At 52.5% G+C, this 112,945-nt stretch carries 111 protein-coding genes, 2 tRNA genes and 3 pseudogenes (1 of these 116 running past the window's edge); 63 read left to right on the top strand and 53 right to left on the bottom strand.

Annotated features, from left to right (window positions below; translation table 11 throughout):
- Positions 1-184: the end of a YcdU family protein gene (locus M8Q36_RS21440; RefSeq protein ID WP_249882301.1), read on the top strand. Its footprint begins 818 nt before the window's first position; only the last 184 of its 1,002 coding nucleotides appear in the window; its start codon lies beyond the left edge, outside the window; the stop codon is at positions 182-184.
- 64 nt (positions 185-248) lie between these two features.
- On the opposite strand, the gene M8Q36_RS21435 is transcribed toward M8Q36_RS21440, so the two are convergent.
- Entirely contained in the window at positions 249-842 is a 594-nt protein-coding gene (locus tag M8Q36_RS21435; protein WP_249882300.1) for a helix-turn-helix transcriptional regulator, read from the bottom strand.
- Positions 843-1,232: 390 nt separating this feature from the next.
- On the opposite strand from M8Q36_RS21435, the gene M8Q36_RS21430 reads away from it, so the two are divergent.
- Both M8Q36_RS21430 and M8Q36_RS21425 read left to right on the top strand, forming a co-directional pair.
- Entirely contained in the window at positions 1,233-2,615 is a 1,383-nt protein-coding gene (locus M8Q36_RS21430) for a diguanylate cyclase (protein ID WP_249882299.1), read from the top strand.
- A gap of 251 nt (positions 2,616-2,866) precedes the next feature.
- Positions 2,867-3,601: a YnfC family lipoprotein gene (locus tag M8Q36_RS21425; protein WP_249882298.1), complete on the top strand. Its 735-nt coding sequence runs from the start codon at positions 2,867-2,869 to the stop codon at positions 3,599-3,601.
- Between the two features lie 36 nt (positions 3,602-3,637).
- Here the strand turns inward: M8Q36_RS21425 and M8Q36_RS21420 are convergent.
- A pseudogene (locus M8Q36_RS21420) lies at positions 3,638-3,787 on the bottom strand (SDR family oxidoreductase); the annotation flags it as partial.
- 158 nt (positions 3,788-3,945) lie between these two features.
- Between M8Q36_RS21420 and M8Q36_RS21415 the strand changes: the two are divergent.
- Positions 3,946-4,176 (top strand): annotated as a pseudogene (locus M8Q36_RS21415) (winged helix-turn-helix transcriptional regulator); the annotation flags it as partial.
- 4 nt (positions 4,177-4,180) lie between these two features.
- Here M8Q36_RS21415 and M8Q36_RS21410 read toward each other — a convergent pair.
- Positions 4,181-4,963 carry an SDR family NAD(P)-dependent oxidoreductase gene (locus tag M8Q36_RS21410; RefSeq protein WP_249882297.1) on the bottom strand — a complete coding sequence of 261 codons (783 nt, stop codon included), beginning with the start codon at positions 4,961-4,963 and terminating at the stop codon, positions 4,181-4,183.
- 132 nt (positions 4,964-5,095) lie between these two features.
- Positions 5,096-5,542, bottom strand: a complete 447-nt coding sequence (locus M8Q36_RS21405) for a winged helix-turn-helix transcriptional regulator (protein WP_249882296.1) — start codon at positions 5,540-5,542, stop codon at positions 5,096-5,098.
- A 152-nt stretch (positions 5,543-5,694) separates the two neighbouring features.
- Between M8Q36_RS21405 and agp the strand changes: the two genes are divergently transcribed.
- A complete protein-coding gene (gene agp, locus M8Q36_RS21400; protein ID WP_249882295.1) occupies positions 5,695-6,933 on the top strand; it encodes a bifunctional glucose-1-phosphatase/inositol phosphatase in 1,239 nt (412 codons plus the stop codon).
- Between the two features lie 42 nt (positions 6,934-6,975).
- On the opposite strand, the gene M8Q36_RS21395 is transcribed toward agp, so the two are convergent.
- Entirely contained in the window at positions 6,976-7,203 is a 228-nt protein-coding gene (locus M8Q36_RS21395) for a YccJ family protein (RefSeq protein WP_017456265.1), read from the bottom strand.
- Between the two features lie 20 nt (positions 7,204-7,223).
- The gene (gene wrbA / locus M8Q36_RS21390; RefSeq protein WP_249882294.1) at positions 7,224-7,820 is read right to left on the bottom strand and encodes an NAD(P)H:quinone oxidoreductase; all 597 of its coding nucleotides are present in this window, start codon (positions 7,818-7,820) and stop codon (positions 7,224-7,226) included.
- A gap of 393 nt (positions 7,821-8,213) precedes the next feature.
- On the opposite strand from wrbA, the gene M8Q36_RS21385 reads away from it, so the two are divergent.
- The 3 genes from M8Q36_RS21385 (at position 8,214) to rutR (ending at position 10,117) form a co-directional block, all read left to right on the top strand.
- The gene (locus M8Q36_RS21385) at positions 8,214-8,390 is read left to right on the top strand and encodes a con-10 family general stress protein (RefSeq protein WP_020457308.1); all 177 of its coding nucleotides are present in this window, start codon (positions 8,214-8,216) and stop codon (positions 8,388-8,390) included.
- 132 nt (positions 8,391-8,522) lie between these two features.
- A complete protein-coding gene (locus M8Q36_RS21380) occupies positions 8,523-9,455 on the top strand; it encodes a DMT family transporter (RefSeq protein WP_249882293.1) in 933 nt (310 codons plus the stop codon).
- A 23-nt stretch (positions 9,456-9,478) separates the two neighbouring features.
- Complete coding sequence (gene rutR, locus M8Q36_RS21375) at positions 9,479-10,117, top strand: HTH-type transcriptional regulator RutR (protein ID WP_025263664.1); 639 nt, start codon at positions 9,479-9,481, stop codon at positions 10,115-10,117.
- On the opposite strand, the gene M8Q36_RS21370 is transcribed toward rutR, so the two are convergent.
- Positions 10,114-10,509 (bottom strand): lysozyme inhibitor LprI family protein, encoded by a 396-nt coding sequence (locus M8Q36_RS21370; RefSeq protein WP_045506835.1) that lies wholly within the window; start codon positions 10,507-10,509, stop codon positions 10,114-10,116. The two genes, rutR and M8Q36_RS21370, sit on opposite strands and share 4 nt — an antisense overlap.
- A gap of 63 nt (positions 10,510-10,572) precedes the next feature.
- Positions 10,573-11,124 carry a nucleotidyltransferase family protein gene (locus tag M8Q36_RS21365; RefSeq protein WP_249882292.1) on the bottom strand — a complete coding sequence of 184 codons (552 nt, stop codon included), beginning with the start codon at positions 11,122-11,124 and terminating at the stop codon, positions 10,573-10,575.
- Between the two features lie 422 nt (positions 11,125-11,546).
- On the opposite strand from M8Q36_RS21365, the gene M8Q36_RS21360 reads away from it, so the two are divergent.
- The 6 genes from M8Q36_RS21360 (at position 11,547) to M8Q36_RS21335 (ending at position 18,327) form a co-directional block, all read left to right on the top strand.
- Complete coding sequence (locus M8Q36_RS21360; RefSeq protein WP_017456273.1) at positions 11,547-12,530, top strand: autoinducer 2 ABC transporter substrate-binding protein; 984 nt, start codon at positions 11,547-11,549, stop codon at positions 12,528-12,530.
- A gap of 107 nt (positions 12,531-12,637) precedes the next feature.
- Entirely contained in the window at positions 12,638-14,137 is a 1,500-nt protein-coding gene (locus M8Q36_RS21355) for a sugar ABC transporter ATP-binding protein (protein WP_249882291.1), read from the top strand.
- Positions 14,130-15,119, top strand: a complete 990-nt coding sequence (locus M8Q36_RS21350; RefSeq protein ID WP_249882290.1) for an ABC transporter permease — start codon at positions 14,130-14,132, stop codon at positions 15,117-15,119. The genes M8Q36_RS21355 and M8Q36_RS21350 overlap by 8 nt, the downstream gene beginning before the upstream one ends.
- Before the next feature lies 1 nt (position 15,120).
- Positions 15,121-16,074: an ABC transporter permease gene (locus M8Q36_RS21345; RefSeq protein WP_249882289.1), complete on the top strand. Its 954-nt coding sequence runs from the start codon at positions 15,121-15,123 to the stop codon at positions 16,072-16,074.
- A gap of 16 nt (positions 16,075-16,090) precedes the next feature.
- A complete protein-coding gene (locus M8Q36_RS21340; protein ID WP_017456277.1) occupies positions 16,091-17,728 on the top strand; it encodes an FGGY-family carbohydrate kinase in 1,638 nt (545 codons plus the stop codon).
- Positions 17,725-18,327, top strand: a complete 603-nt coding sequence (locus M8Q36_RS21335) for a KpsF/GutQ family sugar-phosphate isomerase (RefSeq protein WP_249882288.1) — start codon at positions 17,725-17,727, stop codon at positions 18,325-18,327. Before M8Q36_RS21340 ends, M8Q36_RS21335 begins: the two co-directional genes overlap by 4 nt.
- Positions 18,328-18,407: 80 nt before the next feature.
- Here the strand turns inward: M8Q36_RS21335 and M8Q36_RS21330 are convergent, their stop codons facing one another.
- From M8Q36_RS21330 to putA, 3 genes are all read right to left on the bottom strand, one after another.
- Positions 18,408-18,809 carry a putative T6SS immunity periplasmic lipoprotein gene (locus tag M8Q36_RS21330; protein ID WP_249882287.1) on the bottom strand — a complete coding sequence of 134 codons (402 nt, stop codon included), beginning with the start codon at positions 18,807-18,809 and terminating at the stop codon, positions 18,408-18,410.
- Positions 18,800-19,180, bottom strand: a complete 381-nt coding sequence (locus tag M8Q36_RS21325) for a hypothetical protein (RefSeq protein ID WP_249882286.1) — start codon at positions 19,178-19,180, stop codon at positions 18,800-18,802. Before M8Q36_RS21325 ends, M8Q36_RS21330 begins: the two co-directional genes overlap by 10 nt.
- A gap of 331 nt (positions 19,181-19,511) precedes the next feature.
- On the bottom strand, positions 19,512-23,468 hold the full coding sequence (gene putA / locus M8Q36_RS21320; RefSeq protein WP_249882285.1) for a trifunctional transcriptional regulator/proline dehydrogenase/L-glutamate gamma-semialdehyde dehydrogenase: 3,957 nt from the start codon (positions 23,466-23,468) through the stop codon (positions 19,512-19,514).
- Positions 23,469-23,886: 418 nt separating this feature from the next.
- Between putA and putP the strand changes: the two genes are divergently transcribed.
- Both putP and M8Q36_RS21310 read left to right on the top strand, forming a co-directional pair.
- Positions 23,887-25,395, top strand: a complete 1,509-nt coding sequence (gene putP / locus M8Q36_RS21315; RefSeq protein WP_249882284.1) for a sodium/proline symporter PutP — start codon at positions 23,887-23,889, stop codon at positions 25,393-25,395.
- A gap of 99 nt (positions 25,396-25,494) precedes the next feature.
- Positions 25,495-25,926 carry a DUF3574 domain-containing protein gene (locus tag M8Q36_RS21310; protein WP_249882283.1) on the top strand — a complete coding sequence of 144 codons (432 nt, stop codon included), beginning with the start codon at positions 25,495-25,497 and terminating at the stop codon, positions 25,924-25,926.
- A gap of 35 nt (positions 25,927-25,961) precedes the next feature.
- Here the strand turns inward: M8Q36_RS21310 and M8Q36_RS21305 are convergent, their stop codons facing one another.
- Positions 25,962-27,146 (bottom strand): NupC/NupG family nucleoside CNT transporter, encoded by a 1,185-nt coding sequence (locus M8Q36_RS21305; protein ID WP_249882282.1) that lies wholly within the window; start codon positions 27,144-27,146, stop codon positions 25,962-25,964.
- Between the two features lie 281 nt (positions 27,147-27,427).
- On the opposite strand from M8Q36_RS21305, the gene efeU reads away from it, so the two are divergent.
- From efeU to M8Q36_RS21270, 7 genes are all read left to right on the top strand, one after another.
- Positions 27,428-28,261, top strand: coding sequence for an iron uptake transporter permease EfeU (gene efeU / locus M8Q36_RS21300; protein ID WP_020457322.1), 834 nt, complete (start codon positions 27,428-27,430; stop codon positions 28,259-28,261).
- 39 nt (positions 28,262-28,300) lie between these two features.
- The gene (efeO, locus tag M8Q36_RS21295; protein WP_065368823.1) at positions 28,301-29,428 is read left to right on the top strand and encodes an iron uptake system protein EfeO; all 1,128 of its coding nucleotides are present in this window, start codon (positions 28,301-28,303) and stop codon (positions 29,426-29,428) included.
- Positions 29,429-29,432: 4 nt separating this feature from the next.
- Positions 29,433-30,716 carry an iron uptake transporter deferrochelatase/peroxidase subunit gene (gene efeB / locus M8Q36_RS21290; RefSeq protein ID WP_249882281.1) on the top strand — a complete coding sequence of 428 codons (1,284 nt, stop codon included), beginning with the start codon at positions 29,433-29,435 and terminating at the stop codon, positions 30,714-30,716.
- A gap of 538 nt (positions 30,717-31,254) precedes the next feature.
- A complete protein-coding gene (phoH, locus tag M8Q36_RS21285) occupies positions 31,255-32,043 on the top strand; it encodes a phosphate starvation-inducible protein PhoH (protein ID WP_017456289.1) in 789 nt (262 codons plus the stop codon).
- A 902-nt stretch (positions 32,044-32,945) separates the two neighbouring features.
- Complete coding sequence (locus M8Q36_RS21280) at positions 32,946-33,509, top strand: chorismate mutase (RefSeq protein WP_249882280.1); 564 nt, start codon at positions 32,946-32,948, stop codon at positions 33,507-33,509.
- 276 nt (positions 33,510-33,785) lie between these two features.
- Positions 33,786-34,193: a hypothetical protein gene (locus M8Q36_RS21275; protein WP_249882279.1), complete on the top strand. Its 408-nt coding sequence runs from the start codon at positions 33,786-33,788 to the stop codon at positions 34,191-34,193.
- A 253-nt stretch (positions 34,194-34,446) separates the two neighbouring features.
- Entirely contained in the window at positions 34,447-35,772 is a 1,326-nt protein-coding gene (locus M8Q36_RS21270; RefSeq protein ID WP_249882278.1) for a glycoside hydrolase family 28 protein, read from the top strand.
- Positions 35,773-36,139: 367 nt separating this feature from the next.
- Here M8Q36_RS21270 and M8Q36_RS21265 read toward each other — a convergent pair whose 3' ends face one another.
- Entirely contained in the window at positions 36,140-36,502 is a 363-nt protein-coding gene (locus tag M8Q36_RS21265) for a helix-turn-helix domain-containing protein (protein WP_045507249.1), read from the bottom strand.
- 334 nt (positions 36,503-36,836) lie between these two features.
- Between M8Q36_RS21265 and oqxA the strand changes: the two genes are divergently transcribed.
- Positions 36,837-38,012 (top strand): multidrug efflux RND transporter periplasmic adaptor subunit OqxA, encoded by a 1,176-nt coding sequence (gene oqxA, locus M8Q36_RS21260; RefSeq protein ID WP_020457331.1) that lies wholly within the window; start codon positions 36,837-36,839, stop codon positions 38,010-38,012.
- 23 nt (positions 38,013-38,035) lie between these two features.
- Positions 38,036-41,188: a multidrug efflux RND transporter permease subunit OqxB gene (gene oqxB, locus M8Q36_RS21255; protein ID WP_249882277.1), complete on the top strand. Its 3,153-nt coding sequence runs from the start codon at positions 38,036-38,038 to the stop codon at positions 41,186-41,188.
- Between the two features lie 65 nt (positions 41,189-41,253).
- Here the strand turns inward: oqxB and oqxR are convergent, their stop codons facing one another.
- Together oqxR and M8Q36_RS21245 are read right to left on the bottom strand one after the other, a co-directional pair.
- Positions 41,254-41,733: an efflux pump transcriptional repressor OqxR gene (gene oqxR / locus M8Q36_RS21250; RefSeq protein WP_020457333.1), complete on the bottom strand. Its 480-nt coding sequence runs from the start codon at positions 41,731-41,733 to the stop codon at positions 41,254-41,256.
- A 694-nt stretch (positions 41,734-42,427) separates the two neighbouring features.
- The gene (locus tag M8Q36_RS21245) at positions 42,428-43,150 is read right to left on the bottom strand and encodes an SDR family oxidoreductase (protein WP_249882276.1); all 723 of its coding nucleotides are present in this window, start codon (positions 43,148-43,150) and stop codon (positions 42,428-42,430) included.
- 98 nt (positions 43,151-43,248) lie between these two features.
- Between M8Q36_RS21245 and M8Q36_RS21240 the strand changes: the two genes are divergently transcribed.
- Complete coding sequence (locus M8Q36_RS21240; RefSeq protein ID WP_249882275.1) at positions 43,249-44,148, top strand: LysR family transcriptional regulator; 900 nt, start codon at positions 43,249-43,251, stop codon at positions 44,146-44,148.
- A gap of 311 nt (positions 44,149-44,459) precedes the next feature.
- Here the strand turns inward: M8Q36_RS21240 and M8Q36_RS21235 are convergent.
- The 7 genes from M8Q36_RS21235 to M8Q36_RS21200 form a co-directional block, all read right to left on the bottom strand.
- Positions 44,460-44,547 (bottom strand) — tRNA-Ser (locus M8Q36_RS21235).
- 273 nt (positions 44,548-44,820) lie between these two features.
- Complete coding sequence (locus M8Q36_RS21230; RefSeq protein WP_249882274.1) at positions 44,821-45,594, bottom strand: BPL-N domain-containing protein; 774 nt, start codon at positions 45,592-45,594, stop codon at positions 44,821-44,823.
- Between the two features lie 470 nt (positions 45,595-46,064).
- On the bottom strand, positions 46,065-46,598 hold the full coding sequence (locus tag M8Q36_RS21220; RefSeq protein ID WP_249882273.1) for a glyoxalase superfamily protein: 534 nt from the start codon (positions 46,596-46,598) through the stop codon (positions 46,065-46,067).
- Between the two features lie 547 nt (positions 46,599-47,145).
- Positions 47,146-47,709, bottom strand: coding sequence for a GNAT family N-acetyltransferase (locus tag M8Q36_RS21215; protein WP_249882272.1), 564 nt, complete (start codon positions 47,707-47,709; stop codon positions 47,146-47,148).
- A 33-nt stretch (positions 47,710-47,742) separates the two neighbouring features.
- A complete protein-coding gene (locus tag M8Q36_RS21210) occupies positions 47,743-48,126 on the bottom strand; it encodes a Rid family hydrolase (RefSeq protein ID WP_065368812.1) in 384 nt (127 codons plus the stop codon).
- A 117-nt stretch (positions 48,127-48,243) separates the two neighbouring features.
- Positions 48,244-48,675, bottom strand: coding sequence for an SRPBCC family protein (locus tag M8Q36_RS21205; RefSeq protein ID WP_249882271.1), 432 nt, complete (start codon positions 48,673-48,675; stop codon positions 48,244-48,246).
- Between the two features lie 406 nt (positions 48,676-49,081).
- The gene (locus M8Q36_RS21200) at positions 49,082-49,582 is read right to left on the bottom strand and encodes a DUF6622 family protein (RefSeq protein WP_249882270.1); all 501 of its coding nucleotides are present in this window, start codon (positions 49,580-49,582) and stop codon (positions 49,082-49,084) included.
- Positions 49,583-50,038: 456 nt separating this feature from the next.
- Between M8Q36_RS21200 and M8Q36_RS21195 the strand changes: the two are divergent.
- Positions 50,039-50,521: pseudogene (locus tag M8Q36_RS21195) on the top strand (LysR substrate-binding domain-containing protein); the annotation flags it as partial.
- 50 nt (positions 50,522-50,571) lie between these two features.
- On the opposite strand, the gene M8Q36_RS21190 reads toward M8Q36_RS21195, so the two are convergent.
- Positions 50,572-51,303, bottom strand: coding sequence for an SDR family NAD(P)-dependent oxidoreductase (locus M8Q36_RS21190; RefSeq protein ID WP_249882269.1), 732 nt, complete (start codon positions 51,301-51,303; stop codon positions 50,572-50,574).
- 101 nt (positions 51,304-51,404) lie between these two features.
- Here M8Q36_RS21190 and M8Q36_RS21185 point away from each other — a divergent pair, with 101 nt between their 5' ends.
- Positions 51,405-51,806 carry a winged helix-turn-helix transcriptional regulator gene (locus M8Q36_RS21185; protein ID WP_097407850.1) on the top strand — a complete coding sequence of 134 codons (402 nt, stop codon included), beginning with the start codon at positions 51,405-51,407 and terminating at the stop codon, positions 51,804-51,806.
- A 103-nt stretch (positions 51,807-51,909) separates the two neighbouring features.
- Here the strand turns inward: M8Q36_RS21185 and M8Q36_RS21180 are convergent, their stop codons facing one another.
- Positions 51,910-52,623, bottom strand: a complete 714-nt coding sequence (locus M8Q36_RS21180) for an SDR family oxidoreductase (RefSeq protein ID WP_249882268.1) — start codon at positions 52,621-52,623, stop codon at positions 51,910-51,912.
- 13 nt (positions 52,624-52,636) lie between these two features.
- Positions 52,637-53,383, bottom strand: a complete 747-nt coding sequence (locus M8Q36_RS21175) for an SDR family NAD(P)-dependent oxidoreductase (protein ID WP_249882267.1) — start codon at positions 53,381-53,383, stop codon at positions 52,637-52,639.
- A 354-nt stretch (positions 53,384-53,737) separates the two neighbouring features.
- On the opposite strand from M8Q36_RS21175, the gene M8Q36_RS21170 reads away from it, so the two are divergent.
- The gene (locus M8Q36_RS21170) at positions 53,738-54,631 is read left to right on the top strand and encodes an AraC family transcriptional regulator (RefSeq protein WP_283946115.1); all 894 of its coding nucleotides are present in this window, start codon (positions 53,738-53,740) and stop codon (positions 54,629-54,631) included.
- A gap of 108 nt (positions 54,632-54,739) precedes the next feature.
- On the opposite strand, the gene M8Q36_RS21165 is transcribed toward M8Q36_RS21170, so the two are convergent.
- The 6 genes from M8Q36_RS21165 to M8Q36_RS21140 form a co-directional block, all read right to left on the bottom strand.
- Positions 54,740-56,011: an alanine racemase gene (locus M8Q36_RS21165; protein WP_349654611.1), complete on the bottom strand. Its 1,272-nt coding sequence runs from the start codon at positions 56,009-56,011 to the stop codon at positions 54,740-54,742.
- Between the two features lie 11 nt (positions 56,012-56,022).
- On the bottom strand, positions 56,023-56,760 hold the full coding sequence (locus M8Q36_RS21160) for an amino acid ABC transporter ATP-binding protein (RefSeq protein WP_020457349.1): 738 nt from the start codon (positions 56,758-56,760) through the stop codon (positions 56,023-56,025).
- On the bottom strand, positions 56,757-57,401 hold the full coding sequence (locus M8Q36_RS21155) for an amino acid ABC transporter permease (protein WP_249882264.1): 645 nt from the start codon (positions 57,399-57,401) through the stop codon (positions 56,757-56,759). The genes M8Q36_RS21160 and M8Q36_RS21155 overlap by 4 nt, the downstream gene beginning before the upstream one ends.
- Positions 57,398-58,135 carry an amino acid ABC transporter permease gene (locus M8Q36_RS21150; RefSeq protein WP_249882263.1) on the bottom strand — a complete coding sequence of 246 codons (738 nt, stop codon included), beginning with the start codon at positions 58,133-58,135 and terminating at the stop codon, positions 57,398-57,400. Before M8Q36_RS21150 ends, M8Q36_RS21155 begins: the two co-directional genes overlap by 4 nt.
- Before the next feature lie 53 nt (positions 58,136-58,188).
- The gene (locus M8Q36_RS21145) at positions 58,189-59,028 is read right to left on the bottom strand and encodes an ABC transporter substrate-binding protein (protein WP_249882262.1); all 840 of its coding nucleotides are present in this window, start codon (positions 59,026-59,028) and stop codon (positions 58,189-58,191) included.
- 200 nt (positions 59,029-59,228) lie between these two features.
- Positions 59,229-59,621 carry a RidA family protein gene (locus tag M8Q36_RS21140; protein ID WP_249882261.1) on the bottom strand — a complete coding sequence of 131 codons (393 nt, stop codon included), beginning with the start codon at positions 59,619-59,621 and terminating at the stop codon, positions 59,229-59,231.
- A 403-nt stretch (positions 59,622-60,024) separates the two neighbouring features.
- On the opposite strand from M8Q36_RS21140, the gene M8Q36_RS21135 reads away from it, so the two are divergent.
- The 3 genes from M8Q36_RS21135 to mmuM all read left to right on the top strand — a co-directional run bounded on the left by M8Q36_RS21135 (position 60,025) and on the right by mmuM (position 63,459).
- Positions 60,025-60,777: an IclR family transcriptional regulator gene (locus M8Q36_RS21135; protein ID WP_249882260.1), complete on the top strand. Its 753-nt coding sequence runs from the start codon at positions 60,025-60,027 to the stop codon at positions 60,775-60,777.
- Between the two features lie 362 nt (positions 60,778-61,139).
- On the top strand, positions 61,140-62,540 hold the full coding sequence (gene mmuP / locus M8Q36_RS21130) for an S-methylmethionine permease (RefSeq protein ID WP_249882259.1): 1,401 nt from the start codon (positions 61,140-61,142) through the stop codon (positions 62,538-62,540).
- Positions 62,527-63,459, top strand: coding sequence for a homocysteine S-methyltransferase (gene mmuM / locus M8Q36_RS21125; RefSeq protein ID WP_249882258.1), 933 nt, complete (start codon positions 62,527-62,529; stop codon positions 63,457-63,459). The genes mmuP and mmuM overlap by 14 nt, the downstream gene beginning before the upstream one ends.
- A 242-nt stretch (positions 63,460-63,701) precedes the next feature.
- Here mmuM and M8Q36_RS21120 read toward each other — a convergent pair whose 3' ends face one another.
- Entirely contained in the window at positions 63,702-64,607 is a 906-nt protein-coding gene (locus M8Q36_RS21120) for an NADP-dependent oxidoreductase (protein WP_249882257.1), read from the bottom strand.
- Positions 64,608-65,211: 604 nt separating this feature from the next.
- On the opposite strand from M8Q36_RS21120, the gene M8Q36_RS21115 reads away from it, so the two are divergent.
- Positions 65,212-65,745 carry a dihydrofolate reductase family protein gene (locus M8Q36_RS21115; protein WP_249882256.1) on the top strand — a complete coding sequence of 178 codons (534 nt, stop codon included), beginning with the start codon at positions 65,212-65,214 and terminating at the stop codon, positions 65,743-65,745.
- A gap of 113 nt (positions 65,746-65,858) precedes the next feature.
- Here M8Q36_RS21115 and M8Q36_RS21110 read toward each other — a convergent pair whose 3' ends face one another.
- Both M8Q36_RS21110 and M8Q36_RS21105 read right to left on the bottom strand, forming a co-directional pair.
- Positions 65,859-66,263: a GNAT family N-acetyltransferase gene (locus M8Q36_RS21110; RefSeq protein WP_249882255.1), complete on the bottom strand. Its 405-nt coding sequence runs from the start codon at positions 66,261-66,263 to the stop codon at positions 65,859-65,861.
- A gap of 229 nt (positions 66,264-66,492) precedes the next feature.
- Positions 66,493-67,368, bottom strand: a complete 876-nt coding sequence (locus M8Q36_RS21105) for a LysR family transcriptional regulator (RefSeq protein WP_249882254.1) — start codon at positions 67,366-67,368, stop codon at positions 66,493-66,495.
- 109 nt (positions 67,369-67,477) lie between these two features.
- Here M8Q36_RS21105 and M8Q36_RS21100 point away from each other — a divergent pair, with 109 nt between their 5' ends.
- On the top strand, positions 67,478-68,344 hold the full coding sequence (locus M8Q36_RS21100; RefSeq protein ID WP_249882253.1) for an SDR family oxidoreductase: 867 nt from the start codon (positions 67,478-67,480) through the stop codon (positions 68,342-68,344).
- A 28-nt stretch (positions 68,345-68,372) separates the two neighbouring features.
- On the opposite strand, the gene M8Q36_RS21095 is transcribed toward M8Q36_RS21100, so the two are convergent.
- On the bottom strand, positions 68,373-69,317 hold the full coding sequence (locus tag M8Q36_RS21095) for an AraC family transcriptional regulator (RefSeq protein WP_249882252.1): 945 nt from the start codon (positions 69,315-69,317) through the stop codon (positions 68,373-68,375).
- A gap of 94 nt (positions 69,318-69,411) precedes the next feature.
- On the opposite strand from M8Q36_RS21095, the gene M8Q36_RS21090 reads away from it, so the two are divergent.
- Positions 69,412-70,182 (top strand): SDR family oxidoreductase, encoded by a 771-nt coding sequence (locus M8Q36_RS21090; protein ID WP_249882251.1) that lies wholly within the window; start codon positions 69,412-69,414, stop codon positions 70,180-70,182.
- Positions 70,183-70,443: 261 nt separating this feature from the next.
- Here the strand turns inward: M8Q36_RS21090 and M8Q36_RS21085 are convergent, their stop codons facing one another.
- Both M8Q36_RS21085 and M8Q36_RS21080 read right to left on the bottom strand, forming a co-directional pair.
- The gene (locus M8Q36_RS21085; protein WP_249882250.1) at positions 70,444-71,901 is read right to left on the bottom strand and encodes an MFS transporter; all 1,458 of its coding nucleotides are present in this window, start codon (positions 71,899-71,901) and stop codon (positions 70,444-70,446) included.
- Positions 71,902-72,034: 133 nt separating this feature from the next.
- Entirely contained in the window at positions 72,035-72,781 is a 747-nt protein-coding gene (locus M8Q36_RS21080) for a glucose 1-dehydrogenase (protein WP_249882249.1), read from the bottom strand.
- Positions 72,782-72,910: 129 nt separating this feature from the next.
- Between M8Q36_RS21080 and M8Q36_RS21075 the strand changes: the two genes are divergently transcribed.
- Positions 72,911-73,780, top strand: coding sequence for a LysR family transcriptional regulator (locus M8Q36_RS21075; RefSeq protein WP_249882248.1), 870 nt, complete (start codon positions 72,911-72,913; stop codon positions 73,778-73,780).
- Positions 73,781-73,954: 174 nt separating this feature from the next.
- On the opposite strand, the gene M8Q36_RS21070 is transcribed toward M8Q36_RS21075, so the two are convergent.
- Positions 73,955-74,791 (bottom strand): MipA/OmpV family protein, encoded by an 837-nt coding sequence (locus tag M8Q36_RS21070; protein ID WP_249882247.1) that lies wholly within the window; start codon positions 74,789-74,791, stop codon positions 73,955-73,957.
- A gap of 206 nt (positions 74,792-74,997) precedes the next feature.
- Between M8Q36_RS21070 and M8Q36_RS21065 the strand changes: the two genes are divergently transcribed.
- The 4 genes from M8Q36_RS21065 (at position 74,998) to M8Q36_RS21050 (ending at position 78,463) form a co-directional block, all read left to right on the top strand.
- On the top strand, positions 74,998-75,675 hold the full coding sequence (locus M8Q36_RS21065) for a response regulator (protein ID WP_065368789.1): 678 nt from the start codon (positions 74,998-75,000) through the stop codon (positions 75,673-75,675).
- Positions 75,675-77,063, top strand: a complete 1,389-nt coding sequence (locus tag M8Q36_RS21060; protein ID WP_249882246.1) for a sensor histidine kinase — start codon at positions 75,675-75,677, stop codon at positions 77,061-77,063. Before M8Q36_RS21065 ends, M8Q36_RS21060 begins: the two co-directional genes overlap by 1 nt.
- 45 nt (positions 77,064-77,108) lie before the next feature.
- Complete coding sequence (locus M8Q36_RS21055) at positions 77,109-77,546, top strand: hypothetical protein (protein ID WP_283945980.1); 438 nt, start codon at positions 77,109-77,111, stop codon at positions 77,544-77,546.
- A gap of 263 nt (positions 77,547-77,809) precedes the next feature.
- A complete protein-coding gene (locus M8Q36_RS21050) occupies positions 77,810-78,463 on the top strand; it encodes a LysE family translocator (RefSeq protein ID WP_249882244.1) in 654 nt (217 codons plus the stop codon).
- A 164-nt stretch (positions 78,464-78,627) separates the two neighbouring features.
- Here the strand turns inward: M8Q36_RS21050 and M8Q36_RS21045 are convergent, their stop codons facing one another.
- Positions 78,628-79,131 (bottom strand): DUF1003 domain-containing protein, encoded by a 504-nt coding sequence (locus tag M8Q36_RS21045; protein WP_249882827.1) that lies wholly within the window; start codon positions 79,129-79,131, stop codon positions 78,628-78,630.
- Between the two features lie 437 nt (positions 79,132-79,568).
- Here M8Q36_RS21045 and M8Q36_RS21040 point away from each other — a divergent pair, with 437 nt between their 5' ends.
- The 3 genes from M8Q36_RS21040 to M8Q36_RS21030 all read left to right on the top strand — a co-directional run bounded on the left by M8Q36_RS21040 (position 79,569) and on the right by M8Q36_RS21030 (position 81,988).
- Positions 79,569-80,009, top strand: a complete 441-nt coding sequence (locus tag M8Q36_RS21040) for a GNAT family N-acetyltransferase (protein ID WP_249882243.1) — start codon at positions 79,569-79,571, stop codon at positions 80,007-80,009.
- A 227-nt stretch (positions 80,010-80,236) separates the two neighbouring features.
- Positions 80,237-80,980 (top strand): SDR family oxidoreductase, encoded by a 744-nt coding sequence (locus M8Q36_RS21035; RefSeq protein ID WP_502825497.1) that lies wholly within the window; start codon positions 80,237-80,239, stop codon positions 80,978-80,980.
- A 150-nt stretch (positions 80,981-81,130) separates the two neighbouring features.
- Positions 81,131-81,988 carry a TraB/GumN family protein gene (locus tag M8Q36_RS21030; RefSeq protein WP_249882241.1) on the top strand — a complete coding sequence of 286 codons (858 nt, stop codon included), beginning with the start codon at positions 81,131-81,133 and terminating at the stop codon, positions 81,986-81,988.
- Positions 81,989-82,032: 44 nt separating this feature from the next.
- Here M8Q36_RS21030 and M8Q36_RS21025 read toward each other — a convergent pair whose 3' ends face one another.
- Positions 82,033-82,482, bottom strand: coding sequence for a carboxymuconolactone decarboxylase family protein (locus M8Q36_RS21025; RefSeq protein ID WP_160270775.1), 450 nt, complete (start codon positions 82,480-82,482; stop codon positions 82,033-82,035).
- Positions 82,483-82,927: 445 nt separating this feature from the next.
- Here M8Q36_RS21025 and M8Q36_RS21020 point away from each other — a divergent pair, with 445 nt between their 5' ends.
- The gene (locus M8Q36_RS21020) at positions 82,928-83,497 is read left to right on the top strand and encodes a TetR/AcrR family transcriptional regulator (RefSeq protein WP_020457379.1); all 570 of its coding nucleotides are present in this window, start codon (positions 82,928-82,930) and stop codon (positions 83,495-83,497) included.
- A gap of 59 nt (positions 83,498-83,556) precedes the next feature.
- Positions 83,557-84,033 carry a nuclear transport factor 2 family protein gene (locus M8Q36_RS21015; protein WP_249882240.1) on the top strand — a complete coding sequence of 159 codons (477 nt, stop codon included), beginning with the start codon at positions 83,557-83,559 and terminating at the stop codon, positions 84,031-84,033.
- Positions 84,034-84,143: 110 nt separating this feature from the next.
- Here the strand turns inward: M8Q36_RS21015 and M8Q36_RS21010 are convergent, their stop codons facing one another.
- Positions 84,144-84,869: a type 1 glutamine amidotransferase gene (locus tag M8Q36_RS21010; RefSeq protein WP_249882239.1), complete on the bottom strand. Its 726-nt coding sequence runs from the start codon at positions 84,867-84,869 to the stop codon at positions 84,144-84,146.
- Between the two features lie 116 nt (positions 84,870-84,985).
- Between M8Q36_RS21010 and M8Q36_RS21005 the strand changes: the two genes are divergently transcribed.
- Positions 84,986-85,753 (top strand): AraC family transcriptional regulator, encoded by a 768-nt coding sequence (locus M8Q36_RS21005; protein ID WP_249882238.1) that lies wholly within the window; start codon positions 84,986-84,988, stop codon positions 85,751-85,753.
- A 49-nt stretch (positions 85,754-85,802) separates the two neighbouring features.
- On the opposite strand, the gene M8Q36_RS21000 is transcribed toward M8Q36_RS21005, so the two are convergent.
- On the bottom strand, positions 85,803-86,708 hold the full coding sequence (locus M8Q36_RS21000; protein ID WP_249882237.1) for a LysR family transcriptional regulator: 906 nt from the start codon (positions 86,706-86,708) through the stop codon (positions 85,803-85,805).
- A 203-nt stretch (positions 86,709-86,911) separates the two neighbouring features.
- On the opposite strand from M8Q36_RS21000, the gene M8Q36_RS20995 reads away from it, so the two are divergent.
- Positions 86,912-87,205 carry a DUF1330 domain-containing protein gene (locus tag M8Q36_RS20995; RefSeq protein ID WP_020457383.1) on the top strand — a complete coding sequence of 98 codons (294 nt, stop codon included), beginning with the start codon at positions 86,912-86,914 and terminating at the stop codon, positions 87,203-87,205.
- Between the two features lie 363 nt (positions 87,206-87,568).
- On the opposite strand, the gene M8Q36_RS20990 is transcribed toward M8Q36_RS20995, so the two are convergent.
- Entirely contained in the window at positions 87,569-88,375 is an 807-nt protein-coding gene (locus tag M8Q36_RS20990; RefSeq protein ID WP_249882236.1) for an SDR family NAD(P)-dependent oxidoreductase, read from the bottom strand.
- Positions 88,376-88,548: 173 nt separating this feature from the next.
- Between M8Q36_RS20990 and M8Q36_RS20985 the strand changes: the two genes are divergently transcribed.
- The gene (locus M8Q36_RS20985; protein ID WP_249882235.1) at positions 88,549-89,736 is read left to right on the top strand and encodes an MFS transporter; all 1,188 of its coding nucleotides are present in this window, start codon (positions 88,549-88,551) and stop codon (positions 89,734-89,736) included.
- Here the strand turns inward: M8Q36_RS20985 and M8Q36_RS20980 are convergent.
- Positions 89,713-92,460: an ATP-binding protein gene (locus tag M8Q36_RS20980; RefSeq protein ID WP_249882234.1), complete on the bottom strand. Its 2,748-nt coding sequence runs from the start codon at positions 92,458-92,460 to the stop codon at positions 89,713-89,715. The two genes, M8Q36_RS20985 and M8Q36_RS20980, sit on opposite strands and share 24 nt — an antisense overlap.
- Positions 92,461-92,846: 386 nt before the next feature.
- Here M8Q36_RS20980 and M8Q36_RS20975 point away from each other — a divergent pair, with 386 nt between their 5' ends.
- The 3 genes from M8Q36_RS20975 to M8Q36_RS20965 all read left to right on the top strand — a co-directional run bounded on the left by M8Q36_RS20975 (position 92,847) and on the right by M8Q36_RS20965 (position 96,914).
- Complete coding sequence (locus M8Q36_RS20975; RefSeq protein WP_249882233.1) at positions 92,847-93,821, top strand: hypothetical protein; 975 nt, start codon at positions 92,847-92,849, stop codon at positions 93,819-93,821.
- Positions 93,822-94,377: 556 nt separating this feature from the next.
- Positions 94,378-96,276, top strand: a complete 1,899-nt coding sequence (locus M8Q36_RS20970; protein ID WP_249882232.1) for a methyl-accepting chemotaxis protein — start codon at positions 94,378-94,380, stop codon at positions 96,274-96,276.
- Between the two features lie 353 nt (positions 96,277-96,629).
- Entirely contained in the window at positions 96,630-96,914 is a 285-nt protein-coding gene (locus M8Q36_RS20965; RefSeq protein ID WP_249882231.1) for a hypothetical protein, read from the top strand.
- A 212-nt stretch (positions 96,915-97,126) separates the two neighbouring features.
- On the opposite strand, the gene M8Q36_RS20960 is transcribed toward M8Q36_RS20965, so the two are convergent.
- On the bottom strand, positions 97,127-98,110 hold the full coding sequence (locus M8Q36_RS20960; RefSeq protein WP_249882230.1) for an NAD-dependent epimerase/dehydratase family protein: 984 nt from the start codon (positions 98,108-98,110) through the stop codon (positions 97,127-97,129).
- A 93-nt stretch (positions 98,111-98,203) separates the two neighbouring features.
- Here M8Q36_RS20960 and M8Q36_RS20955 point away from each other — a divergent pair, with 93 nt between their 5' ends.
- Positions 98,204-99,112 carry a LysR family transcriptional regulator gene (locus M8Q36_RS20955; RefSeq protein ID WP_249882229.1) on the top strand — a complete coding sequence of 303 codons (909 nt, stop codon included), beginning with the start codon at positions 98,204-98,206 and terminating at the stop codon, positions 99,110-99,112.
- A gap of 342 nt (positions 99,113-99,454) precedes the next feature.
- On the opposite strand, the gene M8Q36_RS20950 is transcribed toward M8Q36_RS20955, so the two are convergent.
- The gene (locus tag M8Q36_RS20950; RefSeq protein WP_249882228.1) at positions 99,455-99,784 is read right to left on the bottom strand and encodes an NIPSNAP family protein; all 330 of its coding nucleotides are present in this window, start codon (positions 99,782-99,784) and stop codon (positions 99,455-99,457) included.
- A gap of 154 nt (positions 99,785-99,938) precedes the next feature.
- On the bottom strand, positions 99,939-100,841 hold the full coding sequence (locus tag M8Q36_RS20945; protein ID WP_249882227.1) for a LysR family transcriptional regulator: 903 nt from the start codon (positions 100,839-100,841) through the stop codon (positions 99,939-99,941).
- A gap of 91 nt (positions 100,842-100,932) precedes the next feature.
- Between M8Q36_RS20945 and M8Q36_RS20940 the strand changes: the two genes are divergently transcribed.
- Positions 100,933-101,949 (top strand): NADP-dependent oxidoreductase, encoded by a 1,017-nt coding sequence (locus tag M8Q36_RS20940; protein ID WP_249882226.1) that lies wholly within the window; start codon positions 100,933-100,935, stop codon positions 101,947-101,949.
- A 58-nt stretch (positions 101,950-102,007) separates the two neighbouring features.
- Complete coding sequence (locus M8Q36_RS20935; RefSeq protein WP_249882225.1) at positions 102,008-102,313, top strand: putative quinol monooxygenase; 306 nt, start codon at positions 102,008-102,010, stop codon at positions 102,311-102,313.
- 567 nt (positions 102,314-102,880) lie between these two features.
- On the opposite strand, the gene M8Q36_RS20930 is transcribed toward M8Q36_RS20935, so the two are convergent.
- Positions 102,881-102,968: transfer RNA gene (locus M8Q36_RS20930), tRNA-Ser, on the bottom strand.
- A gap of 263 nt (positions 102,969-103,231) precedes the next feature.
- On the opposite strand from M8Q36_RS20930, the gene ghrA reads away from it, so the two are divergent.
- The 4 genes from ghrA to M8Q36_RS20910 all read left to right on the top strand — a co-directional run bounded on the left by ghrA (position 103,232) and on the right by M8Q36_RS20910 (position 106,152).
- A complete protein-coding gene (ghrA, locus tag M8Q36_RS20925) occupies positions 103,232-104,170 on the top strand; it encodes a glyoxylate/hydroxypyruvate reductase GhrA (protein ID WP_249882224.1) in 939 nt (312 codons plus the stop codon).
- 85 nt (positions 104,171-104,255) lie between these two features.
- Complete coding sequence (locus tag M8Q36_RS20920) at positions 104,256-104,993, top strand: phosphatase (protein WP_249882223.1); 738 nt, start codon at positions 104,256-104,258, stop codon at positions 104,991-104,993.
- A 19-nt stretch (positions 104,994-105,012) separates the two neighbouring features.
- On the top strand, positions 105,013-105,567 hold the full coding sequence (locus M8Q36_RS20915; RefSeq protein WP_249882222.1) for a TorD/DmsD family molecular chaperone: 555 nt from the start codon (positions 105,013-105,015) through the stop codon (positions 105,565-105,567).
- A 102-nt stretch (positions 105,568-105,669) separates the two neighbouring features.
- Positions 105,670-106,152, top strand: a complete 483-nt coding sequence (locus M8Q36_RS20910; protein ID WP_249882221.1) for a DUF1097 domain-containing protein — start codon at positions 105,670-105,672, stop codon at positions 106,150-106,152.
- 22 nt (positions 106,153-106,174) lie between these two features.
- Here the strand turns inward: M8Q36_RS20910 and csgG are convergent, their stop codons facing one another.
- The 4 genes from csgG to csgD are packed head-to-tail and all read right to left on the bottom strand — an operon-like array spanning position 106,175 to position 108,518.
- On the bottom strand, positions 106,175-107,008 hold the full coding sequence (csgG, locus tag M8Q36_RS20905; protein WP_249882220.1) for a curli production assembly/transport protein CsgG: 834 nt from the start codon (positions 107,006-107,008) through the stop codon (positions 106,175-106,177).
- A 25-nt stretch (positions 107,009-107,033) separates the two neighbouring features.
- Positions 107,034-107,447 (bottom strand): curli production assembly/transport protein CsgF, encoded by a 414-nt coding sequence (gene csgF / locus M8Q36_RS20900; protein WP_020457403.1) that lies wholly within the window; start codon positions 107,445-107,447, stop codon positions 107,034-107,036.
- A 26-nt stretch (positions 107,448-107,473) separates the two neighbouring features.
- Positions 107,474-107,863: a curli production assembly/transport protein CsgE gene (csgE, locus tag M8Q36_RS20895; RefSeq protein WP_249882219.1), complete on the bottom strand. Its 390-nt coding sequence runs from the start codon at positions 107,861-107,863 to the stop codon at positions 107,474-107,476.
- Between the two features lie 4 nt (positions 107,864-107,867).
- Positions 107,868-108,518: a biofilm master transcriptional regulator CsgD gene (gene csgD, locus M8Q36_RS20890; protein ID WP_020457405.1), complete on the bottom strand. Its 651-nt coding sequence runs from the start codon at positions 108,516-108,518 to the stop codon at positions 107,868-107,870.
- Positions 108,519-109,109: 591 nt separating this feature from the next.
- Here csgD and csgB point away from each other — a divergent pair.
- The 5 genes from csgB (at position 109,110) to ymdB (ending at position 111,490) form a co-directional block, all read left to right on the top strand.
- A complete protein-coding gene (gene csgB / locus M8Q36_RS20885; protein WP_249882826.1) occupies positions 109,110-109,565 on the top strand; it encodes a curli minor subunit CsgB in 456 nt (151 codons plus the stop codon).
- Positions 109,566-109,605: 40 nt separating this feature from the next.
- A complete protein-coding gene (gene csgA / locus M8Q36_RS20880) occupies positions 109,606-110,055 on the top strand; it encodes a curli major subunit CsgA (RefSeq protein ID WP_017456373.1) in 450 nt (149 codons plus the stop codon).
- A 52-nt stretch (positions 110,056-110,107) separates the two neighbouring features.
- Positions 110,108-110,428: a curli assembly chaperone CsgC gene (gene csgC / locus M8Q36_RS20875; protein WP_249882218.1), complete on the top strand. Its 321-nt coding sequence runs from the start codon at positions 110,108-110,110 to the stop codon at positions 110,426-110,428.
- A 190-nt stretch (positions 110,429-110,618) separates the two neighbouring features.
- Positions 110,619-110,879, top strand: coding sequence for a YmdA family protein (locus M8Q36_RS20870; protein ID WP_249882217.1), 261 nt, complete (start codon positions 110,619-110,621; stop codon positions 110,877-110,879).
- 80 nt (positions 110,880-110,959) lie between these two features.
- On the top strand, positions 110,960-111,490 hold the full coding sequence (gene ymdB, locus M8Q36_RS20865) for an O-acetyl-ADP-ribose deacetylase (protein WP_249882216.1): 531 nt from the start codon (positions 110,960-110,962) through the stop codon (positions 111,488-111,490).
- Between the two features lie 36 nt (positions 111,491-111,526).
- On the opposite strand, the gene mdoC is transcribed toward ymdB, so the two are convergent.
- Positions 111,527-112,675, bottom strand: a complete 1,149-nt coding sequence (mdoC, locus tag M8Q36_RS20860; RefSeq protein ID WP_249882215.1) for a glucans biosynthesis protein MdoC — start codon at positions 112,673-112,675, stop codon at positions 111,527-111,529.
- Between the last annotated feature and the right edge of the window lie 270 nt (positions 112,676-112,945).

Genomic DNA, 112,945 nt, shown 5'->3' with positions numbered 1-112,945 from the left:
TAGCATGATGCTGGCATGGTCCGGATGGCAACTCTGGTTTGAGATCTATTTCCTGGTCTGCTTTTTACCCTGCATCGGCTTTAACTATTTGCATATTTACGCGCTTTGGCATCGGGATTTTCTGATGGCTTGTGACATGTACTTCCGGTGGGGGACGATCGAAAAACAGACACATCTTTGGTGATAGAAGTAAACCGCCTGTAGCATTTGTATTTCTACAGGCGGTGACGATCTTATGTGTGCATGTTTTAAAAGCTGTAGTCCAGTTCTCTTATACTGGCAGAAGAGGTGAAAAACGTTGATGATTCTTCAAGCAGTTTATCTTTTATTAAAAGCAGGTCACTTATTTTTTTTCCCCCTAATTTTTTGCACGCCTTGTTACGATAAGCGTAAACTCTTTTGGGCGGTATATTAAGTGTTTTAGCTATAAGATGAATGTTTTTGCCTTTTAGTGATTCTTTGAGAATAGTATTCTCGATATCGCTGAGTTCACTATCTCTGATCGAAACCTCTTTTTTCTTTTTTACCACAACTCTAATCGCGCGGCTTATGTCGAGAAGCGAGCCTCTGGATTTGATAACCAGGTCAGCATCATTAATCACGATATCTCTCGCGGCACCTAGAATAACCAGTAATTTACAGACTTTATTAAGTGGTGAGATCGCCTTGGCATAGGAGTTGTTTTTTGCATCCAGATGAAGGATTACGACGTCATCTGGTGTAAGTTGGTTAGTAAGTGAAGAATCTAATTCATGTGCAACTATGTCCCATCCCTTCGATTTGGCTAATGAAATAATTCCATTTTGGAAATAAACATCGTCACTGATTGTATAAATATTCATGTGTTTGCTCGATATCATGTTGAATAATTCGAAAGATAATTCCTGGATTATAAGTAGGCAGGAGTGGAACCTGTAATTAAATAATCTTAAATAAGACCTTGTAATTAGATAAGGCCATGACGGAATAGATTGTAATTGCGCATTTGCAGTCTATACTTCTCAAATGTGCTGCTTAATATTGTTCTTTTAATGTAGGGTGAAATTAACTCTTTAATTTTATGTAAAAAATATTTTTTTATTTTGTGTGTTGTTTTTTATTTGGCATATAATTTTGTTTCTTTAAAAAGACTGGAGAACATTCAACATTTGTTGTGAGTTTCCGGCTTGCGATATTCAGCATAGTGATGAGGGCAAGCAGAGAGCGCGTTAACTATCGTAAGGGTTTAAGTAATGGAAAATTATCTTAAATTGATTAAAAGTGAGTGGACTCATCTCATTGATAAAACAGATGATCGTATTCGCTTTTTAGCTGCAGAAGTTGGCAAAACTCATGCACATATCCTGAGTCAGGAGTTCTACCGCATTGTGCTTACGGATCCTCATGCTGAGGAGTTCCTTTCCAATGAACAGGTTGAAAGACATCTTAAAAGTGCTTTGGAAACGTGGATTGTCGATGTATTGACTTGCCATGTCGCTGATATAGATAAAGTTATTGCAACTCAGCAACACGTTGCTTCGATCCATGCACGCATTGGAATTTCGGTTGAAATCGTTGAAATGGGCTTTCGGGTTCTTAAGAAAATACTCTTTCCTGTTATCAATTCCTCAGCTCAGGACGCAGCAGACAAGCTTGAAGTTTACCATTACGCCATCAACAGTATTGATCTGGCCATGGAGGTGATGTCGCGAGCTTTTACGTTTACGGAGCACAACTCAGCGAAGGAAGATGAAAACTACCGCATTTTCTCCCTGCTGGAGAATGCGGAGGAAGAAAAAGAGCGACAGAGTGCTGCGTTGTTAAGCTGGGAAATTGATCTTATCTACAAAATCATTATGGACGCCGATCTCGGTAACAGTCTGTCCCTCAGCCAGTCTGACTTTGGTCTGTGGTTCAACCATAAAGGCCGTCATTACTTTAGTGGTATCGCCGAAGTTGGGCATATCTCTCGCCTCATCCAGGATCTCGATGAAGTTTTTCGTAATACGCGCAATACGCCAAGAGCCTTAAGTAACAGAACGCTTCGTGTTAAATTTCTTATTCAGATCAGAAACACTGTTTCGCAGATTATTACGATGTTGCGTGAGCTTTTCGAGGAGGTTTCCCGCCATGAAGTGGGAATGGATGTGCTGACAAAACTTCTTAATCGACGCTTTATGCCCACTATATTTAAACGCGAAATTGCCCATGCCAAGAGAATGAACACACCTTTGTCGGTATTAATTATTGATGTTGATAAATTTAAACAAATTAACGATACATGGGGACACCATACTGGCGATGAGATTTTACGTAAGGTCTCCAGCGCTTTTTATGACAATGTTCGCAGCAGTGATTATGTTTTCCGTTACGGTGGTGATGAGTTTGTCATTATTTTAACCGAGGCAACGGAGTTTGATACTTTGCGTATTGCTGAGCGCATCCGCGGGCGTGTTGAGAAAACCAATGTTATTTCCCCGACAGGTGAAAATATTGCCTTGTCCCTTTCTATCGGCGCGGCAATGTTTAGTGGCCACCCTGATTACGAACGTTTAATACAGGCTGCTGATGAGGCTCTCTATATTGCAAAAAACAAGGGGCGCAATCGCGTTGAATTATGGAAGGCAACAAATTGAATTAGTTGGATAAAATTAGCGCTATATTAGCTTGAACGGTATACATCTTCTTTTCGTAGTTTTTGAAAGGTAGGGGGCATAATTTACCGGAATTAGTGAGACTGAAGCCGCTTTGTTTTTGGCGATCATCATTAGGCATGGCCGAATTAACCGCTTTTTAGCCAAACTGACTTTGTTCGTCCTCAGATTTTTCTCTCTCTGGTCTTGCTGAATTATCCGCATTTGTTACTCTTTTCACTTTATGTCAATGGATGGCAGAAGTGAAAATTTGCTCTTATTTGCTGGCGCTCACACTCGGGTTCACCACCACGACTGCCTGCGCGCAGCAAACCTATATTCCGGTGCTGTTAAATCTTTCGACACTGCTCGATTTCAACCCGGTCAAAGGCCCTGTCAAAACTATCGATTCCGTGGGTACCGATGATAAAGGTAACGAGGTTTATACGCTCCACATGGTGTTATCCGCAGAGGGCTGCGTACAGACGTTACGTCGCGATGATAAGTCCAATATCAGCCATATGAATTTGGCGAAAGAAGAAAAGTCTTTAAAAGGGACATTTAATGGCCAGCCTGTTGCTTATGGACTGGATGACAGATGCAATTTAACGAGCCGCGATGACAGTGACGGGCATCTCGATTACAAAACCAATGCGCAAGGCTTGCTGGGCGAGACGATGCTACGGACACTAAAAATTACCGATCATTTCTACGACACCGATGGCAATATCAAAAAGGTGCAATATTACTCAGGCGATCTCGTCGCCTCTTCAACCAGCATTCGCTACCCTGATAGCGTCAATAAACCGCTCGATTATACGATGGTCAATGAATCTGCTCTTGATGCCCGTTTTAATTTCACGGCGGTGAGTGAATGCCAGTACGACGAAAGGCAAGTTCCTGTCCTTTGCCACGTAAAAGTCACCCCGGCAAACTCCGGGAATGCATTGACGCATATGACAGTCGCCACCCGCGCGAGTTTTTACTGAGTAATAAAATGAAGCCGCAGGTTGGCTCTGCTTTACTTACAAACTGCCGGTGCCGCCGTCGACCAGTAATTCCGTGCCAACCTCATAAGCGAACCCATCCGATGCAAGAAACAGCGCGGCCTTTGCCAGTGCCGTCGGTGTTCCCATTCTTACTGACGGCGACAGGCCTTTGATTTTACTTTGCAGAGCCGCTCAAATCCTTTTTTGTCCCGGTTGAATGTGTTGAATGTGTTGAATGTGTTGAATGTGTTGAATGTGTTGAATGTGTTGAATGTGTTGAATGTGTTGAATGTGTTGAATGTGTTGAATGTGTTGAATGTGTTGAATGTGTTGAATGTGTTTATGTGTTAAATACGGCGGTGCGATTTAGTGAGTTGCAGCGCGCTGTTTCACCCATGACGCAAAAAGAGCTGACCTGCGAGTCGCTGTTGTTTGAGCAACGCGGGCGGGTCTCCCGGCAAGGTTATCCGGAAGTCCTGCCGCGCGTCGAATATTGCATTACGGCGTTGGGGTTAACCTTACGAAGCGCGTTAGAGCCGGTGGCTGAAGGGATGCGTACCCGCGCGATAAGTTAAAACGTTAAGCGCGTGAGTAGCGTGAGGCCGGTTTGCCATTGCGCGAAGCGCTAAACAGCGCCAGCCGTGCCGCTTCCCAGTTATCCCACAGCTGTAAATCTTCGACTGGCGGAACCGTGACCAGCTCACCCTGGTCGAGCCCTGCCAGCGCCGTATCGACCAAATCTTCGCTGGTCATTACCGAGCCTTCCGGTAGCGCATCAAGTGTAATCCCGGAATGCCCCCAAATTTCAGTCGCGGTAGCGGCTGGCAGCACGGCCTGAATGCGAACATTACTTCCGGCAAACTCCTCCTGCAAACCACGGGTGAAATTAAGCACCCAGGCTTTCGTCGCGCTGTAGACCGCGCTGCCTGCACGAGCATGGAAAGCAACGACTGACGCAATATTAATAATGGTTCCCTGATTGTTTTCCACAAAACGCGGCAATACTGCCAGCGTCAGACGCATCAGCGCCGTCGTATTCAGCGTATTGATGGCTTCATGTTGATCGGCACTGCTGCTGAGGATAGGGGCAAGATTTGCTGCTCCGGCATTATTCACCAGTAGGCTTATTGTCGTATCGTCACGTAAAACCGCTTCAACCTGCTGGATGCCCTCAGCCGTGCTGAGATCGGCAACCAGAGTGCTGATTTTTACGCCATGGCGATGCTGCAAATCATCGGCAAGTGTGTTTAAACGATCGCCGCGACGCGCAACCAGCAGCAAGTCGTAACCGCGGGCAGCAAGACGGTCGGCATAGATGGCGCCAATCCCTGAAGAGGCGCCGGTAATCAGTGCAGTTGTCATTTTTTCTTACCTCGATATCAAATGGTTTTATCATAAAACTAAATCTAGCATCTGATATTTGGTTTTATAATGCAACCAAGTGGGCGGCAAAAAGTGCGGTTTTATAATCGTTAGAGATAACAGGCTGAATTGTCAGATTTTGGCAGTACGCAGCTGCACGTCCTCTGGCTGCAACTCACGGCCATCCTCGGCGCGCAAAGCCAGTTTTTGTAATGGGCGATGTGTATGACTATCAACCAGCACGCTGGCGGGTTCACCCTGGTCAAACAACCATTCTTGCCCCCATTGCGAGAGCGCGACCAGCACCGTTTGCAGAGAGCGGCCTTTTTCTGTCAACACATATTCCTGCCAGGCGCTGCCATCAAAGGCGGGTTGCGTACGCAAAATACCTTCATCCACCAGTAGCTTAAGACGTGCCGTCAGCATGTTTTTGGCAATACCCAGGTTTTTCTGAAATTCACCAAACCGCGTAACGCCTGCTAATGCATCACGCACAATCAGCAAGGACCACCAGTCACCAATAATATTTAGTGAACGAGCAACAGGGCAGAAAGTCTCTTCAAAGCGGGTACGTTTCATTACGATTCTCCGGTTAATAGTTTAATTATAAAACCACGCCGCGCGGCTTCACACTGCTTTTTGCGCCAGTGCACACTCCGGGGATCTTGTGCGAGTGAGTTGTCATGAATGTGTCACAATCTAATTTCGGGTAGAAAAATAAGGAAGGCACAATGAAAACGGTTTTTTGGCTTAGCGCGATTGCCGCAACCATGGCACTCCCCGCCGCGATGGCGCAAACGGCACCACAGGGTTATCAGTTACAGCAAGTGTTGATTATGAGCCGTCATAACTTACGCGCACCGCTGGCGAATAATGGCAGCGTGCTGGAACAATCCACGCCCAACAAATGGCCGCAGTGGGATGTACCCGGCGGAGAGCTGACCACCAAAGGGGGCGTGCTGGAAGTGTATATGGGGCACTATATGCGCGAATGGCTTGCGGAGCAGAAACTCATTGCGACGGATGAGTGCCCGGCGCCAGAAAGTGTTTATGCCTGGGCTAACAGTTTGCAACGCACTGTCGCGACGGCGCAGTTCTTTATCAATGGCGCGTTTCCTGGTTGTGATGTCCCGGTACATCATCAGGAAAAGATGGGCACAATGGATCCGACCTTTAATCCGGTGATCACGGATGACTCTGCCGCGTTCGGGCAGCAGGCGGTGAAAGCCATGGAAACCCAACGTCAGCACTATGCGCTGGCAGAGAGCTATAAACTGCTGGAAAAAATCACCCGCTATCAGCAGTCACCGGCCTGTAAAGAGAAACAGCAATGTTCGCTGGCAGATAGCACTGATACCTTCAGCGCGAAATATCAGCAGGAGCCGGGTGTCTCCGGGCCGCTGAAAGTGGGGAACTCGCTGGTGGATGCGTTCACCTTGCAGTACTACGAAGGGTTCCCGATGGATCAGGTTGCGTGGGGCGAAATCAAAACTGATCAGCAATGGAACATTTTGTCGAAGCTGAAAAATAGCTACCAGGATACGTTGTTCACCTCGCCGGAAGTCGCGCGTAACGTGGCCAAACCACTGGTGCAATACATCGACAAAACGCTGGTGGAAGAGGCTGGTCGCTCGCCGAAACTCACCCTGCTGGTGGGACATGACTCCAATATCGCTTCATTGCTCACGGCGCTCGATTTCAAACCTTATCAGTTGCATGACCAGAACGAGCGCACGCCGATCGGCGGAAAGATCGTTTTCCAGCGCTGGCATGACACGGCGGGTAATCGCGATCTGATGAAGATTGAATATGTTTATCAGAGCCGCGATCAGTTACGTAAAGCCGAAGCATTAACCCTGAAATCCCCGGCACAGCGTGTCACGCTGGCCTTAAACGGCTGCCCGGTAGATAAAGAAGGGTTCTGTCCGATTGATAAGTTCAACGCGGTGATGCGCGACGCGGCGAAATAAGCGAAACGAAAAGCTCCCCCGCGACAGCGAGGGAGCAGGATGCTACACGTTCTGCCGCTCTATGGTTTGTTCGCCCCAGAAAAGCGAATCTTTATCGGTTTTTTCAAAGGCGCGTAGCAGCACCTCATCGCTGCCTTCCTCCCAGATTTTTTCTGCCAGCTTTTCGTCATAATCGGCGAGTTCAAAGATTGCCTCGGCAATTTCCGGCGATGTATTACGTAAACTGGCCCATTCACCCACGCGATGGGCTTTTGCTTCTTGAGTTGGCATCTGTCTCCTCCTGTAGAAGGTTAACCGTTGAGTTTTACTGCCAGGCCCGCAACGTATTCGCCCTGATAACGGGCAATTGCCAGCTCTTCATTACTGGGCTGTCGGGAACCGTCAGCACCGGCAATGGTCGTTGCGCCATAAGGAGTGCCTCCGCGAACCTGCGAAATATCGAACAACTCTTGCGCAGCGTAACCAATAGGCACAATCACCATTCCATGATGTGCAAGCGTAGTCCAGGTTGACGAGATTGTATGTTCCTGGCCACCGCCAGTGCCGGTAGAGCTGAAAACGCTCGCCAGCTTGCCGTACAACGCGCCCGAGGCCCACAACCCACCGGTCTGATCAAGGAACGTTCGCATCTGTCCGGACATATTGCCGAAGCGCGTTGGTGTACCAAAAATGATGGCGTCGTACTCAGCCAACTCTTGCGGTGTGGCGACCGGCGCGTTTTGCGTCTTACCACCTGATTTCAAAAATAATTCTGCCGGCATGGTTTCCGGTACGCGCTTGATGACAACATCCGCGCCATTCACTTTTTGCGCGCCTTCGGCAACGGCATGCGCCATCGTTTCAATATGTCCATACATTGAATAATAAAGCACCAATACTTTGGCCATTTGCATCACTCCTGATTTGATGATTTCCGGCAGCAGATCGCTGCGTTCTTTTTAAGCGTATGACGTGATGGTCAGAGTGCAAATTTGAGTGCCATTTATTTGATAAATAACAATTTAAAAAGCAAAATCCTGGTGCTTACAATTTGTCACAGATAAACGCAGCAGATTTTTTGCGAGTTAAGAGGAAGTTATCGGTTTCGCTTAGGGAAGGAGGGCCGTTGTCAGCGCAAGCTGTTGCAGAATATTACCATTCACTGGTTGAATGCTTTCCTTCCACTAAGCTTAGTTCCACACGGCGCAGATAAAGGCCCTGCCTTTGCACCGTGCGGTGAAAGAGTCCTCTTTTACTGAACGCAGTATGATGTCTGATATTTCACTCATCTGGAGGTAAGCATGGCAAACCATCGTGGTGGATCAGGTAACTTTGCTGAAGACCGTGAAAGAGCATCAGCAGCAGGCCGTAAAGGTGGCCAGCAGAGCGGGGGGAATTTCAAAAACGATCCCCAGCGTGCCTCAGAAGCTGGTAAAAAAGGGGGCAAAAATAGCCATGGTAGCCGCAACAGCAGCTAACAATGGCGGCTGACAGCTCTGACCGGTTGTCAACCACGCCCGCCGCCGGGGAGACCCGGCGGTTTTTTTTATTCTTGCACCGTCTGCGAAGCCAACGCACACTAGCGTTTTTCCCCTGTTGCCGGTTGTGATATGTCTCTCTCCCGTTACGCCTTCTCCGTAAAGCCTCAGGAAGCGCTGCTGATCCTTATCACCATGTTCTGGGGTGGTACGTTTCTCGCCGTGCAATACGCCGTAACGATGAGCGGGCCGTTTTTCTTCGTTGGCCTGCGCTTTGCCACTGCCGCGCTGGCGGTGGGTATGCTCTCTGTCAATATTCTGCGTGGTTTAACCTGGCTTGAAGTGAAGGCGGGAGTCGTCATCGGCGTTGCCATCGCGCTGGGTTACAGTTTGCAAACCTGGGGGCTTCAGTCTATTTCCAGTAGCAAATCCGCCTTTATTACCGCCATGTATGTGCCTCTGGTGCCGCTATTACAGTGGCTGTGCCTGGGACGATTGCCGGGGTTAATGTCCTGTGTCGGCATTGCGCTGGCGTTTACCGGTTTGTTGTTTCTCGCCGGGCCGGAGGGGAACCTGCTGGCGCTGGGGGAGGGGGAAATCATCACGCTTGCCAGCGCGCTGGCGATTGCCGCCGAAATTATTCTGATCAGTGCCTGGGCCGGAAAAGTCGATGTTCGCCGGGTGACGGTGGTGCAGTTGCTCACCGCATCGCTGGTGTCTTTTGCCGCCATGGTGCCCGCCGGAGAAGCCATACCACCACTGACAACAGGTTTGTTACTGGTCGCGCTGGGATTGGGTATTTTTAGCGCCATTATCCAGGTGGTAATGAACTGGGCGCAGCGCAGCGTGTCGCCAACCCGCGCCACGGTTATTTATACTGGTGAGCCAGTATGGGCCGGGATTTTTGGTCGCATTGCTGGCGAGCGCTTACCGCTGTTAGCACTTTTGGGCGGCGCGTTGATTGTGCTTGGTGTGCTGGTGAGTGAACTGAAGCTGAAAAAGAGCAAAACATCTTCTGCCGCTGCCGCTGCCGCTGCCGCAACTGAGGCTGAGCAGGAGTCGTGATGGTGAAGGATAAGGAGCGGGTGATGGCACAGGATGCAGCGAGCGGCGCCGGCAAACGCAAGCGCGCGGTGAGCGAGAAACGGCAGGCGATTTTAACGGCAGCACTGGATCTCTTTTCCCGGCTTGGTTTTCATGGCGCGCGCCTCGAACAGGTAGCGGAGCTGGCGGGTGTCTCGAAGACCAATTTGCTCTATTACTACCCGTCGAAAGAGGCGCTTTATATCGCCGTGTTGCGCCAGATCCTTGATATCTGGTTAGCGCCGCTGAAAGCGTTTCGCGAGGATTTCGCACCGCTGGCGGCCATTCGCGAGTACATCCGTTTAAAGATGGAAGTTTCGCGCGATCATCCTCAGGCATCAAAACTGTTTTGCCAGGAGATGCTCCAGGGCGCGCCGTTGCTGAAAGCCGAACTGACCGGCAGTTTGAAAACCTTAATTGACGATAAATCGGCAATTATTGCGGGCTGGGTAGCCAGCGGCAAACTCGCCGCTGTCGACCCGCATCATCTTATCTTTATGATTTGGGCCTCAACGCAGCATTACGCCGATTTCGCCACCCAGGTGGAAGCGGTCACCGGCTCGACCCTGCAGGATGAGGCTTTCTTTCAGCGCGCGGTGGAAAACGTTCAGCACATGATCATCGAAGGCATCCGCGTGCGTTAATGACCCGGCGGCAATGGGCAGCTCAGATCACCTTCGCCACATTGCAACAGCGATGCCAGCCAGGCTTCACGCTCATTGGTTTTATCTGTCAGGCACTGGTTTTGCACCATCGGCTGGGCGCTGCCGCCCTCCACGCCAGAACTGACAAACGCGCAGTCGCTGTCGCGCAGGGTTATCCAGCTCTGCTGCGCTTTTTTCAGCATCGCCGCTTGCGGCGGCGTCGCGCGTTTAAGCGCGGCCTGGAAGGTTTGATTAAGTTTCTTATCTGCGGCCTGATATTGACCGGCAGTGCAGCTGTTAAGCTGAGATTGTGTGGAGGCGTTATCGCACTCATCGGCCAGAACCGGGCTGCTGAGTAACAGCGCCGCCAGCGCCAGCATACGCGTTTTCATCACTTCCCCTTATTTCGCAAGGCGTTGAACCAGCGCTTTTATTAACATAGCCCTTCGCGAAAGTCACCCGCACAGCTGGAGTTTTGGATAGCGTGTCAGCCAGCGTTTTTCATCAACACGCTGGTCGAAAAGGTGCCGCTTCTCGTGCTGGAAACGGGGTGTTGGTTGCAGACGCAAACAGAATAAATCCGCCAGCCCAAAAGGGGCGATAATCGTGAGGCGATCCTCTTTGTCTAAACGTACCGCGACGGCTGTCGCCGTTTCCGGCCAGTGCCAGAGGGCTTCGTCAAGCGAGGCGTACGGCGCATCGCCATTACGCGTGTGCATACGCGCCTGATTTTTGACCGACCAGGCAACATCACCCGAGCGCAGACGCAACTGCACTTCCAGCGCTGCATCGCGTTCAGCGCGCGTGTCCGCAGGCTCATGCCAGATAACATCCACATCTGCGGTATGCGGTCGCGGCGTAAAACCGTGCAATTGATCCCAAACCGCATCGCGTATAAATCCGGCACCAGTCCAGCACCCTTCGTGCGTTGCCTGCACCATTGCCAGGACCGCCATTCGCTGTGAATCGGCGCGAAGCAGTGCTTCCAGTTCAGCCGCATAGCGCATCGTGACACTCCGTTATTCATTAAGCCGCAGGGAATACAAGGTTATCGCCACTGCTGGCGGGTGAGTATCGTTTTACGCTGAAAATGTTGCTATTGGCGTTGTTGCCTTGCTCGTTTCAGTTCTCAATTTTAAAAATTTCTGGCGGCTGAGATGTGGTTTTGCCATGTAAAAACATTTGCCACAAAGCCGAAAATGAAAATGAATTGTTAATTAAATGTTTATTTCTAGGTTAAATTTAACACTATTTGCGCTGTTATTGGAGAGTCATTGTGTATATTTAACTTAAAATTAACAATAATATATCGTCAACTTAACTTATTTGGGCTTGTATCACATTTTTAAGATTAGCATTGTTTTGCCTCTTCCCTTCGTTGCTAACCTCCATTCCGCGACTTTCCTCTGTCCTCAAGAAAGGTACAACTATGAAATTCAAACTCGCATTACTCAGCGCAGCCCTCATTTCTGCCAGCATGGTTTCCGGCCAGGCGTTTGCGGCACAAAAATATGAGATCGCGGTGGTTGCCAAGGTTACCGGTATTCCATGGTTTAACCGCATGGAAACCGGGGTCAACGAAGCGGCGAAAAAACTGGACGTCAATGCGTACCAGACCGGGCCATCAACGCCGGATCCGGCGCAGCAAGTGAAAGTGATTGAAGATCTGATCGCCAAAAACGTCAACGCCATCATCGTGGTGCCGAACGATGCGAAAGTGCTGGAGCCGGTGCTGAAAAAGGCCCGTGACAAAGGCATTGTGGTACTGACGCATGAATCGCCGGACCAGCAAATTGGTCAGTGGGATATCGAAACCATCGACAGCGAAAAATATGCGCAGGCCAACGTCGATGAACTGGCAAAAGATATGGGCGGTAAAGGCGGTTACGCCATTTATGTCGGCTCGCTGACGGTGCCGCTGCACAACGCCTGGGCTGACTACGCCATCAAATATCAAAAAGAGAAATACCCGGATATGTTCGAAGTGACCTCGCGTTTGCCGGTTGCCGAGAGCATCGACAAATCCTATGCCACCACCCTCGATTTAATGAAAACCTACCCGCAAATGAAAGGGGTGATTGGCTTTGGTTCGCTGGGGCCGATTGGCGCCGGGCAAGCCGTGCAGAAGAAACGTGCAAAAGACAAACTGGCAGTAGTGGGCATCGCGATGCCGGGCCAGGCCGCGCCGTATCTGATGCGTGGCGACATCAAAAAAGCGCTGCTGTGGGATCCGCGTGACGCCGGTTTCGCGCTGGTGACCGTCGCCGATCAGTTGCTGCAAGGAAAAGAAGTGACGCCCGATCTGACTATCGATGGGTTGGGCAAAGCCGATGTTGATATGAATAAGAAAGTGATCCGTTTTAATAAGATCCTCGAAGTGACCAAAGATAACGCACAATCACTCGGTTTCTGAGCCTTTCAGGCCACACCAGGGAACCGGAATGCCGGCCGTCAGGCCGGCCTCTTCCGCCGCAGATTTTAACCTCGCGCCCATCCCGGGCGCTGGCAGAGGTATTGTCGATGACCGACACCACCGCATTTATCACTCTTGAGAATATCAGCAAGCGATTCCCGGGCGTGCTGGCGCTGGATAATGTGAATTTAACGCTGGAGAAAGGCGAAGTTCACTGTCTGGCGGGGCAAAACGGCTGCGGAAAGAGCACCATCATCAAAGTCATCTCCGGTGTTTATCACCCGGAAAAGGGTGCTAACATCGCGCTCGACGGCAAGCTTTTTCACCAGCTCACGCCGCAACTTTCAGCGCACTACGGGATTCAGGTTATCTATCAGGATCTGTCGCTGTTTCCTAATTTTAGCGTGGCGGAAAATATCGCCATTCACCGCTACCTTCCCGGTGGCGATATCTGGGTGCGTCGTCGCGCGATGCGAACACAAGCGCTGGCGGCGATGACGCGCATTGGTGTGCGCCTCGATCCGGATAAAAAAGTAGAAAAACTCTCTATTGCCGACCGCCAGTTGGTGGCGATTTGCCGCGCGATTGCCGCCGATGCCCGGCTGGTAATTATGGATGAACCCACCGCGTCGCTCACCCGCCAGGAAGTGAATGGCTTGCTGCGCGTGGTCAATGAACTGAAAGCCGCCGGTATTTGCGTGGTGTTTGTCAGCCACCGTCTGGATGAAGTGATGGAAGTGGCCGATCGTATCAGCGTGATGCGCGACGGGAAATTGATTGGTACCTGGCCGGCAAGCGAACTGGATAGCCACGAGCTGGCGTATCTGATGACCGGCCAGCGTTTTCACTACAGCCCGCTGCCGGAAAAACCACCGGTGGATCAATTGCCCATGCTGGAACTGCGCCACCTTAGCCGCAAAGGCAAATATCGCGATATCAATCTGGCGCTGCGCAGCGGCGAAATCGTCTCGATTGTCGGGCTTTTAGGCGCCGGGCGTACCGAACTCTGTATGAGCTTGTTTGGTATGACCAAACCGGAAGATGGCGAGATCCGTATTAATGGCACGCCGGTGAAACTGCGTAACAACCATGACGCGATTCGTCACGGCATTGGTTATGTGTCAGAAGACCGGCTGACGCAGGGGCTGATCATGGAACAGTCGATTTATGACAACACCATCGTCACGGTGTTCGACAAGCTGCACACGCGCAGCGGGTTGCTTGATCACGCGAAAGCCGGGCAACTGGTGGCCGATTTGATTCGCGAGCTGAATATCAAAGTCTCCGATGCACAGTTGCCGGTGAAAACGCTCTCCGGCGGCAACGCGCAGCGTATCGCCATCGCTAAATGGGTGGCCACGCAGCCGCGCATTCTGATCCTGGATTCGCCCACAGTTGGCGTGGACATCGCCAACAAAGAGGGCATTTACCAGATTGCCCGCCAGCTGGCGGAGCAGGGGATGGCGGTGCTGATGATTTGTGACGAAATCCCGGAGGCTTACTACAACAGCCATCGCGTGCTGGTGATGCGTCAGGGAGAACTGGTGGCCGAATTTAATCCGCACCATTGCACAGAGCAGGAAATTGCCGGGGTGGTCAATGCGTAACACATCCTTTTCCCGCCTTGTCGGGCAACATGAATTCTGGCTGGGGCTGTTGGTGATCGCGCTGGCGATATTTCTCAGCGTACGTACCGATGAGTTTCTCTCCCTCGGCAACCTGACAGATGTCGCCACCAGCTACGCCATCCTCGGGATTCTGGCCTGCGGACTGTTTGTGGTGCTGATTTCCGGCGGCATCGACATTTCGTTTCCGGCGATGACCGCCATTGCCCAATATGCGATGGCCAGTTGGGTTATTGCCCACGGTGGCAATTTCGCGCTGGCGTTGGGGCTTTCGATGGTGGTCGGCCTGCTGCTCGGGTTAGTCAACGGCTTCCTGGTCTACTGGCTGCGCGTGCCTGCCATCATCATTACCATCGCCACGCTGAATGTTTACTACGGCCTGCTGGTGTATGCCACCAAAGGGACGTGGCTGTACGGTTTCCCGGACTGGTTTATGAACGGCATCAACTGGTTCTCGTTCACCGCCGCCGATGGATATGACTATGGACTGACGCTGCCGCTGCTGTGTCTGGGCGCGACCATCATTCTGACTGCCGTGTTAATGAACTACACCCGGCTGGGCCGCCAGATTTATGCCATGGGCGGCAACCGTGATGCCGCGTCACGCCTTGGGTTGAATCTGCTGAAGCTGCACTTCTACGTCTACGGATTTATGGGCATTCTCGCAGGCGTCGCGGCTGTAGTGCAGGCGCAAATTACCCAGTCTGTCGCGCCTAACTCGCTGCTGGGGTTTGAGCTGACGGTACTGGCGGCGGTGGTGCTTGGCGGTACCAGCATGTCCGGTGGGCGCGGTACGCTGACCGGTACGCTACTGGGCGTTGTGCTGCTGGCCTTCTTGCAAAACGGCTTAACGCTGCTGGGCGTCTCTTCTTACTGGCACACGGTGTTTAGCGGCGCGATTATTCTGGTGAGTATTAGCGCCACCGCGTGGAACGAAAAACGCAAACTTGCGAGGGAGTTATAAGATGAAATCCATCGTCCGAATTCTGCCCGGTGATGCCATCATTCGCTTGCAATGCGTGATTATCATCGTCGTGGCGCTGGTTTTCTCTGCGCTGCTCGGTAGCCGTTTTTTCAGCGTCGCTAACTTCCAGTCGATTGGTTCGCAGTTGCCGATTCTGGGCATGCTGGCGCTGGGCATGGGCATCACCATGCTGACTGGCGGCATTAACCTGTCGATCATTGCCGGTGCGAACGCCTGTTCGCTGGTGATGGCGGCGGTGATTGTCAGCCACCCAGATAACCCGCTGTTCCTGGCGCTGGCGTTGCTCGCCGGTCTGCTGGTGGCGGTGGCAATCGGGGCGCTGAACGGTGCGCTGGTGGCGTGGATTGGCGTTTCGCCAATTCTGGCAACACTCGGCACTATGACGCTGATCTCCGGGCTGAATATTCTGTTCTCAAATGGCACGGTCATTTCCGGTTTTCCGCCGGCTATACAGTTCCTTGGCAACGCCACACTGCTTGGCATCCCGGTCGCGCTGTTGCTGTTTATTCTCGTTGCGCTGCTGCTGTGGGTGTTACTCGAACACACGACGCTTGGGCGCAGTCTCTATCTGGTTGGCTCAAACGAGCAGGCCACGCGCTACAGCGGTGTGAATACCGTTCGCGTACAGATTTCGGTCTACATCATCTCCGCACTATTGGGCTGGGCGTCCGCTATTTTGATGATGGCGAAGTTCAATTCGGCGAAAGCGGGCTACGGTGAGTCTTATCTTCTGGTGACCATTCTGGCGTCGGTGCTGGGCGGCATTAACCCGGACGGCGGTTTTGGCCGCGTACTGGGGCTGGTGCTGGCGCTGGTAGTGCTGCAGATGCTGGAGAGTGGCTTTAATTTGTTGGGTATCAGCAGTTATCTGACGATGGCGCTCTGGGGCGCGGTGCTGATCCTCTTTATCGCATTACAAAATCGAAAAGCCTGAGAGCGGGAGAAAAAGAATGGCGAGCTACTTTATTGGTGTGGATGTTGGCACCGGCAGCGCACGTGCAGGCGTCTTTGATTTGACCGGCAGAATGGTCAGCCAGGCGAGCAGGGCGATTGAAATTTACCGCCCGCAGGCCGACTTTGTGGAGCAATCTTCCGACAATATCTGGCAGGCGGTATGCAACGCGGTACGCGATGCGGTCAATCAGGCGGACATTAACCCGATTCAGGTTAAAGGCCTTGGTTTTGACGCGACCTGTTCGCTGGTGGTGCTCGACAAAGAGGGCAACCCGCTGACCATCAGCCCTTCCGGGCGCAGTGAGCAGAACATTATTGTGTGGATGGATCACCGTGCCATCTCGCAGGCGAACCGTATCAACGCCACGCACCACCGGGTGCTGGATTACGTGGGCGGGATCATCTCGCCGGAGATGCAAACGCCGAAACTGCTGTGGCTAAAACAGCACATGCCGAACACCTGGGCCAATGCCGGGTATTACTTTGACCTGCCGGATTTTCTCACCTGGCGGGCGACAGGCGATGACACCCGTTCACTTTGCTCCACGGTGTGCAAGTGGACATATATGGGTCATGAGGATAAGTGGGACACCAGTTATTTCCGCCAGATTGGTCTTGAGGATTTGCTGGAGCATGACGCGGAGAAAATTGGCCGCTACGTGAAAACCATGGGTGAGCCGCTGGGGCGCGGACTGACGCAGCGTGCGGCAACCGAAATGGGGTTGATGCCCGGCACGGCGGTTAGTGTGTCGATTATCGATGCCCACGCAGGCACGCTGGGAACGCTCGGCGCCAGTGGGCCTTCGGGGGAAATGGCGGATTTCGATCGGCGTATCGCGCTGATTGGCGGCACTTCTACCGGCCATATGGCGATTTCACCGCAGGCGCGCTTTATCGGCGGCGTGTGGGGGCCTTACTTCTCGGCGGTGCTGCCGGGCTACTGGCTGAACGAGGGCGGGCAGTCGGCGACCGGGGCGCTCATCGACCATATGATTCAGTCGCATCCGTGCTACGAAACGCTGCTCGCTCAGGCGAAAGCGCAGGGGCAAACCATCTATGAAGTGCTGAATGCGCTGCTGCGCAAGATGGCGGGCGAGCCGGAAAATATCGCGTTTTTAACGCGTGATATTCACATTCTGCCGTACTTCCACGGTAACCGCTCGCCGCGTGCGAACCCGACATTAACCGGGGTGATCAGCGGGTTGAAACTGTCGCGTACACCAGAGGATATGGCGTTGCATTATCTGGCGACCATTCAGGCGATTGCCCTCGGTACGCGGCATATTATTGAAACCATGAATCAGAGCGGTTACAGCATCGACACGGTAATGGCGAGCGGCGGTGGCACCAAGAACCCGATCTTTGTTCAGGAGCATGCAAATGCCACCGGTTGCGCGATGTTGCTGCCGGAAGAGAGCGAAGCGATGCTGCTCGGCGGGGCAATGATGGGCACCGTGGCGGCGGGCGTGTTTGACACTTTCCCCGAAGCGATGTCGGCGATGAGCCGCATTGGCAAGACGGTGACGCCGCAGACTAACCGCATCAAGCAGTATTACGATCGCAAATATACCGTCTTCCATGAGATGTACCAGGATCACATGAAATACCGCCAACTGATGCAGGAGGAGGCATGAGCGACAGCTGGCGCCAGGCCTGCGGCGCCTGGCAAATCTATAGCGAAGAGATGGCGGCGTTAAGCCACCATCTTAACGATGCGTTGTGGAATGCGTTAATGGCGGAACTGCGCGGCTGTCGTGGCAAAATCGCGGTCACCGGTGTTGGAACATCCGGCATTGCGGCACGCAAGATTGCCCATATGCTGGCGTGCGTCGAACGCCCGGCTATCTATCTGAATGCCACGGATGCCGCGCACGGTGATTTGGGGTTTCTCGACACCAATGATCTGGTGATTATGCTGTCGCGTGGCGGGAATTCCGATGAGTTAACGCGACTGTTGCCAGGGCTTGCGCAAAAGGGCGTGCCGCTGATTAGCGTGACGGAAAACCCGGATTCCGCTATCGCCCAGGCCGCGCGGCTGGTGATTTCCACCGGCGTGCAGCGCGAAATTGATCCGCTTAATATGCTGGCGACCACTTCCATCGTGCTGACGCTGGCGATTTTCGATGCCGCCTGCGCCTGCCTGATGAGCGAAAGCGGTTATTCCAGGGAGACGTTACTGTCGGTACATCCCGGCGGGGATGTTGGATTGACGCTCAGAAAAAAAGCGCCGTAAGGCGCTTTTTTGTTACATGCTCAGTAAAATAAAGAACGCGGACCTTATATTATTTATGTTGATTTAGTCACATAAATAAATTACTTCGCTGTCAGATTATTCAGTGTGAAATTCTTTAGCCAGATGCGTTTTGAATCCACATTCTTGGCGGAGTATGCCGTTATGATCGTGATGTTATATTCTTTGTCTTGCTCAAAATGGTAATTGACTGGAAGACATTGGCCGGGGTTAACGATATAGGTCGGATTATCAAAATGATCCGCTTGCCAAATTTCCTGCATTTGCCTGTTAGTATCGCGTGTCGAAAGCGTCAGTCGAAGCAATTTTGCCTGACCCTGCTCAATAGTAGGGTCGCCTTTTACTGAGACACAAATTTTATTATCTTTTTTCGTGACATCAGCAATGCGAAATGGCGTGTTTTCACCCACGCAGCCGGTAAAAAGTGGTGTTAAGATAATCGGTATATACCATTTCATTTCCATAAACTTCTTTTATCCGTAGGCGAAGCCAGAAAATACTGTAGCGTATCTTGGTACTTCGCGAGCAAGTCCGGTCCATGAATCCCTTGAAAATCAGTAACGCCTTTCCAGACATTATAACCCGCGGTAATCAGGGGAAAGTAATCAGCAATAATGTTAGCTTGTTGCTCCATGGGATAGTCAGCCAGTGTTTTTTCTTTAGGCAGGGAGTATGTATACCTTACGTACTTACTAATCAGCCCTCTAATTCTGACACTCATTCCCATCTGATGTTGCCATGTGGGCAAATTCATGTATGAACCAGTTTTTATCTGACGAGCTTTCCGCTGAAAAATCTTCTTTAAAAATGGGCTCTGGCCAGTACATGTTTCCATTCGGCGTGACCGCAGTATCCTGGTCTTGAAGATTAAAAGGGAAATAGCTGCCCTTATAAATTCTTACTGATCCATAATTGATCGTATCTTTGAAAAGAATACGGGCCATTCTGATTTCGCCAGCTGTGAGTGGCCTGAATGTGTCTTTCCCGGTTACCACCTTGATCTCCTTTTTATCTATAAATTTGGCTTCAGATTTTTCTACTCCCGGTTAAATGAACTGTCAATGAACGCGTTCTGATTGTGCTGACTCATATCAGTCGTTCTATTTCCTCGCTTATAAAAATAAAGCCCCGCAATGCGAGGCTTTGGATTATCCAGTTACTCTGCTTCAGCCAATCGTCATCAGGCTGGCGTTGCCACCGGCAGCGGCGGTGTTGACGCTCAACGAACGTTCCACCCACAGGCGTTCAAGCAGGATGTTGGTTTCACCGCGTGCAAAGCCCTGAACCGACACAATCGCGCCATGGCGTGCGGCGACGTTTTCGCACAGCGCCACCAGTTGGTCGGAATCACCATGGAAAATCACCGCATCAAACGTCTGCGCCATTAACGCATCGGCTTTGGCAAACTGGATACGTTTGCTGACGCTTTCCGGCAACTGTTTCGCCATATCGCGGTGCAGCGTATCGTCCGGCCACAGCAGTTGACTGCCGCAGGCGATGACCGCCGCCAGTTGCACCAGCGCGTCCTGCTCGTTATCCGCCACGCAGAGCACCCGCTCGCGCGGTACCAGCGTCCAGCTGTTGCGTTCACCCGTCGGGCCTTGCAGCAGGCGTTGTGTTCCGGTTTGCGCCAGCTCGCCATAATGCGCGCAGAGCTGTTGCAGCGCCGGACGATCTTTTGCCCATGCGCGTAATGCTTCCAGCGGCTGCAAGAGCGATGCTTTCAGCTGCGCATCCAGCGGATGCTGCGCGTCGTGACGGGCCAGTGTTTTCTGCACCGCGTTTTCCGGTCGGCTGCCTAACAGGCGGTAAAGATAGAGCGGCCCGCCAGCTTTCGGCCCGGTGCCGGACAATCCTTCACCGCCAAATGGCTGCACACCTACCACGGCGCCCACCATATTGCGGTTTACATACAGGTTACCGACATGGGCATTGCCGGTGACCTGGGCGATGGTTTCATCGATACGGGTATGAACGCCGAGCGTCAGGCCATAGCCGGAGGCGTTAATCTGCGCGATTAACTGTTCCAACTGGTTACGGTGATAACGGACAACGTGCAGCACCGGACCGAAGACCTCTTTTTTCAGCTCGTCAAAGCTCTCCAGTTCAATCAGCGTTGGCGCGACAAAGGTGCCGGTGCGCCATTCGCGCGCATCTTCGCTGTTTTCACGCACCGCCTGGTACACCTTGCGCCCTTTGGCCTGCATGGCCTGAATATGTTTCTCGATATTCGCTTTCGCTTCGGCGTCGATCACCGGGCCGATATCGGTGGTCAGTCGGCCTGGGTTACCCATGCGACACTCCGCCATCGCGCCGCGCAGCATGGTCAGCGTGTGATCGGCAATATCATCCTGTAAGCAGAGCACGCGGAGGGCTGAACAGCGCTGGCCTGCGCTATCGAACGCGGAGGCCAGTACATCGATAACCACCTGTTCGGTAAGCGCGGAGGAGTCGACAATCATCGCGTTCATCCCGCCGGTTTCAGCGATAAGCGGTGTCGGGCGACCCTGGGCATCAAGACGCGTGGCGATACTGCGTTGCAGCAGCGTCGCCACGTCGGTGGAGCCGGTAAACATCACGCCACGCACGCGCGGATCGGCGGTCAGCTGCGCGCCGACGGTTTCGCCACGCCCTGGCAGTAACTGTAAAACACCCGCCGGGACACCGGCTTCCAGCAGAATGGCCACGCCCTGAGCGGCAATCAGCGGAGTCTGCTCGGCAGGTTTTGCCAGCACGCTGTTGCCTGCCGCTAACGCTGCGGCAATCTGGCCGGTGAAAATCGCCAGCGGGAAGTTCCACGGGCTGATACACACTACCGGCCCCAGTGGACGGTGCGTTTCATTATCGAAATCCGCACTCACCTGGCCTGCGTAGTAGCGCAGGAAATCGACCGCTTCGCGCACTTCGGCAATGGCGTTGCTGAAGGTTTTACCCGCTTCACGCACCAGAATGCCAATCAGCGACTGCATTTGGTCTTCCATCAGCACCGCGGCGCGCTGAAGAATGGCGGCGCGCTCCTGCGGCGGTGTGGCAAACCAGATTGGTGCGTGATTAACGGCGTTTTCCAGCGCCTGATTAACCTGCGCTTCGCTGGCTTCCACCACATAACCAACGGTGTCTTTCGGTTCGGCAGGGTTAATGACCGCGACGGGTTCGCCGTCCATGACCACCTGTTCCAGCGTCGGGCGGGCGTACCATTTCTGCGCCGCGCTGGCGAGCAGCGAGGAGGAGAGCGAGGCCAGACGGTGTTCGTTCGCCAGATCCAGGCCCGCGGCGTTGATTCGTCCTTCGCCATACAGTGCGCGGGGCAGGGCGATTTTCGGGTGCGGTAAACCGACCTGGCCTTCCTGGGCGGCGATCTTTTCCACTTCGCTTACCGGATCGGCAACCAGCGCGTCCAGCGGCAGCGTGTTGTCGGCAATGCGGTTGACGAACGAGGTATTCGCGCCATTTTCCAGCAGGCGGCGTACCAGATACGCCAGCAGTGTTTCGTGGGTGCCCACCGGCGCATAAATGCGGCAAGGGCGGTTCAGTTTGCCATCGGCCACTTTCCCTACGACTTGCTCATACAACGGTTCGCCCATGCCGTGCAGGCACTGGAATTCGTACTGGCCCGGATAGTAGTTTTGCCCGGCAAGCTGGTAAATAGCGGCCAGCGTGTGGGCGTTGTGGGTGGCGAACTGCGGATAAATAAGGTTCGGCACCGCGAGTAATTTTTTCGCGCAGGCGAGGTATGAAACGTCGGTGTATACCTTGCGGGTATAAACCGGGTAGCCTTCCAGCCCTTCCATTTGCGCGCGCTTGATTTCGCTGTCCCAGTAAGCGCCTTTTACCAGGCGGATCATCAGACGACGACGGCTACGTGTCGCCAGATCCACAAGATAATCAATCACAAACGGGCAGCGCTTCTGGTAGGCCTGAATAACAAAACCGATACCGTTCCAGCCTGCCAGTTCCGGCTCGAAACAGAGTTTTTCCAGCAGATCGAGGGAGATTTCCAGACGATCGGCCTCTTCGGCGTCAATATTAATGCCGATGTCATACTGGCGCGCCAGCAAGGTGAGGGATTTCAGGCGCGGATAGAGTTCATCCATCACGCGGTCGTATTGCGCACGGCTGTAGCGCGGGTGCAGGGCGGATAACTTAATGGAAATCCCTGGCCCTTCATAAATGCCGCGCCCGTTGGAGGCTTTGCCAATGGCGTGGATCGCCTGCTGGTACGACACCATATACGCCTGCGCATCGGCTGCGGTAAGCGCCGCTTCGCCGAGCATGTCGTAGGAGTAACGAAAACCTTTCTCTTCCAGTTTGCGCGCGTTAGCCAGCGCTTCGGCGATCGTTTCGCCGGTAACGAACTGTTCGCCCATCAGGCGCATCGCCATATCCACGCCTTTACGGATCAGCGGCTCACCGCTTTTACCAATAATACGATTCAACGAATGCGAGAGATTGGCTTCGTTATGCGTGGAGACCAGGCGGCCAGTGAACAGCAGCCCCCAGGTGGCGGCATTGACGAACAGCGACGGGCTGCGCCCAATGTGTGACTGCCAGTTACCGTTGCTGATTTTGTCGCGGATCAGCGCATCGCGGGTGGCTTTGTCGGGAATACGCAGTAACGCTTCGGCCAGACACATCAGCGCCACGCCTTCCTGCGAAGAGAGGGAAAACTCCTGTAACAGGCTTTGCACCATGCCAGCGCGGCCGGAGGCGGTTTTCTGGTTACGCAGTTTTTCCGCTAACTGATAAGCCAGCTTATGGGCATTTTCCGCCACCGGTTGCGGCAGGCGGGCTTGTTCCAGCAACATCGGCACTGCATCGGTTTCCGCCCAGCGCCATGCGCCGGTGATCGCGGCGCGAGAAACTGACTGTGGCAGGATCTGCTCGGCAAAATCGAGAAACGGCTGGTGGCTGTCATCAACCACAACGGCACTTTCGTCTTCCTGCGCGGTGGCGGATGCGGTCACCAGTTCCGGCAGGCCTTCGTTGTTTTCCAGTTTTTCCAGAAAATTGAAGATGGCTTGTTTAATCAGCCAGTGCGGTGTGCGGTCGATGGTCGCCGCGGCGGCTTTGATCCTTTCGCGTGTTGCGTCATCAAGCTTGACCCCCATGGTGGTGGTGCCCATGCTTTGCTCCTGTTTTTTACGTTGTTTTGCGGTTCAGGCTGAAATATCCATCATGTTGCAACTTTGTGCAACCTTGTTAAATGTGACCTGGCTGGCAAGGTAAGAAATGAATGAAATGTTAACGGTTGGTAATTGCTAAAGGCGCTGAATAATTCGCTGGCAAAGTAGGTTTTATGCGGCAGATAACACTTTTTAAAGGTGCAACCTTTGAAAGTGTGACAGAGTGCAACCTATAGGAAATTGTTATCAGAGCCGGGATGAATTTGATGTAAATGCTGTGTTAAATCAATTGTGAATAAGTGAGGCATCCGGCAGGATACGGGCGCTTCAAATAATCTAAACGCCCCAGCGCCTCGTTCCGGTGCTGGAAAAAAGCGGCAAGCAGTATTTGCCGACGAAGAATCCTGGAGACTTTTTAATGGCAATAAGCACACCGATGCTGGTGACTTTTCTCGTTTATATCTTTGGCATGATACTTATCGGTTTCGTCGCCTGGCGTTCGACGAAAAACTTTGATGACTATATTCTGGGCGGTCGCAGCCTTGGGCCGCTGGTCACTGCGCTGTCGGCGGGGGCATCGGATATGAGCGGCTGGCTGCTGATGGGGTTGCCGGGCGCGATTTTTATCTCAGGGATCTCTGAAAGCTGGATCGCCATTGGCCTGACGCTGGGTGCCTGGATTAACTGGAAACTGGTAGCCGGGCGTTTGCGTGTCCACACCGAAGTGAACAATAACGCGCTGACCTTGCCGGACTATTTCACCGGTCGTTTTGAAGATAACAGCCGCCTGCTGCGGATTATCTCGGCGGTGGTGATTCTGCTGTTTTTCACCATTTATTGTGCTTCCGGTATTGTTGCCGGCGCGCGTCTGTTTGAAAGCACCTTCGGTATGAGTTACGAAACCGCTCTGTGGGCTGGTGCCGCAGCGACGATCATTTACACCTTTATTGGCGGCTTCCTGGCGATCAGCTGGACCGATACGGTGCAGGCCAGCCTGATGATTTTCGCGCTGATCCTGACGCCGGTGATTGTCATTATTTCCGTCGGCGGTTTTGGTGATTCGCTGGAAGTGATCAAGCAAAAAAGCATTGAAAACGTCGATATGCTGAAAGGCCTGAATTTTGTCGCCATCGTCTCTCTGATGGGCTGGGGGCTGGGTTATTTCGGCCAGCCGCATATTCTGGCGCGTTTTATGGCGGCGGATTCCCATCACACCATTGTTCATGCGCGTCGCATCAGTATGACGTGGATGATTCTCTGTCTGGCGGGCGCGGTGGCGGTGGGCTTTTTCGGCATCGCTTATTTCAATAACAACCCGTCGGTAGCCGGGGCTGTTGATCAAAACGCCGAGCGCGTGTTTATCGAACTGGCGCAAATTCTGTTCAACCCGTGGATTGCAGGGGTGTTGTTGTCGGCGATCCTCGCCGCGGTGATGTCGACGCTGAGCTGCCAGTTGCTGGTGTGCTCCAGCGCGATCACCGAAGATTTCTACAAAGCGTTTTTGCGTAAAGGCGCGAGCCAGCGCGAGCTGGTATGGGTAGGGCGCGCGATGGTATTGCTGGTGGCGCTGGTGGCGATTGCGCTGGCGGCGAACCCGGAAAACCGCGTGCTTGGTCTGGTGAGCTATGCCTGGGCGGGCTTTGGGGCGGCGTTTGGTCCGGTGGTGCTGTTCTCGGTCATGTGGTCACGCATGACGCGTAACGGTGCGCTGGCCGGGATGATCATCGGTGCGGTGACGGTGATTGTCTGGAAACACTACGCCTGGCTGGATCTGTATGAAATCATTCCGGGCTTCGTTTTCGGCAGTATCGGCATTGTAGTGTTTAGCCTGCTGGGCAAAGCGCCGTCCGCGCAGATGCAGCAGCGCTTTGCCGAGGCAGATGCGCACTACCGCTCTGCGCCGCCATCGCGTTTACAGGCTGAATAAATTATCCCTTATGAAAAACCCGCTGCGGCGGGTTTTTTTATTGATAAATAATTGTAATTACGCTGTTATCTCACAACAAATAACAATGAGGATAGCGATATGAAGGTAACGACAGGGTTCACTGCACTGGTGATGGCAGGTTTACTGGCGGGTTGCGTTTCGCCGGCGGCAAAACAACCGGGGGCGGCCGCGCAAACCTGCAAAGCTGAAAATCAGATGCAGCAAACCACGCTCTATTACGGCTTAACCCGCCAGGGCGGCAAAGCGATTACCGCGCAGGAGTGGCAGCAGTATGTGGATAACGATGTCACGCCGCGTTTTCGCGATGGCTTGACCACATTTGATGCGCAGGGACAGTGGCTGGGTAGCAACGGGAAGGTGTCGAAGGAGCCAAGCAAGGCGCTGATGCTGATCCACAGCGTGGATGCGCAAAGTGATACGAAAATTGATGCGCTGCGTGATATCTACAAATCGCGCTTTGCCCAGGAATCGGTGATGCGTGTCGATCAGCCGGTCTGTGTGCAATTCTGATGTTATGGCCCACTTGCGCGAAGTGGGCCAGTAAATTACAACACCACGCCTGCGAAAGCCGCCGAAAGCAAACTCACCAGCGTTGCGCCGTACACTAAGCGCAGACCAAAGCGGGAAACTGCATTCCCCTGTTGCTCGTTTAACCCTTTAATTGCCCCCGCCACAATGCCGATCGAGGCAAAGTTGGCGAACGATACCAGGAACACGGAAAGAATACCCAGCCCGCGCGGCGTCATCTGCGCGGCGATTTTTTGCAGCTCAATCATCGCCACAAATTCGTTCGCCACCAGCTTGGTCGCCATAATGCTGCCCGCGTGCAGCGCATCGCTCAGCGGGATGCCAATCAGCCATGCCAGCGGGTAAAACACATAGCCGAGGATTTGCTGGAAGCTGATACCGAACAAGGCGGAGAAGAGGGCATTAATGGCACTAATCAGCGCAATAAAGCCAATCAGCATCGCCAGAATAATCATCGCTACTTTGAAACCCGCGAGGATGTACTCACCGAGCATCTCAAAGAAGCTTTGCGATTCGTGGAGCTTTTCCAGCTTGACCTCGGCTTCCGCTTCCGGGCGCGTCGGGTTAATCACCGACAGCACAATAAAGGTGCTGAACATATTGAGGATCAGCGCGGCAACCACGTATTTTGCATCCAGCATGGTCATATACGCGCCGACAATCGACAGCGACACCGTCGACATCGCCGTTGCTGCCATGGTGAACATGCGGCGCGAGGAGAGATCGGCGAGGATGCCTTTATAAGCGATGAAGTTTTCCGACTGGCCGAGGATCAGCGAGCTGACGGCGTTAAACGACTCCAGTTTGCCCATGCCGTTCAGTTTTGACAGTAACGTGCCTATCAAACGAATAAAGATGGGCAGAATGCGCCAGTGCTGCAAAATGCCGATCAGCGCGGAAATAAAGACGATAGGGCACAGCACGCCGAGGAAGATAAAGGCCAGCCCTTTTTCGCTCATCCCGCCGAAGACAAAGCTGGTGCCTTCGCCCGCGAATTTCAGCAGCGCTTCAAAGAAGCCGGAAACGTATTTAATCAGCGTTAACCCGCTTTGCGCGTGCAGGAAAAACCACGCCAGCGCCAGTTCGATGACAATTAATTGTACGATGAAGCGAAAACGAATGTGCCGGCGGTCAAAACTCACCAGCCAGGCCAGCGCGAGGATCACCACCAGCGCCAGCAAAAAATGGAAAAAGTTAGTCATGTCTTTAATTTTGCAGGTAAACGAAACGGGGCATTTATTTAGCCACAGCGCTGAAGTGGGGTAAATATAAAGTTAAAGATTTGTAAGCTATGTTTTTGCTTTATTTCAACTGCTTCCGCATAACGCATAAACCGCCTGGTTAGCCTGCTACGCGGTTACATCCAGTTATCATTCTCAACATTTTTCGCTTGAGTTTCCTTGCGGCGTAATGATAATCACTATCAATGCAATTTACTTTTCTTTGCAACCATTGACCGCGCATGACATTAGGGGTTTCCTCCATGTTTGTTCCATTTTTGATTATGTTACGTGAAGGCCTCGAAGCGGCGCTGATCGTCAGCCTGATTGCCAGTTACCTGAAACGTACCCAGCGTGGGCGCTGGATAAGCGTGATGTGGATTGGTGTTTTTCTTGCCGCCGCGCTCTGTCTTGGACTCGGTATTGCGATCAATGAAACCACCGGCGAGTTCCCGCAAAAAGAGCAGGAATTGTTTGAAGGCATTGTCGCGGCGATAGCCGTAGTGATCCTCACCTGGATGGTGTTCTGGATGCGCAAAGTGTCGCGCAACGTCAAAGTGCAACTGGAGCAGGCGGTCGACAGCGCGCTGGCGCGCAGTCATAACCACGGTTGGGCGCTGATCCTGATGGTCTTTTTCGCCGTGGCGCGCGAAGGACTGGAATCGGTGTTCTTTCTGCTGGCGGCATTCCAGCAGGATGTCGGCGTCTGGCCGCCGCTGGGCGCAGTGCTGGGTCTGGCCACGGCGGTAGTGCTCGGTTTCTTGCTTTACTGGGGCGGCGTGCGTCTGAACCTTGGCGCGTTTTTCAAATGGACCAGCCTGTTTATTCTCTTTGTCGCGGCCGGGCTTGCCGCCGGGGCGATCCGCGCGTTTCACGAGGCGGGATTATGGAACCACTTCCAGGACGTGGCTTTCGATTTCAGTAACGTACTCACCACGCATTCCCTCACCGGTACGCTGCTGGAAGGGATTTTTGGTTATCAGGAAACGCCAAGCGTCAGCGAAGTGGTGGTCTACTTTATCTATCTGATCCCGGCGCTGGTGATGTTTGTTTTACCGCCTCGCGCGGGGACGCAGCCTTCACGGGCGGCACCGTAATCGCTTTATAGTTACAACATACTAATTAAGGGAAAGGGCATGGCAATTCATTTTCGTCGTAGTGCATTACAGGCCGGGATGGCGGCATTAATCTCCAGTGCTTTCGCGGTGCAGGCTGCGGATATCCCGCAGGTGAAAGTCACGGTTACGGACAAGCAGTGTGAGCCGATGAACCTGACGGTGAACGCGGGTAAAACGCAGTTTATTATTCTCAACCACAGCCAGAAAGCGCTCGAGTGGGAGATCCTCAAAGGCGTGATGGTGGTTGAAGAGCGTGAAAATATCGCGCCAGGTTTTAGCCAGAAGCTGACGGCCAACCTGCAGCCGGGCGAGTATGAGATGACTTGCGGTTTGTTAACCAACCCGAAAGGTAAGCTGGTGGTGAAAGGCGCGGCAACAGCCGATGCGGCAAAAGGTGACGCGCTGCTGAGCCTGAGCGGAGCCATTACCGCGTATAAAGCGTATGTGGTTGCCGAAACGGCGCAGTTGGTTTCCGGCACTAAAGCGTTCACGGATGCGGTAAAAGCGGGCGATATCGAAAAAGCGAAAGCGCTGTACGCGCCGACGCGCCAGCACTATGAGCGTATTGAACCGATTGCTGAGCTTTTCTCCGATCTCGATGGCAGCATTGATGCCCGTGAAGATGATTACGAGCATAAAGCCGCCGATCCGAAATTCACCGGTTTCCACCGTCTGGAAAAAGCCCTGTTTGGTGACAACAGCACGAAGGACATGGGCAAATACGCTGATCAGCTCAACTCAGATGTGGTTGATTTGCAAACGCGCATTAATGAGCTGGCGTTCCCGCCATCCAAAGTGGTCGGTGGTGCAGCCGGTCTGATCGAAGAAGTGGCTGCGAGCAAAATCAGCGGTGAAGAAGATCGCTACAGCCACACCGATCTGTGGGACTTCCAGGCCAACGTCGATGGCGCACAGAAAATTGTTGATTTGCTGCGTCCGCAATTGCAGAAAGATAACGCTGAACTGCTGGCGAAAGTCGATGCCAACTTCAAGAAAGTGGATACCATCCTTGCGAAATACCGCACTAAAGAGGGGTATGAAACCTACGATAAGTTGACCGACGCCGACCGCAATGCGCTGAAAGGGCCGATCACCACACTGGCGGAAGATCTGGCGCAGCTGCGCGGCGTGCTGGGGTTGGATTAATACCATGAAGCAAGATGATAACAACGACGTCAGCGAACCTTCCCGGCGCCGTTTATTAAAAAGTATGGGCGCGCTGGGAGGCGCGCTTGCGCTGGCTGGCGGATGCCCGGTAGCGCATGCGGTAACACCGAAGAGCGCACCTGGGACACTTTCGCCTGATGCGCGGATGGAGACGCAGCCTTTCCTGGGCGCGCATCAGGCCGGTATTTTGACGCCACAGCAGGCGTCAATGATGCTGGTGGCATTTGACGTGCTGGCTGCTGACAAAGCTGACCTCGAACGATTGTTCCGCTTACTGACACAGCGCATAACGTTTTTGACCTCCGGCGGTCCGGCTCCGGAGACAACGAACCCGCGCTTACCGCCAATGGATTCCGGTATTCTCGGTGCGTATATCGCGCCGGATAACCTGACGATGACGGTTTCCGTGGGCGAATCGCTGTTCGATAACCGTTTTGGTTTGCGCGCGCAGATGCCGAAAAAGCTGCAAAAGATGACGCGTTTCCCTAACGATTCGCTTGATGCGGCGTTGTGTCACGGCGACTTGCTGATCCAGATTTGCGCCAACACACAGGACACAGTGATTCATGCATTGCGTGACATCATCAAGCACACGCCGGATTTACTCAGCGTGCGCTGGAAGCGGGAAGGGTTTATCTCCGACCATGCGGCGCGCAGCAAAGGCAAAGAGACGCCGGTTAACCTGCTGGGCTTTAAAGATGGCACCGCCAACCCGGACAGCAGCAATAATACGCTGATGAACGAGGTGGTGTGGGTGACGAAAGAGCAGGGCGAACCGGCGTGGGCGGTGGGCGGCAGTTACCAGGCGGTGCGCATTATCCAGTTCCACGTGGAGTTCTGGGATCGCACGCCGCTGAAAGAGCAGCAGACCATTTTCGGGCGTGATAAGCATTCCGGCGCGCCGCTGGGCATGAAAAATGAGCATGACGTCCCGGATTACGCCAGCGATCCAGACGGTGATGTCATTGCTCTCGACAGCCATATTCGCCTGGCGAACCCGCGGACGAAAGAGACGCAATCCAGCCTGATGATGCGGCGTGGTTACAGTTACTCGCTCGGCGTGACCAACTCCGGCCAGCTGGATATGGGGCTGTTGTTCGTCTGTTATCAGCACGATCTGGAAAAAGGCTTTCTGACGGTGCAGAAACGTCTGAACGGCGAGGCGCTGGAAGAGTACATTCGTCCGATTGGCGGCGGTTACTTCTTTGCGTTGCCCGGCGTACAAGCGGCAAACCGCTATCTGGCGCAATCTTTGCTCGAAGCGTGAAGATCCTATCCTGCCCGCTACCGGGCAGGATATTCTGTCATCTGTTGCATCCTGACATACTTTTTCTGCCATCCAGATATCATTTTTTCGTATGAGAAAGTATCTGTTATCTTTCTGTAATATTCATAACCGAGACTCTGTTCAACGACGCAGAGGTCATGCACGTTATGGTTTGGTAAAAATAATGTTGCAATGATGCTAAGCTTTGATGTAATTAGTGAGAGCGTTATCCCCTGCGGTGATGAAGTTTTTCTGGAGATCGCGGATGGTAAAGTCCAGTAGCGGACAGACAAAAAGACCACGCAAAACCCGGCACGGCGGTGCGACCTCCGGCAGCGACTTCTTCACCCCTGAATTTTCCTCCTTCTTTTTCATTCCTGATGTTGACGATGTGACAGGCGATGCTGTTCGTCGCGTTGGCACGTCATTTTCAAAGGCAAGTCATGGCTTACAAGGAAGCCAACCCTCAGACGTTTGTGCGCATAATCGCGTCGATAGCGACGTGTGTGATGTAAACCAACAACTCAAGGTGCTATCCATGGGAAGACAAAAAGCAGTGATCAAAGCTCGTCGTGAAGCGAAACGCGTGCTGAGACGTGATTCACGCAGCCATAAACAACGTGAAGAAGAGTCGGTCACCTCGCTTGTGCAGATGAGTGGCGTAGAAGCAATTGGCATGGCGCGGGACAGCCGTGATACTTCTCCAATTGCAGCGCGTAATGAAGCTCAGGCGCACTACCTGAATGCTATCGAGAGTAAACAACTGATCTTTGCAACCGGCGAAGCCGGCTGCGGGAAAACGTGGATCAGCGCGGCGAAAGCGGCGGAAGCCCTGATCCATAAGGATGTGGACAGGATTATTGTAACCCGACCGGTTCTGCAGGCCGACGAAGATCTCGGCTTCTTACCCGGTGATATTTCGGAGAAGTTCGCTCCCTATTTCCGGCCCGTCTACGACGTGCTGTTGAAACGCCTGGGGGCGTCCTTTATGCAATACTGCCTGCGACCAGAGATCGGTAAGGTGGAAATCGCGCCGTTCGCCTATATGCGCGGACGTACCTTTGAAAATGCGGTGGTCATTCTCGACGAGGCTCAGAATGTCACGGCTGCGCAAATGAAAATGTTTTTAACGCGCCTCGGGGAGAACGTGACCGTTATTGTCAACGGTGATATTACCCAGTGTGACCTGCCATCCGGTGTGAAATCGGGTTTGAGTGACGCGCTGGCACGTTTTGAGGAAGACGAGATGATTGGCGTTGTACGCTTTAATAAAGACGACTGCGTACGCTCCGCGCTCTGCCAGCGCACGCTGAAAGCGTACGACTGACGGCGTTGATAGTTAGCGTTAAAACCCGGGAAACCGGGTTTTATTTTTTGCGGGGTGCAAACAGGCCGTTCCCTGTCCCCGACTGTGGATCGTCATTCCCGGGCGACATACGAAAGAAGCCCGCTTTTTCAGGCTGGTTCTTCTTTGAAAGGCGAGGGTCGATAACGGAACAAGACCATGGCTTGTAAATAATAACGTGTAAATAACCGGACCTGTGTCGCGCCTGCTGACTGCGTAAGCTTGTTTTTCCAGCGAATGATTAAGCATTTGAAATGTGCAATATGTCATTCAAAAGAACCTGACCGCTGCTTTTACCTACGGTAATTATCTGTTTCAGCGCTTTTCTCGCCGCCAGGAGGTTCTGGCCAGTTAAGACCCGCTTCGCTTGCCGCAACACGCATGTCTTCTTTGAGGATTGATGACTGATGTTTTCTGGGGGGCGTTCTTTATAAAATAGATATCCCCGTTGCCGGAGCCCCGAAGAGAGGGGATATCTGGCACGTCATCACTCTTATCCCTGTGTTCACCCTGCCGGGTCTGTAGTGCTTTTTCCCCCTTACAAAAATCGCAGATCCGTCCAGGATTTGCTGTCTGTCGATGAATCCATATTGATATCAGCGCGTTACATTTCCTTACGCAAAGCCGCTTTGATGAAATAATAACGCAATTGAATTAATGAAAAGTGAACGATGCATGTTACCGCTTTGTCGTGGTACTGGCTTGCCGGTGATCCCGGAGGCACTTTTCAACCACGGTGGGTCACGCAATTGGGTATCTGAAGAGCGCGTGCGCGCTGGAACGTCATGCGCTGCTTATAACAAAGTTCTTACATCCAGAAACGAAATAGTAACTACTGGTTATATTTGCACAGGTAAATTAGGCTTGGCACCATTTTTAGAGGGATGATGATGAAAATTTTCGTATCGACACTCTGTATGTCCGGTAGCTTTTTTGCAGGAGCATCTGCGCCCATTTGTCTCAGTGCCCTTTCATCACTCTTAACCGAACGTATGGCGTTAATGAGAGAAGTTGCAGCCTACAAGGTGAAGTACCATTTGCCGGTGGAGGATGTCGCCCGGGAACAAAAAGTGCTGTCGCAGGCGCGCAGCACCGCGCGCGAGGCTGGTCTGGAGCCGCAGTCCGTGGAGCCGTTCATCAGTGCGCTGATGAATGCGGGAAAAGCGATACAGTATCGCTATCTGGCAGACTGGTTACCTCGACCAGAATCATTCGTCACCCTTCTGGATCTTGATGGGATCAGACGGCGTATTAATGAACTGGACAAGCATCTGCTACTGACCATAAGTCAGCGGCTTCGGGCAGGAACGCTCTCTTATACTGACCGGGCTGTGCTGGCGGAGAAAACAGTGTCCCCAAATCTTACTGACGCTGAGAAGGATAATTTGCTGGATTCCATGCGCTTTATTCAGCGTGCTCAGCAGGCACCCGATAAAGGGATAGTCTGACAGGCAACGTAACAGTCTTTGAAATAGGCACCGAACCCGCAGCTCTGTGCCGGTAAAAAACAATATCAACGATACTCACATTATTAATGAGGTTATGCTGCGAGCATTGATTAAATAATGTTATTGTATTCAGGTTTAATTTTATAAAGATAAACTCTGCTAATGAAAATTAGCGCGTCACCGTTTGTGTTCCCGACTGTGATTTTTAGTTTATGGCAATGCCGTTTACTTTTTCATGTCTCTGGATAACAACATTAATTATATCAAGTGACACTAATGGCATTAATGGCTTTTTACGGAGTGAACATGGCATATGACGGGTGTGATTTTATTAACTCAATCGTTAAAAATTTTAAAGAATCCATTGGGCTGATTAATGTGTTGTTACTGGAACCTGATGAACCCAACGCGTTGCGCTTATTGTACTTAAAACTGGATGGTATCAGAGCCGGTATTGAACAGGATGTCCGCATGTTATCCAAAGCCCGTCTTGACAGCAACGCCACGCTTTGCCTTTACCATGCACACCATGCGCTAAACGCCCTGAATTATTGCATTGAGATTGCGAGAAATACGCCGTTAAGCCAACAGTTTTATTCCGATTTCGAAGCACTGAAGCGTGTGGTGAACATCCTTGAGGCAACATCCGGGCGTATTTTTACAAAGCTGGATGGTAATGAGTAAGCATAAAGCGATATCTGTTTTCCATGAAATTAAAAGGAAAGCAATATGAAAAGCCAATGCGGTTTGCAAAATACCTCACGCTTTGAGGACTATGAATTAATGCTGGCTGGTAATCGCAAAAATAAAAAGGAGAAACATCCTAACACTTTTTGGCTGCCGAACTTAAACGTCACTTCAACTAAAAACGAATTCGCCCGGTGTTTTCATCACAGCACTTCTACAATACTTCAACAATTCTAATGTCGGGATAATTATGTTTTTTCTACGCCGTAATGTGAAAGGAATAATTGCCAGCCTGATTTTTTTCCCGGTATCCGGCTTCAGCGCGGCGCTATCGGCCCTGGAGAGTGCTGATGTGCCAGAACCTGTGCTGTCCGCGCCTGTCTGCGCAAAGCTGACGTCTTCATTGGCAGACGATACCCGACGACTTCAGTCGGCGATTGATAACTGCCCCCGGGGTGAGGTTTTACAGCTTCAGTCGGGGCGTTTTTCCAGCGGACCGCTGAGCATGAAATCTGGCGTCACACTCTGGATCTCGCAAGGGGCAATGCTGGTTGCGAATAGTGACCCACGTGTTTACGACAAAAATGGTCATTGTGGAACTGTAAATCATCAAGGGAATGGCTGCCGGCCCTTTATTCTTTTTAGCCACACTGACGGTGGAGGCATTGTCGGCGAGGGCATTATTGATGGGCAGGGCGGTAAGCCGATACAAGGACAGAAAGAATCATGGTGGAAACTGGCTCGCCGCGCGCAGACGGAAGGCGGGGCGCAGAATGTTCCTCGCCTGATTGAAGCAGATGATGCCTCTCACCTTATTTTTCACGGCATCACATTGCGAAATTCGCCGGGATTCCATGTCACCCTGAAAAACGTCCGCGATGCGACGTTCTGGGGCGTGCGTATTGATACCCCGGCGAATGCCCGTAATACAGACGGCATTGATCCCATTTCGTCGCAGAATATCCTCATCGCCCACAGCTTCATCAGAACCGGTGACGATAATGTGGCGATTAAAGCGGGCGCGGGTGGCGTCACGCGCCATGTGATTTTGGTGGATAACCATTTTTACTGGGGACACGGGATGTCGATTGGTAGCGAGACGCTTGGCGGTGTCAGTGACATTCGGGTGCGTGATTTGACGCTTGATGGCACAACTTCCGGGCTTCGTATCAAAAGTGATATCAGCCGGGGCGGCGTTGTCAGCGATGTGCGCTATGAAAATGTGTGTATGCGCGGGAATCGCCGGCCGCTCGACTTTGATACCCGATATGATGCCCACGCGATCGGTAACAGCATTCCTGTCTATCGTAATATCACCCTGAGCCATATTTCCGGCGAAAGCGGCCAGTTGGTATTACGCGGTTATGACGCGGCTCATCCTTTGCAATTTGCCCTGAATGGCGTCTCTTTCAGCAATACTGCCCGCTGGCTAACCGAATCGGCGCAGATCCGCATTGGCCCCGATGGCGTCTCACCGGTGCCGCCGGGAAAAGCATCGTTACCACGTTCGGCTGTCCCGGCGGATTGTACAAAAAACTGGATCTCCTTCCCGGTGACGGATGCGCCAGAAGACTAAAAAGGTATGCGATGGAATTCTGCCGGTGCTGATGACGCTGATTGTTTATTACGCAACATCGTTTGACGCAGTCAGCGATGGCGGGGACAGCCCTCCTGCAGGAGAAGAGAGCAGGGGATACATTTTTACGGAAAAAATAAGGATTTCAGCTTCGGTATGAGAGAGAAGGAGGATAATGCGTTTGTAAATAACTCACGTCACGCTTCTTATGCCAGAGAGATAATAATTATGCCGTGTCGGGTATTTTCACTACGGCTATTTTACTGCAACGTCAAACCGCATGTGCCTGGCTGCCTGTAATATCGCTGGCCTGCTGTTATCAGGCCGACGATTTCATCCTGAACGCCTTTGCGACAACCACAACGCGCTATGTGGATTGCTGGCGTGATTGCTGTGCCTGCGGGCAGCCGACACTGCGACGCCAGGCACCGGGTGCCTGCCCATACTGACGCTTGAAGCTGCGGTTAAAGGATTGCTGGGAGTCAAAGCCTAGCGCGATCGCCACGTTCACAATCGGCTCGTCGCTGTGGGTTAAGCGCTCGATCGATTTTTGCAGTTTTTGCGCGCGGATATACTCGGCGAGACGGTAACCCGTATGCTCTTTGAAGAGGCGCTGGAGGTGCCATTTCGAATAGCCGGCTCGCCTGGAGACAGTTTCAATATCCAGACGGCTTTCCAGGTTGTTGTCGATCCAGTCGAGTAAATCGTGAATAAATGCGCCAGTGTTCATCTTGTTGCCCTCACGCTGCTTATTAAAAAGCATCTTTGTCTGTTGCATTTAAAGGTGGCCCGTTTTTAGATTAATTGCAAGTTTTATTGTTGCATTTAAATCCTTGCCGGAAACGCGACTTTTACCCCTGTTTCAAACAGCACATAAAGTGTATCAATTATTCTTGCACTAAATTTAGCGCCTCCCTACAATCCCCGCGATAGTGTATTGGCAACTGTTACAGTTTTGTGGCGATGAACGGCACAAATGGCCTGAAGCCAGCCCGGACAAAGGAAGTGGCGTAGCGTCTCCCGCTGCGTCTTGCCCGGCGGCTACAATTAGCGGAATAAAAATAATGAGCCTGCAGAAACCTTGGGTTAAGTATCATCTGAATGCACTGGGAGCGATGTTTCTCTCCGTACTGCTCGTCGGATGTGATAACGGTGTCGCGCAAAATGCCGTGCCACAAGCTCCCGCCGTCAGCGCCGCTGACGTGGTAGTGAAATCTATTAGCCAGTGGGATAGTTTCAACGGTCGGATTGAAGCGGTGGAGAGTGTTCAGCTCCGCCCCCGCGTCTCCGGCTACATTGATAAAGTGAATTACACCGACGGCCAGGAAGTGAAAAAGGGTCAGGTGCTGTTCACCATTGATGACAGAACCTATCGCGCCGCGCTGGAACAGGCGCAGGCGACGCTGGCGAGAGCCAAAACGCAGGCCAGCCTGGCGCAAAGTGAGGCGAACCGTACCGATAAATTAATCAACACCCATCTGGTTTCCCGTGAGGAGTGGGAGCAGCGCCGTTCGGCCGCCATTCAGGCGCAGGCCGACATTCGCGCCGCGCAGGCGGCAGTGGATGCCGCGCAACTGAACCTGGATTTCACCAAAGTGACCGCGCCTATCGATGGTCGCGCCAGCCGGGCATTGATCACCAGCGGAAATCTGGTCACGGCGGGTGACAGCGCCAGCGTCCTCACCACGCTGGTCTCACAGAAGAGCGTTTACGTCTACTTTGACGTGGATGAGTCGACGTACCTCCACTATCAAAACCTCGCCCGCAGCGGGCAGGGGGCGTCCAGTAATCACCTGGCGCTACCGGTGGAAATTGGCCTTGTCGGTGAGGATGGCTACCCGCATCAGGGCAAAGTGGATTTTCTGGATAATCAGTTAACGCCGAGTACCGGCACGATCCGTATGCGCGCGCTGTTGGATAACGCGCAGCGTCAGTTCACACCGGGGCTTTTTGCCCGCGTACGTCTGCCGGGCAGCGCTGAATTCAAAGCCACGCTTATCGACGACAAAGCGGTGCTGACCGATCAGGATCGCAAATATGTTTATATCGTTGATAAAGACGGGAAAGCGCAGCGTCGCGATATCACGCCGGGGCGTCTGGCCGCCGGTTTACGCATCGTGCAGAAGGGGCTGAACCCTGGCGATAAAGTCATCGTCGATGGTTTACAAAAAGTGTTTATGCCGGGGATGCCGGTTAACGCGAAAACCGTTGCCATGAACGCCAGCGCCGCCCTCAACTGATCCCTTACCTGAGAATCCGACACATGGACTTTTCCCGCTTTTTTATCGACAGGCCGATTTTCGCCGCGGTGCTGTCGATCCTGATTTTTGTCACAGGATTGATCGCCATCCCGCTGTTGCCGGTGAGCGAATACCCTGACGTTGTTCCGCCAAGCGTGCAGGTGCGCGCGGAGTATCCGGGGGCCAACCCGAAAGTGATTGCCGAGACGGTGGCGACGCCGCTGGAAGAAGCAATCAACGGCGTTGAAAACATGATGTACATGAAATCTGTCGCAGGCTCCGACGGCGTACTGGTGACCACCGTCACTTTCCGTCCGGGTACGGATCCCGATCAGGCGCAGGTTCAGGTGCAAAACCGCGTATCACAGGCGGAGGCGCGTCTGCCGGAAGATGTGCGGCGTTTGGGCATCACCACCCAGAAACAATCGCCGACGCTGACACTGGTGGTGCATCTGTTTTCGCCCAACGGTAAATACGATTCACTGTATATGCGTAACTACGCCACGCTAAAAGTGAAGGATGAACTGGCGCGTCTGCCCGGCGTCGGCCAGATTCAGATTTTCGGCTCGGGCGAATACGCGATGCGCATCTGGCTGGATCCCAATAAAGTGGCGGCTCGCGGGTTAACTGCCTCTGACGTGGTGACGGCGATGCAGGAGCAAAACGTCCAGGTTTCCGCCGGGCAACTTGGCGCGGAGCCGCTGCCGAAAGAGAGCGATTTCCTGATCTCCATTAACGCCCAGGGGCGTCTGCACACGGAAGACGAGTTTGGCAATATTGTTCTGAAAACGGCGCAAGACGGTTCGGTCGTACGCCTGCGCGACGTGGCGCGTATTGAAATGGGTTCCGGCAGCTATGCGCTGCGTTCCCAGCTTAATAATAAAGACGCGGTCGGGATTGGTATCTTCCAGTCTCCGGGAGCGAATGCCATCGATTTGTCTAACGCGGTACGCGCCAAAATGAACGAACTGGCCACGCGTTTCCCGGAAGATATGAAATGGGCGGCGCCTTACGATCCGACAGTTTTTGTTCGCGATTCCATTCGCGCGGTCGTGCAAACGTTGCTGGAAGCGGTGGTGCTGGTTGTGCTGGTGGTGATCCTGTTCCTGCAAACCTGGCGCGCGTCGATTATTCCGCTGATCGCGGTGCCGGTCTCGGTCGTGGGCACGTTCAGCATTCTCTACCTGCTCGGCTTTTCGCTTAACGCCCTGAGCTTGTTCGGGCTGGTACTGGCTATCGGTATCGTGGTGGATGACGCCATCGTGGTGGTGGAAAACGTCGAGCGAAATATCGAAGAGGGGCTTGCGCCCCTGCAGGCGGCGCATCAGGCGATGCGAGAAGTGTCCGGGCCGATTATCGCGATTGCGCTGGTACTGTGCGCGGTGTTCGTGCCGATGGCGTTTCTCTCCGGCGTAACCGGTCAGTTCTATAAACAGTTTGCGGTGACGATCGCGATTTCGACGGTGATCTCCGCCATCAACTCGCTGACACTCTCTCCGGCTCTGGCTGCCTTGCTGTTGAAGCCGCATGGCGCACCGAAAGACTTCCCGACGAGGCTCATTGACCGTCTGTTCGGTTGGCTTTTCCGTCCGTTTAACCGCTTTTTCCATCGTAGCTCGAACGGTTATCAGGGGCTGGTGGGTAAAACGCTTGGTCGACGTGGCGCGGTGTTTGTCGTTTATGTGCTGCTGCTCTGTGCTGCTGGCGTCATGTTTAAAGCCGTACCCGGCGGATTTATTCCGACGCAGGATAAGCTCTATTTGATTGGCGGCGTGAAGATGCCGGAAGGCTCTTCGCTGGCTCGTACCGATGCGGTGATCCGCAAAATGAGCGAAATCGGTATGAATACCGAAGGCGTGGATTATGCGGTCGCTTTTCCGGGGCTAAACGCGTTGCAGTTCACCAATACGCCGAATACCGGGACGGTCTTTTTTGGCCTGAAACCGTTCGATCAGCGTAAACATACTGCGGCGGAAATTAACGCTGAGATCAACGCAAAAATCGCGCAGATCCAGCAGGGCTTTGGTTTCTCCATTTTGCCGCCGCCGATTTTAGGGCTGGGTCAGGGCTCTGGCTATTCGCTCTACATCCAGGATCGCGCCGGTCTTGGCTATGGCGCGCTGCAAAGTGCGGTGAACACCATGTCTGGTGCGATTATGCAGACGCCGGGGATGCATTTCCCGATCTCAACCTACCAGGCTAACGTTCCGCAGCTGGATGTGCAGGTTGATCGTGATAAAGCGAAAGCGCAGGGCGTGTCGTTAACCGATCTGTTCGGTACGCTGCAAACCTATCTGGGCTCGTCCTATGTTAACGATTTCAACCAGTTTGGCCGTACCTGGCGCGTGATGGCGCAGGCCGACGGGCCGTTCCGCGACAGCGTGGAAAATATTGCGAATTTGCGCACCCGTAATAATCAGGGCGAAATGGTGCCGATCGGCAGTATGGTGAATATCAGTACCACCTACGGGCCGGATCCGGTGATTCGCTACAATGGTTATCCGGCGGCGGATCTCATTGGTGATGCCGATCCTCGCGTTCTCTCTTCCTCGCAGGCGATGACGCAACTGGACGGGATGTCTAAGCAGATCCTGCCGAACGGGATGAATATTGAATGGACGGATCTGAGCTACCAGCAGGCCACTCAGGGCAATACGGCGCTGATCGTCTTCCCGGTCGCGGTTCTGCTGGCTTTCCTTGTGCTGGCCGCACTGTATGAAAGCTGGACGCTGCCGCTGGCGGTGATCCTAATCGTCCCGATGACCATGCTATCCGCGCTGTTTGGCGTCTGGCTGACCGGTGGCGATAACAACGTCTTCGTGCAGGTTGGTCTGGTGGTACTGATGGGGCTGGCGTGTAAAAACGCGATTCTTATCGTGGAGTTTGCCCGCGAGCTGGAAATTCAGGGGAAAGGGATCATGGAAGCGGCGCTGGAGGCTTGCCGCCTGCGTTTACGCCCGATTGTTATGACCTCCATCGCCTTTATTGCCGGCACGATCCCGCTGATCCTCGGTCACGGCGCGGGTGCAGAAGTGCGCGGCGTCACCGGGATCACGGTGTTCTCCGGTATGCTGGGCGTGACGCTGTTTGGTCTGTTCTTAACACCGGTATTTTACGTTACGCTGCGTAAATTTGTGACGCGCGGCAAACCGGTAAATGACGTTTTGCCTGCGTAAAGAGTTGCAGATACAAAAAAACCGCCTTCATTGTGAAGGCGGTTTTTTTCGCAATAAGTAAATGATTAAGAGGTTTTTTTATACTGGGCAATAAGTTCCGGCACGGGATCCCAGCCGCTGGTATCGGCTTTTTTCACCTCTTCCAGCGCGCTTGCCACGGTATGGCGCGCTAATACCTGTAACGACGCCTGCTCCGCCTCTTCGGCGATAGACTTGAAGTACCAGCAGGCGTTAGCACTGACCACGCAACGTGCCGGTACGTCAGGACGCGACGCCCACAGTTTTTTATCTTCGATGACGGAAAGGTAGATATCGCGCAGGGTGATCTCTTCCGCCGGGCGGCCAAGGTGAATAGACCCGTTGCGGCCAAGCGTTGAGACGATAATGCCGTCACGCGTGAGCGGCACCATTAATTTGCGGATAAAGCTCGGATTCGCTTCCAGGCCGTAGGCCAGAATCGCACTCGTCGAACGTTCACCCACTTGCTCCGCCATCGCTACGCTGAGAACCATCTGCAAAGCTGTCGGGAAGCGGTAATCTAACATTTTATAATCCTGGGTTGCGGTGAATCTTGTTCTTTTTGGCACCGCAGAGGTGAATAAGCAATGAGCAACAATATAACAAATGCGGTAATTTTTTTGAAGCAATCAACGCGTAACGAGCCCTGTAAAAAAGAGTTTCCGGCACGCCGGATGGATGCAACGTATGTATCCGCGCACGGATTATTGAACTCAGATTCACCGTTCAAATCCGTGGCGCACTGGCGGCTATTTAATTATGGTCTGGCTCATCATGGCGCCTCACAACCATACGACGGATCAATGCTGACCCATTATCCAGACACTTAACAGGCGTTACTGTGCTCATCCTCCCGGTAGACGATTATACCTTAATGTTTAAAATGTTTTTTCTGCCACAAAGGGGGCCGTTCTGGGGGAAGCGATGTTCAGTTATGTGCGGGAAGTGGGCAGTCTGATCGTCAAAAGAAAGCCATTGCGATACCAGTAGCCAGGTGGGTAGGGGATTGCCAGTACAGGTATTCAGGTCACCTGTAGAGCATATTTTCCAGAAGATGTTGCGGGATGTTCTGCTGACTCCGGGCAATAAACCGGCTTTATTATCAGGGTCAGCCACCCAGTAGGGGAGATAAGCGATTCCCCTACCTTCACGGCATGACCCTGACCCCGACTCTGCGCAGAAATGAGAACGGACATTAACACCCGTCATAAGACAGGAATATCAATTGGCTGATGCGGTTGGTCTGATGGTTATTTCTGTTGTATCCACGCTCTCAGGGGCTTCAATGACCTGCCGCACGGCACGGGCTATATCCGCTGGTTTAAGTGCCACAGAACGGTACACATCCATCGCCGCCCGGGTTTCCGGATGCGTAATGGTTGAGGCAAGTTCACTTTCCACCACGCCGGGATTGACACAGGTCACGCGAATATTTGGGCTTTCCTGGCGTAAACCATCCGAAATCGCGCGTACTGCGAATTTTGAGGCGCAATAGACGGCTGCGGTTGGCACGACGGAAAGGGCACCAATAGAGCCAATATTGATTATCTGACCGGAGCCCTGCGCTTGCATCACGGGAAGCACAGCGCCAATGCCCCAGAGCACGCCTTTGATATTCACGTCGATAATTTGCTCCCATTCATCCTGTTTGCCGGCGGCAAGCGGAGAGAGCGGCATGATGCCCGCATTGTTGATCAGAACATCGACGCGGCCCCATTTATCCAGCGCCGCCTGCACGAAGCTGGCCATCGACTGGCGGCGGGTGACATCAAGCTCACGCGCTTCGGCAATACCGCCCGCGCTGCGTATTTCTGCGGCAATGGCTTCGATACGCTCCAGTCTGCGAGCCCCTAATAACACCTTCGCGCCTGCGTTGCCCAGCTCTCTGGCCATACCTTCGCCAATCCCGCTGGATGCGCCGGTAATTAATATCACTTTTTCCATAGCATGCTCCTTCAGTTGAGTTCGAAACGATCATAGAACGTAACGATTGGTTCCAGTATCCTGCTTTTACTGGACTCACTGGTTAGCAGCGTTAAACAATGAAAATTGATCTCAACCTTGTACCGGTTTTTATCGCGGTGGCAGAAGAGCGTAATTTCAGCGCGGCGGCTGCTCGCCTGGGCGTCACCCGATCGGCGATCAGCCAGGGAATAAGGCGGCTTGAAGATGCGTTCGGCACAATGCTGGTCATGCGTACGACGCGCTCAGTAACGCTGACGGAGGCGGGAGAACGGCTGCGTCAGTCCCTGTCATTGCCGTTATCCAGTATTGAAACGGCGTTCGAAGAGGTCGCGTCGGAGAATATGCCGCGCGGATGCCTTCGCATTGCCGTGACCTCGATAGCCGAAGCGTTTCTTTCCGGTCCGCTGATCGCCTCGTTTGCGGCGGCCAACCCTGCCGTGACGGTTGATATTGTCGTGACGGATGAAGAGTTTGATATCGTGGCTGCGGGTTATGATGCGGGCGTAAGGCTTGGAGAGGTGATTGAAAAGGATATGATCGCCGTCCCGCTTACCGAAAAGCAACGTGAAATGGCGGTTGCCTCGCCCGCGTATCTCGCGACGAACAACGCACCGACACATCCGCGTGAATTGATCCATCACCGGTGTATCGGCTGGCGTCCTGCCAAAGATGTCGCCCCTTACCGCTGGGCATTTGAGGAGGCGGGAGAACCTTTCAGCCTGGCGATTGAACCGCAGATCACCACTAATGATCTGCGCCTGATGCTGCGGCTGGCGCTTGCCGGTGGCGGCATTACGTTCGCCACGGAGGATACGTTCAGACCGTTTGTTGAAAGCGGGCAGCTTGTCTCATTGCTGGATGATTATCTGCCTTATTTTCCTGGCTTCTATCTCTACTTTCCGCAACGCCGCAATATGGCACCTAAACTACGCGCCCTGGTAGACCATGTCAGGCAATGGCGACAGCACGAGATTTAACGCCGATATTTGTTTCGCTCTGTGCGCTGATATTGACCTTTTGTCATGAGCGATGTCTGTTTATGACACTCAGAATGTGGCGAGGGGAGATTGATTTGCGCTCATTATTACTCGGCCCTTCGGGGCCAACGCAAGCGTGGTACAAAAACGCTGCCGGCGTTTTTGTACGGGCAGCCCACTCACTGCGTTCCTGGTCTGTCCAACTGGCTGCGCCAGTTGTCGAACCCCGGTCGGGGCTTCTCATCCCCTCTGCGGGAGTGCGATATGCGAAAAAAAAGCCCGCATTTGCATGCGAGCTCTTCTTTGAATGATGGCGGTGAGGGGGGGATTCGAACCCCCGATACGTTGCCGTATACACACTTTCCAGGCGTGCTCCTTCAGCCACTCGGACACCTCACCACATTGTATCGCTGCCAGCCAGTACTGGGGGCAACGGGGCGCTACTATAGGGAGTTGTACTGAAACGGTCAAGCAAGATTTTAAGCTTTCATGACTGTTCGCTTAAGGTGTGAGCAATGCGAAGATTTGCTGCGAAATCCGCATGCTTACCGGTCAATAAAGCAAAGCGAACAGGTACTGCGGTTGTCTTGCATTACGCGTGAGTAAGCTTTGTGAATTCGCACCCAATTCTCAAAATTGTAAGACGCAATTTCCCGGCGCTGGCGTTTAGTCTTACATCGGGTCCAGATATTTCAGCAAGCGTGTCATTTTGCTTGCTGCAGGGATATACCCGGGTTTGCTTGCATCAATCCAGCTTTCGTCAGCTTCTGGATGAGGCCCGGTAAGCACAACCTTACCTTTCCCATAGGTGTAGGCCGCCATTGCAACGTCACCATTCAGGTAATAAGCGATGGGGGTATAGCCGGGGCTTTTAGTACTGTTACTCAGATAGGGGCCATCCTGATAGTAAAACGATTCCTCTTTGCCTCCCCATTTAACGGAAAGCGTGTAATCGCCTTCGTCATTAGCCTCTGCACCCGGCCGGCCAGCTTCTGAATCAAGGGGAGCATTAATAAGCCCTATCCAGTCTTTGTCCGCAAGATAAGCGCCCATACATAACCCAAGATAACCCTTACCAGAACGCACAAATTCCCGGATAGCGTCAGCGCCTTCATTACCTATCGCATTGTAAGCCGCAGGAATATCCTGTCCGCCTCCGGGCTGAATATACAAATCAAACTTCTTCAGGTTCTGGCGGTTTAATTTGAGCTTTTCGTTCTCGCCGATGTAGCTGATGGCGAGTTTCAGGCCGATATTAACGAGCGATTTTACAACCATTTCTGAGCAGCCCTCGCAACCCGCTTCCCCCCGATAAACTGCGATATTCACAGGTTTGTTGCCTGCAGAGTGAGCCAGAGGTGTATATCCTGTCGTAAAGAGAACCAGCGCAACGGTAAGCATAAAAATGTTCAGGTAGCGTCTGTAGGGGCGAACTTCAGATTTCATTAAATATTCCTGAATTTTTAGATGACAATGGGGAAGGGCAAAACGGCAAATGAGCGCGTGCTCTCTGATTGACATGCAACCTGGCGTTAAGAGCACGTTGCTATGTCTGAAACATTCTTCATCCTGTCGTGTCATTTTCACCACTACCCAGACGTCAGCCTTTCGCTCACCGCTTTCCTGCGTCAGGGCTGGAGTAAAAACGGACACCGTTTAGCTACCATGAGATACATCCACTTTATCCGTTAAATTCTCAACGTTTCTATAACCGCGCGCAGAACGGGCGGCACATAGCGGTGCGGATAAGAGAGAAATGAATCTTCCAGACGCGGGTATTTGTCCGAAACCCGGTGTTCGCGTATTGCACATGGCGAAAAAGGTTGTGCTGTCGACGGGCAGGCTTGTGCCACCCACAAATGGCGTAATAAGGGGGAAAGCGCTGGTGGCGATCTCCCCTATTTAAGAAGGGTAAACTAGCTTTGTTGACAGAAGCGCAGCCGGTTGCCAAACGGGTCGTGGACTTCCATGACGTCTCCCCAGCCTTGCTTCACGATTTCCGGGCGACCGTAGCCATATTGTTTGCCGTGGAGTTCATCTCTGAGCAACGCAATATTACTCAAAGGGATAAATATCGTTGCGCCCGGGCTGGCGTCACCGTGATGTTCAGAAAGATGTAACTGCAACCCTTCTCTGGCAATGCCCATATACAGCGGTAAGCCAGGCTCGAACCGGTGTTCAAACTCAACGCTGAATGACAGAAATTCTAGATAGAACTCCTGAGCTTTGCGGACATCAAAAATTCGCAGGATGGGGATGGGTTTACTGAATTGGATTTGAGACTTTGGGATCTGCGGGGGCAACGTTGCTGCCGCTGTGTTCCAGTCTCTGAAGCCTAACTGGTGTGCAACCGTTTCGAGCGCGGTGGAATAAGACATTGTATGTTCACGCAACTCAAGAGAGGCTTTTAATTTTGCCGCCATTTGTTTGGCTTGCTCGATAGAAAACATATTTCCTCCTGCTGTCAGGAAATGGTGGTGCTCGCATTACCACGTCCCGACCATCAAGAGTTTTAAAATTAATGAGGTTGAGAACAAACATGCTTTCACCTTTTCCTTTCAGGAAGCGAGCGGCGGGCAGCACGAGCCCTGAATGAGAATACCCAGGCTCGCGAGACGCCACAAGTTTTCAGGTTCGAAAGAGGAGAGTGGCTACCAATTCAGGTAGTCACGATTAAGGGATGCGTGATGCAACAGGCACAGCGTCTGCTTTTTGCGCTGAGCAGGTATGCCTGCCCAGGGCCGACGCGTTCGTGCGAAAAGCGTATGGACCTTGCAAGTATATTGATAGTTTGATTAGCCGGAGGAAGCTCAAAATAAACATGCTTCTTATTTGAACGGGGTTTACAGGCAACTATGTGATGGGGGGAATGGTATTGCGAATAGCGATATTTCAATAGTTAAATGGGTGACAATTTCAATAATTATTAGATGAGCGTCTTTTATTTTTCTGTCGGTTAATCATTTTTCATAGTTCCTGTTATTTATCGTTATAAATTCACGCTTTCGTCGCCCATTCATTATCAAAAACTCTATAATGAAACTCATTGCTTGTTGATCCTTTGAAGAAATCCGCATCTTTCAACTCATTGATTTTCTTTAGTTTCAAACATTCCACTAAACCAATTGAGGCCAGGTTACGGGAATCAATCAATGCGTCGACATGAGATAACTTATAATTATTAAATAAAAAATCTATTACTATGCGCACACACTGTTTCGCCACTCCTCTTTTTTGATACCTGCCAAACACATGATAAGCAATATATGCCCAGTTTTTTTCAACCATAATGGTCGACTGGACATATCCAAGATATGCACCAGACTGCCGATGTATAATCACCCAGTTTAGCCAAATTTGACTCTTATCTGGCGAGTAACGCTGAGATATTCTCTCATAATGCGCTGTCAACTCATCCAGGTTTGCCGGTGGGTTGGTCGGTATAAACTTATAATCGTCAATAGAACATAATTCTGCATACATTTCATTAGCATGAGATTTTTCTAAGGGCTCCAGGATATATAAATCCGACATCAAAGGCTCAATTAATTTAGCACTCACAGTGAAGCCCTCATAAAATATGACATGCAGAAATTACCTTTTAGCCACAATTCGCATTTCCACAAGTGCGTTTTCTGGAATGAATTCTGCTACACCAATGGCGGACCATGCCGGGTATGGGGCCTTTATATACTCATCTTTTACGTTAGAAAAAACGTCTATATGTTTTTTAAGATCAATATGGAAAGTGGTCATCTCAAGTATATGTTCATAGCCCAAACCGGCGGCGTTTAAATAAACACCCAGCTTATAAAACGCATCGTGGAATTGTTCTTCAGGATGCTTACTTATCGGTTTGTCCTTGCGTGCCGCGGTAACGCCTGAGAGATACACTGTGCCATCAGCTTCGATGACCGGGGAGAAGTGCCAGTCGTCGAAATAATGCTGAAATTCTTCAGGAACTATCGATTTTTTCATAATTTTTCTCAAATTGATGACTTAATAAATGCCAGCATGTACCAAACCGTTATGCTCTGTGGCAATTCCGTCAGGATTATCAACCACCCGCCGACGAAACAGGAATTCAGATATCATTTACATTGAATCTGTTTCGGCCAGGTATCTAGCCAACCCCGCCATGACTTCCGGGAAGTCCGAGCTGATCCCCTCGCCAAAAGCCTTAGCCTGGGGGCCATGGGTGCTGATCGCATAAATCACGATACTTTCATCGGATCCGGATGCCTCAATACGATGTTCAACGTTGACCCGTGTTTCATCCACCCTGGTCTCGTCAATAAAATATTTTTCTTCAGAAACATCAGTAAGCTGACTGCGGACAACTTCTCCTTCAGGTAACGTCATCGTGAACCATGTTCCCGTATGAAATGGCCCCTCGATAGTGATTGACTTTACGCCTGGGTTCCATCGCTTCCAGTTATCGGTATCGACAAAGGCCTGCCATATTGCTTTTGGCGTGCTTCCCACAGTGAGCGTATAGCGCTTGCTCCAGGCGTTGTCTTCATTCATAAAATTGCTCATCAGATAGAGTAAGTGGACATCGTGAATGTGTACTTATAATGGCGTAACGGCAAAAATGCCAAACCTCATTTTTCGTTCAGGAGAGTCAATCTCGTTCAGGCAGGCATCTCAACACCTAATTATTCGCCAACAGACCAGTGAAAGGGCTTTGAGATTTGATGCCAGTGGCGCTTTAAACGCTAATTTGAATGGTTAAAAAATGTCCGCCTCACGCGCAAAGCCGCCTGTCAGATAGCTTGTATTATCGGTTTTGACGCTCACTGAGAAAAAAGCAGACTGTCCCGTTACCGGGATGCTGGCCGGGACCAGCCTGGCCAGTACATCAGCAGGGCAAGGCACAGCATCGTTGATTCTGCGAGTCGGGTGGATTTCAATAACGAGTGGCGTGCATAAATCATCTTTTACTGTACCAGGGGAGGTAAAGCCTCAGGGTTCCCCCCCAGAATATTCCGTCAATAAGCCCCGTCAGCCCGCCAAACAACATGCAAAAGCTGGTGGTTGACCTTAATCCAGGCTGCAGATAAAGGGCCGATGTCAGGGCAAACTTCATACTAAAAGCAATCACAATCAATCCCAGAGTCAGCGGTGTCCCGGCTCTGATAATCATGCCTGGATTATCTGTCTTTCTCAGCGGTGGCTGTGAGCGCCATAATCGGTATCCGAGTGCGGTGCCTGCAAACAGCCCGGCGGTCATCATTGTAAGGCTTACTCCAACCCGCTCCGTCTCGGTGATAATGCCATACGCTCCCCAGGCAAGAAAAAGTATCGGGAGTAAAAACAATCGTCCGATTGCCATCTTCCGGTCATAAAGCGCAGCAAAACCGCGACGTAGTAAAAAGGCCAGCAATATCCATACCCATACGGGTGTTTCTCTTAAAAAATGTGCCATATCCATAATTTGTCCCGGTTACGAAAGTGGATCTTTTTTTTCAGCACCGGTGAACCGTCACACCCTAATTTTTCAACGACACTCATCGCTGTTAACGTCCACTGCAATGCCGGTGATGAGACTGACATATCAGGCTGGCACTGCACACGACATCGCCATGACGGCAAGGTGACACATTAGTGACACAGGCCGGACTCGCGACATGACAAGCCTGGTCAGCGGTATTAAAGACCAGCCGGTTCAGTTCTGCCAGCATGCGGTAAGCAGGGTCGTTACGTTGTGTACGCAGTGAACCGGCTTTCTGGTAAACCGGCAAATTCCGCTTATTTCACTTTAAAAAAGCGCCGTCATGCTTTGACGGCGCAGGTGATCCCGAGACCTGCAGCAAAGGCGATTGCGTAATAAATCATGCTCATGCGTTTCATACCTGCCAGCGCGACTGCGCCAGCGGCAGGAAGGTTTCTGCAAAAAGGAGGCGGCTGTTTGTTTAGAACGGGGGAGCTGAATAACTCCACGCTGGTAGCTCGTCCGCTTAGCCGGTTTCGCTGGGTAACCTGTGCCTCTCCGGCGTATCTCAGGGAATACGGGATTCCGCAGTCGCCCGACGAATTGTTGCAGCATCGTGCGATCCATTACTTTTCCGGCTCAGCCAGGCGTACGGGTGAATTGCGTTTTGCGCGTGGCACTGAGACGCTGTCCGTTCCTGTTAATGGCGATGCGGCTGTTAACGAAACAGGGCTCTATATAAAAATGTGTCTTGACGGTTTCGGACTGGCGCAGCTTGCCGGGCGCATTGTCTCAGAGCATCTGCAGGAAGGACGGTTAATTGAGGTACTTGCAGACTGGCAACCGCCACCAGTACCGGTCACTTTACTGTATCCGCATCAACGCTTTCTTTCTCCCGCCGTGCGCGCATTTGCCGACTGGATAGCCGACATTATCTGATCTTGCCGCTACTCTGAGCGGCCATCCCCGGATGGCCGTCGTATGAATACTTAAACCTGCGTCATGCCGCCATCAACGCAAATCTCAGCACCTGCTATATAGCAACTCTCGTCACTGGCGAGGAAAAATGCAGCGTTGGCTACCTCTTCAGGCTGGCCCATTCTGCCAAGTGGTATTGCGCTGGTTAAGCCTTTACGCACCTCATCAGAGGTTGCGGCCATCATGTCAGTGTCTATCGGTCCGGGTGCAACAACGTTAACGCGGATACCGCGCGCGGCAAGTTCGCGTGTCCAGGTGCGGGCAAAAGAGCGCAGCGCGGCTTTACTGGCCGAGTAGACGCCATAGCCATGTGTGCCGAGAACATCAGCAATAGAACCAATGAGAACGACACTGCTGCCGGGTTTCAACAAAGGCAATGCTGCCTGCAGGGCAAAAACGGGGGAGCGAACATTCAGGCCAAATGTCTGGTCAAAATGCTCTTCACTTACCTCTTCAAGCGGGGCGTATTCCGACATTCCGGCATTGATGATCAGGATATCTATCTGACCTGATTTTTCAGCAATGGTCTGCATGATACGGCTCAGTTCGTTCTTATGACTGACATCGGCCTGCAGCGGCATCGCGATTCCTGATATTTTGCTTTTGGCTGTCGCAAGCTCTTCTGCCCGGCGTGAAGTGAACCAGGTAACAGCCCCCTCGGTGGCTAAACGCTGGCTGATCGCCAGCCCAATCCCTTTTGCACCACCAAGTACCACAGCGACTTTTTTCTCTATCTTGCCCATCTGATTTCTCCGGTTGAGGTCTCGAAAACAGATGATATAAATTCTATACTTAATATCAATTACGCACTTTCGCTATACCAACTATAAGTGACTATACCGCTATGCCAGAAAACCACGATAATTGCCTGATAGAACAACGAAATACCCGCCTGGTGTTAGAACATATCACCAATAAATGGTCGATATTAATTCTGACGGTGCTGTGTACGGAACCTTGCCGGTTCAATGAACTTCGCCGACGGCTGGACGGAATTACCCACAAGGCGCTGGCCGATGCGCTGAAACGTCTGGAGCGCAACGGTTTAATCGATCGTCACGTTCTCTCCACGCATCCGGTGAGTGTGGAATACACCATTACGCCGCTGGCGCAGTCACTGCAGCAGCCTTTTGTTGCGCTGGCGAACTGGGCGCAGGAGTTTGGTCCGGCCATTGCACTGGCGCAGGCTGAATACGATCGAACGCATGCGGAGGAAAATAAATACGACAGGCGGGTTGAGGCCTGAGCAATCCCTCCGGCTCTCTGAATAACGCCAACAGGCTAACCCCGGATGTGTATTCCCGGGGCCGGGGTAAACCTGGAAAAGATACAGGCTGCTTTGTCGGTTATTACCAGGGCCAGCGGTTGTTCTCGTAATCGAGGAATAAGTGGTTTCTGGCGTTGCGGTGTTGCTCAATCACACTGATCATGCCATTGACGCTGGTTTTTACATCGATCTCCGCGTCCACCGTACCATCCAGCGTGCCCATCGCCGTCGCCACCCAGCCAGGATGAATGGAGAGCACCGTCTGTGCTCCCTGGCTGATATCCCTATAAATACAACGCGCCAGCATATTCAGTGCCGCTTTACTGGCCCGGTAAAGCTCAAGACCGATCCCCGGTTCGGTATTGCTGGCGATACTGCCACGGTGCGACGACATGAAAACCAGACTTCCCGCAGGCTTAAGTACCGGCAGGAGGTGCCGGGCCAGGCGGGCAGGGCCAAACGCATTGGTCAGCATAATTTGCTGGAATTCCGCGTCAGATGCCTGCAACACGGACTGATGCAAGGGACCGTAAATACCGGCCACCATAAAAATAACGTCAAACTGCCGTTCGCGAAGCCTGTCGAGAAGTGGCCCGATATGGGCGCTGTTGGTGACATCCACCTCGCCGGTCATCAGATTGCCAGGGTAGCTCTCTGCCAGCGCGCGCAGGGCGGAGATGTCCGCATCCGGTAAATGGGTGGCGAAAACGTCCCAGCCCCGCTCCAGATAGGCTGCTGTCAGCCCGTGACCCAGCCCTTTCTCGGCTCCGACAACTAAAATGCTCTGCTTTTTCATCACTGGCTCCTTGTTACTGTGCCGTATAACCGCCGTCTGCCATTAATACCGTTCCCGTCACGAAACTCGCTTTCGGTGAGGCAAGCCAGATAATGGCTTGCGCAATTTCTTCCGGCTGAGCCACTCGTCCAAGGGGATGCGCGTGACCGTAGCTGGCAAGCGTCGCCCGACTGTCTTCCACTATGCCGGACAGAATATTTGTTTCGACGACGCCGGGGGCGACGGCATTAACCCGGATGTCATACTCAGCGGCTTCCAGCGCCAGCACTTTCGTCAGTTGCGCGATGGCGCCTTTAGAGGCCGAATAAGCGGACGTGGCTTTCATGCCCACCATGCTCACGACAGACGCCACATTGACAATCGCTCCCTGCCTGCGGGGCTGCATTACCTTCAGGCTTTCCCGGCTCAGGAGAAAATACCCTCTGGCATTAATGGCCATAATGCTGTCCCACTCTTCAACGGATGTTTCGGTAGCGAGCTTATTCAGGGTCTTGCCCGCATTGTTGATGAGAATGTCCACGCTGCCGAATGCCGCCTGCGCGAGAGTGAGAGCGCTGATCACTTCCTGTTCCTGGCTGACATCGCATATCTGCGTCACCACCTGATTGCGCTGTGCCAGTGCATGAACCGCCGGGTCGATATCCAGCGCCAGCACCTTCGCGTCATGGCTGACGAGACGTTTTACGGTGGACCTGCCAATATCCCCTGCGGCGCCCGTGACGATTGCCACTTTGTTCGTTAATCCCAAAAAATCTGCCATTTTTCTTCCTCAAATTTTGCATTGCGTCGCCTGAATGGCATCGTCTTCATCAGCTGATATGAGTGTTGAGAGGGAAAAGCGGTGCGACAGATGGTCGCGAGATGCCTCGAAACGACATTTCCGGTCAGTTCCTGCCAGGCGCTTGATTCAGAATGAACTTGCATCACTTCTCCTCTATGTTTTGCTGCAAAAAGAGTATGAGAAGCAGAGCGATGCAACAATGAAGGTTCCTGTACAAAGATTATCTTTTTCTGTCAGAATTGGGTTCGATAATCTTATGCAAACGCAAAAAATTATCTTTTTGTATATTCAGGGGGCGCAGTGTCCGGTCTTACCTCAAGCCTTACGCGAAAAATGATCCCTGCTTTGCTGGCGCTTGCGCCTGATGAGGGCTACTCGCGCACCCGGATGGCGGCGATAAAACTGTTGCGGGTCAATGCGTCGATGCCCCACACGCCCGTCCTTTATGAACCCTGCATTGTTATTGTGCTGCAGGGAAAGAAAACCGGTCTGATGGGCGGGCGGGAATTTACCTACGATCCCGGGCATTATCTGGTGGTCTCAGCACCGCTTCCTTTCAACAGCCAGACGACTGCCAGCCAGCAAGAACCGCTGCTGGCTATGTCCGTATCGCTTGATGTCGCCACGATTGCCGAATTACTGATTGAAATGGGCGAAAGCGAGGTAAGCGAAAATGAGCAGGCGGGAATCATGTTTTCCAGCCCGCTGGGAGAAGAACTGGCCGATACGGTATATCGCCTTCTGCGGGCGCTTTCTGATGAAGAGCAGGCCAGAATTCTGGGGCCGGGTATTCTGAAAGAACTTTATTATCGCGTCCTGATTGATACGCAGGGAGCCTCCATCAGAGCGGCACTTTCCGGAAAAGGGCATTTCAGGCAAATTGCCAGCGCTATTCGCACGATGCATACCCGGTTTATGGAGCCTGTTGACGTGGAGATGCTGGCGAAAGAAGCGGGCATGAGTTCTCCCTCTTTTCATCGCCATTTCAGGGCATTCACTGGCACAACACCAAAACAGTATCTGATTTCCATCAGGCTGCACCAGGCGCGCTTTTTAATGGTGAAGCGCAATGTCACGGCCAGCGAAGCCTCTTTCAGGGTTGGCTACCTCAGTCCGACACAATTTAGCAGAGAATTCAGCCGGTTCTTTGGGTGCCCACCGCAAAAGGAAGCGCAGCGTTTACGCCATTTATTAAAAGTGAAAGCCGAATCGTACTGGCCGGAATAAGCGCTTCCCGGCCTGCATGTCGTGCCAGTTAAAGAACGGATAAGCGCGGTGCAGTCGCACAGGTAAAAACAGTGCGACATATCGCGCCGTTACCGCCCGATGTTTGGCTCAGAATGCGGTTTCCAGTGAATCCGTGACGCAGTAATCATCATCTACCAGCGGCAAATACCGCCATTTATCGAAGGCGGTACAGGGATGCGAAATGCCACAGCCCACCCAGTCGCCGGGCTTTAACGCATCCTCTTGCGGCAGCAACAAATAGGCATGTTGATCGTTCACCTCGCTAATTCGCATGCCAGACGCTGCACGCGGGGCGCTGCCATCGACGTTGCGCACCCACAGCGGATTGGGCAGATCCTGATCGAACGGCACATCGCGGCGTCCGAAATCAACAAACGCGAGGCCTGGCTCGGGGCGCGACAACACCCGTCCCCAGATCTCCAGCGCGGCGGTGAAATGATGCGTAGCCCCGGGCTGCGCAAAAGGCGCAATGCGCGCGTACAGTCCGCTGTCGTGCGCCATGTAAGCACCGGATCGAATCAGCGGCGTCATGGGCAGTGGCAGATTCGCAGCCGTAAAACACGCCGACACCACGTCGAACCATGCGCCGCCACCGGCACTGAGGATAATCTGCTCGCTGGCAAACAACTTTTTTTCAGCCAGCAGCGCCGCCGTGGCGATCAGCATCTGGCAGTAATCTTTGACGCGCTGCACGCCTGCGGCATCACGTCCGGCACCGAGCGCGCCTTCATACCCCGCAACACCCACCAGTTGCAGGGCAGGGCTGGTAGCGATCGCAGCGGCAATCTCCAGTGCTTCAGCGGATGAACGGCAGCCGGTGCGCCCGCCGCTGACCGACATTTCCAGCAGTACCGCAATGCGGCTGTCGCCGAGATGCTGCTCCAGCAGACGAACACCCTGTAGCGAATCGACGTAGCACAGGAAATTATGGTCGGGATGCTGATTTTGCCATTCGCCTATCCAGCGAATGCCGGCAGGGTCGACCAGTTCATTGGCGAGGAAGATGTTACGAATGCCGAACTGGCGCAAGGCGCGAACCTGCGCAGGGGTGGCGGCGCTCAATCCCCAGGCACCGCCTTCAGTGACGGCGCGGCGCAGGATCGCCGCAGACATTGAGGTCTTGCCGTGTGCCGCCAGCATTACGCCTTGCTCACGACAAAACGCAGCCAGTTGACGCAGGTTATTCTCCAGTGCGGATTGCTTCATCACCATCAGTGGGGAAAACACATCCGGGCTGTTAAAGACCTGGACACCGTTAGCCAGCGGCTGATTACCGGATCCGGCGACCGATTTAAAACGCGGCGCAGGTTGCAGCGCATCCAGCGCGCCGTCCGCCTGCAGGGGAAAGTGAATCGACATCATGCCTCCTGTTAGTGCTCAAGCACACGCGATAAGAACTGCTGGGTGCGCGGATTCTGCGGATTGACGAAGATCTGCTCCGGCGAACCCTGCTCAGCGATCACGCCCTGATCCATAAACACCACACGGTCAGCGGTTTTACGCGCAAAACCCATTTCGTGGGTGACCACCACCATGGTCATACCTTCACGCGCCAGGCTGCGCATCACCTCCATCACTTCGCCAACCAGTTCGGGATCGAGCGCGGACGTCGCTTCATCGAAAAACATAATTTTCGGCTCCACCGCCAGCGCGCGGGCAATCGCCACGCGCTGCTGCTGACCGCCGGAGAGCTGGGCCGGATAATGGTGCGCGCGCTCGGCCAGCCCGACACGGCTCAGGGCCGCCATACCGCGTTTATTGGCTTCGGCCTCGGACAGTTTCTGCGCTTTAATCAACGCCAGCGTCACGTTACCGAGCGCGGTTTTATGGGGGAACAGATTGAACTGCTGAAACACCATGCCGACGTGGCCACAGATTTCGCTGCTGCGTTTGCGGTCATGCAGCGGTACTTCATTTACCCAGATTTCCCCGCCATCGGCGGTTTCCAGCCCACTCATGATGCGTAATACAGTGCTTTTACCGGAACCGGATGCGCCAATCAGCACCAGCACTTCGCCGGGTGACACATCAAGGCTTATCTCTTTCAGTACCTGGGTTGAGCCAAAGGATTTGGTGATCCGGCTCAGCGTAATGGCGGATTTGCTCATGATAACTGGCTCCTGGTTTGATGATGTTGAACCCAACGGGAAAGCGGAAAGCAGACAACGAAGTAGAGCAGAGCCACCAGGCCGTAAATCACCACCGGCTGACCGATGCGATCGACAATGGCCTGGCCCTGGTGCATCAATTCCGACATGCCGATCATGCTGACAATCGAGGTATCTTTAATCAGCGAAAGATACTGACCCACCAGCGGCGGCAGCACGATGCCGCGCGTCTGCGGCAGGATCACGCTTAGAAACGTCTGGCGTTTTGACAGACCAAGGATCCACGACACCTCCCACTGGCCTTTGGGAACAGCCTCAATTCCGGCGCGGAATACTTCGGCAATGTAAGCGCCCTGATAAATGCTTAGTCCGAGGATCCCGGCAGCGAACAGATTGATTTCATAGCCGAAGTACGCCACGCCGAAATAGATAAACATCAGCGTGATCAGTACCGGCGTGCCGCGAAACAGTTCGGTATAGAGCACGGCGATCTGTCTGGCGACCGGCAAACGGCTGGTGCGTAACACAGCCGCCAGTAACCCGAGCAGCGTGCTGCCAACGATAGCGGCGACAGAGAGCAGTAACGTGATGAGCAGGCCTTTCAGCAGGATTGGCAGCGAGTTGATGATAAGTTCGCTCATAGGGCATTCTCCCGTTTCGCAGGGTTAATCAGCCATTTTTTTGCCCACTGCCAGCCGGGCTTTTTTACCGGCGTCACCAGCGGCGGATGGAACATCCGGCGTCCTGCCATGTTGCCAAGCCATGAGAACAGGTTGCTCAGCACCAGATAGACCAGCGCGACAATACTGAAGGTCTGGATGTAGAGCAGGGTGCGCGCATTGATCACCGTTGCGGTGCCGGTCAGTTCAGGCAGCGCGATGGCGGAGAGCAGCGACGTGCCGAGCAGTAACTGAATCAGGTTATTGATAATGGCAGGCCACACCGCGCGCGCCGCCTGCGGCAGCACCACGCTGAGGAAGATCTGTCGGCGCGGGATCCCGAGGATATACGCCGCTTCAAGCTGCCCCTTCGCGACCGACTGAATGCCGGCGCGGAAGGTTTCCGACAGATAAGCGCCCACGTTAATCCCCAGCGCCAGCACGCCTGCGGTAAAGGCGCTCATGGTGATACCCAACGACGGCAGACCAAAAAAGATAATGAAAATTTGCAACAGCACCGGGGTATTGCGGATGAACTCGACGTAACAGTGGCTGAGCCAGCGTACCGGCGCCAGCGGCGAGGATTTTGCCAGCGCAGCCAGCAGCCCGAGTGCCACCGCCAGGATAAACGCCAGCAGCGTGACCTGTAGCGTTAGCCAGGCAGCGTCCAGAAAGGTGTCGGCGTAGCGCCACAGGGTTAGCCATTGATAACTCATGGTGTGACTCCTTCAGGCGGTGCAGCAGCGGCTGCTGCACCGCGGGCGAACAATCAGTATTGCGGATTCAGCGGGTAGCGCGGTTTACTGCCAAACCATTTCTCATACAGCTGTGCGTTTTCGCCGGATGCGTTGATTTCAAAAAGGAATTCGTTCAGATAGTTGGTCCATACCTGATCACCCTGTTTCACGCCGAAGGCGTTGTACTCCAGCGGCACCAGCGCTTCGTTGGTCACGGTCAGCGACGGATCGAGCTTCGCCTGATAGGCGAGGAAGTTGTTATCTTCGATCATCGCATCAGCCTGTCCCTGTTTCACCGCCAGAATCGCCGCCTGGGATGAGTCGTACTCCTGAATTTTCACGTCGATGCCGAGATTGCGCACTTCGTCGCCGTTGGTGGAACCTTTCACCGTGGCGATGGTTTTTCCGGCCATGTCATGCGCGGACTGAATGCCGCTGTTTTTACGCACCAGCATGGCTTCGCTCGCCACGACGTATGGGTTGGTGAAACCGATCTCTTTGGCGCGCTCCAGATTGCGGGTGAAGTTACAGAACACCACGTCGACTTTATTGGTTTGCAGGTTAGGAATGCGGTTGGCGCTGGTGGTGTTGACCATCTCCAGTTTGACGCCCATCTCTTTCGCCAGCGCTTTGGCCAGATCGACGTCATAACCATCCGGGTTGCCGTCTTTATCGTAAAAACCAAACGGGGCAAAGCTCAGGCAGTCGCCCACGCGCAGTGTGCCGCGCTGCAGGACGGTTTGCAGTGCAGACTGCGGCGCCGCACCGGCTTCTTTTTTCTCTTCGGTCGGCGTACAGCCTGCGGCAGCCAGCAAAACCAGCGCGCCGGCCAGTGCTGCGGCACTTAATTTCAGCGATGTTGTTGCATTCATTTTTTATGCTCTCTTTTAATGTTTGACGAGACGGCGTAATACCGTGTCACCCGTAATAAGTCAGGCGATCGCCCGCGCAGCGGCAGCGCTGATTATTTCGGGATATTCTGGTGAAAAAGCAAAAGCATCAATTAATAACAGGCGGTCCTGGTGTTGGCGAAGAAAAAATAAAAACGCGCAGCCTGTTTTAACGGTTTTAATTATTTGCGGTCAGCGCGGAAACATTTCATATCCACTTCCACTTTGCAGTCGACCACTAAATCCTGCACGCTACAAATACGTGCTGGCGGATTATCATTAAATATCTCTCTGAATACTTTATTAAATGAACTGAAATAGCGCGCGTCGGTTAATACCGCCGTGACGTGCACCACATCTTCTATGCGATAGCCTGCTTCCCGCATGATGGTGAGACAGTTATCAAACGCCAGTTGCGTCTGTTCGATGATACCGCCTTCCACCACTTCGCCCTCGCGCATCGGTGTCTGGCCTGAGATATACAGCCAGCCATCGGCCTCAACTGCCCGTGCGAACGGCAGTTTCTGCCCACCCGTACCGGTGCCGCCTTCAATGCCATAACGCTTAATCGTCATGCAACGCTGCTCCTTTTGGTTCTGAGAATACCCGTTAGTAGCGGATGATTATTGTCTGGTATATCAGACTGATATCTGCAATATCGGATAGAGCAAGATTTGCACAGGTTTTTTGCTTTTGCAATATATCGCGAGGAATTTAATTTCTCGTGATGTCGTCGCGATCGCAAAATAAAAAAGTAATTAAGGTAATTCCTGGCTGGAAATGTTACCGCTGTCGTTATTTAAAAAATAACCTGCAGGTCATGCGCTAAAATGAGGCCCCAAAATAGAACAAAGAAATATAAACGCTGGCGACGAAATTTTAATTAACGGGGATGGGTTAACGGTAACGCTGGGTGTATGATGCTTTTCTTTTTTACTGTCTGGCGCGACCGCCCGACTGCATCAGGAGAATTTGCTTATGCCGGACGAGAAGCCATCGCGGGCGCGCGGTGTTGACCGGGTTATCGACATTTTTCGCCAGTTGCATATCGCTCGTCAGCCCATGGCGATGCGCGATTTGATCGACGCCACCGGCGCGCCGCGTTCCAGCGTATATGAACTTGTTAACTTGCTGAGTGAGGCCGGGTTGCTTGAACTGGATGCCGACGGTGCGGTGTTCTTCGGCCGTGAAATGCACTATTACGGTGCGGACTACATGGCCCATAACGATCTGATCCGCCGCTCACATCAGTTAATGGTTGAGATCGTTGCCCGTCATGGCGAGACGGTGCAACTCTGTATGCTGGAAGGGAATAAGTACACCGTCGTGCTGTCGGAAAGTAATGCCCATCCGTTCAAAATCACCTCAGATGTCGGGGTGCGGGTACCGATTCCGTGGACTGCCACCGGTCGCCTGCTGCTCAGTAACTGGTCGGATAGTGCCATTCTCGATCTCATTCCCGAAGAGGACTACCGTCTGGCGAGCGGGCAAGTCCTCGACAAACAGGCCTTCCTCGAAGATATCCATCGTGCCGGGCAACTGGGATATTGCCTGACCGAAGGCTTATCAGAGAGTTTTACCTGCTGTATGGCCGCACCGATTCGTTCCCGAAGCGGGCAGGCGGTCGCTGCAATCTGCTTTATGGTGAGTCGCGATACGCCGGAGGAGCGCCGTCAGATGTTGCTCAACGAGCTGATCGTTTCCGGGCAAAAATTATCGGATTTCACCTGAGTCCATAATCCATGTAATTGAAAATAATGGATTTGCGTCTCGTCGGGTTACACCAGAGGGCGCAGGGTTGTATCGCTTGCGTCGTTGCGCTGCGAAAGCCCGCTGGTATAACCCCTTCAAAAGGACTCATTCCCACAGCCACAGATATTTTCACTCCTGCGGCGGGGCATCCGGATACCCGACATTCTTATCCTGTTTCCTCCCGGTCGTGTGCTGAAAAAACCGCTTTCCCGATCTTTGTACGCCCCTTGCTTCTGCGTGTCTCAACCCGGATGTCAGCCTGGTGCTGGCCTTTTGTTGATAATGACGATATAAAGTACCCCGGAACGGACATTTAGACATCTATACGTTTAGAAGGTGGTATGCAAACACAACAAGAAAATGGCGAGCTTAAGCGCACCATGAAAACCCGCCATTTGATTATGCTGTCATTGGGCGGCGTCATTGGCACAGGATTATTTTTTAATACCGGATACATTATCTCTACCGCCGGTGCGGCAGGGACTCTGCTGGCGTATTTGATTGGGGCGCTGGTCGTCTGGCTGGTGATGCAGTGCCTTGGCGAGCTTTCCGTGGCGATGCCGGTAACCGGCGCTTTTCATGTCTATGCGGCGCGCTATATCGGTCCGGCGACAGGGTATACCGTGGCATGGCTCTACTGGCTTACCTGGACAGTTGCACTGGGCTCAAGTTTTACCGCCGCCGGGTTTTGTATGCAGTACTGGTTCCCGCACGTTCCAGTCTGGATATGGAGCGCCCTGTTTTGTGCGGTAATTTTTTGTCTTAACGCGATTTCAACGCGTTTCTTTGCCGAAGGGGAGTTCTGGTTTTCGCTGGTTAAAGTCGCGACCATTCTCGTCTTCATCATCCTGGGCTGCGGGGTGATTTTCGGGTTTATCTCTCTGAAGGATGGTTCACCGTCGCCGGGGCTTTCTAACCTCACCCGCGAAGGCTGGTTCCCGCACGGCGGTTTGCCCATTCTGATGACCATGGTGGCGGTCAATTTTGCTTTTTCCGGTACGGAGCTTATCGGTATCGCGGCGGGTGAAACAGAAAATCCGCACCAGGCTATCCCGGTCGCGATCCGCGCGACGATTGCCCGCTTGATCCTGTTTTTTATCGGCACCGTTTTTGTCCTTGCCGCGCTGGTTCCGGCAAATGTGGCCGGGGTTGAGAAGAGCCCGTTTGTGCTGGTCTTTGAAAAAATCGGCATTCCGTATGCGGCCGATATTTTTAACTTCGTCATCCTGACCGCTATCCTTTCCGCGGCGAATTCCGGGCTCTATGCGTCGGGTCGTATGCTATGGTCGCTGGCAAACGAAAAAACGTTGCCGGGCTGTTTTGCCCGCGTCAACAAAAATGGCGTGCCGTTGATAGCGCTTTCTGTCTCTATGCTTGGCGGTCTGCTGGCGCTGTTATCCAGCGTGATTGCCCCTGATACTGTCTTCGTTGCGCTCAGTGCCATTTCTGGCTTTGCCGTTGTCGCTGTCTGGCTCAGCATCTGCGCGGCCCACTTTGTCTTTCGTCGCCGCCACTTACAGTCGGGCAAGCCATCTGCGGCATTGAAATACCGGGCACCCTGGTATCCGCTGGTGCCGGTACTTGGATTCGTGCTGTGTCTGCTGGCCTGCATCGGGCTGGCGTTCGATGCGGATCAACGCATTGCGCTCTATTGTGGTTTGCCGTTTGTCGCCTTTTGCTACGGTGCCTATTTTCTCACCCGGAAAACAACCTTGAAGGAGGCTGACTATGCCGCAGAGTAACTCCCTGACCACGCTACTTGAACATCATCCCTTTGCTGTGCTGGATGGTGCCCTGGCCACTGAGCTTGAAGCGCGCGGATGCAGCCTTGTCGATAATCTCTGGTCGGCCAAAGTGTTAATGGAAAATCCGCAGCGTATTCGGGACGTGCATCTGGATTACTTTCGGGCGGGCGCACAGATAGCCATTACCGCCAGTTACCAGGCCACACCCGCTGGTTTTGCGGCTCGCGGGCTGACTGAGGCGCAGTCGAAAGCGTTGATTGCACAGAGTGTGAAACTGGCAAAAGAGGCGAGTGACATTTATCGCTCAGAAAACCCCAATGCCGGTCCGCTGCTGGTGGCGGGCTCTGTTGGGCCATACGGTGCTTATCTGGCAGATGGCTCGGAGTATCGCGGCGACTACGCGTGCAGCCACGAGGCGTTTCAGGCATTTCATCGCCCGCGCATTGATGCATTGCTCAATGCCGGTGCCGATCTGCTGGCCTGTGAAACGTTACCTTCTTTTGCCGAAATCACAGCGCTGGCAGACCTGTTATCTGAATATCCGCAAGCGCAGGCGTGGTTCTCTTTTACCTTACGTGACGACAAGCATTTGAGCGATGGCACACCGCTGGTCCAGGTGGTAAATGCGCTGTCTGGTTGTCCCCAAATCGTTGCGCTGGGGATTAACTGTATTGCGCTGAGTAAAACCACCGCCGCCCTCAAACATCTGCAAAGCCTCAGTCCGCTGCCTCTGGTTGTCTATCCGAACTCTGGTGAAACCTATGACGCCGTTACTAAGGCGTGGCATACACACGGCGGGAGCTGCGGATCCTTAGCGGTATATTTGCCCCAGTGGTTAGCGGCGGGAGCGAGAATTATTGGCGGATGCTGCCGTACAACCCCGCAGGATATTGCCGCGCTGAGCGAACACCGTTAACGGCGAAGAAACTTGCAGGGCTCATGGGCCTAAACTTATGGCCCACGGTGCCTTGCATCCGGCTGGCATGAAGATGAATCGCTCTCTGCGTTATCGATGGCCGGCGAAAAATTTGTCTATGTCTGACAACCGATAACCTCAACCTGATGACTGTGCATTGCATGGCGGAAGGCACCGAGGCTGCGCCCGAATTGAAGAGCGAGACGTGACGGGTAACCCGATTGCTTCCGGCAAGCTGCACTTCAGCAAACCTTGATGACGAGTTTGCCGGTTACGTGGCCTTCTGCACTTACCCGATGTGCATCGGCAGTCTGTTGCAGTGGGTATACGCCGTCAATATGAAGTTTAAACAGGCCATCGGCACAGAGACGGGCAATATTTGCGAGGATCAGCTCCGGGTGTACAGGCGGGCCGTGGGAAAATTTCGCGCCATACTGCTCTGCAGATAAATCCGCGACGGAAAGCACGCAAGCGGGATGTCCCACGATTGAAATTAATTCAGGTATGACCCCGGAACCCGCAACGTCAATGGCCGCATCAACACCTCCCGGCGCTAAGTGAGTTATTCGTTCCTGTAAACCGGGACCGTACGTGGTCGGAATGGCACCTAATGAGGCGAGATAGCCATGCTTGGGGGAACTTGCTGAACCAATAACGGTTATGCCGCGCAGGCAGGCAAGCTGGACGATAGCCGTTCCTACACCGCCTGCCGCCCCGCTAACCAGCAGCGTCTGCCCCGTTTTTATATTCACTTCATCGAGTGCCCGGCTGGCCGTATCAGTCATTACGGGCAAGCCTGCTGCCACCGCAAAAGATACTGCAGCGGGTTTGACCGCCCAGTGCGAGAGGATGGCTTTCTCCGCGACGGTGCCATCACCAAAACCGAATACCGCATCGCCGATGGCAACGCCGGAAACGCCATCGCCAATCTCATCAACAACGCCGCTGGCCTCCACGCCCACCGTGAGTGGCAACACCCCATCTTCGAATGCCTGATACTGGCCCTCTCTGCGTTTCCAGTCCGATGGATTCACCCCGGCACAATGCACAGCAATACGAATCTCGCCAGGCCCGGCGTGAGGAACAGGAATTTCATCAATGCGTAATTCATCAGGCCCACCGAAAGCGTGATAACGGATTGCCTTCATCGTGTTATTACCGTCTACACACACAGGAGCAGAAAAAGCAGGAAGAGAATGGACAGATAACTGCGGGTCAGAATTTGAGTTTGACATAGGTACGCTCCGTTTATCGTGCCGCTACCGACGGGTAGCGATAAGCGCTTTCGCCATGTCATGGCAACAACGCGGTTGATTTCGAAGACGCTGGTCAAACTGTAAGGAAACAGAATCGACGTGTACGCGATCAATTCAGCAGCAGAAAGGATCGTTTTTCGCGACGTGCCGGTGAGCCTACTCAGGCGTAAACAGGCTGTCAATAGCCCCCAGACTATTGCTTTTTTATGTCGTCAATCAGGGCATCATTGATAAATACTGACTGCCGACATGCCTGCCCCTTGACCAGTTGCTGAGTGCCAGGAGCGGGCGTTGTTAACATGGCGATAGGTTGCTTTATGGGGAGCAGATCACGGCTTTTTGCTCCAACCTGGACTCAACACCACACGATTTTTTGCCTTAATCCATAATGGGAACGTTGCTGCTCTCATGTTACGTTTTTCCACAGGGAGCAGGCCAATATCGCAAACATCACTAAACTCAACGGGATATATGCAACCTGAATACGGAGCATCTGATGGTCACCACACATGTTTTTATCGCGGTCAGTCTTGATGGTTATATCGCCCGACAGGATGGCGACATCGACTGGTTGTTGCAGCGCGATGACCCGACAGAAGATCATGGCTATGCAGCATTTATTGCGGACAAAGATTGGATCGTTATGGGGCGGGGCAGCTATGAGAAGGTGCTGACCTTCGACGAATGGCCTTATGACCGACCCGTGTTGGTGCTCTCCCGACAGCTAACCGATACTCCCGTGCCCGAGAAGCTGAAGGGTAAAGTGCAGTTCTCATGCCGCACGCCTGGGGAGGTGCTTACTGACCTGGCGGCGCAGAACGCGCATCGCGTCTATATCGATGGCGGGCAGGTAATACAGTCGTTCCTGCGCGAAGGTCTGATCGCCGATATCGTTATCACTACCGTTCCTGTCCTGCTCGGTTCGGGAAAACCGTTGTTCGGAGCCCTGAATGGGGATATAGATTTGACGCTGTTATCAAGCCGCAGCTTCCCTTCGGGTCTGGTGCAGTCGCACTATCGGCTGACGTGATAAACCGCCTGTAAACTTGGCGGCAACCTCCGCTAAAGCTATCGTACCGCTCTGCTGCCAGCGGTACTGTTTTACTTCAACGACCTTGCCTCAGCTCACTGAAAAGGCGTGCATCATTCAGCGTCAACGCATGGCCATATATAGTGATTATCAACGCCTTCAGCGCGCTCAAACATGAACCCTAAAGCGCGGTAGAAATCATTTGCCGGGCTCGCTTTCAACGCGATGAGTCGGATAGATTTCCCCAGGTTTCTGGCTTTTTGCTGTATGCGTTTTACAACCCCTTTTCCTACGCCTTTCCCCTGAAATTTATTGTTGATATAGAAGTGATCCAGATAGAGGTACGTCGGGAAATCCCGCAGCACGTAAAACCCCACGATCTCATGCTGGTAGCAAAGGATGAACGTCTCTTTATCCGTAAATGTTGAAAGGAAGCGTTCGCGTGCTCTGATGGGATCGAATCTGTTGATCGCCTCAAGACTCGGGCGCATAGCCTCAACGCGGAGTTCAGCCAGCATTGGCGCCTCATCAGCACGAGCAGGGCGGATATGAAGATTTAAGGGCAAAGGAACCTCGCATAGCGTTGGTGGTTTTCTACGCAGAATAACACTCCCTTCCAGACCCCCGTGCAGTACAGCGCGAGAATTCGCTCGTGGTTGGGCAATCAAGAATAATGTCATTACAGCGCTGTGCTAACTCTTTTACTTAACAGACATTTATCTCCGGTTAATACCCGAATCGGCCGGTTCAGACAGCGAACCAGCCGGTGGGATAGTGCTCGCAGATAAACGCCACGAAAGCCTTAACTTTGGGGCTCTGAAGGCGACGGGAGGTGTGCAGCACCCAGAGCTCAGTCAATGTATCGGCTTCTCCCCAGCACACCAGCTCACCTTTTTCCAGCTGTTGGCTGACAATGGATTGCGGAAGCATTGCCGCGCCGGCACCCGCCAGCACGGCATCCCGCACTGTCAGCAGGGAAGAGAGGCGCATCACCGGTTGCGGCGCGAAACGACGCTCTCCGCCCTGAACAGTCCAAAGCTCGCCGTCCGAATAAGTTGACATCACAATTGCCGGGATCGCAGGCGCGCTTTGCGCATCGCTAAGCGGCATCTCAAGCGCGGGAACCGCCACCAGCGCCAATTTGTCTCTGGCAAACTGCCTGCCAACCAGCGTGCTGTTTTTGTGCGGATTAATACGTATCGCGACATCAAAATGCTCATCCACCAGGTCACTCATCCGATTTTCAGCAATCACTTCCACATAAATGCGCGGATAGCGACGGCGAAATTCAGCCAAAAGCTGCCCAAGAGCCAGTTGCGAAAAGAGCAGCGGGGCCGCAATACGCAGCCATCCGGAGGGATTTGCCGACGCTTCCCGCGCGGATTCGACCGCTTCATCAATGTCACGGATTGCGCCAACGGTGCGTGACAAAAGGCGTTCACCCGCCTCAGTGATGTGCAGCCTCTGCCCGCCGCGTTCAATAAGACGCACACCGAGCGCCTCTTCAAGATCCGTCAGCCTGCGTGACAGGGTTGCTTTGGGTTTTCCGCTGGCGCGACTGGCCGCGCCGATCCCGCCCGAGGCTGCGATGAGGTGGAAATCTTTAAGGGCATTAATATCCATGGGGGTGTCTCATTTATGGAACGAACCATCTAAAAAATAGCATCTTCAACGCGAAAATGGATCGCGATAGTGTTTGTTCACACCAACCAAACACCACGGAGTAAATACCATGACCATCCTGATCACCGGAGCCACTGGCCGCGTCGGCCGCCATGTTGTTAACCAGCTTCTTCGCCGCGGCTCTGATTTCCGCGTGCTAACCCGTGACCCCGCAAAGGCCGGCTTTGCCGCAAATGTAGATGTTGTGAAAGGCGATTTGCTGGATATCGACGCCTTACGCGCCGCCTTTCGCGGTATCAAGACGCTGTTTTTACTGAATGCGGTCACCAGCGACGAATATACCCAGACGATGATTACCCTCAACATTGCCCGCGAGTGCGGCGTTGAACGTGTGGTTTATCTCTCCGTCTTTGGCGCCGATGTTGCCGTCAATGTGCCGCACTTCGCCGTGAAATATGGCGCCGAGCGCATGCTTAAAGCGATGGACTTTAGCGCCACGATCCTGCGGCCAACCTACTTTATCGACAATGAGGCCATGATTAAGGATGTGGTCATGAATCACGGTGTTTATCCGATGCCGATCGGCGGGATTGGCCTGGCGATGGTGGACACCCGCGATATCGCCGAGGTGGCAGCCATTGAACTGATACGACGCGATCGGGCGAGCGGAAAACTGCCTGTCGAGACGATTAATCTCGTTGGTCCCGATACGCTGACGGGGGAGGGTGCCGCCGCCGTATGGAGCGAGGTGCTGGGCCGCGAGATTATCTACGGCGGAGATAACCCGGGTGCATTTGAAGCAAGCATGGCGGAATTTATGCCGAAATGGATGGCCTACGAAATGCGCCTGATGGCTGAGCGCTACGTCAGCCACGGCATGCTCCCGCAGGATGGCGACAGAGAGCGTCTGGTCACGCTTCTTGGCCGCCAGTTGCATACTTACCGCGACGTCGTGACGGCACTTGCCGCGCAATAAAATGCCCTTCTGGCAAGCGGGTGCGGGCTTAAGGAAAAGCCTGCTCCTTGCTTAATGCCGGGGAACGCGTTTGCGGGCTCTCATTCTGGCGTCTGAAAACGCCAGGGGGAACGCCCACATAGTGCGTGAATGCCACGTTAAAGGCGCTCGCTGACTGATAGCCGACGTGAAAGGCAATTTGTTCGATTTTCTCTTTGCTGCTGATCAGCGCTTTTTTCGCTAACGACATGCGCCAGAAGAGAAGATATTGCCCCGGCGGCATCCCGACTGTCTCACTGAAAGCGGCAAAAAAAGCCGAGCGGGACATGGCGGCGTGGCGGGCGAGCTGGGCGATTTGCCACTCAACGCCCGGTTTTTCATGGATCAGATGCAGCGCGACGGCGATCTTTTCATGTTGCAGCCCTTTCAGGATGCCAGCTGTTTTCGGCAGATCATCATTACTGCGTAACGACTCGACCAGCAGCAGCTGTAAAAGCCGCATTAATACCTCGTCGCGCCCTGGTCGCCTGGCCCGGCTTTCATCCAGCAGAAGTTCAAGCAAGGTGGCGAAACGCCGTTGCCCTTTAATCAGGATCTCATTTGGCAGCAAAGAGACGATGAGTTGCTTATCCGGCGTATCAAATTCACAGTGGCCGACAGACATGATCAGATCGGCGGGCCCGCTGGTTGCGCCAATCCGCACATGCCCTTCGCTGATAATCGTAGGCGTTGTGATGTCAGTTGAGCCAGCTCCGCCCGCGTTGGTGTTCTCGAAAACGTACGCGGCGGGTATCAGAATAAAATCACCGGCAACCAGTAATGTTGGACCTTTGCCGTTAACAGTGATCAGGCATTCGCCTTCCAGTACGGCGCAGTAAAAGGCCTCTCCGCCAGATTCCCGAACAATACGCCACTGCCCGCGTCCTTCAACGAGTTTTGAATGCGATGGCCTGGGGTTGAGCAGGGCAACAATATCGGTTAGCGGATCTGACATTGGACTATCTCTAAAGTTTGCGGGACTTTTGATTATATATTGTCCGGCTGGTGGCCGCTATGATCGTTGCTCTTGCCACCAAAGAGGATCACATATGTCAACTGTACTGATTACCGGTTGCTCTTCAGGTTTTGGTCTTGCCGCAGCAAAACTTTTTTTACAGCAGGGCTGGGAAGTGATTGCCACCATGAGAACACCTGACCCGACCTGTTTGCCCGCCAGCGACAAACTGACGATCCTGCCGCTCGATATTACTTCCGCGCAGAGCATTAACCATGTCGTGAAAGCGGCGGGCGCGATTGATGTTCTGGTGAACAATGCGGGTTTTGGCGCACCTGTACCGGTCGAACTTACGCCGCTTGCCACCGCGCAGCAGTTAATGAACACCAATGTGCTGGGGACGCTGTCATTAACCCAGGCGTTTCTGCCGCTGATGAGAGAGAAAAAATCAGGGGTGATCATTAACGTCTCTTCATCCGTGACCACCCGGGCGATGCCGCTGATTGGCCTTTATCGCGCCAGTAAAGCGGCGCTGAATGCATGGAGCGAGTCGCTCGCCATTGAAGCCAGGCCTTTTGGTATTCGTGTTCATGTGGTGTTACCGGGCCGCTCCCCGGAAACGAAGTTTGGCGAGAATGCGCGCGAGTATTTTGCAGGCATCGATGATCCCGCCTATGGGCAAATGGTGCAGGAGTTTATCCAGCGTGTGGGCGATAGCAACTCGCCCGTGACGCATGCGGATGATGTCGCGAATGCCATTCTTGCGGTTGCGCGGGATGCCAGTGCGCCGCTCTATACTGCGGCGGGTGAAGATGCCCAAATGATGCTGAAAGAGGCGCAGCGTCGTTCCCCCTTCTCTTACTAATTGCGCCGAACGAGAACTGCAAAAAAGTCATAGAGGGGATATTCCCCTCTGAGCTGTTGCAAAGTGCAATGGCTGCCGTTCCCCATCTCTTCGCCGCGTATCAGGCTGGCGAGGATGTTTTGCAAGGCCGCGACAATTGGCTTTTTGATCCCGGAAAAGAGGCCGCGCGGCGTGTACCAGGTGTGGATGTGAAAAAAACGGACGCCCAATTGACTGGGCGAATTCGCTGGTTATTCGCTCAGCCGATTGACGCTGGTTGCGTTACTTAAGGGAAAGGCTGGCCGGTGCTGAAGACAGACCGCTGGAGCGCCGGATAAGCCGGATACTTAATCCAGCGCCTGTGGCGAGGCATACCGCCATCGCCAGCAGCGCGACGATAAAGGCATGCGTGATATTCGCACCGCTTTTACCGTTACCCAACATACTGTAAAAAAGGCCGCCGATAACGGCGACGCTCAGCGCCGTGCTGATTTGTAATGCCGAACTGGTGACGCCGGCAATCATGCCTGAAAATTCTGGCGCAACGCGGCCGGTTACCATCCGCACCAGCGTTGGCATTGCCAGCCCCTGGCCAAGACCGGTGACAAAAAGCAGGACGGCGAGCGGCGCTATGGCAGGCGCGCTGCCGGTCAGCGTACTGGCAATCAACCATGCCATACCGGCTAACCCTGCGGTCTCGCATCCCATCCCGATTGCGCTCAGGTAATTACCGACAAAACGCCGCAAGTAAGGCGTCAGCAACGGCCCAATCAGAAAGCCAACGCCAAAGGGCAGAAAAAGCAGGCCTGCGCTCAGGGCGTTCAGATGCAACGCGCCCTGGAGATAGACAGAAAACAAAAGAAAGAAAGCCGCGATGGAATAAAACAGCAACACGATCGCCAGCCCCTGGCCCAGTCCCGGCGCGCGTAATACGGACGGGTCAAGTAACGGCGAACCGCCATTCCAGCTAAGGCGACGTTCATAACGCCATAACAACGCGCTCAGCAGCGGGAAAGCAAGCAATAACAGCCACGTCCACCACGGCCATCCCGCCTCATGGCCTTCAATCAACGGCACAATCAGCGTACTGAGTGTGACGGTTGCCAGCAGCATGCCAATGGGGTCCAGCCGCTGCGCAGATTGTGCCCGCGTTTCTTTCAGCAACGGCAGGCCAAAGAGAATGACCAGTAGCGCCACCGGCAGGTTAACGAGAAAAATAGCCCGCCACCCCAGCCCAAACAGATCCGCTGAAATCAGGATACCGCCCAATACCTGGCCGATAACCGAGGCCAGGCCAAACACGGCGCCATAGATGCTCAGCGCTAACGGTTTCTCCGCTTCCGGAAAAATAGCCTGTACGGAAGCCAGCGCCTGGGGCGCCATAATAGCGGCTGTGGCACCTTGTAACATGCGTCCGGTAATCAGTACCCATGGCGACCAGGCTACGCCGCACAACAGCGATGCAGCGGCAAACCCGAGAAGCCCAAGAAAAAACATCTTCCCGCGGCCATAAATATCACCCAGTCGACCGCCGGTAATGAGCGTTACCGCATACACGCCCGCGTAGGATGAAATAACCAACTGCTCAGCGGAGAAAGAGGCGCCCAGCTCGCTCTGGATCGCAGGCAGCGCCACATTGACGATAAAAAAATCGAGCGGCGGCAAGAATGCGCCGACCAGTAAAATAACAAACATCGCCCAGCGACGCGGCTCGGCTTGCGTGAGGCTATGTGCCGACATAGAACACTCCATCGGTAGCGGTTCCGTCCCCGGTAAGAGACGTTTTGTTATGGCAAAAATTGTGTGGTTAATCTGTTTAGGCATGCTGGTTCGGGGCGTTTCGCCCCGATGCGAGCACTGCGAGTGGGGAAAATCAGCGCATGCCGCCAGAGGCCAGAATCACCTCACCGCTTATCCATCCCGCGTCGTCTGAGGCGAGAAATGAGACGATCGGGGCAACATCCTGCACCTGACCGATGCGACCGAGTGGCGTTTGCTGTTCATTCCATCTCTGGAAGTCCGAGTTCATCGCGCCCGCACTGTGGCTGCCTTGCGTTTCGATAAGGCCAGGATTGACCGCGTTGACGCGAATCCCCCGCGGGCCGAGTTCGCGTGAGAGTACGCCGGTGATGGCGTCAATCGCGCCTTTGGTGCCGCTGTAGATGGCGCTTTCGGCAATAAAAACGTGGGTGACGAACGAACTGATGTTGATGATGCTGCTGCCTTTAGCGAGGTGTGGCACGGCTGCGCCAGTCAGTAACAGCGGTCCCAGAACATTGATGTCGAACTGTCTGCGATAGAGGGTTTCAGTGCTCTCTTCGATGCTGGCGAACTGATAAATCCCGGCGTTATTCACCACAATGTCCAGACGCCCGAACGTGTCAATGGCCGCGTTGACCAGCGCCTCGACTTCTGCATGTTTGGTGACATTTGCCGCAACCGCCACGGCCTGCCCACCGGCGGCGTCAATATCGGCAACCACCTTATCGGCACCGCTTCTGTCTGAGGCATAATTAACGATGACTTTCGCGCCATCAGCCGCCAGTTGGCGGGCAATGCCAGCGCCGATACCGCTGGAGCCACCGGTCACGATGGCAACTTTGTCTTTTAATTTGTGCATATTTTTAGCCTCCTGATATCCCCGCCCGGGGCGGTTTGGTTGAGGAGGCTATGGTGATATCTACATAATTGTTTTGGAACTGACACTTTTGTATATTCGATGTTCATTTTTGAACGGAGAGACAATGGCATGGAGTGGGGCGACGTCCGGATATTTCTTGCAGTCATGCGTAAGGGCTCTTTTGGCGAAGCGGCCCGAAGTCTGGGCGTGAGCCATCCGACGGTTGGGCGCAGAATAAAGGCGCTTGAGGATGAGGCGCAGCAGGCGCTATTTCGCCGGACAAGGGATGGTCTGGTGCTGACGGATGCCGGCGACAGGGTTATGACGCTGGCAGAAGCGATGGAAAACTCCGCGCTGGCGATGGAACGGCGCCTGGCAGGAAACCATGAGCGTCTTGAAGGGATATTGCGGATATCGTCAGCCGAGTGGTTTGCTAATTATGTTCTGGCCCCTGTGCTGGTTGAACTGACACGCCGCCATCCAGCGATTGTGCCGGAAATTATCGCCAGCTACCGCTTACTTAATCTGTCGCGCCGTGATGCCGACATCGCATTTCGCATCGTTCCCTTTACCGAACCGGATATTGTTCAGCGCCGGTTGATGAGTATGCCCTACGCGCTGTATGGCACGCCGGAAATCGCGCATCTCGCGGAGCACGACCCGGCCGCAGTGGGGCTTATTCTTATGAATACGGCACAATCCCACTTTTCTGACGTTGCCTGGCTGCTTGACAGATTTCCGCAGTCGCGGCGTGTGTTCACCAGCACCAGCCGGGCCGTTCAGGCGCAGATGTGCCAGCGGGGAATGGGGATTGCTGTTTTGCCGCGGCCTCTTGGCGATGCCATCCCCGGCTTGCAGAGCATTCGCATGCCGGAGCCGCCACCGTCCAAAGATATCTGGGTGGGATATCACTATGATCTGCGGCATATGGATCGCCTGCGGGTCATGCTGGATATTGTCGATGCCTTGCTGGCGGATCCCGCCCCGTCCGCAACGTGAGCCTGCTCTTCTGCTGATGCGCCAGCTAACAGGTTTTATCCGGGGCTGGGGCAGATGCTTTTGGATCTTCACTGTATTGAGTTCCGCCCCGTTCGCTGAACCGGGGCGGAACGAATGCCTGTTTATTGACCGTGCGCAGCCATAAGCGGGCGGGAAGCGCACGTTGAACAACGATCAGAAACGATATGTCACCAGCAGGCTTCCTGTGGGCGATGTGTTTCGTTGCACAATCGGGCTATTGCGCGCATCACCCGTCAACTGCGTTACGCCTGCTGCGGCAACCACGCTCCAGTCCTGATTGAATTTGTGGGTCCAGGTAAGATTCGTTGACCAGGCATAAATTCCCGCGCCGGCGTCATATCGAGTAAAGCCCGATGCGGCTGACTGGGAGGCACTGACCCCGTAGTAAGTCAGCATGTACTTTTCCGTTCCCCAAATGCCGGTCAGCGCCAGCGTCACGGAGTTGCTCGATGAGGTGTAGAGCGGACTATTAATGCCGAAATGCAGAGCCGCGCCATTGCTTCGCTGCGAAACCGGCACCTCGGCCTGCAATTGCACATTAAGCCAGTTGGTCACCCCGTACCCCACACCAAGCACACCAAGAGCCGAGCCTTTGACGTCGCCCATACCGCGCAGGTAGTCGCTGCCGTCGCTTAGCGAGTCGCTATCTGCATCGTGATCCTTGCGGCCTGCGCGATAGCTCAGTGCCGCGTTGTAATCGAATTTGCCGATGTTATTGCCGTAACCGATGCCCCGTGTGGTGCTAACGAAGAAACCATTTGCCATTGTGTAATCAAGCACCAGAGCCGTTGTGACACGGCTTTTATCCGCACCAGAGTAGCGTGGCGTAACATTCGCGCCGCCTCCCAGGGTCAACGCATTGCCCGGATCCTGTTCTGCCGCCAGTATCGGGGTGGTCAGTAACGCCAGGACTGCGCCCGGCAACATTTTTTTCAGGCTGCGCCCCGAAAGTGGAAGGGGGAACTTATGACGCAGTTTGATGTTTCTCATTAAAGAAGTCCTTGTGGATTCAAATGATTACGATACAAGCAGGTGTTAAACGCCAGAACGCTCATTTTGTATGCGCACCCTAAAGTTCTCATGAGCCAAAAATGAAGAAAGGATGAAGCAAGTACAGGCGCTGCAAAGCTGATAGATTTCCTGCTACCGTTTTTTTCTTCAGACGTTCTTCATTCACTGTTGATACCGTAACCATTGTGAAAATTCTCCTAATCGAAGACGACCTGGATCTCGGCAATGGCGTGCGTATTGCCCTTGCAGATCAAGGATTTGATGTCATATGGGTTCGCCGCAAAGAGGATGCGCTGCATCAGCTTGATGCCTGCGTGCCTGAACTTGTGTTGCTCGACCTCGGCTTACCCGACGGCGATGGCATGAGTCTGATGGCGCGCTTGCGTCAGCAGCTCAAGGGCATCCCCATCATCATCCTGACGGCGCGCGGCACACTGCACGATCGCCTCTCCGGGCTGGACGCCGGTGCCGACGACTATCTTGTCAAACCGTTTGTTCTCGCCGAGTTGTTGGCCAGAGTGAGAGCGCTTGCGCGCCGCAGTTACGGTTTTGAGAACGAGGCGATAGAGATTCGCGGCTTATCGCTTCATGTGCCGACGCGACGCGTGACCGTGAATGCACGGCATGTTGAGTTGACGGCAAGTGAATACGCGCTGCTTGAAACGTTGATGTTGCGCACCGATCGCGTGCTGACCCGCAGTTTTCTGGAGGAGAGGATCTTTGGCGCAAAAGAAAATATGAGTAATGCGCTCGATGTGCATATGGGGAATTTGCGTCGCAAAATCGGCGACGGCTATGTGCGAACGGTGAGAGGCGTTGGGTATGTCATTGATACCGTACCGATCGAGAAGGGGGCAGGTTGATGCGAAATTTTTGGCGCCATCTGAGAACCCCAACGTTCGTACGGCGCATTATGGTAGCTCAAATGCTACTGCTCACCCTGCTGTGGTGTCTTTTTCTGACTTACGTTTTGTGGGAGGACTTGCGTAGCCCGCCGATATTAACGGGCAGCAAGACGTACGAAACCATTTTTACTGTCGTTGAGAGTATGGAGGATCGCCCGCAGGAGCGAACGCATGTGCTGGCTGCGCTCAGTAAAGCGGTGCGGGAAGATTACGGTGGTGGTGAAGATCCAGAACTCTCCATCAGCCTTATCGTGCGCAAGAACAAAGCGATAATTTATGCCTCTGATGGTGCGCCAGTCGGGGTGACAAACACCCGCTATGGAAAAATTGAGCGAATTCAGAATGAAGGTCGCGCCTGGACCAGCCGTACCTTAAAATCCGCGCACTCCGACACGGAGGTCACCCTTATCACCCCTGCCGGAGGCTGGAACTTCTTTATCTACCTGAACTCGCGTGGCTATTACGTCATGCCGCTGCTGGTATGCATTCCTTTTCTTTTGTTTCCCGCGTGGCTGTCCATCCGCATTGCGATGCGCCCGTGGAATCGGGTGGTCAGTGAAATTTCCCTACGCACGCCGGACGATCTCTCGCCCTTAAAAGCCGTGCCAAAGCACAGGGAGCTTCGCCAGATGGTCGACGCTGTAAATGGGTTTCTTGCCAGGGTGCGGGAAAGCACGGAACGGGAACGCGTTTTCATTGCCGATGCCGCTCACGAGCTGCGTACCCCGCTGGCTGCAATGCGAATCAATGTTGAGGCTTTGCAGTCCTATGCCAGCAGTGACAGTCAAAAAGAGTTACTGGCAGGGATTATTCGCAGCAATAGCCGTGCGGCCCGGCTCGTCAATCAGTTGCTGCTGATGATGCACAGCGAAGCGCGCATTGACACGGTTATGGAGCCTGTGCCGCTGACGACGCTTATACAAGAGCGAATGGCCGGGCTGGCGCCGCTCGCGGCTGAGCGCAGGATTGAGCTTGAATTCTACGCTGAAGATGAAATCTGGATAACAGGTGTCCGCGAACGGTTAATGTCGCTTATCGATAACCTTATTGAAAATGCCGTGAAGTACAGCCCTGAGGGCGGACGGGTCGAGGTGGAGTTACGATCCTTAGAAAAATCCACGCAGTTACGTGTTTCAGATGCCGGGCCAGGCATTCCCGTTGAATTGCGCGAGCGGGTGTTCGACCGTTTTTTTCGCGATCCTAATCAGATGCAAAGCGGGAGTGGGCTGGGGCTTGCCATCGTCAAAGCGGTTGCGCAGCAACACAACAGCAGCGTAAGCCTCAATACGTCTGCAGAAGGTGGGCTGATGGTTACGGTTGATTTCCCACACCACAAGTCCGCCTGAACGAAAGCGCAACGCTGATCCCGGCAGAGGACATCTACCTGAACAATGGAGTTAAAAGTGAAATACATTGCTCTGGCAAGCCTGTTATTTTCGCTATCGCTCAGCGGGTGCGCCATAACCGTCAGCGAACTTAAAAGCAGCCAGTCCTCTTTTGACGGCAGTTTCATGAGCAAGGCAGGGGCTTCTGATGCCTATCGAACCATCAGGCACATGGCAAGGCAGTGCCTCGAATATGAGGCATATTCAGGAAATCCGGTCATCGTATTAAGCGAATTTGACAGTGAGCGCAAAAAAGGGGAGATCAATCAAAAGCTTCTTTCACAGGGGTTATTGATTAACAACACGCTAATTGAGATAGAAAGCCGCGATGGCGACAACGCGCAGGTAAGCCTCTACACCACCAAGAACCTCCTGAGCACGGGCATCCGCTCGCCAAAGATAGGTGATATTAAGCGCTGGGCTGGCGGCGATAAAACGTGCTAGCACGACACTCGCGTATCACTCAGCATTACCGCGAAATACCCGGGTTATGTGGCTTGCGATACGTTGATTAACACACTGTGATTTGCGTAATACCTTCATCAGGAAGGGAACCGCTGCGAATTTCTGCTTCCCGCGCTGAGCGGACCTGCAGAACGATGGGAGGGTCCGCTCTGTGCCAAAAGCAGACGTTGCGGTGAGTACAGCTTTAAGCTCTAACCAGAGTGAGGTAACGTAGCAGGAATATTTTTCCGGACATTACAATCATGCCTTCCATCGAAACTTTTATTACTTTCCTTGTCGCTTTGACGCTTCTGGAGATTTCCCCGGGCCCCGACATGATGCTGACCATCGCCAGGGGAGTAGGTCAGGGAAAACGTGTTGCTTTGCTAACCGTACTGGGTAATGTTTTCGTCGCAGGATTTATACAGGTATCTTTTCTGGTTCTGGGTCTTGTAACCGTGGTTCACGCGTGGCCGTTTGCGCTTGATCTACTGAGGTGGGTAGGTGCCGCTTATCTCATTTGGTTGGGCATAAAGATGATTGCGACGTCAGGCACAGATACCCGGCTGAGAAAAACAGCCAGAATTTCTGACTGGAATGCCGTTAAGGAAGGCGCCCTGAACAGCCTGACTAACCCAAAATCCCTGCTGTTCATGTTTGCTTTTCTTCCCCAGTTTGTCGATACCACCGCGGGTCCTGTCTGGCTGCAATTGCTTGTTCTTGGCAGTATCCAAAAACTGGCAGGAATTGTTTCCCTGGGTTCAGTCGCGATGGCATCAGGGACATTTGGAAACTGGCTAGGTAAACGCCCGGCCTTTATCAAATGGCAGGAACGATTTACAGGTGTTGTCATGATAGGACTCGGCATCCGCATGCTTTTTAGCGGGTCTGGAATAGTATCGAAACCTGCCAGGTAAGTTATCCAGAAACGGTACGCTCAATGCCCGCTTCACGCCCTGAGATATTCGACAAGCTTCAGTGAGGGGCATTTTCGATATATCCAGGAGGTGAGCGGATCGCTGCCATAACGCCCCGACATCTACCCGCAGATCTCACGGTGGTGCCAGTCACCACGAGATATTTACTGCTGCTGTTTGTGAAGCTCACGCTGCGCAAGTTGTAAGGTGAGTCCTTCGATACGCTCGGCCATTTCCCGGGTCATTTCGGTCAACTGAGTATTTTGTTTAAGCAATTCCAGCAGTTGTGCCGATTGCTCCTCGGCGAGTATCTGGCGTTTCGTCATTGCGTCGTCCAGATCTTCGCGGTGTTGTGCATCCGCCAGCGCATGGGCCTGATCTCGCTCCGCCTGCCGGGTTTGCGCCAGCAGGATCAGCGGCGCGGCATAAGCAGCCTGAATACTGAACGCAAGATTGAGGAGAATAAATGGATAGGGATCAAACTTCACGACACCTGCCACGTTCAGAATAATCCACACGATCACGACGAGAGTCTGTCCAATCAGAAATGTCGGCGTACCAAAAAAACGGGCAAAGGCTTCGGCTTTCAACGCAAACCACTCGTCGCCAAAAGTATGCGTAATGCCTTTCAGGGGGCGATATAACCGAAATTTTTTATCTGTGTGCATATCATAAACTTCCTGCTGGGGGAGGTTGCCAGAATCGCCGAAACGTTTTTCATCATTGGGCACTAAGGCCCGGTCGTATAAAAATATACGTCACGGATGTTATACGTCAGGTAAAGCGCCTGCATAAAGCTTATCAACCGGCTCACTCCATCCACATTATCCCATCGCCAACAGGATGGTTCGCGGCCGGCAAGCTCGCCCGGAACACCCCGAATGATTACTGATGCTCCTCAATTATTAACATGCGCCAGCAACGGTGGGATAAACGGCGAACTCCCGTTTTTCACTCAGAGCGCATATCATCTCTTCCGGCGCTGCCCGCTTCGTGGCAGAAACGGATATTAGCGATCCGGGACTTTTAAGCCTGAAAGCAGTGCCAGGGCCCAAAATCAGCTTTGTTATTATGGAATTAACACTTACTCATCAAGGTATACGACATGTCGTTTAAGGTACGTGAAGTTAACGCTAAGGATTACGATGCATGGTTAAGGCTCTGGAACGGATATTTGCAATTTTCTGGCAGTACGCTGAGCGATGACGTTACCTCATCGACCTGGCGTCGGGTGTTGTCTCCAGACTCTGATGTCATCTGTCGGCTTGCGGAAGCCGAACAGGGCGTGGTTGGTTTTGCGATGTGCGTGTTGCATGAGGGAACATGGGTAACACAGCCTCATTGTTACCTTGAAGATCTTTTTGTTGATGAAACTATGCGCGGCCTTGGCGCGGGAAAAGCGCTGATTGAGGCGATATGTGAGGAAGCCCGGACGAAGTCATGGTCGAAAGTCTATTGGGTTACCAGAGAGTCCAATCCGGCCCGGGCACTGTATGATAAGCTTGCCGTGCTGGATAATTTTGTCCGGTATACCGTCAAGTTGTAAATACAGGATTACCTGAACCCAAATTACAACTTCGGGCAAATCGCCGTCCGATGATATTTTCGTGGGCGGTCTTGCGCCAGATGCGAAAATCGCTAATCCCTTATCACTCTTTTCAACAGCTTGTCGTGCCGTTTATTTACTAAAAATGGCACTAACGGACAGATGTCATTCAGTCTCCTCATGTATATCTCCATCACACATATCCATTAAGAAAAGGAGGCATGAAGATGCTGAGAGGTAAAAGAGCGGTTATTACCGGTGGCGGCGGGGGATTTGGCCGGGCGCTGTGCGTGTGGCTGGCGCGAGAGGGCGTCGAGGTGAATTTTTGCGCGCGGCGGGCTGATGATATGCAAAAAACCTGCAGCATCATTACTGCCGAAGGCGGCATTGCAAAAGGGTATATCTGTGATTTAACCCGGCCGGAGTCCCTTTCTTCGTTTTCTTCACAGCTATTAACTTCAGACAAGCCCATCGACATTTTAATTCTCAATGCTGCTCAGTGGTTGTCAGGGACGTTAGACGATCAGCCTGACACAGAAATTATCACTACCATCAGTTCAGGACTTACGGGTTCGATTTTACTGACCCAGGCATTGCTGCCTGGATTAAGACGTTCAGACAGTGCTGATATCGTCTCCATTATATCTTCATGCGCGATCCCGCATTTTACGGATTCAATTGCCCATCCCGCTTTTTTTGCCAGCAAACATGGGCTTAGCGGGTTTACAACGAAACTGTCACAGCAGTTATCTGAGGAAAATATACGTGTTACCGGGCTGTACCCACCGGATTTCGAACTGACCGGGTTAGATATGGCAGTCGATAATCACTCCAGAATGGGGGAACGACTACTGGATGGGCGATCGGTCTGGGAAACGATTCGTTTTGTGCTGACTCAACCGCGCAGTTGCCATATCAGTAGCATCCACTTTCAGGGGCCAACGCGCGAAGACCTTAGTAGCCGGGGCTGAGTCCGCTGACGCTAAACAGAACGGCCACCGTCCACTAAAGGCCGTTTATGTAAAGTAGTGATGCTTCAGTGACTGCAAATCACTTGTCCGTAGTCGCCGTATAACGTTAAGGTAATAGCATGCAATTATCACTTGCGGCCCATAATTCAGATGCGTAGATCAACGGATTATGTTCTTAAAGAGCAACACCTTTTTCGCGACAAGCGTTTTATTTTTCTCGGCGAATCCATACATGGTGTGTCGGAATATACTCAATTAAGAAAGGATATAGCGGAGCGCTATTTTAAAAATTTGGCTGTATTAATTTTTGAAGCGGATAGTAAAGGGATGTTATTTTCGCATCAATATAATGAAACTGCCATTTGCCGACTTCAAAACTTCCCTGGGATATTACGTACGCAGGAAACCTTAAATTTACTGACATGGGCAATATCAAGGGAAATTCCTTGCCTTGGAATAGATGCTATTCCTCGTCGAGCTGTAACTGCATTCCCCGCGGAATGGCAACCCATTCAACAACGAGAAAGGGATGAATATTTCAGGGCCCGATCGGGAAGACACTTTTTTGCATGGCGTGACTTCCGCATGGCTGAAAATTTGATCAACTTAACTTCAGCGTATCCAGAACACCGGATGTTAATTATGCTTCACAATCTTCATATAAAACGGCGCGGTAGCCTTGAGAAGGCAGAATTACAGTTAAAATCCGTCCGAGAATATTTTGAGGATGCATTTCCCTTGCAAAGTCATTCTATTGCTCAGCTTGCCCAACGCGGTAGTGCTTTACACAATGATTTAACGCTGTTTAATTTTCAAATTACCGATCCTCTTTCGGTCGAACTTTTATCCGCTGCGGCGGCATACACTTTGCTTACAGCGCAACAAATACCGGATGTCAGCACTGCCTGGCATCATGCTTTCGAACGTGAAACCGTCACACCCAAAAATCAGTATGAGGGGTGTTTTATCTTTAAAGAGGTGCATCCCCCGATAATTATTTCATTATAAAATTCAGAAGATTATGTATAACCTCGCTTCGCCGGCACCGCATTTCAGGCTTTAGCGAGCGGCTTCATGCGAAAACTGATGCCCATACGATTAATGGCATTCATAGTGGCAATAACAATGGTCAGTTCAACCAGATCTTTTTCACCAAATACAGAAAGCGCGGCGGAATAGGCTTTATCGCAAGCGTGTGTTTCACTGATACGGGTAATTTCTTCTGCCCATGCGAGTGCCGCTTGCTCTGTTTCCGAGAATAAATAGGTCGCTTCGCGCCAGACAGGCACCAGAACTATCTTTTCGATGGACATACCAGCCTTGATAAGGTCGCGAGTATGTATATCAATGCAGTGCGCACAACCGTTAATCTGTGAAACGCTTAAAAAAATTAAGTGAATAAGATCAGCGGGTAAATTTGTCCCGGTAGTAGCGTAATGATGGAGCGCTCCGATAGCCTTTCCACCTTCAGCAGAAACCTGAAACCAGTTTGGACGCTTCATACCTGTCTCTCCTTTTGAAATGGTTGAGGCATTCTCTGTTTATTATTCCGATGTCATAAAGCGCCATTACGACGAATTTGAATCGGCACGTCTGCTCAGACGTTGTGATATTAGCCATTCATGACATAAATAAAAGGGACAAATACTGAGTAAGAAGGTAGGACATTCAGCGCGGGAATTTCTGCCAGTTAAACAGAGAAAACAGTCCGTTGAAGATGATTCCCGGGAATGATAAAACGCACGATTAATATCCGCTCCCCACTCATGACAGACGTTCAATTCGACGCGTTCGACGTCTGCGTGCCCGTAGAGCTCGCCTCCAGTTCATCCGCGTTTTAAAAACAGCTAGTGGTTCGTTATCACTCACGGACGGCTTTTTTCTTTTTCGAAAGTTCTTTCTGAGAAAAGGGTTGACGAAGTAGAACGATCGTTCTACCTTTATCGCATGAACAAGAAAACGACCGATACCCGAGAAAAAATCCTGTCTACCGCAGAGCAATTGATCTATCAAAACGGTATTCATGCCACCGGCATGGACCTTCTGGTCAAGACCTCAGGCGTAGCAAGGAAAAGTATTTATCGCTATTTTGCGACCAAGGATGACGTGGCTGCCGCCGCGTTGAATGAGCGTGATGAACGCTGGATGCACTGGTTCAGAACCGAATCTGATAAAGGCGATACCCCTCAGGATCGCATTTTGAATATGTTCACTGTCCTCAGGGGCTGGTTTGAATCAGAAGGCTTTCGTGGTTGTGCATTTATCAACACAGCCGGAGAAGTGGGAGACCCTGACGATCCCGTTCGCCAGATAGCAAAGCTGCATAAACAAAAATTGCTGGATTACACGCTCGAACTCACTGAGCAATTAAATATCGGGCAACCTGTCGCGCTGGCCAGACAGCTACTGATTCTGCTGGAGGGCGCTATCACCATGTCGTACGTAATGGGCGATTGCAGCGCCGCCGATAGCGCAAAGGACGTGGCGAAAATCTTGCTGGAACAGGCCTCTTCATAACGCCTGCGTATCAAAAAATGATTTCTACTCATATATCCGAATTTACAGGAGGCTTCACCATGTCCGAAACACAAACCCGCCCGCCACTTCCGCCTTTCACTCGCGAGTCAGCGATTGAAAAAGTGCGTCTCGCTGAAGATGGCTGGAACAGCCGCGATGCCGAAAAAGTTTCACTGGCGTACTCACTGGATACTAAATGGCGTAACCGCGCCGAGTTTGCCAATAATCGTGAAGAGGCCAAAGCATTCCTGGCCCGTAAATGGAAAAAGGAACTTGAGTATCGTCTCATTAAAGAGTTGTGGGCGTTTGACGGCAACCGTATCGCGGTCCGGTACGCTTACGAATGGCGTGATGACTCAGGCAACTGGTTCCGCTCTTACGGCAACGAAAACTGGGAATTTGAAGCCAATGGCCTGATGAAACGCCGCTTCGCCTGTATCAATGACATGCCTATCAAAGAGAGTGAACGCAAATTCCACTGGCCGCTGGGACGCCGTCCGGATGACCATCCGGGGCTGTCGGAACTGGGTCTGTAAATTTGTCGCTAAGCCCCCGGATACAGTGGTAGCCGGGGGCTTTTCTCAACGTAAAAATAACGCCAGATGTTCATTAACATCAGGAGCCGGTTCCGTTGAGATGAATGTCGTCATGCGTTTGACTGACCGTAACGTGACGCAAGTTTGTCGAGAAAGGTGAATAATTTCCTGTTCATTTCACTGTAATCATTCGCCCGCAGTTCGTCTGCTGACTGAACGAAACGATATTCAGCGGTCCGGCGTAAATCGTTTTCGGAATGAGCAATCAACAGTTCGACGACCTCCGGTGTCAGTTCCATATGGCACTGAAACCCGTAAACCCGATCAGAATACGCGACGATCTGGCGTGGACATCCCTCGCTCCAGGCGATAATTTCCGCCTCAGGCGTAAGCCCCGGCATATCGTTATGCCAGTGACCAACGTCAAGGGTATTGCCGAAGTGAGAGAACATCTCGTTCAGCGCTCCCTTCTCAGTTATAAAAATGGGAAACGTGCCAATCTCTTTTTCCGGACTGTGAGCAAAAGGGGCACCCAATGCTTCGCCAATCAGTTGAGCGCCCAGGCAAACACCGATGACGGCTTTACCTGCATTCACCGCCGAGGCAATCAGCGCCTGCTCAGCGTGAGAGTCAAAATGCGCGCACGCTTCCACACTGACGGAGGGATCCTGGGGGCCGCCCATGACCACCAGCAGATCGATGTCCCGTGCATCTGCGGGAAGTGGTTGACCGGCATAAACGCGGGAAAAGGTTATCTGATGGCCGCGACGCGTGGCCCAGGTTTCGTAAGCGCCGGGCGCTTCGAAACGTTCATGAACAATGAAATGTACTCGCACAGATGTATGCTCCTGTAATACGGGTCATAAAGTTAATTAAGCGCGCTTTACCTCACCAACGTTGTCGCGCGGGTAAGGTCAGCCGGGTCATGGTAAACAAGAGGTTCTCATCTGAAATGCCAGTCAGCATTGATAAAACGCCAAGACATGATGAAGCGACGGGGTGGTCAGGCACGGCCATTTCTTACCGCCGTAGAGAGGTCGATCCCCCGCATTACCATCTTGAAGGGCAGCTATTATTTGCTACCAGAGGCGTTATGCTGGTTGAAGCCGCTGACAGACAGTGGGTTATTCCCCCGCAGCGCGCCCTCTGGATCCCTCCGCTTATGGTTCACTCTTACAGCGTTCTGTCAGACACGGAATTACGGGCGGTCTATGTCAGCAGTAGCCTGATTGCGGCGTGTACAAACTTCAGCAGAAACAGCCAGGTTCATACCATTAGCGCGACGCCACTGGTGAAAGAACTCATAAATGGTCTTTTTACGGGTGAATATAACGCGCCGATAAAGCGAAAAATGGCGCTCTTACTGCTGGATATTCTCAGCGAGACACCCTCCGGGGGCGCGGAACTTCCCATGCCGCGTGATGCGCGTTTATTTCGTGCCGCAAGAGAGCTGGTATTCAGCCATCGCTGGAACGCGTCGCTGATTGACCTGGCTGACATTGCGAACATGTCGGAACGAACTTTTTCTCGCCAGTTTTTACGGGACACCGGGTTCAGCTTCCGGACATGGAAACAGCGAGCCAGAATATACGCATCCTTAGATCTGCTCGCTGATAACGTCCCCGTAAAACAGATCGCCTATCAGCTTGGCTTCTCATGCCCGGCGGCGTTTTCCGCGGCATTCCGTTCTGTAATGGGAACAACGCCCGGTGAGTTTTAACCTGACTATGGCGGGGAAGTGAAATAACGACCGGTAATCAATGCCGGTATCAGTCAAAGTAGGGCTTTAACATTTCTTCTGTCCAGTTCATAAACGCTCTTACACGCTGCGACAAGTTGCGCCGGTGCGCGACAACAAAAAATGCAGCAAGCGGCGCGGGGCGAAAATGGGGCAATACTTCAACCAGTGCGCCACTTTTTATATGGGGTAAAAGTGAGGAATAACCTCCCTGAATTAAACCTAACCCCGCCAGCCCCGCCTCATGATAAGCCGGTACGCTGTTGACTCTTATGGTGCCTGGTAACATCACTGAGTGGTAACCATCGCCTGCCGGATATTCCCATCCGTCAGGTTTCGAACCAAAGTTGCGCATATAGTGAACCATCCTGTGTCCCTGGCTGAGAAGATCATCAATCGTCTGCGGAACACCGAAGCGATCAAGATAGCGCGGACTGGCTGCGTTGATCATGCGCAGATGCCCCAATGGCCGTGCAATAAGCGTTTCATCAACAATGGGACCGAGGCGCACAACGCAGTCAAATCCTTCCTGCACCAGATCAACACGGCGGTCAGTACTTGAAAGTTCGATTTCCAGTTCAGGATGTGCTTCCAGCAGCTGTGGCAGAGCAGGGATCACCACGCTTTGTGCCAGTACCGCTGGCATATCAACGCGAATCCTCCCTCTTAATGACTGATCGCCGTGAGAGAACATGGATTTCAGTTCCTCAGCCTCCGAGAGAAAGTCGCGGGCGCGCGAATAAAAAACCCGCCCGTCTTCAGTCAACTGTACCGTCCGCGTTGTCCGGTGCAGTAGCGTAGCGCCAATTTCCTGCTCAAGTTCACGTACCACCAGTGAAGCGCGTCCTTTCTGGATGCCCAGACTTTCGGCTGCCTGCGTAAAGCTCTTCATTTCCGCCACGCGCGCAAAAATGATCAGTGGCTCCAGATTTTTCATTGTTCACCTTTTGGGTAACAGTACGTTATTTTTTCCGCTATTTATGGTCATGTTAATACTTAATAGACTGCTTTCACACCGCGTAATCGCACAACGCTGTCTGGATGCATTGAAGATCAATCATCCCCTGAAAAGGCTTTTACGTTCTCACCTGTCTATGTACTTACGCTGGCATATCCAGCCGCTAACGAAGGATAAAACCCATGAATAAAGGTTATCTCATCGCCCATGTAACCGTTTCAGACCCCGTTGCCTACGCTGAATATGCCAGAGCGGCGGCGGCGGCCATGCAGAATTTCGATCCGAAGATCATTGCCTGGTCCGGGCAGTATGAAAATCTTGAAGGAGAGTCGCATGAACGGCATGTCGTTTTTGAGTTCGATTCTTTTGCGGAAGCTAAACGCTTTTATGAAAGTCCGGAATACCAGGCCGCAAGATCACTACGTTCAGGTGCTGCCAGCGGAACGTTTGTACTGGTTGAAGGCACCGGGCTTTAACACGCCGGCTTTCAGGTTCGTGAGTTCATGGATAGAGGCAACGCGGCCCTTAAACAAGGGTAGGTTAATCCCCCGGTATCCTGATAAACAGGATGGCCTGCTGCCGCGAACATAACCGCAGTTTCCGCGCGGCCGGTGACGCTTCGTTCAGTTTATCGGCACGCCTGCATATGACATCGACTGTGATGGCAAGCCGCTCTTGCTATCACCGGCTCTCCCGCAGCCAGGTATTCTCCTCCTGCACAACGCGCGGAATTATTTCCCTGGCAATGGGCGTCCGCGCTGTTTATTCCGCTGGCCCAGGCATGCTGATTAGCGGGTTCAGATTAACCCCTCTCACACCTTCTTTTGAGGGGGAAATATTCACATAAATCTGTCTGCGCCACCTGATGCTTCAATGGTCTGCCCGGTAACAAACCGATTCCTTTCGGAGAGCAGAAAGGCGGCAATTGCCGCAATATCTTCAGGCAGCCCAAAGCGGCCTACCGGGGTTTTCTCTTTTCCCAGTAATGTCATCACCTCGTCGTCAGTTTTATCAGCCAGTTCAGGGCGGCGATGGCGGACATTCGGCAGCATATTCTGCGCCCAGTTATCCGTCGCGACAGCACCCACGCCAATCGCATTAACCAGAATGCCATCCGCCGCCACGCTCAGAGCAAGGCTTCGGGTCAGGTTGTTGATAGCGGCGCTCAGTGCATGTGAGACGGTAAGTTGCGGGTTTGGGTAGATGCCGCCAATAGAAGAAATAGTGACAATTCGCCCCCAGTTTCGTTTTTGCATCCCGGGTAACACTGCTTTGCAAAAGCGTCGCATGGCAGAAAACTTGGTCTCAGTCATGAGCTGCCAGTCCTCTTCGGAGGTGGTTAACAGCGTGCCTGTATGGGCTTTCCCGGCATTATTCACCAGCAGATCAACGTGCCCAAAAACCTTTTCCGCTTGTTCAACAACCCGCGAAGGCAGGCCGGGATCGGTCACATCCCCGGCAACCGGCAGCGCCGATACACCATACTTCTCGGCGATCTTTTTCGCTGCCAGGATGAGGTCCGGTTCTTGTCTGGATACCATCACGACATGCACCCCATTTGCAGCCAGCTCTTCACAAATACTGAAACCAATCCCGGTTCGCGCTCCGGTTACCAGAGCCACTTTACCTGTCAGTTTTAAATCCATTTTGTTACTCCTCTCACTCAGCACCGTTAACAACATAAGAACCATTACTAACTCATCCCGATTTCAGACGCTTGTGCCACATAATTCAGACGTCTGAAGAAAACGCGCAAAGCGTTGGGCGCCGCCTCTGCTTATGCTGCAAAAAAGCGTGAATGTAGAGCGAGGTATGATCAGTGCGTACGGAGAACCCTGAGCTTTCATCAGCCAGAATTCTGATGCTGGCGATTATTTGCTGCATGGTGGTCGCGAATATTTATTTTAATCAATCCGTTCTGAACCTGATCGCGGCTAGCTTTCCCCATGAATGGGTTGCTGTTTCGTTGATCCCCATGTCCACCCAGTTAGGTTATGCGGCAGGTTTATTCTTGCTGATCCCCTTAGGTGATTATATTGAGCGTCAGCGGCTCATCCTGCGTCAGGCGCAGGTGCTCTTCCTGGCGCTGATCGGCATGATGTTAGCTCCAACGGCAACTGTGCTGGTGTGCTTCTCTTTCCTGACCGGGATGGCGGCAACTGTTGCCCAACAAATCGTGCCGCTTGCTGCCTCTCTGTCGAAAGTCTCTTCACGGGGTAAAACAGTAGGCACTGTGATGAGCGGTGTTCTCGCTGGCATTCTTGCTGGCCGGGCTATCGGAGGCCTTATCGGTCAGTATTTCGACTGGCGTGGCGTCTTTTTTTCCGGCGCGGTCATGACATTGCTGGCGCTATTTTTCATCGCGCGCATTTTGCCTTCTCAGTCATTGCCGACACCCACGTTTCACTATCCGGCGGTGTTACGTTCATTAGGTGAACTGTGGAAAAGCGAGCCGCAGGTGCGAGATGCAACACTGACACAAGCCATGCTGTTTGCCTCTTTCAGCATGCTGTGGACCGTGCTCCCTTTCTGGTTAGCGCATCGCTACGGTTATGGGGCAGGGGTAACCGGAAGCCTTGCTGCGCTGGGGTTAATCGGTATTTTGTGTGCGCCTCTGGCAGGCAGTTTTAGCGATCGTCAGGGACCCTTCCGGATGGTGGTTTTAGGAGTGTTACTCATGCTGTTTGCCTGGGGCGTTCTCTGGGCCTGGAACAGTATGGCGGGTTTGGTGGTAGGCATTTTACTACTGGATGCGGGTGAGCAATGTGTACTGATAGCGAACCAGCACACAATTTATTCTTTGCGCCCGGATGCCAGAAACCGTCTTAATACACTCTTTATGAGCATCATGTTTCTGGGCGGGGCAGGCGGTTCACTGGCTGCCGCCTGGGTGTGGGAGGCCACACATAGCTGGGCGCTGATCGCTTCAGCGGGTGCCGGGCTGGTGATGATGGGGATGTTTATTGCGATCAGGCGTCAACATTCACGTTCCCAGGCGGGCGCATAGCGCGATAGCCTTGCTGACATCTGTTGCCCTCTCTGAACCATCGACATCATGTAAAACATCTTCGATTAACTGCTTAGCCGCTACTGTTTCTCCGGCTTGCGCCTGCAATGTAGCCAGTGAATACGCAATGCGCAGAGCCCAGCCGTGCGCCTGCTGCTGACGCGCTTTGCGCAGCGCCTGTTCCAGCAACCGGCGCTGCGCCTGGGGCGGCAACTGTGTGGCGGAAAGGCGCATTAGCTCAGGCGCGCACCAGTTTTCAGGATCCAACGTGGCGGTTTGCTGCGCCAGGCGGGTATCAATTTCCGACAACAAGGGCGAGTATTGCCAGTCCAGCCCCATCGCTCGCAATGAGCTAAACAGCGTGGTTTGACTCACATCGCTATGGCTGAACTGTTTGGCCCAGACAAGAAACAGCTCGCCATAGGTTTTCCAGAAATAGAGATCGTGTTTTTCTGCCAGACGAATCAGCCAGTTTGCGGCCTTTATCACCCAGCGTGGATTGCGATCCAGCGCGGCTGTCATACAGGTGCCTTCCGCCAGGGCGCAGCAAAGCGAGCAGGCATGCTGTAATCGCGCGGCTTTTTTCACACTGTGCCACGCCATCCGTTTTGCGGCTTTGTACTCGCCCTGTACCCAGAGCAAACGAGACAGAAAAGCCAGACCGGCTATCTCCTGATCGAGACCAAAACGGAAAGCGCGGCTTACGCTCTCCCGATCGTACCAGGCCAGAGATTGCTGCAAGTAATGACGACCAGCGACATGCTGACCTGAGAAATGCAGCGATACGCCGAGAATACGCAGCCCGGTGGCCTGCGCCTCCGCGTCATTAATGGCCCGGGCGAGTTCATACATCGACTGCGCATGCTGACGTGATTTATTCAGTTCGCCCGTGCGCAGGCAATACAGCCATAGGCCGTAATGCGCTTGTAAACGTATCTCGTTGTCGTCGAGCTTTTCTGCCAGTGTCAGTGCGGTTTGCCAGGCGGAATGGGTTTGCGATGTCGGGCCTTTTGCCCAGGTCGATGCCTTACCCGCGGCGGCGCAGAGGTGCATTCTCTGGCGTTGCGTTAAGATAATCTGCGAATTTTTTTCATCTAACAGCGGATAAATATGACGCTGGCATTCATCATAAAGGGAATATTCAACCCAGAACGGCGTCATCGCCTGTAAGATCTCAATCCCTGTAGACATATCTCGCCCTTCAGTTAATGTTTGCTGTAAAACACGCCGCAAATCATTAAGGATGTAGCTATAGCGCTCCCGCCACTGTTCCGTTGGCAGTATCAGCCAGTCATTGTGTGCCTGCTCCACCAGGACTTGATAATACTCGACAAAACGGGCCATAAGTCCGTCATATTCCCCCGCTTGCCTGAGTTTATTGCCGGCGAACTGGCGCATGGTTTCCAGCAGACGAAAACGGGTTACAGGCACTTGATTGGTGGCCTGAATCAGAGATAAGGACAGCAACCGCTGGAGATCGTCAATAACCTGCCAGCCGTGCTTGTCCTGAGTCTCAAGAAAATCATTAACTGATTTCACACTGAACGTATCGGTAAAAATGCCCAGCGTTCTGAATAACTGCTGCTCGTGTGCGTTGAGTAACTGATACGTCCACTCCAGCGTCGCCACTATTTTCTGGTGTCGGGGAATCCGTACGCTGTGCGTGTTGCTCAATAGCTGGAAACGATCCTCCAGCCGGCTATAAATCTCACTGACGCTCATGACAGGCAGACGGGAGGCGGCAAGTTCAATGGCTAACGGTAAGCCATCAAGATGGCGGCATAATTCGCCAATCATCGACAGCTCACTGCCTGAAGGATGGAAATCATGGCGGTTGGCCTGCACGCGCTCGATAAAAAGCCGAACGCTGGCAAAAGACATTAACGCCGGGTTATCCGTTATTTTCCTTTCCGGAACCGGCAATGGCGGCAGTAAATATTGTTGCTCGCCAGCAATCTGCAATGCCAGCTGGCTGGTCAGCAGCAGTTTGATATGGGGAGCCAGCGTCAGGAGTAACGTTATGACGGGTTCCAGCGCATTAATAACGTGTTCGCCGTTATCGATCAGCAGTAAACACTGGCGCTGCGCAAGCTGTTGGCGTAAATCGGCATCCTGCTCAACGGTCGCCAGCGGAAGGTGTAACGCGTGTGAAAAAACCGAGAGCAAGCCGGATGCTTCGGTGATATGCGCCAGTTCCGCCACGCATAGGCCATCAGGAAAATGCGTGTGCACAAGATTGACGACTTCCCACGCCAGACGCGTTTTCCCTACGCCGCCGGAACCGATAATCGTCACCAGCTGGTGGTGATTTAGCAAGGCGCAGACGTCCTGCACGGCCTTATCGCGCCCTAAAATCGACGCCAGAACAGGGGAAACAACCGGGGCAGGTAGTGCGGACTGAGGGAGAGCCTGCAACGGTACACTATGGGTATTAAACCGGTAACCCCAACCAAATTCAGTAACAAGCAGATACCGGTCATGGCCCAGTACGCGGCGTATAGCGGAAATATGTGCCTGAAGATTATTTTCTTCGACAATTTCATTTCCCCATACCTGAGTAAGTAAAGCCGCTTTGCTTACCGCTTTACCTTCAGCTTTCAGCAGAACAACCAGCACATCAAACGCTCTGGCCGAAATTCTTACTGGTTTACCCCGGTGCAACAGGATCCTTAGCTGGGGCCAGATTTGCCACTCAGCAAAGTGAATCTCATCGGCTGTTATCATGGTTTGAGATCTTTAGTTGTTGACCGTCACGACATCATACTGTGCGCAGAAAGCCATCACGAAAGTCATTATCAGAATCAGGTCATGCAGGGTATCTCCTGCCCGATCTGTGTTTAGCCCGCGCTACCCTGAACCGCGCATGATTATAGAACTGCATCCTGTGGCGGAAAAGCATCAACCTGCATGCCCTGGTGCATCGTTCCTGGCTGGAAAAACGCTCAAGTTATCCGGTCTTATGCCGTTAGTTATATCGATGTACGATTTCACATCAATAAGCGCAGCGTATCAATTCCGCCGTGTTCCGGATTGTGGGGTACTACGGAAAAAAGCGGTATGGACTCACCGGGGATCCACGTTACCTGTCAGGTCCGGGGGAAACGGATTTTATGATTATCACGACATCTACAGCGAAATACACACAGACGCAAAGCACCTCTGAGGATATTTCAAAAACCACTCTCCCTCAGCCTGTACAGACGTCAGCGAAGACGCCGACGGCATCAGGGCAAACGACTCTCAGCGGGATGGGGCTGCTGATGTCCCGTCTGTTCGGCAATACGGACAGCACTCCACCTGTACAAACCCAACTGACGAAAGACACGATGAGCATGTCTTCTGTTAATTTTCTGACCAATAATGACCGCAACACGCTGGCCGGGTTGTATGCCCAGGCAAAGCAACAGGGAACGGATCTGCGTTATGTGGACGATCTCGCCCGCGATTTAGGGGATTACCGTATGTTTAATGGCGTGATGGCAAATCTTAATGACGGGAATATGTATGACAACGGCGGGCATGTACTGACTTACAAATTTATTGCAGAAGATGAGGCGACAGCATCACGTATTCTGCACGGAGGTAATCTGTCTGGCTCCGTTCTGGATGAAGGTTTTTTACGCTATGAACTGGACCCCGGATATTCTCCGACGCATTCGGCAAACTTTACATTTATTGAAAGCATCGTTAATCAGTCCGGCAAAAATGCCGCTGGCATGGAGCAGATTTCCGACGCACAGTTTTCGGTTTATCAGCAAAAAGGGAATCAAAACTTTATTGTTGAGGCGGCCAGTGTAGTGACGTTGAAAACGCCGGAGCCTGATTTTGGCAGTATAGATGGTAAATTCTTTGTAACCGCAACCGGACTGAAACATGGCTTTCGTCTGGAAGGCGGGAAAGTGGTGCAGCATCCTGTAAATTTGTTCGAGAACCTGGCAAAAACGCCAAAAACCTTACTGGAATATTTTTTGAAAGCGGATGAGGCTGATAAAAAGACCCCCGGTGTTTCACATCCACTTTTCAATTTCTTTTATGTTGCTGAATCTCTTGAAGAAAAAATGAATAACAGGCAGTTACTCAGTTGAACGTTACAGACACTCTGAAAAGCCTGGTCGTCAGCAGTAATGTGACTTTCGTCGGCATACATATAGCCTCCGCTTTGCGAGGCGACTCCAGCCTGTTCCGTGATAAACACCCATTCACCGCTCACAGCGCCAGCGGGTGCTTTGTCTAAGGCCGGGCGTAAGTCCCTTGCCGCATCAGACTTTGAATATGCAGTCATGTCTGTCCTTCAGCTTCATACCTTTTGTATCTTGTTACCTTGCCTGACAAAAAAGTACGGACGCGCATGTTGCTGTCCGTACCGTTTAGTTTCATCAGAATGTACGCATCTTAATGAAAATAATATAGATATCAGCAAAATAAATTCATCCAGGGAAATAACGCATTACGACGATATTATCTTTTATAGAAACAATGTGTGGCATTTTAAAAATGTGAGCGGCAGATCGTTTTTTTTTCTAAAACGTCATTTTGTCCTATGCAATGCGCTTTTATATGAAAACGCGGCACGATTTAAATTAAAGAATTTCAAATAAATGTCGTTATTACACCTAATTCAACCAGACGAGTGCCGCCATTATGACATGGAAAAATACCCAGGGCCGAATAGGCCTGCTGCTTATAAGCTTTTTCGTTATCTTATTGATAGTTACCTATATTGTTATCAAGCTATTCGTCTCCCCGCAGATTATTGAAACTGAAACCAAAAATATTCAGGCGACGGTTGAATTACAAAGTAACGCGATTAAAGAGCAGATGAACCGTGTTAAGGCTCAGCAACGCTCCATCACTGAACTGGTTGTCGGTCTGCAAAGTGAGCAAATCGACGGATTATTACCGCACCTGGTTAACCAATACGGGGATTTAAACGTATTCGGCGGTGGGATTTGGCCTCTTCCTGGTCAGCGCGATCCGGCCCGGGACAAATTCAGTACCTTCTATGCCCGCGACGCAGGCGGCAATTTGCAGGTCAACACCGTCTGGAACCAGCCGGAATCGGCAAAATACTGGGAACAACCCTGGTATAAAGACGGCATGAATGCGCCGAAAGGCGAGTGTGCGTGGGCGAAAGCCTATCAGGATGCGGCCAGCCCGCAGCCTCGCACTAACTGTGCAATGGCGATCTGGAAAGACGGCAAAGTCTGGGGCGTGGCGACCATCGACGTGACGCTGGGCTTCTTTAACCAGCTGGCTGTCGACATGGGCAAAGCGGTAAACGGCAGCGTACTGATTGTTGAAGCGGACGGTAAAATCGTCGGTAATGGCTCTTCCGTACAGGATAAACCCGCGCTGTCAAACGTTCGCGATCTCGGTATTCCGGCGGCGGCACCGTTAGTTAGCCTGTTAGGTCAGGGTAAAACAACGGAAGTGCGCGGGAGCTATGAGGGTGAAGACGGGGCGCATTCGCTATTCGTTCTGCCCATCAGCGGCAGTCCGTGGTTCATGGCGGTTGATATTCCGAGCAGCCACCTGGTGAGTATGTCTGACGCTATTATGACCAAACTCACCATCGTGCAGGCGATTATCGGAATTCTTATCGTCTTTATCATGATGATTATTGTGCGCAATATTTTCCATAATGTGACGTTGCTCAATCGTAATATTGAAGCGCTTTCCAGCGGTGGTGCGGATTTAACGCAGCGTCTTGCGCAAAGTAAGAGCCCGGAATTTAACGCCATTATCAACAACTTCAATAAGTTTATTTCGTTCCTTAATGAGCTAATGCAGCAGGTAGGGAGTAGCTCGATGGCGATCTCATCGGCTTCGCGCCAGATTGCCAGCGGTAACCTGAACCTCTCTTCGCGCACCGAAGATCAATCGGCCTCGATCGTGGAAACGGCAGCGTCCATGGAAGAACTGACCAGCACCGTGCGCCTTAACGCCGAGAACGCGTTGCAGGCGAACAAACTGGCGAAAGAGGCTTCGGCGGTAGCGAAACAAGGGGCCAGTGTGGTTAACAACGTGGTCTCCACGATGAATAACATCAATGAGTCCTCCTCTAAAGTGGTGGAAATCATCAGTGTGATTGACGGCATCGCCTTCCAGACCAATATCCTCGCGCTTAACGCCGCGGTGGAGGCAGCAAGGGCGGGTGAGCACGGGCGTGGGTTTGCTGTGGTGGCCGGTGAGGTTCGTTCACTGGCGCAGCGCAGTGCCCGCTCAGCTCAGGAGATCAAAAAACTGATTGAAGAGTCGGTGAGCAGCATTGAGCAGGGCAGCGGACTGGTTCGTCAGGCGGGTACCACGATGGACGGCCTGATGGAAAAAGTTGAAAGCGTGGGCGTGCTGATCTCAGAAATCAGCTCTTCCAGCGATGAACAAAGTCGCGGGATTGCCCAGATCAACATCGCCATCAACCAACTCGATAGCGCAACGCAGCAGAATGCGGCGCTGGTGGAAGAGGTGGCGGCGGCCGCGCAGTCGATGGAAGAACAAACTGTCCAGCTCGAAAACGTGGTTGGTAGCTTCAAGCTCTGACATAAAAATAGCCGACTCTGCAGAGTCGGCTTTCTTATCTTTTGTGCCTGTCACTTAGTCTTTCCGCCAGGGTCCGCTTCACATATCCCTCGTTGTAAAAATCCCTTCGCGCTACTCTATTTTTACTCAACAGTTAATCGCCACAGATTCAGTAGTCATATTTCAGTTGTGCAGGTAATGACCAACGGCAGCGCTGTGCCATGAGCGGACATTGCTGATATTGTTACATTCGTGTCAATGGGGCACAGCGCAAAACAGTAAGTCAAAATTATAAAAGCGATGAGTACAAATTTGGTTGTGAGGCTAAGATTATTCCTCATAAAACAAATAAAATTCAAACCTTAAGGCTAAATATGCAAATTGAACTCAGTTTTCTTGAAAAGATCGTCAATACAATCTTCCTTGAAATGAAACGGCGTGGCATGGATAGTGTTCCGCTAGATGGAGATTTTTATTGGAATATCCCATCGGAATCCCTTTTTGACCCACATAATGAGCCAAATCAATTAGATATAGGCCAACTGGCAGAAGACTACGAAATATTAAGGCTTGCTCATTCGCAGCACAGTCTGGTGAGTCATAATTTAAAAAATGTCTCAGCATTAATGAGATTTTTATCGGAAAAATATCCATTTTGAATGCCAAAGCTGTGCTAAGTTCCTTAGTAGCATAGTTTTTTATTAAATTTCTGGAATAAGATTTAATGCTTAATAAGCAGTGATCCAGTAACCGAGCCTGATAATTTGTGGCTTGCTGTTCGCCAGGTAACTCAACTTCCGCTCCTCGCTCGTAGCAGACATGGCTATGCCTTGGTTTGCCGCTTCGTGCCAGAAACGAGACTTAGATCCACTCACGAATGCGTGAACAATGTGTGATTAACGCAGCCCTGGCCGATTAAAGTGGTACGCACAGCCTCAATAAGCGGGGTATGAGGTTCGTGGCCTAAGAAAGCGGTCAGTTTTGCATTGTCCATCTGTATTGCCTGTTCCCATAAATAGCGCATCTCCAGCATTTCATACAGTGTGGTGTTGAAAGGTGCCATCGCCGTGATGAGCCACCAGGGAAATGATTTTACCTTTGCGTTAACACCCGCAAGCTGTGCGACACGCTGTATGGCTCCGGTCATCGCCGTACCATCGGCATCCCAGTGTCCCCGCATATGAAAGCAGGCAAAAGGGTCGAGTTGATCCCGACGTGCCAACAGCGCAGCCAGAGTGTCGGCGACATCCGGCAAGTAGGCCCACTGATGGCCTGTTCCGACTTTGCCTGGGTTTTTAATTATCCGCGGGAGGTGCCCCGGTTTGATCAATCCCTGCGAAAACCAGTTGTTGCCTGCGTCAGGGCCAAAGAAGTCACCGGCCCGCAGAATCAGCACCTTTCCGCCACGCTGCGCGTAAGCGAACAAAGCCTTCTCCATTTGCACCCGTATTGCCCCTTTTCTGGTGACAGGATTTTGGGGAGAGTCTTCGCGCAGGAGTGGAAAGGCGTCCGGGCCGTAGTTATAAACGGTGCCCGGGAGAACGATTAATGCACCATTTCGCTCTGCGGCATTGATTGTGTTCTGTAGCATGGGCAAAACCAGTTGTTCCCAGTTTCGATAACCTGGTGGATTAACAGCATGAACAATCACATCACACTCTGACGCGGCAGTCGCAACCTGCTCAGCATTCAGCGCATCGCCCTTTATCCACGTCATACTCTCGTGATCTTCATTCTGCGGGGCATTGCGGCGCAACGCATGAACGTCCCATTTTTCGCGGATGAGTTTACGGGCGATTTCACCACCGATTCCGCCTGTTGCGCCCAGTATGAGTACCTTGTTATTGCTGTTCATTGTCTTACCTCTTCCGGATATCTGTTGACATCGTAGTGCCTGTGCAAGCTAAATGTAATTGCATGGCATCAGATAGCAGGTATGCATTTTTGTATGAACATAAATATTCCATGGGAATGGTATCGAACCTTCCTGGCAGTGATGAAAGAAGGTTCCCTGTCGGGCGCGGCACGCATGCTTTCCATCACCCAGCCCACAGCGGGGCGTCACGTAGCGGCACTGGAATCCGCCCTTGGTCTGGTTTTGTTTACACGTTCTCAGACTGGCCTGCAGGCCACGGATGCGGCGGTAGCGATTCAGGGACATGCGCAAGCGATGGAAAACACAGCCAGTATGATTGAGCGTTCGGCTGCCAGCTTCAGTGCCCACTCCGCCGGGTTACATGGCGTGGTCCGCGTATCTGCGAGCGAAATTATCGGCACCGAAGTGCTGCCCCCCCTGATTGCACAAATTAAAGAAGATTATCCGCAACTTACCATTGAACTGGTGCTGTCTAACCGACTACAGAATTTATTGAACCGGGAAGCGGATATTGCGGTACGCATGAGCACACCGGTGCAGGAACAACTGATTGCGCGTCGGTTGGGCAGTATTGAAATTGGTCTGCATGCCTCGCCGTCCTATCTGGCACACCACGCCGCACCGGAAAGTATTGACGAGTTGTTCACCCATACGCTTGTGGGCTTTGATAAAACGACGCCCTTTATTTTACAGGCACTGAAACACTTTCCTCAGTTAAATCGTGAACGCTTTACCGTGCGCACTGACAGTGATGTCGCGCAACTGAACCTTATCCGCGCAGGCGCGGGCATAGGGATGTGTCAGGTTCAACTGGCCGGTTTCCCTGTTCCGTTAGAGAGGTTGATGCCTGATTTCTTTGCATTTCATCTCGACACCTGGCTGGTGATGCATGAGGACTTGCGGCACAGTAAGGCCTGTAAAACGGTGTTCGATATTCTCGCAGCAGGCTTACAGGCTTATATCAACAACGTAGGGACATGAAGACGGCCACCTCAACGGCAGCAGATGATGGAATATCTGGCCTGATAGGCAGAAATCGTATGTAAATACCCGCGACCTGAATTTGTCAGAGATGTCATTACTGTGAACCTTTTCAGAAGGCAGAATGTCTGTTCCTCGCGCATTGCTGCCGTTCAGATGACTCTGATCACTGACCTGATGGCTTACGAATGGGGCAGCCGTTTGCTGAAGAATTCTGCAGGGGCTGAGGTCGTGAGTTGGCGCTGTACAGACTGATGATGGCACGCCAGGTGGTGCGGGAAGTTAAGCGCTGGCGAAAAAAATGCCGCTGGCGCGGCGTTATAATCATTTCTGGTTGCGCAATTAGCTGGATCGTAAATTTTCGATTGCGCTGTCGCTGAGCGTGAGTACCGATTTAACGCTGACGCTTATTCTGTCGATAATGGCCTGCCGGGGGCCAAGACGCCACGCATCACTGTTATAAAAAGATTCCTGTGAGGATTCCAGGTGGGCGAGGCTGTCATAAGCTCTGATCAGATAGTAAGCATCATCGTCATGGGCTGATAGACCGAAAGAAACGATATCCATACCTGCTGAACGATGAAGTGGCGCACTCTCCTCCGTCATGATCTTGTGAAACGCTTTCCCGGTGCCGGGTTTGAGGGTGTATAGCAAAAATTCCACTGCTTTCATTTTCGATATCCTGTCCATTTTTCATCGTTGTGAATTATTGCGCCCTGGAGCCGTGAGAGTCGACGGAGCACGTATTTCGTCCTGAGCGTTTCCTGCGTACCAAAGTGGGATAGCGCGGTTCATGCCGCGTTGATTATCGCCGCTGGCAGCTAATTTAAAAATGTTTAAGCATATGATCCAGAAACGCACGTACCGCCGGATTGGAACGGCGACTTTCATGCCAGACAGCCGAAATATTACGTCGTTCCACCGTAAAATCGGCGAGTACGGGAACTAACTTTTTCTCCCTGACCAGGGAAGTCACCATAAAATTCGACGCCATGCCTATTCCGGCTCCGGCAGTCATTGCGGCTATAACGGCTTCGCTGGCATCAACAATCACCGTTGACGAAGGCACAATTTCAATCTCCCGCTCACCGACACGGAACGGCCAGCGAAAAAGTTGCCCCGTGTTCTGATAACGCAGATTAATCGTCTGGTGGCTGATTAAGTCATCAGGATGTTGCGGTGTGGCGCAACCGGCTAAATACTCAGGCGAGGCGTAACAGACTATCTGGTACGGCGGGAGGCGGCGCGCCAGCAGGTTTGAATCCGCGAGATCGCCAATGCGAATGGCAATATCAATATTCTCATCAACGATGTTTACCACCTGGTCGCTTAACCGTAAATCAATCGTCACTTTTGGGTGAAGCGCGCAAAATTGCGCAAGCACGGGGGCGATCATATGGATGCCCACCGGTAATGATGCCGCAATGCGTAACGTACCAGCCGGTTCTGCGCGCGCGCGTTTTGCCACCTGTTCGATCTCCTCGGCATCCCGTAGCAATCGCAGCGCACGTTCATGCAGTTCTCGGCCTTCGGCAGTTAAAACCAGCGAGCGCGTCGTTCGGGTGAATAAGGTGACGCCGAGATGCTTCTCCAGCCGTTGAATACTTTTGCTGATGGCGGAAGGTGAAACGGAGAGCGCGCGGGCAGCGGCACTGTAACTGCCCAGAGCGCCGGCACGAGCGAATGCGATGAGACCCGTGAGTCTTTCAAAACCTATTTGTTCCTTCATGGCACAATTAAAGCGAAATACAGCCACATTATCAATCCTGAATATTAGCCGTATGCTCTGTTACCTGAGTTGTTTTTAGAGCGAGACGGTAATGACTGAGATGATGAAAGCTGTACAGCTACATGCGTTTGGTGGGCCAGAAAACCTGCTTTATCAAGAGGTTTCCAGGCCTCAGGTCGGAAACGACGAGGTTCTTGTTCATGTGCAAGCGGCCAGCCTTAACCCGCCAGACTGGTATTTGCGTGACGGCTATCGGGCACTCCCGCGTGAATGGTGGCCCGGACCCACTTTCCCGCTTATTTTGGGAACAGATATCTCAGGTGTTGTCGCGGTGGTCGGTAAACATGTTACCGGGTTCAGCATCGGGGATGAGGTCTATTCGATGGTGCGTTTTCCTGAAAAGGTGATGGAGGGCAGTGGCGCTTACGCAGAATATGTCAGTGTTCCTTCATCGGAACTGGCACTGAAACCCCGTGGAATAGGGCATGTTCAGGCTGCCGGTGCTCCAATGTCACTGCTCACGGCCTGGCAGTTTCTTATCGAAACGGGGCACGACGCAGCGAATCCTTTCCAGTCTTTTCCGCATAAAGCCGTTCCATTGAAAGGTCAGACCGTGTTGGTTAATGGCGCCGGTGGCGGCGTGGGACACCTTGCCGTTCAGCTTGCCCGCTGGAAAGGTGCGCGGGTCATTGCCGTGGCTTCCTCGCGCAATGAGGCGCTTTTACGCGAGCTGGGAGCAGACGAGTTTATCGACTACACCAAAACCTCAGCCGAGAGCGTAGTAAAAAATGTTGATCTCGTTTTTGATGCGGTGGGTGGCGCAAATATGGCGCGCTTTCTGCGCTGTATCAGACCTGGTGGCGCACTCTTTCTGGTGAATCCTTTGGGTTTTTCCGCATATCCTGAGGCTGCGCAAAAAGCGGTGACGGTGTCATCCACGCAAGTGCGTTCCAGCGGTGCGCAATTAGCGCAAGCAGGCCGTCTTTTGGAAGAAGGTGTTGTCCGGGTGGTGATTGATAGTACCTATCCATTAGCAATGGCATCTGCGGCCCATCAGCGCGCAGCAATGGGAAGTATTCAGGGCAAAATTGTGCTGACAAACTTTTGACAATCACGTCCCTGAAAGTCCTGCTATTGCGAACGGGGATGATAGAAAAGGCAAAAATATGCTCATCATTTGCGGCTATGTGAACATTCAACCCGCTGATTTACCGTTATTTATGGGCGATATAAAAGCGCTCGCCCAAACCGTGCGAAAACGGGCAGGAAACCTCTCGTATGACGTGGCCGTAGAGGATCATCTGACTGGACGTGTGCTTATATCGGAACGCTGGAAAGATCAGGATGCGCTGACGGCGCATCTGGCCGCTCCCCATACTCGGGCATTCATCATCCGATGGCAGCAACGAATGACCGCAGAAATTCTGAAATATGACGCCTTTAACGAAAGAGGGCTTCTGGATAGGGAATGACAATGTGATAGCGATGAAATTTGATGCGCGGCTGTTTAAAAACGCTTTCGGCGTTTTTGTGCGGGCAGATTCCTCGCGGGCTCGTCATCTGTCCAACTGGCTGCGCCAGTTGTCGAACCCCGGTCGGGGCTTCTCATCCCCCCAGCGGGAGTGCGATATGTAAAAAAAAGCCCGCATTTGCCTGCGAGCTCTTCTTCGAATGATGGCGGTGAGGGGGGAATTGATTCGCTGCGCTCACCCTGCGGGCAGCCCACTCACTGCGTTCCTGGTCTGTCCAACTGGCTGCGCCAGTTGTCGCCCCCCGGTCGGGGCTTCTCATCCCCCCTGCGGGAGTGCGATATGCGAAAAAAAAGCCCGCATTTGTATGCGAGCTCTTCTTCGAATGATGGCGGTGAGGGGGGGATTGATTCGCTGCGCTCACCCTGCGGGCAGATTCCTCGCGGGCTCGTCATCTGTCCAACTGGCTGCGCCAGTTGTCGAACCCCGGTCGGGGCCTCTCATCCCCCCTGCGGGAGTGCGATGTGCGAAAAAAAGCCCGCATTTGCATGCGAGCTCTTCTTCGAATGATGGCGGTGAGGGGGGGATTCGAACCCCCGATACGTTGCCGTATACACACTTTCCAGGCGTGCTCCTTCAGCCACTCGGACACCTCACCACATTGTCTTCCCGGTATTACCGGGACGGGCGCTAATGTAGGGAAAACCCGGAACGCCGTCAATCCTCTTTTTCAATAAATTAGCGCGTTTAGACAAACTTCAAACAACCTGCTTCTTAAACGTTCTGAAATCGCTTTTTTTCTCGGCACGACACTTTCTCCGCGTGGTACGGGAGAAATTTGTTATGCTGAGCGGCCTTCGCGAAAAAGCATAATTGTTCCGGAAAATAACCGGATACATCACATCAGGTTCTGGAGTTGATATGGAAATTATCTTTTATCACCCCTCATTCAATAACAATGACTGGATCCGCGCATTGCGGCAGGCGCTGCCGCAGGCAAATATCCGTGCGTGGACGCCGGGCGATAATGCCTACGCCAATTACGCGCTGGTCTGGCATCCACCCGTTGAGATGCTCAAAGGCCGACAATTAAAAGGCGTTTTTGCATTGGGGGCGGGGGTGGACTCGATTCTTAGCCAGTTGCAGGCTCATCCTGAGATGCTTCCCGAGTCTATTCCGCTGTATCGCCTGGAGGATACCGGCATGGGGCTGCAAATGCAGGAGTATGCCGTGAGCCAGGTGCTGCACTGGTTCAGGCGCTTTGATGATTACCAGGTGCTTAAACTGCAGGCGAAATGGCAACCGCTGGAGGAATACGAACGTGAAGAGTTCACCATTGGCATCCTCGGCGCGGGTGTGCTCGGCACGAAAGTGGCCGAAAGCCTGCTCCAGTGGGGGTTCCCGCTGCGTAGCTGGAGCCGCAGCCGTAAAAATATGCCCGGCGTGACCAGCTTTGCTGGCAGTGATGAACTGCCAGGCTTTCTGCATGGCACACGAGTGTTGATCAATCTGCTGCCGAATACCCGGGAAACGGCTGGCATTATTAACACTGCGTTGCTCAATCAACTGGCTGACAACAGCTATGTGATAAATCTTGCGCGCGGCGTACATGTTGTCGAGCGTGATTTGCTTGCAGCGCTGGAGCGCGGCAAGCTGAAAGGCGCCATGCTCGATGTCTTTAGCCAGGAGCCGCTCCCATCTGATAATCCGTTGTGGGCGCATCCACGTGTGGCGATGACGCCGCATATGGCGGCGACGACACGCCGCAGTGAAGCCGTGGCTTTTATTGCGCAGGCTATTCAGGCTATTGAACGAGGCGAAGCGGTCAGCGGGCGGGTAGACAGAGCGCGTGGTTATTGACAGACGCCCGGCATCGCCGGGTTTTGTCATTAAACTCGCGAACGATAACTGCTATCCTTTGCAGAAATAACTACAGGAGTGAGTCATGTATCCCGTTGACCTGCATATGCATACCGTCGCCAGCACCCACGCTTACAGTACGCTTCACGATTATATTGCCGAGGCAAAACGCAAAGGGATCAAACTTTTTGCCATTACCGACCACGGGCCGGATATGGCGGATGCGCCGCACTACTGGCACTTTGTGAATATGCGCATCTGGCCGCGGCTGGTCGATGGCGTGGGTATTTTGCGCGGTATCGAAGCCAATATTAAAAACACCGAGGGTGAAATCGACTGCACCGGACCGATGTTGACGTCGCTGGATCTGATCATTGCAGGTTTCCATGAGCCGGTGTTTCCGCCGCAGGATAAAGACACCCATACTCAGGCCATGATTGCGACTATCGCCAGCGGCAATGTCCATATTATTAGCCATCCCGGTAACCCGAAATTTGACATTGATATTCCGGCCGTTGCCGCTGCAGCCGCGAAATATGGCGTCGCGCTTGAAATTAACAATTCATCGTTTGTCCATTCGCGCAAAGGCAGCGAGGCGAATTGCCGCGCCGTGGCTGCCGCCGTGCGTGATGCCGGCGGCTGGGTGGCGCTGGGATCGGATTCTCACACCGCGTTTACGCTGGGCGATTTCAGTGAGTGCCGTAAAGTGCTGGATGACGTCGGTTTCCCGGAAGATCGTATTTTGAATGTCTCGCCGCGTCGTCTGCTGGATTTCCTCGAATCCCGCGGCATGGCGCCAATTCCCGAATTTGCAGAACTTTAATACTGACTGGAACAACTGAATGAACGAATTTTCTATTCTCTGCCGTGTACTGGGCTCGCTGTTTTATCGCCAGCCGCAAGATCCTCTGCTGGTGCCGCTCTATACCATGATCCGGGAGGGGAAACTGGCGGAAAGCTGGCCGCTGGAGCAGGATGAGCTGCTTGAACGGTTGCAGAAAAACTGCGATGCGCAGGCACTGGCGGCCGATTACAACGCGCTGTTTGTCGGCGAAGAGTGCCGCGTCTCGCCTTATCGTAGTGCCTGGGTGGAAGGTGCTACGGAAGCGGAAGTGCATTCATTTTTGTCCAGCCGCGGCATGCCGTTGACCGATGCGCCAGCCGATCACATCGGCACGTTGCTGCTAGCGGCCTCATGGCTGGAAGATCAGGCCGCAGAAGATGAAAGCGAAGCGCAGGAAACCTTATTCGCCGATTATATCCTGCCCTGGTGCGGCACCTTCTTTGGCAAAGTTGAAGCCCATGCGACAACGCCATTCTGGCGCACCATGGCCCCACTGGCGCGCGATGCGATTGCCGCGATGTGGGATGAGTTGCAGGAAGAGTCAGAAGAGTAATTGTGATTTTTGTCACAATTAAAATGCAACTGTATATTTTGGTTTTCAAATAGTGTGCGCGTTGTCGCATCTCAGCGGTGCGCATCTGCTATGATGCGCGCCATGAACATTCTCCTTTCGATCGCAATTACGACAGGCATTCTCTCCGGTATCTGGGGCTGGGTGGCCGTCTCTTTCGGTTTATTAAGCTGGGCCGGTTTTCTCGGCTGCACCGCCTATTTCGCGTGCCCGCAGGGTGGCGTGAAAGGGCTGCTTATTTCCGCCTGTACGGTGATGAGCGGTGTGGCCTGGGCGCAGGTCATTATCCATGGCGCAGCGCTGGCTCCGCATCTGGAGATCATCGGGTATCTGATGACCGGTGTGGTGGCGTTTTTGATGTGTCTGCAGGCGCGGAATTTGCTGCTCTCTTTTGTGCCGGGGACATTCATTGGCGCCTGCGCGACATTTGCCGGGCAGGGCGACTGGCGGCTGGTTATCCCGTCGCTGGCGGTGGGGTTAGTGTTTGGCTATGCCATGAAAAACAGCGGGCTGTGGCTGGCTTCTCGGCGCGCGCAGCCGCTGCTTAAAGGGCAAGAAAAAGCGTGATCGCAAGTCACGCCTTTCTTTTTCAGGACTCCGGCGGCACCGTCATTTCGCGGTATTTTGCCAGCACGGGGTTATGACGATCGGCACCTTGTTGCAAATCCCACAATCCCCGATCAATCCCGTCATTGATCAACAAAATCACCCCGGTTTCAATCGCCGACATCAGACAGAGCATCACCGGTTCGTTGGCGGTATAGCCAATTTCTCCCTCCAGTAGCCGCTGGTAGTCAATAAAGCGAAATACCCCGGCTTGTACTTCATAGGAGAGGATGGTTTTACTGGTGTTGACCGACGAGAGAATTTCCCCGGTCGTGACATTAATCACCCGTAAATTCACCGCAATTTGATCCAACTGATATTGTGTGTCTCCGCCAATGCCGAAATAACGCGCACCCACGCCGCCGGATTTTACATTGCTCTCGTAGCCAATAATGGACCCTTCAATCATGATATTCGCGGCAGTCAGCGAGGGCAGCGGGACGCGATTGTTGATGGCCACAGTTCCGTTTTCTTGCGCGGCGCGAATGATTTTTCGTTCATTTAGCAGATTCTGCAAACCCTGGCGTTCCAGCGGTACAAACCAGCGCGAATCTTTCAGCGCCGTCACCAGCATTGCGGTAGCGCTTTGCGGGACCGCGGTGGAAAAGTTACTTGCCGGGTAGGGTTTAAATTGCCCGGTTTCATCCTGGATGTTATACACCGAGACGAAAATTTTCCCGCTTGGCATCGGCAGATGCGTCAGGTCCTGGTAACTTTGCGCCCGCGGCAACAGCGTCGGCTTAGCGGCTTGTTTTGGCGGCGCAGTGAGGCAACCGCTTAATAAACACACGGCGAATAAAATAAATAGACGCGACATAGTTGTTGTCCTGTAAGACAGTGGCTTAAAAGTCCGTTGAACCGCTTTGCAAGCCCGACACCTGAATCGTAGATGTCTTGCCGGTTTTTCTGTCGGTGACGTTTAATTGCAGTTGTCCGTCTTTGTTGGAAATATCCACGATAAAATCGCTGGTCACCATTCGCCCGGGTTTACCGGTATTAATATTGGTAAGTAATCCGCCCAATATTTGTGATTGTATTGCCTGGGTGAAATTATCCAGCGCTGAAGTGGTTTCCACGCCGTAATCCTTATAGCTGGGATCGGTATAAGAATTTTGTGCCTGGGCGCTATTTAATAAAAATGCACCGTTATTAGGATTACCGCCGAAATTAGGATTACGAAACTGGAATGTCATGGTTCCCGCCCAGCATGCAGGCGCGATAAGCAACAGCGCAAGCAGGGTATATATGCTTCGCATAATAGCCTCCGGAGATTTAACATATTTTAGAATTCATCACTCGCCATATCGCCAACGCTCAGCAGCGCCTGGTTTATTTGCAGGTGATCGATCGCTTGCTGGGTTTGCGCCAACGCGATTTCAACATTTTTCTCAAAGTCGCGGTGCGTCGGGAAAAGAAACGTCTGGTATACGACACTCTGATTGACGATTATCGTTATCCAGCTTCCCCAACGGGCGCTAGGTCGTTCATTGATAGTTAAATTCCCTTTCCAGTTACTTTCCCATTTATCACTAAATGCACGATAAAAATCGTGTCCAACAGACGATACCGTGTGATCGGCTAACAGTCCGGGAACTTCGACTTCAACAGCCGATACGTTTACGCAGGCGATCAGCAAAGCGGCGGTTGTCAGACGATACCCATAGCGTTTCATGGTGTTAACGCCTGAGATTATCGTTAGCCCAGGAGACGGCTTGCGTGCGATTTTTTACCGCTATCTTCCTGAAAAGATTATAAAGATGCGTTTTAACTGTGTTTTCACTAATGAACAGCGAACGGGCTATTTCAATATTTGATGCGCCTATACGCAGCTTATTAAGGATCTCTTTTTCCCGGTGGGTGAGCAGTGCAGATTCCGTGCTGTAGTAACGGTAATTCCCGGCATGAGTGATGAGATAACTCGCCAGTTTTTGCGAGAAATAGCACTCACCACGTTGTACGCCTTGTAAGCCATCGACCAGCTGACTTCTGTCCTCGGAAATGTAAAAGACACCCGTAATATTTGGCCAGTTTTCTACATCCTGGAATGGGTAATCAAGAGGGGTGTTCATCAGCAAAAGCTTAATATCACCATTTCGTTGTGACAGGATATTCTGCCATTGCTGAATCAGTTTTTTATCCGCATCCATCATGTCGAATAAGACGATGCTCAATGCAGGAATATCATCGAGAGGCCGTTGAATATTATGGAGCTTTCCGGGCAAAGAGAGCGCAAATTTTAAATGCTGGAGAAGCGCCGTTGCCTGTAATGAAGGTTTGGTTATTAATAATAAGACTGAAATAGCTGAACTATGGACTTCACTAAACATGATGAAACCCCGCGTATTTGTTTTTTGTTCATCAACTTCAACCCCCCGGTTATTCACCGGGGAAACCAGATGTACTGTCGGATGCGCTATGCTGTGTTCAGGAATAAGTGATCAGCCCGTGCAAGGGAGAAATAATACAAAGTAATGAGTGCTGCGAATTCAATCTAACGCTTGCAAACCTTAAAGCAAGTGTGAATCATGTAACAGAATGTAAAATTAAATATTGAAATGTTATTTTGATGTTCAGGAAAGTTGATATGCAAAGGCAAAAATAGGACGGGTTACAAAAGAATATGGTGCGAGAATTTATATTAAGAACAATGACCTGACTTTTGTTGGCTTCAGGTTCGCCTTATTTTCATGTTTTGCTATGGCCACGTATCCTGGGCATTGACGCTTATAACGTCGGGGTAATTATTTAAGAAAAATCATCTGATGCCGCCTCTGCTGCAAACGGGGGATAATTATACTTCATGCTTTAGAATGACAAGGCTAATGAAAATCCAACTTGCTGGTGAGATATTTTCTTTTTATCCACGGCATACTCAGTTTTGCAACCCGGTATTAACAAATAAGTTTGGCGGTGACAGCATGAAGAACAAAATAGCCTTTATGATGTTAGCCCTGCTGGGAATTCCGTGCCTTGTAACAGCAGCTGGATATGACCTGGCAAATCCGGAATATAATCTGGCGGTTAATGAGTTAAGCCAGGCGCCTTATAATCAATCAGCCAATATTGATCAACATGGTGCGAGTAACAATGCGCATATTGATCAACGAGGTTCGAAATTGTTAGGTGTTATTTCGCAAAATGGCGGAAACAATTCAGCGCAAATTAATCAGTCCGGAAGTTATAACCTTGCTTATATTGATCAGGCCGGTAGTGCCAACGATGCGAGTATTACGCAGGGTGCTTATGGTAATAGTGCGGTTATTATTCAGAAAGGCTCGGGCAACCGGGCAAATATCACGCAGTACGGTACGCAAAAAACGGCAGTAGTGGTGCAACGACAGTCGCAAATGGCTATTCGCGTTATTCAACGTTGAAAGTCTTGCGGCTTTAATCTCAATCCAACGGGGGTTTACCATGAAACTTTTCCAAGTGGCAGCATTCGCAGCGATCGTTGTTTCAGCAGGCGCATTTGCAGGCAGTGTCCCGCAGTATGGTAATGGCGGCGGTCATGGTGGTGGCAGCAATGGTCCAAATTCTGAACTGAGCATTTATCAATATGGCAGCGCCAACGCCGCCCTTGCTCTGCAAAGCGATGCACGTGAATCTGATCTGACTATCCATCAGTATGGTTCCGCCAACGCCGCCGATGTGGGCCAGGGTTCTGATGCCAGTTCTATCGATCTGGTACAGAACGGGGCGCAAAACAATGCCACTATCGATCAGTGGAATGGCCGCAACTCTGATATTTCTGTGAGCCAGTACGGTGTGGGTAACGGCGCGCTGGTTAACCAGACTGCATCGGGCTCGAGTGTCACTGTTCAGCAAACCGGTTACGGTAACCACGCTACCGCGAATCAGTACTGATCCCCCGGGCAGGAATAAACAGGGCTGCGGCCCTGTTTTTTTTGGAGGCGCTATGCATACCTTATTATTGCTGGCGGCGTTATCCAGCCAGATCACGTTCAATACCACCCGCGACGGCGACAATTACACCATTACCCCGCTGGTGCAGGTTACACAGGATTGTGTTTGCCAGGTGCAGATTATTACCGAGCGCGAAGGTGCTGCGGGGGTGAGCCAAAGCCGGCAACGAAACACGATGACTCTCCCGGCGAATCAAACGACCGCGATTTCGCGCATTCGCTTGAATATTTCCGCGCGCGATAACGTCAAAATTATCGTCACGGTGTCTGATGGTCAGTCGCTACATCTCGTTCAGCAGTGGCCTGCCGAATAATAATTTTCATAATCCACTTAGTAACAAACATATTCCCCATCTGAATGCTAATTTTAATTAAGGAGCACGCTAACGGTGCCGATATTTAACGTATCAATGGCCGAAGCTCAACCGTCAGGGATGAGTGACTTACGAGGTGTTTATGCGTCTGTTTCAAGCGTTCGTGTTCCCTGTTGCCTGTTTTTGCATAATGTCATCTGCCTATGCGGGAACCCAACCGGCGGGAGGGGCGATCCATTTTCGGGGTGCCATCGTTGAAGGCGGCTGCGAAACTCACACTCAGAACCAAAATCTGCTGCTCTCCTGTCTGCAAGACAATAAAACGCAGACTCAGCAAATCCGTATCACCGATGTAACCGGGCAACCACTCTCTCCACAAGTTGCGCAAGTCCAGATGCGCTATCTCGATGCGCAGCAATCCCGCGCCGAGGTTACCATCACCTATAACTGATGATTTTGAATATGTTGCCCTTGCTATTTCCGGGTACACTTAACGGTGTTAACGGGTTACTGGCCGGAAAGGGGGCAAGAATGCAACCACGTATGCAGGTGCTTCAGGGGGATATCACCACGCTTGAAGTGGATGTGATTGTGAATGCAGCAAACTCATCACTGCTTGGCGGCGGCGGTGTGGATGGCGCGATCCATCGTGCCGCTGGGCCCGCTTTGCTCGATGCTTGCCGGCAGGTACGTCAGCAGCAGGGCGAGTGTCCGCCAGGCCATGCGGTGATCACGGCGCCGGGAAATTTAAAGGCGAAGGCGGTGATCCACACGGTTGGACCGGTCTGGCGTGGCGGAGAGGAGAATGAAGCGCGCTTGCTGGAGGATGCATACCGCAATAGCCTTCTGCTGGCGGAAGCCAATAGTTACACGAGCATTGCTTTTCCCGCTATCAGCACCGGCGTGTATGGTTACCCAAAAGCCGCGGCGGCAGAAATCGCCGTTAATACCGTGGCTGCACATCTCATTCGTCGGCCTCAACTCCAGCAGGTGATCTTTGTTTGTTTCGATGACGAAATGACGCAGCTTTACCAGCGCTTACTGACTCAGCACATCCAATAAGTCGCGGCTGCTCTGCGGGCAGGGCAGCCGGAAACGTTATCTGGCGTGAGCATGACGCTTCGCGTCGTTTTGTTGCGGCTTACCGGAAAAAAGGAAGCGTAGCAGCGGAATGCGCAGATGGATTTCATACAGCAGCACCGCAATGCCAATGACGAAGACCAGCCCGGCAAGAAAACCAAGGAGATTGGACTGGATATGCGGTGTGATCCACGCGCCAAATAGCAACGTCAGCGGATGGTGTACCAGGTAGATAAACAGGGACGCGTTCACGAAATAACTGACGCGCGCTGACTGGAAGTTCAGCAATTTGTGGCCTAATGAAAAGACCACATTGACCATCCACAGCCCCAGCAGCATGGTGATTACCGCCTCGGTTTCGTACATCCAGCCATCACCACTGCCATAGCGCTGATTAAGCAAATAAGCACCAAAGGCCAGCGCTGAGCCGAGCATGCACCATGGCGAAGGCGTGGTAAACAGTGACTTCAGACGCGAGTTAATGAACGCCAGCGCACCAAGAATGAAGAACGGAATGTAGAACAAGGTCTGCATGACCGCAAAATTAAACAGCGCGTCACGTAATATATCCGGAGAGATCATCAACACAATTCGACGCAACGCAGCCCAGGCGATACCTAACAGCAGGAACCAAAGCGACAGTTTCGCCAGCGAAATATTACCAGCCAGCCGGTTAGCGCTATTTTTTAGTTTTTTAAACAGCACCATGCTAACCGTGGTTAATACCACAAGGACTAATAAGAACCATAAATGGGAGATGAGTTCCCATGACAGCGTGTTGAATTTGTCATAAGTCGATAGGGTGTGCCACTCAGCCGTTTTATCTTTCACATATTGCAACATAATAAATTGCGGTAGCGTCAGCAGCGGAATCGCCGTGAGCATTGGAATGCCGACGCGCTCAACGCGCAGCTTCCACCAGCGCTTAAGCGGATAGCGCAAATACAACATGTATGAAAAATAACCGGAAATAACAAAAAACACCTGCATACGGAACGCATGTATGGCGTCATTGAACAGCGTTAGCCACCATGAAGGGTAGGCGCTGTTCACGTGCCACATATGGCTGGAGTAGATCAGCGAAATATGAAATGGGATCCCAAGCAGCATTAACCACGCGCGTATGGAATCAAGGAAATATTCTCGTTGTGCGGGGGTTTTGGTCATATCACTCCGTACATTCTCAGACTTTTCGTCTTATCCATAAGACAAATAATGATTACATTCGCAACCAACCCTACACTATGACCGATAACCTGTCTCCAGGATAAGCCTGCAAAACGATAAAGGGTTAGTTTCATTTGCTTATTCAATGAGCCTGCATGGAGAACAATGCGGGGATTCAGTTGTCGGATAGCCTGAGTTTCCATTAAAATGGATCGGATCGATTTAAGCACACAAAGGGGGAAGTGCTTAGTTATTATGAAACCTAAATTA

It is taken from the genome of Kosakonia sp. R1.Fl (assembly GCF_023516815.1).
GTDB lineage: Bacteria > Pseudomonadota > Gammaproteobacteria > Enterobacterales > Enterobacteriaceae > Kosakonia.
Note: the sequence above shows the minus strand (reverse complement) of the source record. Positions and strands in the feature narration are given on the sequence as shown.

Coding starts and splice junctions, on each gene's coding strand:
- M8Q36_RS21435 (WP_249882300.1), bottom strand. CDS start 842: ATGAATATTTATACAATCAGTGACGATGTTTATTTCCAAAATGGAATT.
- M8Q36_RS21430 (WP_249882299.1), top strand. CDS start 1,233: ATGGAAAATTATCTTAAATTGATTAAAAGTGAGTGGACTCATCTCATT.
- M8Q36_RS21425 (WP_249882298.1), top strand. CDS start 2,867: ATGGCAGAAGTGAAAATTTGCTCTTATTTGCTGGCGCTCACACTCGGG.
- M8Q36_RS21410 (WP_249882297.1), bottom strand. CDS start 4,963: ATGACAACTGCACTGATTACCGGCGCCTCTTCAGGGATTGGCGCCATC.
- M8Q36_RS21405 (WP_249882296.1), bottom strand. CDS start 5,542: ATGAAACGTACCCGCTTTGAAGAGACTTTCTGCCCTGTTGCTCGTTCA.
- agp (WP_249882295.1), top strand. CDS start 5,695: ATGAAAACGGTTTTTTGGCTTAGCGCGATTGCCGCAACCATGGCACTC.
- M8Q36_RS21395 (WP_017456265.1), bottom strand. CDS start 7,203: ATGCCAACTCAAGAAGCAAAAGCCCATCGCGTGGGTGAATGGGCCAGT.
- wrbA (WP_249882294.1), bottom strand. CDS start 7,820: ATGGCCAAAGTATTGGTGCTTTATTATTCAATGTATGGACATATTGAA.
- M8Q36_RS21385 (WP_020457308.1), top strand. CDS start 8,214: ATGGCAAACCATCGTGGTGGATCAGGTAACTTTGCTGAAGACCGTGAA.
- M8Q36_RS21380 (WP_249882293.1), top strand. CDS start 8,523: ATGTCTCTCTCCCGTTACGCCTTCTCCGTAAAGCCTCAGGAAGCGCTG.
- rutR (WP_025263664.1), top strand. CDS start 9,479: ATGGCACAGGATGCAGCGAGCGGCGCCGGCAAACGCAAGCGCGCGGTG.
- M8Q36_RS21370 (WP_045506835.1), bottom strand. CDS start 10,509: ATGAAAACGCGTATGCTGGCGCTGGCGGCGCTGTTACTCAGCAGCCCG.
- M8Q36_RS21365 (WP_249882292.1), bottom strand. CDS start 11,124: ATGCGCTATGCGGCTGAACTGGAAGCACTGCTTCGCGCCGATTCACAG.
- M8Q36_RS21360 (WP_017456273.1), top strand. CDS start 11,547: ATGAAATTCAAACTCGCATTACTCAGCGCAGCCCTCATTTCTGCCAGC.
- M8Q36_RS21355 (WP_249882291.1), top strand. CDS start 12,638: ATGACCGACACCACCGCATTTATCACTCTTGAGAATATCAGCAAGCGA.
- M8Q36_RS21350 (WP_249882290.1), top strand. CDS start 14,130: ATGCGTAACACATCCTTTTCCCGCCTTGTCGGGCAACATGAATTCTGG.
- M8Q36_RS21345 (WP_249882289.1), top strand. CDS start 15,121: ATGAAATCCATCGTCCGAATTCTGCCCGGTGATGCCATCATTCGCTTG.
- M8Q36_RS21340 (WP_017456277.1), top strand. CDS start 16,091: ATGGCGAGCTACTTTATTGGTGTGGATGTTGGCACCGGCAGCGCACGT.
- M8Q36_RS21335 (WP_249882288.1), top strand. CDS start 17,725: ATGAGCGACAGCTGGCGCCAGGCCTGCGGCGCCTGGCAAATCTATAGC.
- M8Q36_RS21330 (WP_249882287.1), bottom strand. CDS start 18,809: ATGGAAATGAAATGGTATATACCGATTATCTTAACACCACTTTTTACC.
- M8Q36_RS21325 (WP_249882286.1), bottom strand. CDS start 19,180: ATGGAAACATGTACTGGCCAGAGCCCATTTTTAAAGAAGATTTTTCAG.
- putA (WP_249882285.1), bottom strand. CDS start 23,468: ATGGGCACCACCACCATGGGGGTCAAGCTTGATGACGCAACACGCGAA.
- putP (WP_249882284.1), top strand. CDS start 23,887: ATGGCAATAAGCACACCGATGCTGGTGACTTTTCTCGTTTATATCTTT.
- M8Q36_RS21310 (WP_249882283.1), top strand. CDS start 25,495: ATGAAGGTAACGACAGGGTTCACTGCACTGGTGATGGCAGGTTTACTG.
- M8Q36_RS21305 (WP_249882282.1), bottom strand. CDS start 27,146: ATGACTAACTTTTTCCATTTTTTGCTGGCGCTGGTGGTGATCCTCGCG.
- efeU (WP_020457322.1), top strand. CDS start 27,428: ATGTTTGTTCCATTTTTGATTATGTTACGTGAAGGCCTCGAAGCGGCG.
- efeO (WP_065368823.1), top strand. CDS start 28,301: ATGGCAATTCATTTTCGTCGTAGTGCATTACAGGCCGGGATGGCGGCA.
- efeB (WP_249882281.1), top strand. CDS start 29,433: ATGAAGCAAGATGATAACAACGACGTCAGCGAACCTTCCCGGCGCCGT.
- phoH (WP_017456289.1), top strand. CDS start 31,255: ATGGGAAGACAAAAAGCAGTGATCAAAGCTCGTCGTGAAGCGAAACGC.
- M8Q36_RS21280 (WP_249882280.1), top strand. CDS start 32,946: ATGATGATGAAAATTTTCGTATCGACACTCTGTATGTCCGGTAGCTTT.
- M8Q36_RS21275 (WP_249882279.1), top strand. CDS start 33,786: ATGGCATTAATGGCTTTTTACGGAGTGAACATGGCATATGACGGGTGT.
- M8Q36_RS21270 (WP_249882278.1), top strand. CDS start 34,447: ATGTTTTTTCTACGCCGTAATGTGAAAGGAATAATTGCCAGCCTGATT.
- M8Q36_RS21265 (WP_045507249.1), bottom strand. CDS start 36,502: ATGAACACTGGCGCATTTATTCACGATTTACTCGACTGGATCGACAAC.
- oqxA (WP_020457331.1), top strand. CDS start 36,837: ATGAGCCTGCAGAAACCTTGGGTTAAGTATCATCTGAATGCACTGGGA.
- oqxB (WP_249882277.1), top strand. CDS start 38,036: ATGGACTTTTCCCGCTTTTTTATCGACAGGCCGATTTTCGCCGCGGTG.
- oqxR (WP_020457333.1), bottom strand. CDS start 41,733: ATGTTAGATTACCGCTTCCCGACAGCTTTGCAGATGGTTCTCAGCGTA.
- M8Q36_RS21245 (WP_249882276.1), bottom strand. CDS start 43,150: ATGGAAAAAGTGATATTAATTACCGGCGCATCCAGCGGGATTGGCGAA.
- M8Q36_RS21240 (WP_249882275.1), top strand. CDS start 43,249: ATGAAAATTGATCTCAACCTTGTACCGGTTTTTATCGCGGTGGCAGAA.
- M8Q36_RS21230 (WP_249882274.1), bottom strand. CDS start 45,594: ATGAAATCTGAAGTTCGCCCCTACAGACGCTACCTGAACATTTTTATG.
- M8Q36_RS21220 (WP_249882273.1), bottom strand. CDS start 46,598: ATGTTTTCTATCGAGCAAGCCAAACAAATGGCGGCAAAATTAAAAGCC.
- M8Q36_RS21210 (WP_065368812.1), bottom strand. CDS start 48,126: ATGAAAAAATCGATAGTTCCTGAAGAATTTCAGCATTATTTCGACGAC.
- M8Q36_RS21205 (WP_249882271.1), bottom strand. CDS start 48,675: ATGAATGAAGACAACGCCTGGAGCAAGCGCTATACGCTCACTGTGGGA.
- M8Q36_RS21200 (WP_249882270.1), bottom strand. CDS start 49,582: ATGGATATGGCACATTTTTTAAGAGAAACACCCGTATGGGTATGGATA.
- M8Q36_RS21190 (WP_249882269.1), bottom strand. CDS start 51,303: ATGGGCAAGATAGAGAAAAAAGTCGCTGTGGTACTTGGTGGTGCAAAA.
- M8Q36_RS21185 (WP_097407850.1), top strand. CDS start 51,405: ATGCCAGAAAACCACGATAATTGCCTGATAGAACAACGAAATACCCGC.
- M8Q36_RS21180 (WP_249882268.1), bottom strand. CDS start 52,623: ATGAAAAAGCAGAGCATTTTAGTTGTCGGAGCCGAGAAAGGGCTGGGT.
- M8Q36_RS21175 (WP_249882267.1), bottom strand. CDS start 53,383: ATGGCAGATTTTTTGGGATTAACGAACAAAGTGGCAATCGTCACGGGC.
- M8Q36_RS21170 (WP_283946115.1), top strand. CDS start 53,738: ATGATCCCTGCTTTGCTGGCGCTTGCGCCTGATGAGGGCTACTCGCGC.
- M8Q36_RS21165 (WP_349654611.1), bottom strand. CDS start 56,011: ATGTCGATTCACTTTCCCCTGCAGGCGGACGGCGCGCTGGATGCGCTG.
- M8Q36_RS21160 (WP_020457349.1), bottom strand. CDS start 56,760: ATGAGCAAATCCGCCATTACGCTGAGCCGGATCACCAAATCCTTTGGC.
- M8Q36_RS21155 (WP_249882264.1), bottom strand. CDS start 57,401: ATGAGCGAACTTATCATCAACTCGCTGCCAATCCTGCTGAAAGGCCTG.
- M8Q36_RS21150 (WP_249882263.1), bottom strand. CDS start 58,135: ATGAGTTATCAATGGCTAACCCTGTGGCGCTACGCCGACACCTTTCTG.
- M8Q36_RS21145 (WP_249882262.1), bottom strand. CDS start 59,028: ATGAATGCAACAACATCGCTGAAATTAAGTGCCGCAGCACTGGCCGGC.
- M8Q36_RS21140 (WP_249882261.1), bottom strand. CDS start 59,621: ATGACGATTAAGCGTTATGGCATTGAAGGCGGCACCGGTACGGGTGGG.
- M8Q36_RS21135 (WP_249882260.1), top strand. CDS start 60,025: ATGCCGGACGAGAAGCCATCGCGGGCGCGCGGTGTTGACCGGGTTATC.
- mmuP (WP_249882259.1), top strand. CDS start 61,140: ATGCAAACACAACAAGAAAATGGCGAGCTTAAGCGCACCATGAAAACC.
- mmuM (WP_249882258.1), top strand. CDS start 62,527: ATGCCGCAGAGTAACTCCCTGACCACGCTACTTGAACATCATCCCTTT.
- M8Q36_RS21120 (WP_249882257.1), bottom strand. CDS start 64,607: ATGAAGGCAATCCGTTATCACGCTTTCGGTGGGCCTGATGAATTACGC.
- M8Q36_RS21115 (WP_249882256.1), top strand. CDS start 65,212: ATGGTCACCACACATGTTTTTATCGCGGTCAGTCTTGATGGTTATATC.
- M8Q36_RS21110 (WP_249882255.1), bottom strand. CDS start 66,263: ATGCTGGCTGAACTCCGCGTTGAGGCTATGCGCCCGAGTCTTGAGGCG.
- M8Q36_RS21105 (WP_249882254.1), bottom strand. CDS start 67,368: ATGGATATTAATGCCCTTAAAGATTTCCACCTCATCGCAGCCTCGGGC.
- M8Q36_RS21100 (WP_249882253.1), top strand. CDS start 67,478: ATGACCATCCTGATCACCGGAGCCACTGGCCGCGTCGGCCGCCATGTT.
- M8Q36_RS21095 (WP_249882252.1), bottom strand. CDS start 69,317: ATGTCAGATCCGCTAACCGATATTGTTGCCCTGCTCAACCCCAGGCCA.
- M8Q36_RS21090 (WP_249882251.1), top strand. CDS start 69,412: ATGTCAACTGTACTGATTACCGGTTGCTCTTCAGGTTTTGGTCTTGCC.
- M8Q36_RS21085 (WP_249882250.1), bottom strand. CDS start 71,901: ATGTCGGCACATAGCCTCACGCAAGCCGAGCCGCGTCGCTGGGCGATG.
- M8Q36_RS21080 (WP_249882249.1), bottom strand. CDS start 72,781: ATGCACAAATTAAAAGACAAAGTTGCCATCGTGACCGGTGGCTCCAGC.
- M8Q36_RS21075 (WP_249882248.1), top strand. CDS start 72,911: ATGGAGTGGGGCGACGTCCGGATATTTCTTGCAGTCATGCGTAAGGGC.
- M8Q36_RS21070 (WP_249882247.1), bottom strand. CDS start 74,791: ATGAGAAACATCAAACTGCGTCATAAGTTCCCCCTTCCACTTTCGGGG.
- M8Q36_RS21060 (WP_249882246.1), top strand. CDS start 75,675: ATGCGAAATTTTTGGCGCCATCTGAGAACCCCAACGTTCGTACGGCGC.
- M8Q36_RS21055 (WP_283945980.1), top strand. CDS start 77,109: ATGGAGTTAAAAGTGAAATACATTGCTCTGGCAAGCCTGTTATTTTCG.
- M8Q36_RS21050 (WP_249882244.1), top strand. CDS start 77,810: ATGCCTTCCATCGAAACTTTTATTACTTTCCTTGTCGCTTTGACGCTT.
- M8Q36_RS21045 (WP_249882827.1), bottom strand. CDS start 79,131: ATGCACACAGATAAAAAATTTCGGTTATATCGCCCCCTGAAAGGCATT.
- M8Q36_RS21040 (WP_249882243.1), top strand. CDS start 79,569: ATGTCGTTTAAGGTACGTGAAGTTAACGCTAAGGATTACGATGCATGG.
- M8Q36_RS21035 (WP_502825497.1), top strand. CDS start 80,237: ATGCTGAGAGGTAAAAGAGCGGTTATTACCGGTGGCGGCGGGGGATTT.
- M8Q36_RS21030 (WP_249882241.1), top strand. CDS start 81,131: ATGCGTAGATCAACGGATTATGTTCTTAAAGAGCAACACCTTTTTCGC.
- M8Q36_RS21025 (WP_160270775.1), bottom strand. CDS start 82,482: ATGAAGCGTCCAAACTGGTTTCAGGTTTCTGCTGAAGGTGGAAAGGCT.
- M8Q36_RS21020 (WP_020457379.1), top strand. CDS start 82,928: ATGAACAAGAAAACGACCGATACCCGAGAAAAAATCCTGTCTACCGCA.
- M8Q36_RS21015 (WP_249882240.1), top strand. CDS start 83,557: ATGTCCGAAACACAAACCCGCCCGCCACTTCCGCCTTTCACTCGCGAG.
- M8Q36_RS21005 (WP_249882238.1), top strand. CDS start 84,986: ATGCCAGTCAGCATTGATAAAACGCCAAGACATGATGAAGCGACGGGG.
- M8Q36_RS21000 (WP_249882237.1), bottom strand. CDS start 86,708: ATGAAAAATCTGGAGCCACTGATCATTTTTGCGCGCGTGGCGGAAATG.
- M8Q36_RS20995 (WP_020457383.1), top strand. CDS start 86,912: ATGAATAAAGGTTATCTCATCGCCCATGTAACCGTTTCAGACCCCGTT.
- M8Q36_RS20990 (WP_249882236.1), bottom strand. CDS start 88,375: ATGGATTTAAAACTGACAGGTAAAGTGGCTCTGGTAACCGGAGCGCGA.
- M8Q36_RS20980 (WP_249882234.1), bottom strand. CDS start 92,460: ATGATAACAGCCGATGAGATTCACTTTGCTGAGTGGCAAATCTGGCCC.
- M8Q36_RS20975 (WP_249882233.1), top strand. CDS start 92,847: ATGATTATCACGACATCTACAGCGAAATACACACAGACGCAAAGCACC.
- M8Q36_RS20970 (WP_249882232.1), top strand. CDS start 94,378: ATGACATGGAAAAATACCCAGGGCCGAATAGGCCTGCTGCTTATAAGC.
- M8Q36_RS20965 (WP_249882231.1), top strand. CDS start 96,630: ATGCAAATTGAACTCAGTTTTCTTGAAAAGATCGTCAATACAATCTTC.
- M8Q36_RS20960 (WP_249882230.1), bottom strand. CDS start 98,110: ATGAACAGCAATAACAAGGTACTCATACTGGGCGCAACAGGCGGAATC.
- M8Q36_RS20955 (WP_249882229.1), top strand. CDS start 98,204: ATGAACATAAATATTCCATGGGAATGGTATCGAACCTTCCTGGCAGTG.
- M8Q36_RS20950 (WP_249882228.1), bottom strand. CDS start 99,784: ATGAAAGCAGTGGAATTTTTGCTATACACCCTCAAACCCGGCACCGGG.
- M8Q36_RS20945 (WP_249882227.1), bottom strand. CDS start 100,841: ATGAAGGAACAAATAGGTTTTGAAAGACTCACGGGTCTCATCGCATTC.
- M8Q36_RS20940 (WP_249882226.1), top strand. CDS start 100,933: ATGACTGAGATGATGAAAGCTGTACAGCTACATGCGTTTGGTGGGCCA.
- M8Q36_RS20935 (WP_249882225.1), top strand. CDS start 102,008: ATGCTCATCATTTGCGGCTATGTGAACATTCAACCCGCTGATTTACCG.
- ghrA (WP_249882224.1), top strand. CDS start 103,232: ATGGAAATTATCTTTTATCACCCCTCATTCAATAACAATGACTGGATC.
- M8Q36_RS20920 (WP_249882223.1), top strand. CDS start 104,256: ATGTATCCCGTTGACCTGCATATGCATACCGTCGCCAGCACCCACGCT.
- M8Q36_RS20915 (WP_249882222.1), top strand. CDS start 105,013: ATGAACGAATTTTCTATTCTCTGCCGTGTACTGGGCTCGCTGTTTTAT.
- M8Q36_RS20910 (WP_249882221.1), top strand. CDS start 105,670: ATGAACATTCTCCTTTCGATCGCAATTACGACAGGCATTCTCTCCGGT.
- csgG (WP_249882220.1), bottom strand. CDS start 107,008: ATGTCGCGTCTATTTATTTTATTCGCCGTGTGTTTATTAAGCGGTTGC.
- csgF (WP_020457403.1), bottom strand. CDS start 107,447: ATGCGAAGCATATATACCCTGCTTGCGCTGTTGCTTATCGCGCCTGCA.
- csgE (WP_249882219.1), bottom strand. CDS start 107,863: ATGAAACGCTATGGGTATCGTCTGACAACCGCCGCTTTGCTGATCGCC.
- csgD (WP_020457405.1), bottom strand. CDS start 108,518: ATGTTTAGTGAAGTCCATAGTTCAGCTATTTCAGTCTTATTATTAATA.
- csgB (WP_249882826.1), top strand. CDS start 109,110: ATGAAGAACAAAATAGCCTTTATGATGTTAGCCCTGCTGGGAATTCCG.
- csgA (WP_017456373.1), top strand. CDS start 109,606: ATGAAACTTTTCCAAGTGGCAGCATTCGCAGCGATCGTTGTTTCAGCA.
- csgC (WP_249882218.1), top strand. CDS start 110,108: ATGCATACCTTATTATTGCTGGCGGCGTTATCCAGCCAGATCACGTTC.
- M8Q36_RS20870 (WP_249882217.1), top strand. CDS start 110,619: ATGTCATCTGCCTATGCGGGAACCCAACCGGCGGGAGGGGCGATCCAT.
- ymdB (WP_249882216.1), top strand. CDS start 110,960: ATGCAACCACGTATGCAGGTGCTTCAGGGGGATATCACCACGCTTGAA.
- mdoC (WP_249882215.1), bottom strand. CDS start 112,675: ATGACCAAAACCCCCGCACAACGAGAATATTTCCTTGATTCCATACGC.